This window comes from Streptomyces pratensis (assembly GCF_037137275.1).
Taxonomy (GTDB): Bacteria; Actinomycetota; Actinomycetes; order Streptomycetales; family Streptomycetaceae; genus Streptomyces; species Streptomyces pratensis_B.
In genome coordinates, this window is record NZ_JBBBEN010000075.1 from 12,916 (window position 1) to 125,450 (window position 112,535).

General features: G+C 71.4%; 106 protein-coding genes, 1 tRNA gene, 1 pseudogene and 1 riboswitch (1 of these 109 running past the window's edge). Of the genes and pseudogenes, 48 read left to right on the top strand and 60 right to left on the bottom strand.

The window, feature by feature from the left end; genetic code table 11:
* Positions 1-139: 139 nt before the first annotated feature.
* Positions 140-493, top strand: coding sequence for a PRC-barrel domain-containing protein (locus V9U70_RS08145; RefSeq protein ID WP_336673800.1), 354 nt, complete (start codon positions 140-142; stop codon positions 491-493).
* A gap of 416 nt (positions 494-909) precedes the next feature.
* Here the strand turns inward: V9U70_RS08145 and V9U70_RS08150 are convergent, their stop codons facing one another.
* The gene (locus V9U70_RS08150; RefSeq protein WP_336673801.1) at positions 910-1,146 is read right to left on the bottom strand and encodes a hypothetical protein; all 237 of its coding nucleotides are present in this window, start codon (positions 1,144-1,146) and stop codon (positions 910-912) included.
* Entirely contained in the window at positions 1,143-1,391 is a 249-nt protein-coding gene (locus V9U70_RS08155; protein WP_336673802.1) for a hypothetical protein, read from the bottom strand. The genes V9U70_RS08150 and V9U70_RS08155 overlap by 4 nt, the downstream gene beginning before the upstream one ends.
* 432 nt (positions 1,392-1,823) lie before the next feature.
* Here V9U70_RS08155 and V9U70_RS08160 point away from each other — a divergent pair, with 432 nt between their 5' ends.
* Positions 1,824-2,867, top strand: coding sequence for a LacI family DNA-binding transcriptional regulator (locus V9U70_RS08160; RefSeq protein ID WP_336673803.1), 1,044 nt, complete (start codon positions 1,824-1,826; stop codon positions 2,865-2,867).
* Positions 2,868-3,054: 187 nt separating this feature from the next.
* Here the strand turns inward: V9U70_RS08160 and V9U70_RS08165 are convergent, their stop codons facing one another.
* Positions 3,055-5,859, bottom strand: coding sequence for a glycosyl hydrolase (locus tag V9U70_RS08165; protein ID WP_336673804.1), 2,805 nt, complete (start codon positions 5,857-5,859; stop codon positions 3,055-3,057).
* Positions 5,860-6,081: 222 nt separating this feature from the next.
* Here V9U70_RS08165 and V9U70_RS08170 point away from each other — a divergent pair, with 222 nt between their 5' ends.
* The 8 genes from V9U70_RS08170 to V9U70_RS08205 all read left to right on the top strand — a co-directional run bounded on the left by V9U70_RS08170 (position 6,082) and on the right by V9U70_RS08205 (position 16,024).
* Positions 6,082-7,386 carry an ABC transporter substrate-binding protein gene (locus tag V9U70_RS08170; protein ID WP_336673805.1) on the top strand — a complete coding sequence of 435 codons (1,305 nt, stop codon included), beginning with the start codon at positions 6,082-6,084 and terminating at the stop codon, positions 7,384-7,386.
* A 379-nt stretch (positions 7,387-7,765) separates the two neighbouring features.
* Positions 7,766-8,743: a carbohydrate ABC transporter permease gene (locus V9U70_RS08175; RefSeq protein WP_336673806.1), complete on the top strand. Its 978-nt coding sequence runs from the start codon at positions 7,766-7,768 to the stop codon at positions 8,741-8,743.
* Positions 8,740-9,654 carry a carbohydrate ABC transporter permease gene (locus V9U70_RS08180; protein WP_336673807.1) on the top strand — a complete coding sequence of 305 codons (915 nt, stop codon included), beginning with the start codon at positions 8,740-8,742 and terminating at the stop codon, positions 9,652-9,654. The genes V9U70_RS08175 and V9U70_RS08180 overlap by 4 nt, the downstream gene beginning before the upstream one ends.
* An 82-nt stretch (positions 9,655-9,736) precedes the next feature.
* The gene (locus tag V9U70_RS08185) at positions 9,737-11,176 is read left to right on the top strand and encodes a GH1 family beta-glucosidase (protein WP_336673808.1); all 1,440 of its coding nucleotides are present in this window, start codon (positions 9,737-9,739) and stop codon (positions 11,174-11,176) included.
* Between the two features lie 281 nt (positions 11,177-11,457).
* Positions 11,458-12,921: an ABC transporter permease gene (locus V9U70_RS08190; RefSeq protein WP_336673809.1), complete on the top strand. Its 1,464-nt coding sequence runs from the start codon at positions 11,458-11,460 to the stop codon at positions 12,919-12,921.
* A 34-nt stretch (positions 12,922-12,955) separates the two neighbouring features.
* Positions 12,956-13,621, top strand: a complete 666-nt coding sequence (locus V9U70_RS08195; RefSeq protein WP_336673810.1) for an ABC transporter ATP-binding protein — start codon at positions 12,956-12,958, stop codon at positions 13,619-13,621.
* A gap of 136 nt (positions 13,622-13,757) precedes the next feature.
* On the top strand, positions 13,758-14,495 hold the full coding sequence (locus tag V9U70_RS08200; RefSeq protein WP_336673811.1) for a response regulator transcription factor: 738 nt from the start codon (positions 13,758-13,760) through the stop codon (positions 14,493-14,495).
* A complete protein-coding gene (locus V9U70_RS08205) occupies positions 14,492-16,024 on the top strand; it encodes a sensor histidine kinase (RefSeq protein ID WP_336673812.1) in 1,533 nt (510 codons plus the stop codon). The genes V9U70_RS08200 and V9U70_RS08205 overlap by 4 nt, the downstream gene beginning before the upstream one ends.
* A 44-nt stretch (positions 16,025-16,068) precedes the next feature.
* Here V9U70_RS08205 and V9U70_RS08210 read toward each other — a convergent pair whose 3' ends face one another.
* Positions 16,069-16,338 (bottom strand): hypothetical protein, encoded by a 270-nt coding sequence (locus V9U70_RS08210; RefSeq protein WP_336673813.1) that lies wholly within the window; start codon positions 16,336-16,338, stop codon positions 16,069-16,071.
* Positions 16,339-16,453: 115 nt separating this feature from the next.
* Between V9U70_RS08210 and V9U70_RS08215 the strand changes: the two genes are divergently transcribed.
* Both V9U70_RS08215 and V9U70_RS08220 read left to right on the top strand, forming a co-directional pair.
* Positions 16,454-17,302, top strand: a complete 849-nt coding sequence (locus tag V9U70_RS08215) for a helix-turn-helix domain-containing protein (protein WP_336673814.1) — start codon at positions 16,454-16,456, stop codon at positions 17,300-17,302.
* Positions 17,278-17,475 (top strand): DUF397 domain-containing protein, encoded by a 198-nt coding sequence (locus V9U70_RS08220; RefSeq protein ID WP_336673815.1) that lies wholly within the window; start codon positions 17,278-17,280, stop codon positions 17,473-17,475. The genes V9U70_RS08215 and V9U70_RS08220 overlap by 25 nt, the downstream gene beginning before the upstream one ends.
* Positions 17,476-17,532: 57 nt before the next feature.
* On the opposite strand, the gene V9U70_RS08225 is transcribed toward V9U70_RS08220, so the two are convergent.
* The 8 genes and pseudogenes from V9U70_RS08225 to thrC form a co-directional block, all read right to left on the bottom strand.
* Positions 17,533-18,810: a mannosyltransferase family protein gene (locus tag V9U70_RS08225; RefSeq protein WP_336673816.1), complete on the bottom strand. Its 1,278-nt coding sequence runs from the start codon at positions 18,808-18,810 to the stop codon at positions 17,533-17,535.
* 419 nt (positions 18,811-19,229) lie between these two features.
* The gene (locus tag V9U70_RS08230; RefSeq protein WP_336673817.1) at positions 19,230-19,748 is read right to left on the bottom strand and encodes a hypothetical protein; all 519 of its coding nucleotides are present in this window, start codon (positions 19,746-19,748) and stop codon (positions 19,230-19,232) included.
* On the bottom strand, positions 19,735-20,241 hold the full coding sequence (locus tag V9U70_RS08235) for a SigE family RNA polymerase sigma factor (protein WP_336673818.1): 507 nt from the start codon (positions 20,239-20,241) through the stop codon (positions 19,735-19,737). The genes V9U70_RS08230 and V9U70_RS08235 overlap by 14 nt, the downstream gene beginning before the upstream one ends.
* A gap of 302 nt (positions 20,242-20,543) precedes the next feature.
* Positions 20,544-20,756, bottom strand: a pseudogene (locus tag V9U70_RS08240) (IS5/IS1182 family transposase); the annotation flags it as partial.
* 234 nt (positions 20,757-20,990) lie between these two features.
* Positions 20,991-22,613 (bottom strand): chaperonin GroEL, encoded by a 1,623-nt coding sequence (groL, locus tag V9U70_RS08245; RefSeq protein ID WP_336673819.1) that lies wholly within the window; start codon positions 22,611-22,613, stop codon positions 20,991-20,993.
* A 335-nt stretch (positions 22,614-22,948) separates the two neighbouring features.
* Complete coding sequence (locus V9U70_RS08250) at positions 22,949-23,155, bottom strand: cold-shock protein (protein WP_003967346.1); 207 nt, start codon at positions 23,153-23,155, stop codon at positions 22,949-22,951.
* A 452-nt stretch (positions 23,156-23,607) separates the two neighbouring features.
* Positions 23,608-23,886: a ubiquitin-like small modifier protein 1 gene (locus tag V9U70_RS08255; protein ID WP_336673820.1), complete on the bottom strand. Its 279-nt coding sequence runs from the start codon at positions 23,884-23,886 to the stop codon at positions 23,608-23,610.
* Between the two features lie 32 nt (positions 23,887-23,918).
* Positions 23,919-25,217 carry a threonine synthase gene (gene thrC / locus V9U70_RS08260; RefSeq protein WP_336673821.1) on the bottom strand — a complete coding sequence of 433 codons (1,299 nt, stop codon included), beginning with the start codon at positions 25,215-25,217 and terminating at the stop codon, positions 23,919-23,921.
* Between the two features lie 18 nt (positions 25,218-25,235).
* A riboswitch (SAM riboswitch) is annotated at positions 25,236-25,363 on the bottom strand.
* Positions 25,364-25,515: 152 nt separating this feature from the next.
* On the opposite strand from thrC, the gene V9U70_RS08265 reads away from it, so the two are divergent.
* Together V9U70_RS08265 and V9U70_RS08270 are read left to right on the top strand one after the other, a co-directional pair.
* On the top strand, positions 25,516-26,466 hold the full coding sequence (locus V9U70_RS08265; protein WP_336673955.1) for a glucosyl-3-phosphoglycerate synthase: 951 nt from the start codon (positions 25,516-25,518) through the stop codon (positions 26,464-26,466).
* Between the two features lie 131 nt (positions 26,467-26,597).
* Positions 26,598-27,998 (top strand): alpha,alpha-trehalose-phosphate synthase (UDP-forming), encoded by a 1,401-nt coding sequence (locus V9U70_RS08270; protein WP_336673822.1) that lies wholly within the window; start codon positions 26,598-26,600, stop codon positions 27,996-27,998.
* A 50-nt stretch (positions 27,999-28,048) separates the two neighbouring features.
* Here V9U70_RS08270 and otsB read toward each other — a convergent pair whose 3' ends face one another.
* From otsB to V9U70_RS08285, 3 genes are all read right to left on the bottom strand, one after another.
* Complete coding sequence (otsB, locus tag V9U70_RS08275; protein WP_336673823.1) at positions 28,049-28,900, bottom strand: trehalose-phosphatase; 852 nt, start codon at positions 28,898-28,900, stop codon at positions 28,049-28,051.
* A gap of 44 nt (positions 28,901-28,944) precedes the next feature.
* A complete protein-coding gene (locus V9U70_RS08280; protein WP_336673824.1) occupies positions 28,945-29,268 on the bottom strand; it encodes a DUF3263 domain-containing protein in 324 nt (107 codons plus the stop codon).
* Positions 29,269-29,359: 91 nt separating this feature from the next.
* On the bottom strand, positions 29,360-30,637 hold the full coding sequence (locus V9U70_RS08285; protein ID WP_336673825.1) for an extracellular solute-binding protein: 1,278 nt from the start codon (positions 30,635-30,637) through the stop codon (positions 29,360-29,362).
* Positions 30,638-31,077: 440 nt separating this feature from the next.
* On the opposite strand from V9U70_RS08285, the gene V9U70_RS08290 reads away from it, so the two are divergent.
* The 3 genes from V9U70_RS08290 to V9U70_RS08300 all read left to right on the top strand — a co-directional run bounded on the left by V9U70_RS08290 (position 31,078) and on the right by V9U70_RS08300 (position 34,214).
* Positions 31,078-31,971 carry an ROK family protein gene (locus tag V9U70_RS08290; protein WP_419723954.1) on the top strand — a complete coding sequence of 298 codons (894 nt, stop codon included), beginning with the start codon at positions 31,078-31,080 and terminating at the stop codon, positions 31,969-31,971.
* Positions 31,971-33,128, top strand: coding sequence for an N-acetylglucosamine-6-phosphate deacetylase (nagA, locus tag V9U70_RS08295; protein WP_336673827.1), 1,158 nt, complete (start codon positions 31,971-31,973; stop codon positions 33,126-33,128). Before V9U70_RS08290 ends, nagA begins: the two co-directional genes overlap by 1 nt.
* A gap of 159 nt (positions 33,129-33,287) precedes the next feature.
* The gene (locus V9U70_RS08300; protein WP_336673828.1) at positions 33,288-34,214 is read left to right on the top strand and encodes a 1-phosphofructokinase family hexose kinase; all 927 of its coding nucleotides are present in this window, start codon (positions 33,288-33,290) and stop codon (positions 34,212-34,214) included.
* 47 nt (positions 34,215-34,261) lie between these two features.
* Here the strand turns inward: V9U70_RS08300 and V9U70_RS08305 are convergent, their stop codons facing one another.
* Positions 34,262-35,239: a carbohydrate-binding protein gene (locus V9U70_RS08305; protein WP_336673829.1), complete on the bottom strand. Its 978-nt coding sequence runs from the start codon at positions 35,237-35,239 to the stop codon at positions 34,262-34,264.
* A gap of 143 nt (positions 35,240-35,382) precedes the next feature.
* Positions 35,383-37,038 carry a diguanylate cyclase CdgB gene (gene cdgB, locus V9U70_RS08310; RefSeq protein ID WP_336673830.1) on the bottom strand — a complete coding sequence of 552 codons (1,656 nt, stop codon included), beginning with the start codon at positions 37,036-37,038 and terminating at the stop codon, positions 35,383-35,385.
* A gap of 297 nt (positions 37,039-37,335) precedes the next feature.
* Between cdgB and V9U70_RS08315 the strand changes: the two genes are divergently transcribed.
* Positions 37,336-37,842 (top strand): flavin reductase family protein, encoded by a 507-nt coding sequence (locus V9U70_RS08315; RefSeq protein WP_336673831.1) that lies wholly within the window; start codon positions 37,336-37,338, stop codon positions 37,840-37,842.
* 60 nt (positions 37,843-37,902) lie between these two features.
* Here the strand turns inward: V9U70_RS08315 and arfB are convergent, their stop codons facing one another.
* Positions 37,903-38,337, bottom strand: coding sequence for an alternative ribosome rescue aminoacyl-tRNA hydrolase ArfB (gene arfB, locus V9U70_RS08320; protein WP_030088019.1), 435 nt, complete (start codon positions 38,335-38,337; stop codon positions 37,903-37,905).
* A 201-nt stretch (positions 38,338-38,538) separates the two neighbouring features.
* Between arfB and V9U70_RS08325 the strand changes: the two genes are divergently transcribed.
* Positions 38,539-39,114 (top strand): TerD family protein, encoded by a 576-nt coding sequence (locus V9U70_RS08325; RefSeq protein ID WP_336673832.1) that lies wholly within the window; start codon positions 38,539-38,541, stop codon positions 39,112-39,114.
* A 183-nt stretch (positions 39,115-39,297) separates the two neighbouring features.
* On the opposite strand, the gene V9U70_RS08330 is transcribed toward V9U70_RS08325, so the two are convergent.
* The 3 genes from V9U70_RS08330 to V9U70_RS08340 form a co-directional block, all read right to left on the bottom strand.
* Positions 39,298-40,722, bottom strand: a complete 1,425-nt coding sequence (locus V9U70_RS08330) for a M1 family metallopeptidase (RefSeq protein WP_336673833.1) — start codon at positions 40,720-40,722, stop codon at positions 39,298-39,300.
* 122 nt (positions 40,723-40,844) lie between these two features.
* The gene (locus tag V9U70_RS08335; RefSeq protein ID WP_336673956.1) at positions 40,845-41,981 is read right to left on the bottom strand and encodes a YncE family protein; all 1,137 of its coding nucleotides are present in this window, start codon (positions 41,979-41,981) and stop codon (positions 40,845-40,847) included.
* A 154-nt stretch (positions 41,982-42,135) separates the two neighbouring features.
* Complete coding sequence (locus tag V9U70_RS08340) at positions 42,136-42,690, bottom strand: GlcG/HbpS family heme-binding protein (protein ID WP_336673834.1); 555 nt, start codon at positions 42,688-42,690, stop codon at positions 42,136-42,138.
* A 388-nt stretch (positions 42,691-43,078) separates the two neighbouring features.
* On the opposite strand from V9U70_RS08340, the gene V9U70_RS08345 reads away from it, so the two are divergent.
* The 4 genes from V9U70_RS08345 to V9U70_RS08360 all read left to right on the top strand — a co-directional run bounded on the left by V9U70_RS08345 (position 43,079) and on the right by V9U70_RS08360 (position 47,334).
* Positions 43,079-44,368 carry a sensor histidine kinase gene (locus V9U70_RS08345; protein WP_336673835.1) on the top strand — a complete coding sequence of 430 codons (1,290 nt, stop codon included), beginning with the start codon at positions 43,079-43,081 and terminating at the stop codon, positions 44,366-44,368.
* A complete protein-coding gene (locus tag V9U70_RS08350) occupies positions 44,365-45,000 on the top strand; it encodes a response regulator transcription factor (RefSeq protein WP_336673836.1) in 636 nt (211 codons plus the stop codon). The genes V9U70_RS08345 and V9U70_RS08350 overlap by 4 nt, the downstream gene beginning before the upstream one ends.
* 472 nt (positions 45,001-45,472) lie before the next feature.
* Positions 45,473-46,747 (top strand): hypothetical protein, encoded by a 1,275-nt coding sequence (locus V9U70_RS08355; protein ID WP_336673837.1) that lies wholly within the window; start codon positions 45,473-45,475, stop codon positions 46,745-46,747.
* Positions 46,748-46,836: 89 nt separating this feature from the next.
* Positions 46,837-47,334 carry a hypothetical protein gene (locus V9U70_RS08360; RefSeq protein ID WP_336673838.1) on the top strand — a complete coding sequence of 166 codons (498 nt, stop codon included), beginning with the start codon at positions 46,837-46,839 and terminating at the stop codon, positions 47,332-47,334.
* A gap of 81 nt (positions 47,335-47,415) precedes the next feature.
* On the opposite strand, the gene V9U70_RS08365 is transcribed toward V9U70_RS08360, so the two are convergent.
* Positions 47,416-48,114, bottom strand: a complete 699-nt coding sequence (locus tag V9U70_RS08365) for a pentapeptide repeat-containing protein (RefSeq protein WP_336673839.1) — start codon at positions 48,112-48,114, stop codon at positions 47,416-47,418.
* A 237-nt stretch (positions 48,115-48,351) separates the two neighbouring features.
* Here V9U70_RS08365 and V9U70_RS08370 point away from each other — a divergent pair, with 237 nt between their 5' ends.
* Positions 48,352-49,353, top strand: coding sequence for a zinc-binding dehydrogenase (locus tag V9U70_RS08370; RefSeq protein ID WP_336673840.1), 1,002 nt, complete (start codon positions 48,352-48,354; stop codon positions 49,351-49,353).
* A gap of 108 nt (positions 49,354-49,461) precedes the next feature.
* On the opposite strand, the gene V9U70_RS08375 is transcribed toward V9U70_RS08370, so the two are convergent.
* The gene (locus tag V9U70_RS08375) at positions 49,462-49,908 is read right to left on the bottom strand and encodes a MarR family winged helix-turn-helix transcriptional regulator (RefSeq protein ID WP_336673841.1); all 447 of its coding nucleotides are present in this window, start codon (positions 49,906-49,908) and stop codon (positions 49,462-49,464) included.
* 194 nt (positions 49,909-50,102) lie between these two features.
* Between V9U70_RS08375 and V9U70_RS08380 the strand changes: the two genes are divergently transcribed.
* On the top strand, positions 50,103-51,590 hold the full coding sequence (locus V9U70_RS08380; RefSeq protein ID WP_336673842.1) for an MFS transporter: 1,488 nt from the start codon (positions 50,103-50,105) through the stop codon (positions 51,588-51,590).
* 63 nt (positions 51,591-51,653) lie between these two features.
* Here the strand turns inward: V9U70_RS08380 and V9U70_RS08385 are convergent, their stop codons facing one another.
* Together V9U70_RS08385 and V9U70_RS08390 are read right to left on the bottom strand one after the other, a co-directional pair.
* Positions 51,654-53,357, bottom strand: a complete 1,704-nt coding sequence (locus tag V9U70_RS08385) for an FAD-dependent oxidoreductase (protein WP_336673843.1) — start codon at positions 53,355-53,357, stop codon at positions 51,654-51,656.
* A 9-nt stretch (positions 53,358-53,366) separates the two neighbouring features.
* On the bottom strand, positions 53,367-54,281 hold the full coding sequence (locus tag V9U70_RS08390; protein ID WP_336673844.1) for an AurF N-oxygenase family protein: 915 nt from the start codon (positions 54,279-54,281) through the stop codon (positions 53,367-53,369).
* 338 nt (positions 54,282-54,619) lie between these two features.
* Here V9U70_RS08390 and V9U70_RS08395 point away from each other — a divergent pair, with 338 nt between their 5' ends.
* The gene (locus tag V9U70_RS08395; protein ID WP_336673845.1) at positions 54,620-55,648 is read left to right on the top strand and encodes an Acg family FMN-binding oxidoreductase; all 1,029 of its coding nucleotides are present in this window, start codon (positions 54,620-54,622) and stop codon (positions 55,646-55,648) included.
* Between the two features lie 172 nt (positions 55,649-55,820).
* Here the strand turns inward: V9U70_RS08395 and V9U70_RS08400 are convergent, their stop codons facing one another.
* A complete protein-coding gene (locus tag V9U70_RS08400) occupies positions 55,821-56,921 on the bottom strand; it encodes an endonuclease/exonuclease/phosphatase family protein (RefSeq protein ID WP_336673846.1) in 1,101 nt (366 codons plus the stop codon).
* A gap of 328 nt (positions 56,922-57,249) precedes the next feature.
* Between V9U70_RS08400 and V9U70_RS08405 the strand changes: the two genes are divergently transcribed.
* Positions 57,250-58,191 carry an FAD-dependent oxidoreductase gene (locus tag V9U70_RS08405; RefSeq protein WP_336673847.1) on the top strand — a complete coding sequence of 314 codons (942 nt, stop codon included), beginning with the start codon at positions 57,250-57,252 and terminating at the stop codon, positions 58,189-58,191.
* Between the two features lie 391 nt (positions 58,192-58,582).
* On the opposite strand, the gene V9U70_RS08415 is transcribed toward V9U70_RS08405, so the two are convergent.
* Positions 58,583-59,155: a helix-turn-helix domain-containing protein gene (locus V9U70_RS08415; protein WP_336673848.1), complete on the bottom strand. Its 573-nt coding sequence runs from the start codon at positions 59,153-59,155 to the stop codon at positions 58,583-58,585.
* Between the two features lie 233 nt (positions 59,156-59,388).
* On the opposite strand from V9U70_RS08415, the gene V9U70_RS08420 reads away from it, so the two are divergent.
* On the top strand, positions 59,389-60,186 hold the full coding sequence (locus tag V9U70_RS08420) for an aldolase (protein ID WP_336673849.1): 798 nt from the start codon (positions 59,389-59,391) through the stop codon (positions 60,184-60,186).
* Positions 60,186-61,100 carry a dihydrodipicolinate synthase family protein gene (locus V9U70_RS08425; RefSeq protein ID WP_336673850.1) on the top strand — a complete coding sequence of 305 codons (915 nt, stop codon included), beginning with the start codon at positions 60,186-60,188 and terminating at the stop codon, positions 61,098-61,100. Before V9U70_RS08420 ends, V9U70_RS08425 begins: the two co-directional genes overlap by 1 nt.
* A gap of 297 nt (positions 61,101-61,397) precedes the next feature.
* On the opposite strand, the gene V9U70_RS08430 is transcribed toward V9U70_RS08425, so the two are convergent.
* A tRNA-Thr gene (locus tag V9U70_RS08430) sits at positions 61,398-61,471 on the bottom strand.
* A gap of 177 nt (positions 61,472-61,648) precedes the next feature.
* Between V9U70_RS08430 and V9U70_RS08435 the strand changes: the two genes are divergently transcribed.
* From V9U70_RS08435 to V9U70_RS08445, 3 genes are all read left to right on the top strand, one after another.
* Positions 61,649-62,785 (top strand): ABC transporter ATP-binding protein, encoded by a 1,137-nt coding sequence (locus V9U70_RS08435; protein WP_336673851.1) that lies wholly within the window; start codon positions 61,649-61,651, stop codon positions 62,783-62,785.
* Positions 62,786-63,003: 218 nt separating this feature from the next.
* On the top strand, positions 63,004-63,417 hold the full coding sequence (locus V9U70_RS08440; RefSeq protein WP_336673852.1) for a hypothetical protein: 414 nt from the start codon (positions 63,004-63,006) through the stop codon (positions 63,415-63,417).
* Between the two features lie 284 nt (positions 63,418-63,701).
* Complete coding sequence (locus V9U70_RS08445) at positions 63,702-64,418, top strand: nucleotidyltransferase family protein (protein ID WP_336673853.1); 717 nt, start codon at positions 63,702-63,704, stop codon at positions 64,416-64,418.
* A 149-nt stretch (positions 64,419-64,567) separates the two neighbouring features.
* Here the strand turns inward: V9U70_RS08445 and V9U70_RS08450 are convergent, their stop codons facing one another.
* The 7 genes from V9U70_RS08450 to V9U70_RS08480 form a co-directional block, all read right to left on the bottom strand.
* Positions 64,568-66,199 (bottom strand): DoxX family membrane protein, encoded by a 1,632-nt coding sequence (locus V9U70_RS08450; RefSeq protein WP_336673854.1) that lies wholly within the window; start codon positions 66,197-66,199, stop codon positions 64,568-64,570.
* Positions 66,200-66,501: 302 nt separating this feature from the next.
* Positions 66,502-67,458: a 23S rRNA (guanosine(2251)-2'-O)-methyltransferase RlmB gene (gene rlmB, locus V9U70_RS08455; RefSeq protein WP_336673855.1), complete on the bottom strand. Its 957-nt coding sequence runs from the start codon at positions 67,456-67,458 to the stop codon at positions 66,502-66,504.
* A 110-nt stretch (positions 67,459-67,568) separates the two neighbouring features.
* Positions 67,569-68,969, bottom strand: coding sequence for a cysteine--tRNA ligase (gene cysS, locus V9U70_RS08460; RefSeq protein WP_336673856.1), 1,401 nt, complete (start codon positions 68,967-68,969; stop codon positions 67,569-67,571).
* A gap of 113 nt (positions 68,970-69,082) precedes the next feature.
* Positions 69,083-69,487 carry a PPOX class F420-dependent oxidoreductase gene (locus tag V9U70_RS08465; protein ID WP_336673857.1) on the bottom strand — a complete coding sequence of 135 codons (405 nt, stop codon included), beginning with the start codon at positions 69,485-69,487 and terminating at the stop codon, positions 69,083-69,085.
* 322 nt (positions 69,488-69,809) lie between these two features.
* Positions 69,810-70,322 carry a 2-C-methyl-D-erythritol 2,4-cyclodiphosphate synthase gene (ispF, locus tag V9U70_RS08470; protein ID WP_336673858.1) on the bottom strand — a complete coding sequence of 171 codons (513 nt, stop codon included), beginning with the start codon at positions 70,320-70,322 and terminating at the stop codon, positions 69,810-69,812.
* Positions 70,312-71,079 carry a 2-C-methyl-D-erythritol 4-phosphate cytidylyltransferase gene (gene ispD / locus V9U70_RS08475; RefSeq protein WP_336673859.1) on the bottom strand — a complete coding sequence of 256 codons (768 nt, stop codon included), beginning with the start codon at positions 71,077-71,079 and terminating at the stop codon, positions 70,312-70,314. Before ispD ends, ispF begins: the two co-directional genes overlap by 11 nt.
* Positions 71,080-71,640: 561 nt before the next feature.
* Positions 71,641-72,123: a CarD family transcriptional regulator gene (locus V9U70_RS08480; RefSeq protein WP_003953493.1), complete on the bottom strand. Its 483-nt coding sequence runs from the start codon at positions 72,121-72,123 to the stop codon at positions 71,641-71,643.
* A 909-nt stretch (positions 72,124-73,032) separates the two neighbouring features.
* Here V9U70_RS08480 and V9U70_RS08485 point away from each other — a divergent pair.
* Positions 73,033-73,722, top strand: a complete 690-nt coding sequence (locus V9U70_RS08485) for a DUF461 domain-containing protein (RefSeq protein ID WP_336673860.1) — start codon at positions 73,033-73,035, stop codon at positions 73,720-73,722.
* 239 nt (positions 73,723-73,961) lie between these two features.
* Here V9U70_RS08485 and phoP read toward each other — a convergent pair whose 3' ends face one another.
* Positions 73,962-74,633: a two-component system response regulator PhoP gene (gene phoP, locus V9U70_RS08490; RefSeq protein ID WP_473828692.1), complete on the bottom strand. Its 672-nt coding sequence runs from the start codon at positions 74,631-74,633 to the stop codon at positions 73,962-73,964.
* Between the two features lie 5 nt (positions 74,634-74,638).
* Entirely contained in the window at positions 74,639-75,901 is a 1,263-nt protein-coding gene (gene phoR / locus V9U70_RS08495) for a two-component system sensor histidine kinase PhoR (protein WP_336673862.1), read from the bottom strand.
* Between the two features lie 197 nt (positions 75,902-76,098).
* On the opposite strand from phoR, the gene phoU reads away from it, so the two are divergent.
* Together phoU and V9U70_RS08505 are read left to right on the top strand one after the other, a co-directional pair.
* Positions 76,099-76,776: a phosphate signaling complex protein PhoU gene (gene phoU / locus V9U70_RS08500; RefSeq protein WP_336673863.1), complete on the top strand. Its 678-nt coding sequence runs from the start codon at positions 76,099-76,101 to the stop codon at positions 76,774-76,776.
* Between the two features lie 264 nt (positions 76,777-77,040).
* Positions 77,041-77,190: a hypothetical protein gene (locus V9U70_RS08505; RefSeq protein WP_336673864.1), complete on the top strand. Its 150-nt coding sequence runs from the start codon at positions 77,041-77,043 to the stop codon at positions 77,188-77,190.
* A 154-nt stretch (positions 77,191-77,344) separates the two neighbouring features.
* Here V9U70_RS08505 and V9U70_RS08510 read toward each other — a convergent pair whose 3' ends face one another.
* Positions 77,345-78,679: an MDR family MFS transporter gene (locus tag V9U70_RS08510; protein WP_336673865.1), complete on the bottom strand. Its 1,335-nt coding sequence runs from the start codon at positions 78,677-78,679 to the stop codon at positions 77,345-77,347.
* Between the two features lie 205 nt (positions 78,680-78,884).
* Between V9U70_RS08510 and V9U70_RS08515 the strand changes: the two genes are divergently transcribed.
* Positions 78,885-79,646, top strand: coding sequence for a phosphoglyceromutase (locus V9U70_RS08515; RefSeq protein WP_336673866.1), 762 nt, complete (start codon positions 78,885-78,887; stop codon positions 79,644-79,646).
* 78 nt (positions 79,647-79,724) lie between these two features.
* On the opposite strand, the gene V9U70_RS08520 is transcribed toward V9U70_RS08515, so the two are convergent.
* The 12 genes from V9U70_RS08520 to V9U70_RS08575 all read right to left on the bottom strand — a co-directional run bounded on the left by V9U70_RS08520 (position 79,725) and on the right by V9U70_RS08575 (position 89,698).
* On the bottom strand, positions 79,725-80,963 hold the full coding sequence (locus V9U70_RS08520) for a tyrosine-type recombinase/integrase (protein ID WP_336673867.1): 1,239 nt from the start codon (positions 80,961-80,963) through the stop codon (positions 79,725-79,727).
* 75 nt (positions 80,964-81,038) lie between these two features.
* Positions 81,039-81,284, bottom strand: coding sequence for a helix-turn-helix domain-containing protein (locus V9U70_RS08525; RefSeq protein WP_336673868.1), 246 nt, complete (start codon positions 81,282-81,284; stop codon positions 81,039-81,041).
* 460 nt (positions 81,285-81,744) lie between these two features.
* Positions 81,745-83,217, bottom strand: a complete 1,473-nt coding sequence (locus V9U70_RS08530) for an ATP-binding protein (protein WP_336673869.1) — start codon at positions 83,215-83,217, stop codon at positions 81,745-81,747.
* A gap of 1 nt (position 83,218) precedes the next feature.
* Positions 83,219-84,046: a bifunctional DNA primase/polymerase gene (locus V9U70_RS08535; protein ID WP_336673870.1), complete on the bottom strand. Its 828-nt coding sequence runs from the start codon at positions 84,044-84,046 to the stop codon at positions 83,219-83,221.
* Positions 84,043-84,777 (bottom strand): DNA cytosine methyltransferase, encoded by a 735-nt coding sequence (locus V9U70_RS08540; RefSeq protein WP_336673871.1) that lies wholly within the window; start codon positions 84,775-84,777, stop codon positions 84,043-84,045. The genes V9U70_RS08535 and V9U70_RS08540 overlap by 4 nt, the downstream gene beginning before the upstream one ends.
* Before the next feature lie 94 nt (positions 84,778-84,871).
* Positions 84,872-86,710: an ATP-binding protein gene (locus V9U70_RS08545; RefSeq protein WP_336673872.1), complete on the bottom strand. Its 1,839-nt coding sequence runs from the start codon at positions 86,708-86,710 to the stop codon at positions 84,872-84,874.
* A gap of 311 nt (positions 86,711-87,021) precedes the next feature.
* Positions 87,022-87,477 (bottom strand): hypothetical protein, encoded by a 456-nt coding sequence (locus tag V9U70_RS08550; RefSeq protein ID WP_336673873.1) that lies wholly within the window; start codon positions 87,475-87,477, stop codon positions 87,022-87,024.
* Complete coding sequence (locus V9U70_RS08555) at positions 87,474-87,821, bottom strand: RRQRL motif-containing zinc-binding protein (protein ID WP_336673874.1); 348 nt, start codon at positions 87,819-87,821, stop codon at positions 87,474-87,476. The genes V9U70_RS08550 and V9U70_RS08555 overlap by 4 nt, the downstream gene beginning before the upstream one ends.
* The gene (locus V9U70_RS08560; RefSeq protein ID WP_336673875.1) at positions 87,818-88,819 is read right to left on the bottom strand and encodes a DUF2637 domain-containing protein; all 1,002 of its coding nucleotides are present in this window, start codon (positions 88,817-88,819) and stop codon (positions 87,818-87,820) included. The genes V9U70_RS08555 and V9U70_RS08560 overlap by 4 nt, the downstream gene beginning before the upstream one ends.
* Positions 88,816-89,145, bottom strand: coding sequence for a hypothetical protein (locus V9U70_RS08565; RefSeq protein ID WP_336673876.1), 330 nt, complete (start codon positions 89,143-89,145; stop codon positions 88,816-88,818). Before V9U70_RS08565 ends, V9U70_RS08560 begins: the two co-directional genes overlap by 4 nt.
* Positions 89,142-89,438 carry a DUF6303 family protein gene (locus V9U70_RS08570; RefSeq protein WP_336673877.1) on the bottom strand — a complete coding sequence of 99 codons (297 nt, stop codon included), beginning with the start codon at positions 89,436-89,438 and terminating at the stop codon, positions 89,142-89,144. Before V9U70_RS08570 ends, V9U70_RS08565 begins: the two co-directional genes overlap by 4 nt.
* Positions 89,438-89,698 (bottom strand): DUF6284 family protein, encoded by a 261-nt coding sequence (locus V9U70_RS08575; protein ID WP_336673878.1) that lies wholly within the window; start codon positions 89,696-89,698, stop codon positions 89,438-89,440. Before V9U70_RS08575 ends, V9U70_RS08570 begins: the two co-directional genes overlap by 1 nt.
* 498 nt (positions 89,699-90,196) lie before the next feature.
* On the opposite strand from V9U70_RS08575, the gene V9U70_RS08580 reads away from it, so the two are divergent.
* The 7 genes from V9U70_RS08580 to V9U70_RS08610 all read left to right on the top strand — a co-directional run bounded on the left by V9U70_RS08580 (position 90,197) and on the right by V9U70_RS08610 (position 96,427).
* Positions 90,197-90,949, top strand: coding sequence for a GntR family transcriptional regulator (locus V9U70_RS08580; protein WP_336673879.1), 753 nt, complete (start codon positions 90,197-90,199; stop codon positions 90,947-90,949).
* The gene (locus tag V9U70_RS08585) at positions 90,946-91,473 is read left to right on the top strand and encodes a GNAT family N-acetyltransferase (protein WP_336673880.1); all 528 of its coding nucleotides are present in this window, start codon (positions 90,946-90,948) and stop codon (positions 91,471-91,473) included. The genes V9U70_RS08580 and V9U70_RS08585 overlap by 4 nt, the downstream gene beginning before the upstream one ends.
* Positions 91,466-92,959 carry an AAA family ATPase gene (locus tag V9U70_RS08590; RefSeq protein ID WP_336673881.1) on the top strand — a complete coding sequence of 498 codons (1,494 nt, stop codon included), beginning with the start codon at positions 91,466-91,468 and terminating at the stop codon, positions 92,957-92,959. The genes V9U70_RS08585 and V9U70_RS08590 overlap by 8 nt, the downstream gene beginning before the upstream one ends.
* A 668-nt stretch (positions 92,960-93,627) precedes the next feature.
* On the top strand, positions 93,628-95,313 hold the full coding sequence (locus V9U70_RS08595) for a phosphorothioated DNA-binding restriction endonuclease family protein (RefSeq protein WP_336673882.1): 1,686 nt from the start codon (positions 93,628-93,630) through the stop codon (positions 95,311-95,313).
* A gap of 100 nt (positions 95,314-95,413) precedes the next feature.
* Positions 95,414-95,803, top strand: a complete 390-nt coding sequence (locus tag V9U70_RS08600; RefSeq protein ID WP_336673883.1) for a YunG family protein — start codon at positions 95,414-95,416, stop codon at positions 95,801-95,803.
* 136 nt (positions 95,804-95,939) lie between these two features.
* Positions 95,940-96,188 (top strand): hypothetical protein, encoded by a 249-nt coding sequence (locus tag V9U70_RS08605; protein WP_084748079.1) that lies wholly within the window; start codon positions 95,940-95,942, stop codon positions 96,186-96,188.
* Positions 96,185-96,427 (top strand): hypothetical protein, encoded by a 243-nt coding sequence (locus V9U70_RS08610; RefSeq protein ID WP_336673884.1) that lies wholly within the window; start codon positions 96,185-96,187, stop codon positions 96,425-96,427. Before V9U70_RS08605 ends, V9U70_RS08610 begins: the two co-directional genes overlap by 4 nt.
* Positions 96,428-96,508: 81 nt before the next feature.
* On the opposite strand, the gene V9U70_RS08615 is transcribed toward V9U70_RS08610, so the two are convergent.
* From V9U70_RS08615 to mshA, 3 genes are all read right to left on the bottom strand, one after another.
* Positions 96,509-97,312, bottom strand: a complete 804-nt coding sequence (locus V9U70_RS08615; protein ID WP_336673885.1) for a hypothetical protein — start codon at positions 97,310-97,312, stop codon at positions 96,509-96,511.
* Between the two features lie 342 nt (positions 97,313-97,654).
* Complete coding sequence (locus V9U70_RS08620) at positions 97,655-98,167, bottom strand: type III secretion system chaperone family protein (RefSeq protein WP_336673886.1); 513 nt, start codon at positions 98,165-98,167, stop codon at positions 97,655-97,657.
* 127 nt (positions 98,168-98,294) lie between these two features.
* Positions 98,295-99,647 (bottom strand): D-inositol-3-phosphate glycosyltransferase, encoded by a 1,353-nt coding sequence (mshA, locus tag V9U70_RS08625; RefSeq protein WP_336673887.1) that lies wholly within the window; start codon positions 99,645-99,647, stop codon positions 98,295-98,297.
* A 249-nt stretch (positions 99,648-99,896) separates the two neighbouring features.
* Between mshA and V9U70_RS08630 the strand changes: the two genes are divergently transcribed.
* The 3 genes from V9U70_RS08630 (at position 99,897) to V9U70_RS08640 (ending at position 104,355) form a co-directional block, all read left to right on the top strand.
* Positions 99,897-100,682: a class I SAM-dependent methyltransferase gene (locus V9U70_RS08630; protein WP_336673888.1), complete on the top strand. Its 786-nt coding sequence runs from the start codon at positions 99,897-99,899 to the stop codon at positions 100,680-100,682.
* Between the two features lie 469 nt (positions 100,683-101,151).
* On the top strand, positions 101,152-102,237 hold the full coding sequence (locus V9U70_RS08635; RefSeq protein ID WP_336673889.1) for a C40 family peptidase: 1,086 nt from the start codon (positions 101,152-101,154) through the stop codon (positions 102,235-102,237).
* Positions 102,238-102,834: 597 nt separating this feature from the next.
* Positions 102,835-104,355, top strand: coding sequence for a PP2C family protein-serine/threonine phosphatase (locus tag V9U70_RS08640; protein WP_336673890.1), 1,521 nt, complete (start codon positions 102,835-102,837; stop codon positions 104,353-104,355).
* Here the strand turns inward: V9U70_RS08640 and V9U70_RS08645 are convergent.
* The 6 genes from V9U70_RS08645 to V9U70_RS08670 all read right to left on the bottom strand — a co-directional run bounded on the left by V9U70_RS08645 (position 104,337) and on the right by V9U70_RS08670 (position 108,783).
* On the bottom strand, positions 104,337-104,672 hold the full coding sequence (locus V9U70_RS08645; protein WP_336673891.1) for a DUF2516 family protein: 336 nt from the start codon (positions 104,670-104,672) through the stop codon (positions 104,337-104,339). The two genes, V9U70_RS08640 and V9U70_RS08645, sit on opposite strands and share 19 nt — an antisense overlap.
* Positions 104,673-104,802: 130 nt before the next feature.
* Complete coding sequence (locus V9U70_RS08650) at positions 104,803-105,528, bottom strand: hypothetical protein (protein ID WP_336673892.1); 726 nt, start codon at positions 105,526-105,528, stop codon at positions 104,803-104,805.
* Between the two features lie 34 nt (positions 105,529-105,562).
* A complete protein-coding gene (locus V9U70_RS08655) occupies positions 105,563-106,000 on the bottom strand; it encodes a helix-turn-helix domain-containing protein (RefSeq protein WP_336673893.1) in 438 nt (145 codons plus the stop codon).
* A 120-nt stretch (positions 106,001-106,120) separates the two neighbouring features.
* On the bottom strand, positions 106,121-107,395 hold the full coding sequence (locus V9U70_RS08660) for a TniQ family protein (RefSeq protein ID WP_336673894.1): 1,275 nt from the start codon (positions 107,393-107,395) through the stop codon (positions 106,121-106,123).
* Positions 107,396-107,516: 121 nt separating this feature from the next.
* Positions 107,517-108,397, bottom strand: a protein-coding gene (locus tag V9U70_RS08665; protein ID WP_336673895.1) for an IS5 family transposase whose coding sequence is annotated in 2 segments (ribosomal slippage) — positions 107,517-108,037 and positions 108,037-108,397 — 882 coding nt in all. Because the reading frame shifts where the segments join, the coding sequence is not laid out codon by codon here.
* Between the two features lie 122 nt (positions 108,398-108,519).
* On the bottom strand, positions 108,520-108,783 hold the full coding sequence (locus tag V9U70_RS08670; protein ID WP_336673896.1) for a hypothetical protein: 264 nt from the start codon (positions 108,781-108,783) through the stop codon (positions 108,520-108,522).
* 253 nt (positions 108,784-109,036) lie between these two features.
* Here V9U70_RS08670 and V9U70_RS08675 point away from each other — a divergent pair, with 253 nt between their 5' ends.
* Together V9U70_RS08675 and V9U70_RS08680 are read left to right on the top strand one after the other, a co-directional pair.
* The gene (locus tag V9U70_RS08675; protein WP_336673897.1) at positions 109,037-110,302 is read left to right on the top strand and encodes a DNA sulfur modification protein DndB; all 1,266 of its coding nucleotides are present in this window, start codon (positions 109,037-109,039) and stop codon (positions 110,300-110,302) included.
* A 216-nt stretch (positions 110,303-110,518) separates the two neighbouring features.
* Positions 110,519-112,204, top strand: coding sequence for a coiled-coil domain-containing protein (locus tag V9U70_RS08680; protein WP_336673898.1), 1,686 nt, complete (start codon positions 110,519-110,521; stop codon positions 112,202-112,204).
* Positions 112,205-112,279: 75 nt separating this feature from the next.
* On the opposite strand, the gene V9U70_RS08685 is transcribed toward V9U70_RS08680, so the two are convergent.
* A protein-coding gene (locus V9U70_RS08685) for a hypothetical protein (protein ID WP_336673899.1) crosses the window boundary here: on the bottom strand, positions 112,280-112,535 show its final stretch. It continues 371 nt past the right edge of the window; 256 of the gene's 627 nt are visible here — the last part of the coding sequence; the start codon falls outside the window, past its right edge; the stop codon is at positions 112,280-112,282.

Consider the following 112,535-nt stretch of genomic DNA (forward strand, 5'->3'; position numbering starts at 1 on the left):
CCCCGCCCCCGTTCTCGTTCCGCGGTCCACGCATGGTCCGCCTTTTCCCGGGCAGGCGGAGTCCAGCGGAGAAAGCCGAGAAACCATCGGCGATCCGCCGTACTGACGAGCTGAATTGACCTACGTGAAAGGAGCCATCATGAGCGACTCCCTGTGGGGCTACCAGCCGTCGAGCGGCCATTCCACGGGCGCCGAACTCACCGGATACGCGGTGGAGGCGACCGACGGCAGCATCGGCAAGGTCGACAAGCACTCGGAAGAGGCCGGGTCGGCCCATCTGCTCGTCGACACCGGGCCCTGGATCTTCGGCAAGGAGGTCCTGATCCCGGCGGGCACGGTCACACGTATCGACCACGCGGACGAGAAGGTCTACGTGGACCTGACCAAGGACCAGGTCAAGGACTCCCCCGAGTTCGACCGCCACCGGCACACCGAGGACCCGGCCTACCACCAGGAACTGTCCTCGTACTACATGGCGTTCCGCTTGAGGTGACCCGCGCACCCCCCGGGACAGCGGCGGGCCCGGCCCCGAGGAGGGGTCGGGCCCGCCGCTCACGCGTGCCGACCCGACCTCCGGGCCCCGGACCGGGCAGAGCGCACGGAGCACGTCGGCCGAGGGGGCCGCGTCGGCCGAGGGGCCCGCACGGGCCCGCAGACCGCACGCCCCGTCGGCGGCCCGGCTGCCAGAAACGCGCGGGGGTCGTCGGCGAAGGCGGTGCCGTACCCCGCCGCGCCCCGGTCGGGCCTCCGCGTCGCCGAGGCCCGGCCCCACCACGAAGACGCCCGCCGGACGCCCACCAGGAAGACGCCCCGCCCCGCCTGACGCCCCGCCGCCCGTGCGCGCCCTCGCCCGCACCTCGCCGTCACCGTTCACCCCGGCAGCCTGACGACCGCCGACCGCCCGCCTGGTCACCGCGGCAACTGCCCCTGCCGGTTGATCTCCGTCACCCGGGCCCGCAGCACCACGCCCGGCGGGGCCGGACGCACGTCGTCGGGCGGGCAGTCCCACTCCGGACCGCCTCCCGGCGGCCGCAACCGCGTGACCGGCCCGACCATGCCCACCACCCGGCCGACCCGCCCGTCCCGCCCGTCGACCACGTACGCCCCCGGCCGGGGCGCGTACGGTTCGGGCGCCTCCCCCGTCACGACCGCCCTCCGGAACCGCTCTGCCGCTCCGTCAGCACCTCGCACAGCCGCAGCGCGGTGTCGACGTTGCACCTGCCGAGCTCCACGAGGGGGGACGGTTCGTCAGCGGCGCACGACACGGGGTCGATGCGCAGCGACGGCAACGTCAGCCCGCACCCCGCGAGCCCCTCTCTCAACCGCGCCACCGCGTCCTCCGCCGCCCGCACTCTGTCCGCCGCCGCCCTGCGCCGTTCCGTCGCTTCCATGCCGCACACCTTCCACTGTGAGTAATGGCCATGCATACCCAGCGTGTCCAACGCGCAGCTGGCCTCGAAGAGGCGCACTTCTCATCACCGCACATGGGACACCAGGAGCTGCCGTGTCAGGATCGAAAGAACTCGGTCCTTCTTCGTCACCAAGGGGCAATCCGGGTGCAGAGTTACGCCATCGGGGCAAGGCGGCCGTTCCCTCGCGGGCCGGACCGGCGAGGCCTCCGTCGCGGGCGCACCCCCGACACGGCGGCCCCGTCGCTCCACCTCAAGCGGACCGTCCCCCTCCATTGGGAGCGCTCTCAACCCGCCCCTCGTCCCGGCGTTAGGCTGTAGACGATCCGGCGGCGACACCGGTCCGACACCGCGCTCACGCAGCCGCGCCCCCAGCACCGTGCCGCCGCACCCCGTCGAGGAGGAGCGACCGCCTTGCCCGAGCAGTCCCCCGGGTCCCGGCCCACCCTGGAAGCCGTCGCCGCACGTGCGGGGGTGTCCCGGGCCACCGCCTCACGGGTCGTCAACGGGGGCGACGGAGTCCGCAAGCCGCTGGTGGACAAGGTGCGCGCGGCGGTCGATGAGCTGGGGTACATCCCGAACCACGCGGCACGGACCCTCGTCACCCGGCGGACGGGCGCGGTGGCCGTCGTCATCGCGGAGCCGGAGATCCGGATCTTCTCCGATCCCTTCTTCTCCCAGCAGATCCGGGGCATCAGCAAGGAACTGACCGCCCATGACACCCAGCTCGTCCTGCTGCTGGTGGAGGGGCCGGGGGACTTCGACCGCATCGCGCGGTATCTGTCCGGCGGTCACGTGGACGGGGCGCTGGCGTTCTCGCTGCACACCGACGACGCGTTGCCGGAGATCACCCGGCGGGCCGGCATCCCGGCGGTGTACGGGGGGCGGCCCAGCCCGACCGCCGATCCGGGCGACCAGGCCGTCCCCTTTGTGGACGCGGACAACCGGGGCGGTGCGCGGCTGGCCGTGCGCCTCCTGAAGGACCTCGGCCGGGAGCGGATCGCGCACATCTGCGGCCCGCCCGACCAGACGTCCGCGATGGACCGGCTGGACGGCTACCGGGACGTGCTGCCGGACGCCGACCCGGCGCTCATCGCCGAGGGGGCGTTCACCGTGGAGAGCGGGGCGCGGGCCATGACGGAGCTGCTGGAGCGGCGGCCCGGCCTGGACGCGGTGTTCGCCGCCAACGACCTGATGGCGTCGGGCGCTCTGCGGGTCCTGCGCGAGCGCGGGATCTCCGTGCCGGAGCAGGTCGCGCTGGTCGGGTTCGACGACATGGACCCGGTGGCCAAGGAGACCGATCCGCCGCTGACCACCATCAACCAGGACATCGAGGGGCAGGGCCGGCTGATGGCGCGGCTGCTGCTGGGCGCCCTGGACCGGGGCCGCGCGGGCAGCGGCACGACGCCCGCGTCGGTGATCACCTCGACCACGCTGGTGCGGCGGGCTTCGGCCTGAGGGGCCGGCCCGCAGCGGTGCGGAGGGCCGGCTGCCCCGCGCGGGACCGGCCGCCCAGGAGACCGGGGGCCGTACCCAGCGGTGCGGCGGGCCCCCGCCCGAAAGCCGGAGACCCGCCGCACCTGTTTCTGTTCCTTGCTCACGGGCCCGGGGCCCTACGGGTCACGCGTACCGCGCGCCCGTCCCCCTACACGTAGGGGATCTTCAGGACCGCGGCTTCCGTGCCGGTCTGCACCTGGGAGGCGCCGTTGCCGAGCGCGTTCCAGATCTCCAGGCGGACCGTGCCGCCCCTGAGGTCGCCGAGGCTTCCCGTGGCGCCCCGCACCCCGGCCGCCTGGGTGTACTCCTCCCACCCGTTGACCGGGTCGGTCGCGAAGTAGCGGAAGGTCTCTGTCCGGTCGAACGTGCCGTCGCCGGTCAGGTCGTAGCTGACCCGGACCTGCGGGGCGAGGCCGACCTTCGTGCCCGAGTCCACGCGGAGGCGGAAGGAGGTGGCGGCTCCGGCGGAGAGCTTGCCGTCGACCTTCTTGATCTCGTAGACGGTCGGGCGGTACGGGGTGCCGTCCCGGTTGACGCCGTCGGCCGAGGCCACGGTGTCCGCGCCCGCCGGGCCGGTGGTGGAGGTGGTGAGGGCCCCGCCGGACGTGAGGCGGAACGTGTTGCCGGTGGAGGTCGGCGGCTCGTCCGGGTCCGGGTCGGGGTTCCCGCCGCCGGAGCCCGTGCCGGTGGCCGTCGAACGGGCCGGTACCGACAGGGTCTTGCCGTCGGAGAAGGTCACCGTACGGGCGGTGGACCCGTGGTTGTGGGCGGTGTAGGTGCGGACGCCGTTCTTGGAGAAGACGGCCGAGGTGGGCAGGTCGCCGCTGACGGTCATGTCGGGGGCGCCGAGCGAGTCGAGCGTGGTGATCCAGTGGTAGGTGTGCGCCTTGGACTCACCCTGCTCCGGGGTGTAGTTCCCGTTCGCCGCGTTCCACTTGGCCTTCGCCGCCGCCGGGTCCGCCAGCGCCTCGAACTCCCAGAGCAGGTCGCGCCACTCCTGGGCCGGACCGCCGTTCTCGCGCTCCATCTCGGCGATGTTGCGCTTGATGGCGGCCTTCTCGCGGGCCAGGTGCAGGGAGCCGCCGGTCACCGGGAGGACGTTGATGCCGTGGATCTCCTCCGGGTTGGCGGTCCACCAGGTGGAGTACGCGCCACCGCTGCCCCAGACCATGCCGACCGTGTCGTGGCCGAAGGAGCCGGGGAAGACCTGCTGGTCGGCGTCGAACCAGTACTGGGTGATCGCCTCCGACTCCGTCGTCAGCAGGAAGCTGCCGAGGTCGCGCAGGGCGGTGTCACCGGTGGCCGCGCCCCACAGGATGAGCCCGGCGCTGAGGTTGATGGACTCGGACGAGGACTCCTGGTTGTTGCCCGCCGCGAAGCCCTGGTGGCCGGAGGCCCAGCTGTGGCCCGCGTACACGTCGAAGCCGCGCAGGAAGGGGTAGGCGGAGTCGGTGCGGCTGGGGTTGGCGGCGTCGCGCACCAGGTGCTTGACCATCGAGCCCCAGGCGGAGTCGGCGGCCCAGCCCTGGTCGTACTGGGCGATGATCGCCGCCGCGTAGACGTAGTAGCTGTAGTGGAAGTGGTGGTCGTTCAGCTCGGCGTCGCTGCCGTACGAGGCCGGGTAGCCGGTGAGGGTCTTCCAGTCCCTGTCGTAGCTGAACTCGCTGGCCCCGCCCGCGGTGAACCACTCCTGGAGCCGGCCCTTCATCAGGCCGAGGAGCTTGTCGCGGGTGGCGATCTGGCCGATCTGGTCGGCCATGGGCACCAGTTGGGCGAGCCGGCCGAGCGCCTTGCCGGTCCAGTAGGTGTCGGACGCCCCCGAGAACGGGTCCGAGGCGTTCGCCACCTCGTTGAGGTAGCCGGTCAGCCGGGCCTTGTCGACCCCGCTGGAGGCGGGAAGCGCGGGCACCACGCCGGCGCTCTTCTGGCTGGTGCTGAAGGAGGCGGACTCGCGCACCTTCATCGTGCCGCGCGGCGAGACGTAGGTGTACGGGGTCAGCGGGTCCGTCGTGTGCAGCCACTGGTGGCGGTAGAGGGCCTGGAGCGTGCCGCGCTCGGCGCCCTCCTTGGCCTCCGTGGTCAGACGGTAGGTCGCCTTCACCGTGCCGCCGGTGGACTGCCAGGAGGCCTGGGAGCCGGTGACGAAGCTGAACGCGTACTTCCGGTAGGTCGCGAGCGCGTCCCTGGAGGGCAGGACGGCGAGCGAGAAGTAGTCCTTGGAGCCGAGCCCGGCGGTGATGGCGGAGCCGGAGACGTTCCAGTCGCTGCCGGTCGGGGCGAACAGGGCGTAGTGGTGGCCGGCGACGGTGACGCCGAGGACGTTGCCGTCGTCCGCGAAGACGGTGGGCGCGGAGGCCGTGGTGACGCGGGCGTCGCCGCCGGAGCCCTTGGCGTACACGAAGGGCATGCCGTGGCCGATGGTGGCCCGGAAGGTCCGGGAGCCGTCCGCCCAGTAGGGCGTCACGGTCCAGTCGGACCAGGCGTCGGCCTTGGTGTCCGGGGAGTTCAGCCCGCTGATCCCGACGGTGAGGTCGGCCTTGTGGGCGTACTCGTACTGCCGGCCGTCCCCGACGATCGTGGGTGAGGTCGGATAGCCGACCTCCAGTCCGCCGGACGTGGCCTGGTAGGTGAGCGGGTGCCCGTACATGGGGGTGGAGTACGGGTTGTCGCCGTAGCGCTGGAAGGCCAGGGAGGACCACCAGTCGTTGGTCGGGACCGGCTTGTCCCGCACGGCCGCGGTCACCTTGGGGGTCACGGGCGCGCCGGTGTTCGTGGTCGGGCCCGAGGTGCCCGCGGGGCGGGTGTCGGAGTAACTGCCGGCGCCGGCGGGGATGGTGGCGGCGGCTGCGGGGGAGGCGGCGGGGCCCAGACCCACCGCGGCCACGGCGATGGCCAGGAGAGTCGCCGCTGCGGGTCTGGAGAGGGAGGCTTGCACGGGCAGCACCTCGATCATGGGGGGGGAGGGAGCACTTGAGAGCGCTCTCACGTGTCAAGGAACGTAAAACTCCTGAAACGGGGGTGTCAAGAGAACGCACACGGAAGCCAGTTCGACGGTAGGCCAAGCCGTTATGCGTTCGAGTCTTGACGGAGAAGAGGGCGTGGGGGACGCTCCAGACGCAGGTTTGAGAGCGCTCTCAAGGCGCTCGGTTCATCCCGAAGCCAAGGGAGGCTTCCCATGCCCATCGCCCGAGCCGCCAAGAGAGCCACCGCCCGCCTCGGCGCGGTCGTCCTCGCCGGAGCGCTCCTCGCAGCCTGTGGAGCCGGCGACGCGTCGGACTCCTCCGACAGCGCCGGCGGAGAGGTCACGCTCACCGTCGACCTCTTCGGCTCCTTCGGCTTCGAGGAGGCCGGGCTGTACGAGGAGTACGAGAAGCTGAACCCCGGCGTGACGATCAAGCAGAGCGACACCCAGGACGAGGCGGACTACTGGAAGTCGCTCCAGACCCGGCTCGCGGGCGGCGGCGGGCTCGCGGACGTGCAGGGCGTCGAGGTGGGCCGCATCGCTTCGGTCACCCAGCAGCAGTCGGACAAGTTCCAGGACCTCAAGGAGTTCGGCGCCGACAAGCTGAAGGACGAGTTCGCCGAGGCCAAGTGGTCGGCCGCGACCACGAAGGACGGCCAGATCCTCGGCCTCGGCACGGACGTCGGCCCCGAGGCGATGTGCTACCGCACCGACCTCTTCGAGCAGGCCGGCCTGCCCACGGACCGCGAGGAGCTCGCGAAGGAGTGGGCCACCTGGGACGGCTACCTGGAGCTGGGCAAGCGGTACATGGAGAAGGCCCCCGCCAAGAGCGCCTGGCTGGACAGCATCGGCAGCCTCTACGGGATCATGATCGGGCAGGAGGAGGAGCGGTACTACAACGCCTCCGGCGAGCTGATCTACGAGAAGAACCCGGCCGTCAAGGAGGCCTGGGACACTTCCGTCGAGGCGGCCGAGGCCGGTCTGAGCGCCAAGCTCGACCAGTGGTCCCCGCAGTGGAACCAGGCGTTCGCCGCCGGTTCCTTCGCGACGATCCCCTGCCCGGCCTGGATGCTCGGCTATGTGAAGGGCCAGGCCGGTGACGCCGGCAAGGGCAAGTGGGACATCGCCGAGCTTCCCGGCGGCGCGGGCAACTGGGGCGGCTCGTACCTCTCGATCCCGCGTGCGGCCAAGCACAAGAAGGAGGCGTACGCCCTGATCGAGTGGCTGACCGCCCCGGAGCAGCAGGCGAAGGTCTTCGAGAAGCAGGGCAACTTCCCCTCCTCGACGGGCGCCATCGAGAAGATCGCGGACGCCGAGGACCCGTACTTCTCGAACGCCCCGATCGGCCGGATCTTCGGCGAAGCGGCCAAGGAGTCCCCGGTCCAGGTGCTGGGGGTGCACGACCAGAACGTGATGCAGCAGCTGACGAACGCGCTGAGCGAGGTCGAGCGCAAGGGCAAGTCGTCGGACAAGGCCTGGGAGACGGCGAAGAAGGGCGTGGAGAACGTGATCGGCTGACGCCGCTCACCGCCCTCCTCCCCTCTCCACCACCCTGCCTCACCGGGGGCCGGTCCGTCCGCACACGGCGGTGGACCGGCCCCGCCCCCGTGACCGACGCACCGGAGAACGGCCGGGCGGGAGCGCGCCGGGCGGGAGCACCCCGGGCGCCTCCCGCCCGGGCACCCCCGCCCGAGCACGTTTTCCTTCGGTGCTCTCCCGTCGGTGCTCTCCCGACCGAGCCCCCGCCCTGTGCTCGCCCGTCCCCGCGCACTCGGTCCCGGGCCGCGCGCTGTCCCGGGCGGAGCGCGCGAACCCCGCTGCGGGCCATGCCCCGCGCACTCCGCCTCGGATCTCGCCCCCGTACCCCCGCCCGCCCCCGATCCCGAAGGGCCGCACCGTGTCCCTCACCGCCACCGCGAAGGCCGGGCCCGGCCCGTCCCGAACCGGGCCCGGACCCGACGACGGCCGGGTCGCCGCCCTCCGGCGCACCTGGCGCAAGGCCTCCCCGTACGCCTACATCGCCCCCTTCTTCACCCTGTTCCTGGCCTTCGGGCTCTTCCCGCTCCTCTATACGGCGTTCGTCTCCCTCTACCGGGTCGAACTCCAGACGAGCGGCGAGATGGAGTGGCGGGGCATCGCCAACTACACGGCGCTGTTCACCGACGAGTACTTCTGGCTCTCGCTGCGCAACACGTTCACCATCGGCGTGCTGTCCACCGTGCCGCAGCTCGCGATGGCCCTGGGCCTGGCGCACCTGCTCAACTACAAGCTGCGCGGCCGGACGTTCATCAGGACCGCGATCCTGCTCCCGTACGCCACCTCCGTCGCCGCCGCCACACTGGTCTTCGCGCAGCTCTTCGGCCGTGACTTCGGGCTCATCAACTACGCCCTGGGCCTGGTCGGCATCGACCCGGTGGACTGGCAGACGGGCACGGTCGCCTCGCAGATCGCGGTGTCGAGCATCGTGGTCTGGCGCTGGACCGGGTACAACGCGCTGATCTACCTCGCGGGCATGCAGTCCATCCCGAGCGAGCTGTACGAGGCCGCCGAGATGGACGGGGCCTCCCGCTGGCGCCAGTTCGTCCACGTGACGCTGCCCGGACTGCGTCCCACGATCATCTTCACGGTGATCATCTCGACGATCGGCGCGACCCAGCTCTTCGGTGAGCCGCTGCTCTTCGAGGGATCGATCTCCGGCGGCATCTCGCATCAGTACCAGACCCTCGGCCTGTACATGTACGAGCAGGGCTGGGGCTTCTTCCACCTGGGCCGGGCCGCCGCCATCGCCTGGGTGATGTTCGTCCTGATCGTGGTGCTCGTCGGGGTCAACGCCCTGATCGTGCGCCGCCGCGCACGCAAGGAGGCCGGCCGATGACCGCGCTCGCCGCACCGCCGACCGCACCCGGGACGGGCCGTCCCCCGCAGGGGCCGCCGCCCGAGAAGCGCCGCCGGGGCCGCGGGGCCGGCCGGACCATGCACGGCGGCTGGCTGTCGTATGTGATCCTCGGCTTCGCCCTGCTGATCTCGGCGTTCCCGTTCTACTGGACGATCGTGGCGGCCAGCCGGTCCAACGCCGACCTGGCGAAGGTGCCGCCGAGCCTGCTGCCGGGCCCGAACCTGATCAAGAACTTCGAGGCGGTCCTCGAAGAGGCGGACATCGGCAAGGCTCTGCTGAACTCGCTGATCGTGTCCGGCTCCATCACCGTGGGCACGGTGCTGTGCTGCACCCTGGCCGGGTTCGCCTTCGCCAAGCTGCGGTTCCGGGGCCGGGGGGCGCTGCTGACGCTGACGATCGGGACGATGATGATCCCGCCGCAGCTCGGGGTGATCCCGCTGTTCATGCTGATCGCGGAGCTCCAGTGGGTCAACCAGCTCCAGGCGGTGATCCTGCCGGGCCTGGTCTCGGCGTTCGGCGTCTTCTTCATGCGCCAGTACCTGGTGCAGTCCCTGCCGGACGAGCTGATCGAGGCGGCCCGGGTGGACGGGGCCTCGACCGCCCGGATCTTCTGGTCGATCGTGATCCCGATCGCGCGGCCGGGCATGGCGGTGCTCGGAATGCTGACCTTCATGACGGCGTGGAACGACTTCTTCTGGCCGATCATCGCGCTGTCCTCGCAGGAACCGACCGTGCAGGTCGCGCTGCGGCAGCTCGGCGGCGGCTACGTCAACGACCAGTCGGTGATCATGGCCGGCACGCTGCTCGGCACGCTGCCCGTGCTGGTGGTCTTCGGCCTGCTGGGCCGGCAGATCGTGGGCGGCATCATGCAGGGCGCGGTGAAGGGGTGAGACGCCGACCCCGGCCGCTCGCACCTCCCTCCGCCTCCCCTCTCCTCCCTCCCCCTCCCTCACTTCCTGGAGTGTCAGTCTCATGACCGCTGTCGATACCCCTCCGGCGACCTCCGCGAACCCCACCCCCCGCCCCCGCCCCGAGAGTGCGGCGGGACTCCGCTTCCCCACCGGCTTCCGCTGGGGAACGGCCACCGCCGCCTACCAGATCGAGGGCGGGGCCACGGAGGACGGCCGCACCCCCTCCATCTGGGACACGTTCAGCCGGACGCCCGGGAAGGTGCGCAACGGCGACACCGGCGACATCGCCGCCGACCACCTGCACCGGATGCCGGACGACGTACGGCTGATGAAGGAACTGGGCGTCACCGACTACCGGTTCTCCGTCTCCTGGCCCCGCGTCCAGCCGACCGGCCGCGGCCCGGCCGTGGAACGCGGCCTGGACTTCTACCGCCGCCTGGTGGACGAGCTGCTGGCCGCGGGGATCAGGCCGGTCGCCACGCTCTACCACTGGGACCTGCCGCAGGAGCTGGAGGACGCGGGCGGCTGGCCGGAGCGGGACACCGCGCACCGGTTCGCGGAGTACGCCGGCCTGGTGGCCGGGGCCCTGGGCGACCGGGTGACGACGTGGACGACGCTGAACGAGCCCTGGTGCGCGGCGTTCCTCGGATACGGGAACGGGGTCCACGCCCCCGGCCGGACCAGCGACCTCGCCGCCCTGCGCGCGGCCCACCACCTCAACCTGGCGCACGGCGGGGCGGTCCGTGTCCTGCGCGACCGCCTCCCGGCCGCCGCCGAAGTCTCCCTGACCCTGAACCTCCACGCCCTGCGCCCGCTGACCAACACCCCGCAGGACCGGGACGCGGTGCGCCGGATCGACGCGGTGGCCAACCGGATCTTCCTGGACCCGGTCTTCCACGGCAGGCTCCCGCAGGACCTGGTCGAGGACACGGCGGCGGTCACGGACTGGTCGTTCGTCCAGGACGGCGACCTGGACGTCACGTCGACCCCGATCGACTCGCTCGGCATCAACTACTACTCCCCGAGCGTGGTCTCGGCCGGCGCCTCCGACTCCCCGTCCCCGTGGGCGGGCGCCGAGAACCATGTGGCGTTCACCCCGGCGGCCGGCCCCCGCACCGCGATGGACTGGCCGGTCGACGCGAACGGCCTCTACGACCTCCTCACCCGCCTGCGCGACGAACTCCCCTCCCTGCCCCTGCTGGTGACGGAGAACGGCGCCGCCTACGACGACTACGCCGACCCGGAGGGCCACGTCCACGACCCGGAGCGCGTGGCGTACCTGGACGCGCACCTGACCGCCGTCCACCGGGCGATCGAGGCCGGGGTGGACGTGCGCGGGTACTTCCTGTGGTCGCTGCTGGACAACTTCGAGTGGGCGTACGGCTACAGCAAGCGCTTCGGCATCGTCCACGTCGACTTCGCCACCCAGCGCCGTACGGCGAAGGACAGCGCGCGGTGGTACGCGGAGGTCATCGCGCGGGGCGGGCTGGGACAGGGCTGAGCACCGGCGGCGCTGCTCGCGGCCCCGGGGGAGCCTCCGGGGCCGCGGCCGCGTGCGGCGGTGGGCGGGCGCGGCCGCCGCGAAGCAGAGGGCCGGTATGTCCCTTCCCGCGAAGTAAGCACGGACAGGTACCTGCGCACACGGGGGCCTTCCCTGGTCCGCCCGACGGTCCGAGCGACGTCGTCGGCGGCCGAATGCGGTGTCCCGTCACGGCGAGACTCTCGGTGTTCTCTCACGTAACGCTCACGGTGCTGCCAGGCCGCCCGCCTAGCGTGCGGCGCATGTTCTTCACCTATCTGCGCCGCGAGCTGCGCCGCCGGAGGAAGTCGGCGCTGGTCGTCGCTTCCGGGCTGGCTCTCGGAATCGCTCTTGTCATCGTGGTCAACGCTGTATCGACCGGCATGGGAAAGGCCCAGGAACACGTCCTGGAATCCCTTTACGGACTCGGTACCGACATGACCGTCACCAAGGCGCCAGAGCCACCGTCGGAGGCCGGTGGCGAGCGGCCGCGGTTCCGCTTCGACGCAGGAGACGACGAGGGCGGTGAGCGGCAGAGCAGTGACCGGGTCATGGTGCAGGGCTTGCAGACTCTGGACGCCGCCACGGTCTCGTCCGTGGCGAAGGCGGACGGTGTGGCGGACGCCGTGGGCGGGCTCAGCCTCAATGTGGTGAAGGTCGACGGTGAGTTCAGCCGCGGCCAGTTCCAGCAGCGGCCGGGCGCCGGGCGGGGCGGTGGCTCGGACGGTGAGGTGACGGGCGGCGGCGCCGACTTCTCCATCGACAGCTTCACCGTGTACGGCACCGACGTCGCGCATCCGGGGATGGGCCCGCTGTCCTCGTCGGAGATCACCGACGGACGCGGCTTCGAGACGTCCGAGACGTCGGCGAAGGCGGCCGTGGTCGACAACGCCTACGCCAAGGAGAAGAAGCTCACCACCGGTGACACGGTCACGGTGAGCGACACGGAGTTCGAGATCATCGGCGTGGCCACCGCGACGAGCGGGGAAGCCGCCGCCAACGTCTACCTGCCGCTCGCCCAGGCGCAGACCCTGGCCGACGCCAAGGACAAGATCACCACCGTCTACGTGCAGGCCAACGACACACAGCAGCTCGGTACGGTGGAATCCGCGGTGCTCAAGGCCGTTCCGGACGCCACCGTGACCACCTCCGAGGATCTGGCGGACACCGTCTCCGGGTCCCTGTCCACCGCGTCCGGCCTCGCCGAGACGGTCGGCCGCTGGCTGTCCGTGGTGGTCCTGACCGCGGCGTTCCTGGTAGCCGGCCTGCTCACCTCGTCCGCCGTCGCCCGACGCGTGAGGGAGTTCGGCACCCTCAAAGCACTGGGCTGGCGCTCGCGCCGGGTCACCGGGCAGGTCGTCGGTGAGGCCGTCGTGACGGGCCTGGTCGGTGGTGCCATGGGCATCGGGCTGGGCCTGGCCGGTGCGTGGGCGGTCACCGCCTTCGGGCCCTCGCTCTCCGCGGAGCTGGGCGCTTCCGGCGGCGGGGCGAGCGGCCCCGGCGGTGCCATGGGCGGGCCCGGTGGCGGCATGGGAGGTGGCCGCGGCGGTGCCGCACGCGAAACCGCCGAACGGACGCTGGATGTGGTGCTCACCGCCCCGGTCAGCGTCTCCGTGATCGTCCTGGCCGTCGGCCTCGCCGTCGCGGGCGGCCTCGTCGCCGGAGCCTTCGGAGGATGGCGTGCCTCCCGGCTCCGTCCCGCCGACGCCCTCTCCCGCGTCGCCTGACCCGCCTTCGTCACTCTCCGCAGGAGCAACCACCATGTACGAACTCACCGGCGTCACCCGGCGCTACACCCGCGGCAAGGGCGTCGTCGACGCGCTCGCCGGAGTGGACCTCACCATCACCGCAGGCGACTACCTGGTCATCAAGGGCCCCACCGGCGGCGGCAAGTCGACCCTCCTGCAGATGCTCGGCGGCCTGGACCGGCCGACCTCCGGCAGTGTGCTGCTGGACGGTGTCGACCTGGCGAAGTTGCCCGAGGCCCGTCTGACCCGCCTGCGCAGCGAGAAGATCGGCTTCGTCTTCCAGAGCTTCAACCTCATCCCGACCCTCACCGCCCAGGAGAACGTCGAGACAGCCCTCGTGCCGCTGGGCGTCAAGCCGAAGGAGCGGCGCGAACTGGCCGCAGAGGCCCTCACCTCTGTGGGGCTGGGAGAGCGGCTGGGCCACGTGCCGGGCGAGCTGTCCGGCGGCCAGCAGCAGCGGGTGGCCATCGCCCGGGCCCTGGTCAAGAAGCCGCAGGTGCTGCTCGCGGACGAGCCGACGGGCAACCTCGACGAGTCCACCCGCGACGAGATCATGGACGTCCTGCAGACCCGCTGCAAGGAAGACGGACTCACCTTCATCATGGTCACGCACGACTCCCACCTGGCAAACCACGCCCCCCGAGCCGTAACCCTCCGCAAGGGCAAGCTGGCGGCCTGACACACCCCCGCTATGCCCCCGCACCGGGCCCGGCGCGCCCTTCACGCCGACGGCGCGCAAGGCCCGGTGCGGGATAGCCTCCAAGCGGGCACGGCGAATGCCGGGACCTGGTGAGAGAACGGATCGTAGTGCCGATATGACCGAGCGGACCGAAGGGAAGCGGCAGCACCGGCTTCTCGTCGTCGAGGACGAGCCCAGCATCCGCACCCTGCTCGAATCGACGCTGAGTCTCACCGGCTACCACGTGCGGAGCGCCGCCACGGGAGCCGCCGCGCTGGCCGAGACCGCGCACCTGACGCCCGACCTGATCCTGCTGGACATCATGCTGCCCGACCTCGACGGCTACGAGGTGACCCGCCGCCTGCGCGCGGCCGGCAACCTGGTGCCCGTTCTGCTCCTCACCGCCCGCACCAGCGTGGACGACCGCATCCAGGGGCTGAGCATCGGCGCCGACGACTACGTCACCAAACCTTTCAACATCGAGGAAGTACTGCTGCGCATCCAGGCCATCCTGCGGCGAACCCTGGGTGCGGACGCCCTGCTGCCGGACACCGTCATGCGCTACACCGACCTCGAGCTCGACGAGAGGGCACACGAGGTGCACCGGGCCGGTGAGTACGTACAGCTCTCGCCGACCGAGTTCAAGCTGCTGTCGTATCTCATGGACAACGCCGGCCGGGTCGTGAGCAAGGCCCAGATCCTCGACCATGTGTGGCAGTACGACTTCGCGGGCGACACCCGCGTGGTCGAGACCTACATCAGGTACCTGCGGAAGAAGATTGACCGCTTCGATCCTCCGCTCATCCACACCGTCCGCGGCGTGGGCTACAGCCTGCGGGTACCGCGCACGGGCCACGGGACAGCAGAGCGTTGACCGGCCTCCGCGCCCCCCGCTCGCTGCGCCGGCGTCTCGTCCTCGGAGTCACCGTGCTGGCCACTCTGGCCGTGCTGGCCGCCCAGCTGATCGGCTTCGTCGTCCTGCGGTCCTGGCTCCTCGACGGCGTAGACCAGCGACTCGCCGACTTCCGGCCCATGCCCGCCTCCGCCTTCCTCGACACACGCCGCCCCCACAAGCCGGAACCCGAGGCGCTCCCCTCGGACTTCCGCGTCTACTTCTACGACGCCCGCGGCGACCGCCTGCCCCAGAAACTCGGCTCGGACGACCAGCCCGGCCCCCGGCTCCCCGACAGCATCGACCGCCTCCTGCCCACGGAAGGCCGCCCGACGTCGGTGGCGGCCGCTACAGGAGACGGAAACTGGCGCGTTCTGCGCCGGGACGGACCACGCGACCTGACCGTCGTCATCGCTCTGCCACTCGACACCGTGGACGGAGCCACGTCGAAGATCCTCTGGCTCAACGGCATGCTCCTCATCATCACCGTGGCAGCCCTCTGGGTGCTGGGCCGTGAGGTCGTCCGGCTCAGCCTGCTGCCGCTGACCCGGATGGAGCGCACCGCCGAGGCCATCACCGCCGGCCAGCTCGATCTGCGGCTGCCCGACACCGACGCGCGAACCGAGATCGGGCGGCTCGGCACCGTCCTGAACACCATGCTCGACCGGCTCCAGCAGGCCCTGCAAGAGCGCGAGACGTCGGAGGGGCGGCTGCGCCGGTTCGTCGCCGACGCGGGACACGAGCTGCGCACCCCGCTGACCGCCATCCAGGGATTCGCCCAGCTCGCGCTGCGCTCCGAACGCCGCACCGCGAAGGAGCGGCAGGAAGCCGACCGGCACATCGCCCAGAACGCCGAGCGGATGAGCCTGCTCGTCGACGACCTCCAACTGCTCGCCCGTCTGGACCGGCACCCCGACTACCAGCGGGAACACGTGGACCTGCTGTCCCTGGCGGCAGACGCAGTGAGCTCGGCAGCCCTACAGCGACCGGGCCACCCCGTGAGCCTGGCGCCCCTGCGGGAGCGACCCGCCGACGCCGGGGAAGAAGGGGAAGAGGAAGGGAAAGAGGAACTGGATGTGGTGGAAGTCGTGGGAGATCCCCACCGTCTCCGGCAGATCGTCGAGAACCTGCTGTCGAACGCCCACACCCATACCCCGCCCGGCACCCGCATCCACGTCCGTGTGGGGGCGGGACGAGCCGGCGCCCGTACCGGTGGCGCAGACGCGCCGGGACGCGTCAGCATGGCACCGCCCTTCCCGGCCGGAACCCGGGTCGGAGTCATCGAGGTCGAGGACGACGGCCCGGGACTGACGGCCGCCGACGCGGAGCGCGTGTTCGAGCGGTTCTACCGGGCGGACCCCGCACGCACCCGGGCACGAGGCGGCTCCGGACTGGGCCTGGCCATCGCCACAGCCATCGCCGAAGGCCACGGCGGCCGACTCGAACTCGACCCGGCCCAAGGCCGCGGTGTCACGTTCCGCCTCGTCCTGCCGCTCCCCGCACCGCGCTGAACGCTCTCTCTCGGCAGCCCGGCCGACCGGCGGAAGAGCCCGCGTCAGGTGGCCGGGCGCGTGCACGACCGGGCCACCGGTTCCCGTACGCGGGTGTCGAGGGCGAGGTTCAGTTCGTCCACGAGGTCGATCGCCGCGTCGACTTCCAGGCGGAGGTACGCCGGGCCCTGCACGTGGCCGTTGAAGGTGATCATCAGCGGCAGGTCGAAGCACGTGTCCTGCTTCTGGACATCGATGACCCGCATGACGGGGCGGGCGGGGACGCGCTCGGCCCGCCAGCCGCACGCGCGGTCGTACTCCGGCAGTGCACCCATGGCTCTCACCTTCCGTGAGGACTTCGGTTCCTTCTGTCACGATCATCGGCGTTGCTGGCTACGCTCGTAAGGGGGGCGCTGTAGCCCTGTCCCCACAGGACACAGGGGAGTCGACATGCCCAAACGCACGTCCGATCCGGGCGGGGAGGCCTCCGCCCGCAGGATGCTGCACGAAACGGTGAAGCGGCTGCGGGACCGGTCCGGGATGACGCTGGAGGAGCTGCACGACGCGACGACGTACGACCGGTCCTACCTGCACAAGCTGGAGACCGGGGCACGGCTCGGCTCCCTGGAGGCCCTGGCGGCGCTGGACAAGGTGTACGGCACGGGCGAGCAGCTGCAACAGCTCTGGTCGCTGGCCCGGGACGACGCCTTCGGCAGCCGGTACCAGCGGTTCATGAGGCTGGAGCGGGAAGCGACGGTTCAGTACAAGTACGCGAGCAGCACCATTCCGGGGCTGCTCCAGACCAGGGCGTACGCCACAGAGGTGCTGGAACACGCCCGCCCCCGCGACGCAGCGGAGCTGCAAGAGGACGTCGACGCTCGCATGAGCCGTCAGGCCATCCTGGACGGCGACGACGCTCCGTACTTCCGGGCGCTGCTCGACGAAGCGGTGGTGCGCCGGGCGGCGTCGCAGCCTGCCGTCTGGCTGGAGCAGTTGGAGGCCCTGCTCGAGTGGCAGAAGCGGCCGAACGTGACACTCCAGGTGCTGCCGTTCTCGGCGGGGCTGCACGATCTCATGGGCGGTGCGCTGACGGTCCTGTGGCTGGCCAATGGCAAAGCCGTGGCGTATCTGGAAGGCAGCAAGTCCGGCGAACTGGTCGAGGAAGCAGGGCGTGTTGAGGAGCTGCGCCTGTCCTACGATTTGCTGCGGGACAAGGCGCTCTCTCCGGAGCAGACCACCGAGTTCATCCAGCAGCTGATCAAGGAGATCCGAGCATGCGACCCCGCCGACCCGACCTGACCTCCGCGACCTGGCGGAAATCCTCGTACAGCAACTCAGACGGCGGCGACTGCGTCGAGGTGTCCGACGGCTTTCCGGGTGTCGTACCCGTCCGTGACTCCAAGCGGCCGGACGGCCCGGCCCTCGTCTTCGACGCCACGGCCTGGTCGGCGTTCGTCAGCGACGTTCGCTGAGACCATCCGGCGCCCTCGTGGCCCCCTTGGTACGCGCCGCGTGCCCAAGGGGGCCGCTCACCCCGCCCACCGCCCCGTCAGGAACGTCACCGCCATCATCGTGGCCAGCGGCGCGGCGACGCCGAGGTACGCCGTCCTGACCCACGGGCGGCGCAGGCTCAGCGCGGCCAGGCCGATCCACAGCGGCCACCACAGCAGCGTCGCGCGCGGGATGGACGTGTACCAGTAGGAGGTGCCCAGGGCCCACAGGCTGAGGGCGACGTACACGGCCTCGGGCCAGCGGCGGCGGCGCAGGAGGAGCCCGAGCAGGGCCAGCCCGATCAGCATGGCCGCCAACTCCGCCTGGGACATGAACGCGTACCCGGTGGTCTGCGTCTGGTCGAACGCCGCATGCCAGGTGTTCGCCCACGCCTCCCAGGGGGTGTGGAAGGTGCGGTACCAACCGCGTTCCTGCGCGTGCTTCCACGCCATCCAGTCGCCCGTGTGCGCATGGAGATACCAGCTGTAGGCGGCAGGGGGCAGCGCGGGAAGCACCGTCCAGCCAGCCGACCGCCAGTGGTGCCGGGCCCGGCCGGTCAGGACGAAGAGCAGGGCGATCGCGGCGGCGAGGAACAGCCCGCTGACCCGCACCGTGGTCGCGAGCGCCGTCAACACGGCGGCGAGGGCCCAGCGGTGCCGGAGGGCGGCCAGCCAGGCGGGGAGGGCCAGGGCGAGGAACAGCGCCTCCGTGTAGCCGGCGGCCAGGAACACCGTGCACGGGGAGAGCAGGAAGAACAGGACCGTACGGTGGTCGGCGGCGGTGTCCGGCAGGTGGGCGCGGGCGATGCGGGCGAGCGCCAGCACGGCCACCGCGCCCGCGACGAACGAGATCAGCAGCCCGGCCGCCGTCCAGTCCGGTACCACCGTGTGCACCGCGCGCAGGACGAGCGGGAAGCCCGGGAAGAACGCCTCCCGGTTGTCCCAGCCGCTCAGCCACGGCCCCGCGTCGGCGGGGAAGTAACCGTCGCGCGCTATGCGGAGGTAGTGGTTCGCGTCCCATCTCTGGAAGGGCTCGAGGAGCGGCGCGGCCTCCCGGGCGCCGCTCTTGGCGGGGAACAGCCACCGGACGAAGTGGGCGGTGATCCACAACGAGATGCGGCTGAGCAGGTAGAGCCACAGCACACTGCGATCGGCGGAACCCGGACTCAGCCGGGCCGCCGCCCGGCGGAACCGGCCCCCCGGGCGGGGCGGGCGCGGGTCCTCCGGGGCCCAGGACGGAGACCGGGGCGCTGAGGGCGCGGGCCGGGGCCCGGGTCTCTGTGGGTGAGGCCGCAGCCCGGGGGAGAGCGTGGTCACGCAGGCGCCTTTCGGGCCCGTCGTGGCGGGCCGGATCGCCCGGTGAAGCCACCGGGCCGCGGGAGGGGAGGACACGGGAACGGAAACGGAAGCGGAGGTGAGAACAGAAAGCGGAAAGCGTAGGCAGAGGCGGAACCGGAGGGCCTCCGGCCCCCTGGCTCCAGCCCCATGCCGAGCAACGGCCCCCGAGCCACGAGCCCCCAGTCACGTGCCCGGCCCCCGAACCGCAGCCCGGGCCTGGGCACTGGCCCGCAGGCCAAGCCCCGAGCTCCGACCCGCAGCCCAGGTCCCGGGCTGCGAACCCCGGTCACCACCCCGAGTCGAGCCCCGGCCGCGGGCCCCGGCCGCGGGCCCCGGCCGCGGGCCCCGGCCACGGACCCCGGGCTTCCGGGCTGCGAACCCCAGGGCTCGTGCCCCCGTCAGGGCGTCGATGTCGCCCCGCGCGTCGCCCCTTCCGGCGGGGTCTCCGGCGGCGGCCCCGGCGGTTCCGTGGTGGGCACGCCCTCCACGGTGGCCGTTCCGCTGCCGGGCCCCGTGGGGCCGGGTACCGTGGACGCCGCCTCCGTGGGCCCCGGGCCCGTGGACTCCAGGCCCGTGGGCTCCAGGCCCCCGGGCTCCGGCAGCGTGCGACTGGGCGGGGGCGGCGGCGCGGTCGGCAGGAGGTGGTCGGACGGCGCGGGCGACGGGTGGTTCGACGACGGGATCGAGGCCGGTGCGACCGGCCCCGGCCGCACCGGCCACAGGCCGATCGCGACCGCGCCGCTCCCACCGACGGCCAGGCACGCCCCCACGGCCAGCGCGGCCATCCGGCGTCGCCGCGCCCGCATACCGCGCTCGGTGATGCTCACTGCGGGGCCGCTCTCCGAGCGGTCCCGCCCGAAGGCCCCGGCCTGCTGGAACAGGGACCGCAGCGGGTCCTGCGGTTCAGGTTCGGACATCAGGAGCCTCCTCGATGCGGGGGTGGGGCAGGCGGTGGGCGAGCGCCGCCCGCCCGCGCACCAGATGGGTCTTGATCGTGCTGGTGGACAGCCCCGTCTCACCGGCGATCTGCTCGACCGTGAGGTCGCACAGGTAGTGCAGGGTCAGGGTCCGCCGCTGCTGGGCGGGCAGTTCCCGGAGCGCGTCGACGAGCACCACGTGGTCCGGGCCCGGCGGTTCGACGTGCTCCGGCGCCTCGCTCCCCCGTCGCCAGGCCTCGGCCGAGCGACGCCGGAAACGCCAACGGCTCACCGCCAGACGCCAGGCGACCGTACGAATCCACGCCTCGGGCCGGCCGTCGCGCTCCAGTTGCCCACGTCGGACCCACCCCTTGACGAACGCTTCCTGTACGACGTCCTGCGCCTCCTGGAGGTCCCCGGTCATCACATACAGCTGGCCTGTGAGACGCGCGGCCGCCTGGGCGTAGAACTCCTCGAACTCCTCGACGGTCAACCTCTGCTCCCGGATCTTCGCTTCACCGGGTATACGCCTGCCGCAGTCCGTCCGGTCGACACCGCCCACGAAGAATCAGGAGTGACGGTCGTCACGGACCGTACCGAACAGGCCCCCGCCCCGCCCCACGCTCAAGCCCGAGATCCGGGCGCTCGTACCAGTGACGGGGTGGAAGGGTCAGTTGACCCGCTACGACCGACTCGCCATGCACGGTCGCCAGGCTCCAGCGTGCGGGAGGACAGGAGCACGAGGAGGACCCCTGCCGGTGGTGGCACACCGAACAGCGGTCTGCGCGTCCTGTCCGCGTCCAGATGGACCGTGATGTCGTCGGGCAGCGGCCCGAGGTCGTCCAGCAGGTCCGGCGCCGGCGCGAGAAGCGGTGAGTCGTGACGGTCGCCCCGGCCCGGGACCGGCACAGCGGAGTCCGTGACCACCCGTCATGCCCAAGCGTTCACACCCTGTTCGCCGCGCTCGACCGGTGAGGGCCCGGCGACCTCCCCGCCGCCGGGAGCCCTGGCGAAATGACGCCGACTTGCCGCACAAAGTCGGCTTGATCGTGCGAGCGGAGGGAATGCCCCGTGGACCGATCCGAGAAACCCCCGGAACAGCCCCTGCACCAGGCTGCTCGGCAGGGGAGAGCGACACGGCTCGGGAAACGCCACAGGGGCGGTACCTCCCTGAAGGAGGTACCGCCCCTGTGGGACGTACCGCGGACATCGATCGTCCGGAGGCCGGGGCCCCCGCGGCGATCAGAAGTCCATGTCACCGCCCGGCATGCCGCCCGGAGCGGCCGCGCCGGCCTTCTCGGGCTTGTCGGCGATGACGGCCTCGGTGGTGAGGAAGAGCGCGGCGATGGAGGCGGCGTTCTGCAGAGCGGAGCGCGTGACCTTCGCCGGGTCGATGATGCCCTCGGCGATCATGTCCACGTACTCGCCGGTCGCGGCGTTGAGGCCGTGACCGATCGGCAGGTTGCGGACCTTCTCCACGATGACGCCACCCTCAAGACCACCGTTGACGGCGATCTGCTTGAGCGGGGCCTCCAGCGCGAGCTTCACGGCGTTGGCGCCGGTCGCCTCGTCGCCCGTGAGGTCGAGCTTGTCGAAGACGACCGAGGCCTGGAGCAGAGCCACGCCACCACCGGCGACGATGCCCTCCTCGACGGCGGCCTTGGCGTTGCGCACCGCGTCCTCGATGCGGTGCTTGCGCTCCTTGAGCTCCACCTCGGTGGCGGCGCCGGCCTTGATGACGGCCACGCCGCCGGCCAGCTTCGCCAGACGCTCCTGGAGCTTCTCGCGGTCGTAGTCCGAGTCCGAGTTCTCGATCTCGGCACGGATCTGCTTGACGCGACCCTGCACCTGGTCGCTGTCACCGGCGCCGTCGACGATCGTCGTCTCGTCCTTGGTGATGACGACCTTGCGGGCGCGGCCGAGCAGGTCCAGGCCGGCGTTCTCCAGCTTGAGACCGACCTCCTCGGAGATCACGGTGCCACCGGTGAGGATGGCGATGTCCGCGAGCATGGCCTTGCGGCGGTCGCCGAAGCCCGGAGCCTTGACGGCGACGGACTTGAACGTGCCCTTGATCTTGTTGACGACCAGGGTGGAGAGCGCCTCGCCCTCGACGTCCTCGGCGATGATCAGCAGCGGCTTGCCCGACTGCATGACCTTCTCCAGCAGCGGGATCAGGTCCTTGACGCTGCCGATCTTGGAGTTGACGATCAGGATGTACGGGTCGTCGAGCGACGCCTCCATACGCTCCATGTCGGTGGCGAAGTACGCCGAGATGTAGCCCTTGTCGAAGCGCATGCCCTCGGTGAGCTCAAGCTCCAGACCGAAGGTCTGGGACTCCTCGACGGTGATGACGCCTTCCTTGCCGACCTTGTCCATCGCCTCGGCGATCTTGGCGCCGATCTCGGTGTCGGCGGCGGAGATGGAGGCGGTCGAAGCGATCTGCTCCTTGGTCTCCACGTCCTTGGCCTGCTCCAGCAGGGCGGCGGAGACGGCCTCGACGGCCTTCTCGATGCCCCGCTTGAGCGCCATCGGGTTGGCGCCTGCGGCGACGTTGCGCAGACCCTCGCGGACGAGAGCCTGAGCCAGAACGGTGGCGGTGGTCGTACCGTCGCCGGCGACGTCGTCCGTCTTCTTGGCGACCTCCTTGACCAGCTCCGCACCGATCTTCTCGTACGGGTCCTCGAGCTCGATCTCCTTGGCGATGGAAACACCATCGTTGGTGATCGTGGGCGCGCCCCACTTCTTCTCGAGGACGACGTTACGGCCCTTGGGGCCGAGGGTGACCTTGACGGCGTCGGCGAGCTGGTTCATCCCGCGCTCGAGACCGCGCCGTGCCTCCTCGTCGAACGCGATGATCTTGGCCATGTGAAGTGGTCCTCCCGGACAGGGGTGGATTCTCCGGACCGAGTGGCGCCCGCGACGGACGGCCTGCGTGCGTGGTGGTTCCTTGCCCCACCGCGCCTGCGGGCCTCACCGGCCCGGTCCAAGTTTCTGTCACTCTCACCTGGAGAGTGCTAATGCCAATGATTAGCACTCGACCCCGGAGAGTGCAAGCGCCTTCGGAAGGTTCGGCGGGGCGGCCGGGTGACGGGCGGGCGCGGGAACGAGCACGGCCCCGGCACGCGCGTAGGGCCCGTCTCCCCGAGGAGGGAGCCGGGCCCTACGTGCGTGAGTGGTGTCGTCGGACGGCCGCGCCGGGCTCAGCCGACGGCGAGCTTGACCATGTCGGCCTGGGGCCCCTTCTGGCCCTGCGAGATCTCGAATTCAACTCGCTGACCCTCTTCGAGGGTGCGGTACCCGTCCATCTGGATCGCGCTGTAGTGGACGAAAACATCCGCACCACCGTCGACCGCGATGAAGCCGTACCCCTTCTCCGCGTTGAACCACTTGACGGTGCCCTGAGCCATGCCTAACTCCCCTATTACTGGCCCTTGCACAGGACCGCACTTCGCGGGCCCGGGTCGGAACTCACCCTCCGGCAGGAGAGGTGCGCGGCGCCGCAGCGCGTCGACCGCGGCCGAATGTATCCGCCCAACTGCCCTCTGCAACAGGTCAATCGGACGAGAATTCTGGGCACAGAAGATCACGCGAACCTGCGGGTTTACTGAGATTTGCGGGCAAGTCGGGCCAGGCAAAGGCGACTTATGCCTCAAGCGGTTGACGCACTTTGGCTGCTTCTTGTCGGAGCCGGGCGCATTCTCATAGGCGGGCGGCGCGAGCAGCGGAGGGGGCTTCCCCAATTGTACCGCGCTCAACCATGCAGAATTGCCCCCTCCGCTTCTCGCGCGGAGGGGGCAATCGCCCCCACGTCGGGACGTGGTGACGGACGCGGCGATGACCGCGGTGCGGGGCTGACGGTTCAGCAGCCGCCGGCCACGGCGGGGATGATCGAGACGCCCGCGCCGTCCGGCGTGGCCGTCTCCAGGCCGCTCTCGAAGCGCACGTCGTCGTCGTTGACGTACACGTTCACGAAGCGGCGCAGCTTGCCCTGGTCGTCCAGGACGCGGGCGGCGATGCCGGGGTGGTCCTTCTCCAGGGACTCGATGACCTCGGAGAGCTTCGCCCCCTCGGCGGCGACCTCGGCCTGGCCGCCCGTGTAGGTGCGGAGGATGGTGGGGATACGGACCTTGACGCTCATGGTGGTGTCCTTCTTCCTTCGGTCTCGGGGAGTCAGGCGGAGGCGAGGCCCGCGGCGCGGAAGGCGTCCAGGCTCGGCTTGATGGTCGCCGTCGCCTGCGAGGTCGCGGAGACCGCGTCGAGCGTCTTGAGACCGTCCCCGGTGTTCAGCACGACGGTGGTGAGCGCCGGGTCGATCACCCCGGCCTCGATCAGCTTCTTGGCCACGCCGACGGTCACCCCGCCGGCCGTCTCGCCGAAGATGCCCTCGGTGCGCGCCAGCAGCTTGATCGCGTCGACGACCTGCTCGTCGTTCACGTCCTCCACCGCGCCGCCGGTGCGGCGGGCGATGTCGAGGACGTACGGCCCGTCCGCCGGGTTGCCGATGGCCAGGGACTTGGCGATGGTGTCCGGCTTCTGCGGGCGCACCACGTCGTGACCGGCCTTGAAGGCGGCGGAGACCGGGGAGCAGCCCTCGGCCTGGGCGCCGAAGATCCTGTAGGGCCGGTCCTCGACCAGGCCGAGCTTGATCAGTTCCTGGAAGCCCTTGTCGATCTTCGTCAGCTGGGAGCCGGACGCGATCGGGACGACGATCTGGTCGGGCAGCCTCCAGCCGAGCTGCTCGCAGATCTCGTACGCCAGCGTCTTGGAGCCCTCGCCGTAGTACGGCCGCAGGTTGACGTTGACGAAGCCCCAGCCCTCGCCGAGCGGGTCGCCGATGAGCTCCGAGCAGAAGCGGTTGACGTCGTCGTAATTGCCCTCGATGCCGACCAGCTCACCGCCGTACACCGCGGCCATGACGACCTTGCCCTGCTCCAGGTCGTGCGGGATGAACACGCAGGAGCGCAGTCCGGCGCGGGCGGCGGCGGCGCCGACGGCTCCGGCCAGGTTGCCCGTGGAGGAGCAGGACAGGGTGGTGAAGCCGAAGGCGCGGGCGGCCTCGACGGCGATGGCGACGACGCGGTCCTTGAAGGAGTGCGTCGGATTGCCGGAGTCGTCCTTGACGTACAGGCCGCCGGTGACGCCAAGCTCGCGGGCGAGGTTGTCGGCCTTGACGAGCTTGGTGAATCCGGGGTTGAGGTTGGGCTTCTCCGCGACGTCGGCGGGCACCGGCAGCAGCGGGGCGTAGCGCCAGATGTTGTCCGGACCGGCCTCGATGCGCTTGCGCAGCTCCTCCGGGGAACCGGTGGGCAGGTCGTACGCCACTTCCAGCGGGCCGAAACAGGAGGCGCAGGCGAAGAGGGGGCCGAGCGCGAATCGTTCGCCGCACTCGCGGCAGGAGAGCGCCGCGGCGGGACCGAGATCCGGGGAAGCGGAAGGGGTGGTGGTACCGGCAACTGTCTGAACAGCCATGATGGCGGAGGCCCTTTCTCCTCATCTTCCTCGTGACGCGTTTCGCCACAAGACGGAATTGGCACCTTCCCCACCGTGACCTCGCGGTCGGCAGGAGGGTTGCCGGGACTTCAACGGGCCGTTCCCTCAGTCCCTCTGGATGAGCTCTGTGGCACGGGATCTTCGATCCCGGCGTTTGTGTGCGGGTGGACCCCGGCATGCGGTGGTCGTCCGCGTTGTTCAGACTGTAACCGAAGCACCGGGCCGCTGAGATAGTCGTCCGCACCGCGAGATGGATCACACACAGGGAGTGCCGACCGTGCTCGAAGAGGTGGAACGCTGGCTGACCGGGCGTTCCTGGTCGTCCGCAGACCGCCCGCTGGACCGGCTCGTCGACGCCCGGGACGCCGACCCGCTCCGTACGTCGGTGAGCGTGGTGCTGCCCGCGCTGAACGAGGAGGCCACGGTCGGCGCGATCGTGGCGACGATCCGGCGCGAGCTGATGGGGAAGGTCCGGCTCGTCGACGAGCTGGTGGTGATCGACTCCGGCTCAACGGACGCCACCGCCGCGGTCGCGCGGGCGGCGGGCGCGCGGGTGGTCCACCGGGACGCGATCCTGCCCCGGGTGCCGGCCCTCCCCGGCAAGGGCGAGGTGCTGTGGCGTTCCCTGCTGGTGACCAGCGGCGAGATCGTCTGTTTCGTCGACGCCGATCTGAAGGACTTCTCCGCGGACTTCGTCTCGGGCACGGTGGGCCCGCTGCTCACCGACCCCGCCGTCCAGTTCGTCAAGGCGATGTACGACCGCCCGCTCGGCGACAGCGCAGGTCAGGGCGGCCGGGTCACCGAGCTGGTGGCCCGTCCGCTGCTCAATCTGCACTGGCCGCGGCTGGCCGGCTTCGTCCAGCCGCTGGGCGGCGAGTACGCGGTGCGGCGCTCGCTGCTGGAGCGGCTGCCGTTCCCCGTCGGTTACGGGGTGGAGCTGGGGCTCCTGGTGGACGCGCTGCACACCGTGGGGCTCGACGCCCTGGCCCAGGTCGACGTCGGGGTGCGCCGCCACCGCCACCAGGACGGCCGGGCGCTGGGCCGGATGGCGGCGGCGATCTACCGCACGGCCCAGCTGCGGCTCTCCCGCGGCCATCTGGTGCGGCCGGTGCTGACCCAGTTCGAGCGGGGTGAGGACGGGTTCGTCCCGCGCACCCATGCGGTGGACACCGAGGAGCGGCCGCCGATGAGGGAGATCGCGGAGTACGCGGAGCGCCGCGCCGCGTGAGGCGCGGGACGGGAGACGTCGGGCGCCGGGCGGGGACAGGGCGGGCCTGAAGGCGCTCGATGCCGGCCGCCGCGGCTCACGGCGGCGGACATCGCGTTTGACGGGTTCCCCTACGGGCTAGGTTCCGCTACATGGTCTCCGAGCACGCCGAACCCACTGGTCCCTCCACCGCCCAGGTCCTCGTCGCGTCCAACCGCGGCCCCGTCTCGTACACGCTCGGCGAGGACGGTTCCCTCGACGCCAAGCGCGGCGGCGGCGGACTCGTCTCCGGGCTGAGCGCCGTCGACGACAAACTGTGGGTCTGCGCGGCCCTCGGCGACGGCGACCGCGAGGCGGTGCGGCGCGGAGTGGGCGAGCCGGGCGTGCGGATGCTGGACATCGACGCCGACGTCCACGCCGACGCGTACAACGGCATCGCGAACTCGGTGCTGTGGTTCGTCCACCACCTGCTCTACCAGACCCCCGTCGAGCCGGTCTTCGACACGGAGTTCCGCCGGCAGTGGGCCTCCTACGAGACGTACAACCGGGCCTTCGCCCGGGCCCTCGCGGAGGAGGCGGCCCCCGGGGCGGCGGTCCTGGTGCAGGACTACCACCTGGCCCTGGTCCCCGGGATGCTCCGCGAGCTGCGCCCGGACCTGAGGATCGGCCACTTCTCGCACACCCCGTGGGCGCCGGTGGACTACTTCCGGCTCCTCCCCGACGACATCGGCGAGCAGTTGCTCCGGGGCATCCTCGGAGCCGACCGGGCCGCGTTCCTGACCCGCCGCTGGTCGGACGCGTTCATCGGCTGCTGCACGGAGATCCTGGGCGGCACGGGCCGCACCCGGATCGGCGTGCACGGGCTCGGGGCGGACGCGGACTTCCTGCTGCGCCGCTCCCGTGAGCCGGACGTGGACGAGCGGATGGCCGCGCTGCGGGAGCAGGTGGGCGAGGGGCGGAAGACGATCGTCCGGGTGGACCGGACCGAGCTGTCCAAGAACATCGTGCGCGGCCTGCACGCCTACCGGACGCTCCTGGAGACCCGTCCCGAGTGGCGCGAGCGCGTCGTCCACGTGGCCTTCGCCTACCCCTCCCGGCAGGACCTCTCCGTCTACCGGGACTACACGGCGGCGGTGCAGAGCCTGGCCACCGAGATCAACGGGGCGTACGGCACCGAGAGCTGGACGCCCGTGGTGCTGCACGTGAAGGACGACTTCGCCCGCTCGCTCGCCGCGTACCGGCTGGCGGACGTGGCCCTGGTCAACCCGATCCGCGACGGGATGAACCTGGTCGCCAAGGAGGTCCCCGTCGTCTCGGACGAGGGCTGCGCACTCGTGCTGTCGCGGGAGGCGGGGGCCTGCGAGGAGCTGGGCGAGGACGCGATCGTGGTGAACCCGTACGACGTGACGGGCACGGCCCAGGCCCTGCACGAGGCACTGACGATGAGCGACGACGAGCGGTCCGCACGCACGGCCCGCCTGGCCGAAGCGGCGACCGCGCTGCCCCCGCAGGAGTGGTTCCTGGGCCAGCTGGAGGCGCTGCGGCAGGAGTGAACGCCGCCCCCCCGGGGGGCGGGCCCCGGCCGGGGCTCGCCCCCGCGCGGCTACAACCGCTCGGCCAGAGCCGCCAGGAACGCGACGACGGCGGCCGGGCCGGGGACCGACAGGTCGGCACGGGCCGCCAGATCGGGCACCTCGGTGCTGCCGCTGCAGACCAGGAGGCCCGGGACGCCGTCCGGGCCGCCGTCGCGCAGCTTCTCCACCGCGGCGAACGCCGCGAGGTCCCCGAGGTCGTCGCCCGCGTACACCACGGACTCGGCGTCCAGCTCCCGTACGTACGTGGTCAGCGCGACCCCCTTGTCCATGCCCGGCGGGCGCAGCTCCAGGACCAGGCGACCCGGTTCGACGATCAGCCCGTGCTCTGCGGCCAGCTCGCCCAGGGGCCCGCGCAGCGTCTCGAAAGCCGCCTGCGGGTCCTCGGCGCGCCGGGTGTGGACGGCGACGGCCCGCCCCTTGTCCTCCACCCAGGCGCCGTGCACGGCGCCGAAGGCCCGCAGGAGGCCGGGGAGCCCGGCCCGCGCCGCGGCGACGCCCGGGTGGGGGGCGGGGGCGTGGACGGCGCCGCTCACGGCGTCCCAGCGCTCGGCGCCGTAGTGGCCGAGGACGACGAGGTGCTCCAGCCCCGGGACCCCCGCGAAGCCGCCGAAGCGGACGGCGACGTCTGCGGGCCGCCCGGTGATCACGGCGATGGAGGCCACCTTGGGGGCGAGCGCGGCGAGCGCGCTCACAGCGCCGGGGTGGGCGCGGGCCTGCTCGGGGTCCGGGACGATGTCGGCGAGCGTGCCGTCGAAGTCGAGGGCGATGACCGCGCGGTCGGGCCGGGCGAGGACGGCGTTCAGGCCCTCGCGGCCGGCCGGGGTGGTCGGGGACGGAAGACTTTCCGGGTGACTGCCCATGCGCCGAGCCTATCGGGTGGGGCCCCGTGCCCGGAGCGGTGCGCTCAGCGGCGGCCGCGCTTCGTGTCGCGTACGCGTCGCAGCCGGTTCACCGTGACCGGGTCCTCCCGCAGCGCCCGCTCGTCCTCGATCAGCGCGTTCAGCAGCTGGTAGTAGCGGACCGGCGAGATCCCGAGCTCTTCACGGACCGCCCGCTCCTTCGCGCCCGGCCCCGACCAGGACCGCCGTTCCAGGGCCAGCAGCGCGCGGTCCCGCGCGGACAGCCCGGAGGTGCGGTCCGGGGCGGGGCCGGCGTCGGGGCCGGGCTCGCGGTCGGCGTCGGAGGCGGGGCCGGGGTCGGGGGCTGGCCCGTGGTCGGGGGCGGTCATGTCACCCAAGCTAACGCCCGCCCCCGACACCGCATCCGCAGCCGGACGACCCGCGCACGCCGCCCGCCGTCCGGCAGGCGGCGTGCCGTCGCTACTCGGCGGCCTGCGCCTCCTTCGCCTCTGTGGCGATCTCTCCGAGGACGCTCTCGGGGTTGCTGCCCGGCGCGACGGCCTTGCCGATGTTCTTCTTGATCGAGTCGCTCACCGTGGCCCAGGAGGTCTTGCCGAACGGCGGAAGCGTCGAGTTCGGCAGGGCCGCCAGGAACTTGTGCAGCTTCTTGTGGCTCTTGTCGCCCTCCATCACGGCGGCGGCGCTGCCGGTGACCGGGAGCAGGTCGTACTCGTCGGCGAAGGCGAGCACGTTCTCGTCGGAGTACGCGTAGTCGAGGAACGCGCCGATCTCCTTGCGGTGGCCGTTCTCCTTGAAGCCCATCATCCAGTCGGCGACGCCCATCGACCCCTTCATGGGCCCGTCGACGCCGGGGAGCGGCACCATGCCGACCTTGACGCCCTTGGCCTCCGCCTCGTCCAGCAGGGTGGGGTGGCCGTTGAGCATGCCGACCTCACCGTCGGCGAAGGCCTCGAACGCCTTCTCCCGGTCGAGCTTGCCCGGCTCGACGGGGCCGGTCAGGCCCTTGCCGACCAGGTCCTCCCGCAGCCAGCGGAACGTGGCGATGTTCGCCGCCGAGTCGATGTCGTACGCGCCGACGTCGTCGGTGTAGCCGCCACCGCCGCTGAGCAGCCACATCAGGGTCTCGGCCTGGGCCTCCTCCTGGCCGAGCGGCAGGGCGAAGGGGTAGGTGACGCCCTCGGCCTTGAGCGCGGTGGCGGCGCTCCGGATGTCGTCCCAGGTCTCGGGGGCGTCCAGACCCGACTGGGCGAAGAGCTTCTCGTTGTAGAAGAGCAGCCGGGTGCTGGCGACGAACGGCAGCCCGTACTGGATGCCGTCGATCTTGCCGGCGTCGGAGAGCGACGGCAGGAAGTTCGCCGCGGTGCGGATGGCGAGCGTCTCGTCGGCGGTGTAGAGCTTGCCGTCCGTGGCGTAGTCGGCGTACGCGCCGATCTGGGCGATGTCCGGGGCCCGGCCGGCCTCCACCATCTCGCCGACCTCGCGGTCGACGTCCTTCCAGTGGAGGACGCTGACCTCGACCTTGATGCCGGGGTTCTCCTTCTCGAAGCCCGCCGCGACGCCGCTCCAGTACTTCTCGGAGGTGTTGGCCGGCCCGGTGCCGTAGTCGGCGGCGACCAGCTTCAGGGTCACGTCGCCCGAGCCGGAATCACCGCCGCAGCCCGCCAACGTCGCCGTCATTCCCAGTGCGGCCACTACCGCGGTCAGACCCATCATGCGCCGCTGCACAGCCTCGCCCATCCTCGTCGATCACCTTGCTCCCGGTCGGTGTGCCCGGCGTCGCCCACGGCCGCCTTCCCGGCGGGCCGCCGACGCACCGGCCTGCCTGTCCTGCCACCGTCCGGATGAACTGCGATTTTCCCTCATCGCCGACGGGGCGGTCTACACCACTGGAGTATCGCTTCGGCAACGTATCCGGGCGCAGAGGACCACAACTGGCTTACGCGTACTGGCAGTCCAGCACCACTCGCCGTATCTTGGTCCAGACCTTTGGTCCGGATTCCCGGCGATCCCGCCTTCCTTTTTGCCGCATTACCGCAGAAAACGGCGCACCGGCCCCCGTTCCTCATTTTGTATGTGTGCGCAACAAACCTCGCTAGTGGACTAGACCTTTTAGGGGTCGGCGGGCGAAACTGTCTCCCGTGAGACATGTCATCGCCCTCGATGTGGGCGGCACAGGGATGAAGGCCGCACTGGTCGGGGCCGACGGCGCGCTGCTCCACCAGGCGCGGCGGGCCACGGGCCGCGAGCGCGGCGCCGACGCGGTCGTCGAGACCGTCCTCACGTTCGCGGCGGAGCTGCGCCGCCACGGCGAGGAGCACTTCGGCGAGAGCGCCGTCGCGGCCGGGGTCGCCGTGCCCGGCATCGTCGACGCCGCAAGCGGGTTCGCGGTCTACTCCGCGAACCTGGGCTGGCGCGACGTACCGCTGCGCGCCCTCCTCGGCGAACGCCTCGGCGGCATCCCGGTCGCCCTCGGCCACGACGTCCGCACCGGCGGGCTCGCGGAGGGCCGCATCGGGTCCGGGCAGGGGGCCGACCGCTTCCTGTTCGTCCCGCTGGGCACCGGAATCGCCGGGGCCATCGGGATCGGCGGCGCGATCGAGGCGGGGGCCCACGGCTACGCGGGGGAGATCGGGCACATCGTGGTCCGTCCGGACGGCCCCGACTGCAGCTGCGGTCAGCGCGGCTGCCTGGAGACCCTGGCCTCCGCCTCCGCGGTGACCCGGGCCTGGGCCGCCGCCTGCGGGGACGCCAGGGCGGACGCCGCGGACTGCGCGAAGGCCGTGGAGGCGGGCGATCCGGCCGCGATCCGGGTCTGGCTGGACGCCGTCGACGCGCTCGCCGCCGGGCTCGTCACCGCGCTCACCCTGCTGGACCCCCGCACCCTCATCATCGGTGGCGGTCTCGCCGAGGCCGGGGAAACCTTGTTCACACCACTGCGTGCGGCCGTCGAGGAACGCGTCACGTTCCAGAAGCTGCCCCACATCGTCCCGGCGGCCCTCGGGGACACCGCCGGATGCCTGGGCGCGGGGCTGCTCGCCTGGGATCTACTCTCCACGGAGGTTTCCGCCTGATGGCCGGACACGCAGCAGACAGCACCGTCCTCGCGGGCGGACGGGTGGTGCTCCCCACCGGCACCGTCGAGAACGGCCGGGTGACCGTCGAGGGCTCCCGGATCTCCGGCGCCGCGCCGGAGAACGCCCGGACCCTCGACCTCACCGGCCACTGGGTGGTCCCCGGCTTCGTGGACATGCACAACCACGGCGGCGGCGGGGGCTCCTTCTCCTCCGGCACCGTGGAGGAGGTCCTCACCGGCATCCGTACGCACCGCGAGCACGGCACCACCACCCTGGTCGCCTCCGCGGTCACCGGCGCGATGGACTTCCTGGCCCGGCAGGCGGGCATGCTGTCCGAGCTGGTGGAACAGGGCGACCTGGCCGGCATCCACTTCGAGGGCCCCTTCATCTCGCCCTGCCGCAAGGGCGCCCACAGCGAGGCGCTGCTGCTCGACCCCGACCCGGCCGAGGTCCGCAAGCTGGTGGACGCGGCGCGCGGCGCCGCCCGCATGGTCACCCTCGCCACCGAGCTGCCCGGCGGCATCGACGCGGTCCGGATGCTCGCCGAGCACGGGGTCATCGCCGCGATCGGCCACACGGACGCGACGTACGAGCAGACCGTGCAGGCGATCGACGCGGGCGCGACCGTCGCCACCCACCTGTTCAACGCCATGCCGCCGCTCGCCCACCGCGAGCCCGGCCCGATCGCCGCCCTCCTGGAGGACGACCGGGTCACCGTCGAGCTGATCAACGACGGCACGCACCTGCACCCGGCCGTGCTGGAGCTGGCCTACCGCCACAAGGGCGCGGACCGGGTCGCGCTGATCACCGACGCGATGGACGCGGCCGGCTTCGGCGACGGGGCCTACCAGCTCGGCCCGCTCGCGGTCGAGGTCACCGACGGGGTGGCCCGGCTGGTGGAGGGCGGCTCGATCGCCGGCTCCACGCTCACGCTGGACACGGCCTTCCGGCGGGCCGTGACCATCGACCGCCTCCCCGTGGAGGACGTCGTCCGGTCCATCTCCGCCAACCCCGCCCGGCTGCTCGGGGTGGACGACCGGGTCGGTTCGCTGGAGCCGGGCAAGGACGCCGACCTGGTCGTGCTCGACGAGGACTTCGTCCTCAAGGGCGTCATGCGCCGGGGCGAGTGGATCGTGGAGCCCAAGACCGCGTGAGCCGGCCGGACGCTCACGTCCGGCCGCCCGCGTAACGAAGAGACGGCGGTCGGCCCCCGGGACTGGGCCGGCCGCCCGCTCTTTGAGATGATCACCGGCATCGCGTGCCGCAGGCGGGCGCGACCGCCGGGGGCTACGGATCGAAGGGGGACCGGCGCAGTGATCCTGACCGTCACGCTGAACACGGCGCTCGACGTGACGTACACCGTCGACGCGCTCGTCCCGCACACCAGCCACCGCGTCGGCGACGTGACCGAACGCCCCGGCGGCAAGGGGCTCAACGTCGCCCGGGTCCTCGGCGCGCTGGGCCACGAAAGCGTCGTCACCGGCTTCGCCGGCGGCCACACCGGGGACGTCCTGCGCGGCCTGCTCGCCCCGCTCGCGCCGCGCGACGCCCTGGTGCCCGTCGCCGGGAACACCCGCCGCACCCTGGCGGTCACCGACCGCTCGACCGGCGACACCACCCAGTTCAACGAGCCCGGACCGCAGGTGAGCCCGGACGAGTGGGCCGCCTTCCTGCGCACGTACGAAGAGCTGGTGGACGCGGCCGACGCGGTCGCCCTCTGCGGCAGCCTCCCGCCCGGCATCCACGTCGGGGCCTACGCGGAACTGGTCCGGATCGCCCGCGCCGCCGCCGTGCCCGTGCTGCTGGACACCAGCGGGGAGCCGCTGCGCCGGGGCATCGCCGCCCGCCCCGACCTGGTCAAGCCGAACGCGGAGGAGCTGGCCCGGCTGACCGGGTCCCGCGAACCGTCCCGCGCCGCCGGGGACGCCCGCCGCCGCGGCGCCCACGCCGTGGTCGCGTCCCTGGGCCCGGAAGGCCTGCTCGCCGTCACCCCGCAGGGGCTCTGGCGGGCCGCCCCGCCCGCCGCCGTGCGCGGCAACCCGACCGGTGCGGGCGACTCCGCGGTGGCCGGGCTGCTGTCCGCCCTGGCCGAGGGCCTGGAGTGGCCTGAGAGGCTGGCGCGTGCGGTGGCCCTGTCGACGGCGACCGTGCTGGCCCCCGCGGCCGGCGAGTTCGACGCGGCGGCCTACGCTCAGCTGCTGCCGCGCGTCACGGTGGAGCCGTACACGCCGACGCCCTGACCACCTCGGGGGTGGTCAGGGCGGGGGCGCGGGAGCGAGCCGGCGTGCTACTCGATGTGGCCGGACTTCAGCTCCAGCTGGTCGAGGTTGGCGTCGCACTCGTCGCCCGTCTCGCACGACAGCTTGAGGGTGTTGGTCCCCTTGTCGAGCTGGACGTAGGCGTAGGTGTTCGTCCAGCCCTTCTCCAGGTCGCCCTCCGCGGCCTGGGCGAAGTTCTTCATGTTGATGGAGCGGGGCTCCTGCGCGTTGACCGTCAGGGTCGTCTTCGCGTCCTTGCCGGGCACGCCGTACGTCACGTACAGGGTGTACGCACCGGCCTCGGGGACCTCGACGGTCCAGGTGGCCGACCGGCCGACCTCGTTCAGGTTGATGTAGTTGCCGTTCGCACCCTTGGCGCCCTTGACGGTGTCGTCCAGGGCCGCCGTGCCGCCCAGCGTCAGCGTCGCCGCGTCCTGCTTCGGCAGCTCGACCGGCTCAGGGCTCTCCTCCGGCTCCTTCTCCGACTCCTTCGGCTCTTCCTCGACCTCGTCGGCGGGGCCCTGCGTGGCGGTGGCCTCGTCCTTCCTGTCGTCCTCGCCGCCGTCGCCGGAGAGCAGCGCGGCGCCGATGCCGATGAGGACGACCGCGACCACGGCGACCGCCGCGATCAGGAGCGCCTTGGTGTTCGGGCCGCCGCGGCCCGGACCGCCGCCGTGGCCGCCGCGGCCCGGAGGCTGTGCGGGCGGCGCGCCGCCGGGGTAGGTCTCGGGGGCGGCGTACTGCGGGTGCGGCTGGCCGTACTGCTGCTGGGGCGGGTAGCCGTAACCCTGCTGCGGCGGGATCTGCTGCTGTCCGTACTGGCGCTCGCCGACGGCCCGCACCTGGTTGTACGACGTCCTGGGCACGCCCGGCTGTGCGGCCGGACCCGGGTAGCCGTAACCGCTCTGGCCGGGCGGCTGGGCGCCTGCCGCCTGTCCGTCCGCGTACAGATAGCCGAACGGATCGTCGTCCTCGGGCTTGCTCGCGCCGTTGTTTCCGGCCGTCATCCCTGGGTCACTCCTCACCATGTCGCCAGCCGTCGCCGACCGGCCGAGCCTACCTCGAACGGAGCAGAGCCCGAATTGCGCGCGGCCCGCCGCACCGGCCCGGGGGACGGGCGCGGGAGGTGGGGAGAAACCGGTCGTGAACGTCAGCCGGCCCTGCGGTGAACCTTCGCGCGGGAGCGCTTCTCGACGTACATCCGCTGGTCGGCGGAGCGCAGGACCTCTTCCACGGTCATTCCGCACTCGGCCCAGCCGACGCCGAAGCTGGCTCCGACCCGGACGGCCCGCCCGTCGACCCTTATGGGCGGAATGATGGCATTTCGCAGGCGTACGGCCAGGTCAGCGGCGTCCGCGGCCCCGAGGCCGTCCGCCAGAACGACGAATTCGTCACCCCCGAGCCGCGCGACGGTGTCCCCGTCCCGCACACAGGTGCTCAGCCGCCGGGCGACCTCGATGAGCACGGCGTCACCGGTGTGGTGCCCGAAGCGGTCGTTGATGGACTTGAAGCCGTCGAGGTCGCAGAAGAGGACCGCGAGCCCCTTCGCCCCGTCGTCGCGCTCCGGGTCGGGGGCCGTCGTGTGCACATGGTGGTCGTAGAGTCCGCCGCCGGGTGCCGCCTCCCCCTCGTACCCGTCCGAGCGGTAGCCGTGGGTCAGGGAGGACTCGACGTCCCCGTAGGCCGCGTCCAGCGCCTCGATCGCGGTGGCGGCCGACGCGTGGGGGCGCTCGCAGATCCGGTCGCTGAGCCGCGATCGCAGTTCGGCGCTGTTCGGCAGCCCGGTCAGCGCGTCGTGCGAGGCGCGGTGCGCGAGGTTCAGCTCGTGCCGCTTGCGCTCCTCGATGTCCTCGACGTGGGTGAGCAGGAAACGCGGCCCGTCGGCGGTGTCGGCGACCACCGAGTTGCGCAGCGAGACCCAGAGGTACGTGCTGTCCCGGCGGCTCAGCCGCAGCTCGGCCCGGCCGCCCTCCGCGGACGTCCGCAACAGGGTCCCGATGTCCTCGGGGTGGACCAGGTCGGCGAAGGAGTAGCGGCGCAGCGCGGAGGCGGGGCGGCCGAGCAGCCGGCACAGGGCGTCGTTGGTGCGCAGCAGCCGGCCGTGCTGGTCGCCGCCCATCTCCGCGATGGCCATCCCGCTGGGCGCGTACTCGAAGGCCTGGCGGAAGGACTCCTCGCTGGCCCGCAGCGCCTGCTGCTCCCGCTCCAGGCGGACCAGGGCGCGCTGCATGTTGGCCCGCAGGCGGGCGTTGCTGATGGCGATGGCGGCCTGGGAGGCGTACACCTGGAGCGCTTCGCGCCCCCATGCTCCGGGGCGGCGGCCGTTGCGCGGGCGGTCGACGGATATGACGCCCAGGAGGTCCCGTCCACTGCCGGACGCGTACATCGGGGCGTAGAGCCGGTCCAGCGGATGCCACTCGTCCTCGAAGCGCGGCTCGGGCCCCTCGGTGTGCCACTGGGGCACGTCGTCGTCGAGCAGGACCCAGCCCTCGGTGTGCGGGATGAACCGGAGGTCCTCCCAGGCCTCACCCATGGACAGCCGCCGCTCCCAGGAGGCGCGGGAGCCGACGCGGCCGGTGATGAGGGCCTCTGCGGCGGCGTTGCCCGCGAAGGCGGCGATGACGAGGTCTCCGTCGGGCCGGACGAGGTTGACGCAGCCCAGTTCGTATCCCAGGCCGGTGACGACGCCGTCGGCCACGGTCTGCAGGGTGTCCGCCAGACTCCGCGCCGTGTTGAGATCAGCGACGGCCTGATGCAGCCGCCGCATGGTCGCAAGACGGACGTACGGCTCCGACTCGGCCTCCATTGTTCGCACTCCCCGAGACCTCGACAGCAACTCCAGGTTTCATATCGACATACTTGTTGCAGTGTCACGGCCACTGAATCACAGTGAGCTGCACCCCCGGTACACAGGGTCAGCGGAAAATGGACTCTGTGACTCAAGTCACAAGCGCTAATCGGCCGTGCCTCTGCTCCGGGGGTCCTAGGACCGGCCTGGTCCCCTGGCCCGATGCGATCGCCCGGCTCGCACAGTTAGCGTTTCGGTGTGCTCCAGACGAATCCCCCCACCCCGCGCCCCGTGCCCGTCCCGCATGCTGAGGGAGTGAGCAATGACGCGTTCCGTGCCGCGCTCTCCCGGTTGGCCGCCGGGGTGGTGCTGGTCACCGCCCAGGAGCCGCCCCTCGACGAGAACGGCAGGGGGGAGGACGTCGGCATGACGGCGACCGCCTTCGTGTCGGTGTCCCTGGACCCGCCCCTGGTGATGGTCAGCCTGCGCAACGACTCCCGGATGGACGACCTGCTCGCCGAGCAGCCCCTGTGGGCGGTCTCCGTGCTGGCGGCGAGCCAACGGCACATCGCGGGCCGGTTCGCCATGAAGGGCCGGATCAGCGACCGGCTGCTGTTCGAGGACGTCGCGTACGCACGCGGCGAGGTGACGCACGCCCCGCTGATCGGCGGGGCGCTGGCCACCCTGGAGTGCCGTACGGAGCAACGCGTGGTGGCCGGCGACCACACGCTGGTGATCGGGCGGGTGCTGACGGCGGAACTGCCGAGCCCGGACGGCGACCCGCTGACGTACTTCAAGGGGCGCTACCGCCAGTTGGGCTGACCGCACGCACCGGGGGCCGGCGGCTGCGGGCTGCGGGGCGTTCCACCAGTCGAGGCCCGGCTACCAGTCGCGGCCCGAGCGCCCGCGCTTGGTGTCGCCCCGCTGCTTCTTCTCGCGCAGTCTGCGCTCGTTGATCCCGCGCGGGATCTTGCGCTTGATCCGGGGCTTGGGCGGCGGTGCGGTGGCCTCGGCCAGGAGGGCGGCGAGCCGGACGGCGGCGGTCTCGCGGTTGCGCCACTGGGAGCGGTGCTCAGAGGCGCGTACGGACACCACCCCGCCCACCAGCCGGCCCGCGAGCCGCTCCAGCGCCCGCGCCTTCCACACCTCGGGGAGCGCGTCGGTCGCCGCCAGGTCGAAGCGCAGCTCCACCTGGGAGTCGCTGGTGTTGACGTGCTGTCCCCCGGGCCCGGAGGACCGCGAGAAACGCCACATCAGCTCGGCCTCCGGCAGGGAGACCGAACCGCGGATGACATAGGGCCCGGACATGACACCCATGGTCCCTCCCCGGCACGCCGTTCGTCACCTCTTTATGCCACGGCCGTGCGCGTCCCCGGACGACGGGCCCGGGGAGGCGCGGAAGTCGGGCAAAGAAAGTAAAGGGACCAGGAACCTCGTGGTCCGGTGCCTGCGTTATGACGGGTGACGGTAGCTTCGTGATGGCACGAAGCCCGCACACGACGAGGAAAGGGACTTCCCATGGCAGTAAGCCTGTCCAAGGGCGGCAACGTCTCGCTCACCAAGGAGGCACCGGGCCTTACCGCCGTCACGGTCGGCCTCGGCTGGGACGTCCGCACCACCACCGGCACCGACTTCGACCTCGACGCCTCGGCGATCGCGGTCAACCCGGAGGGGAAGGTCGTCTCCGACGGTCACTTCGTCTTCTTCAACAACAAGTCGACGCCGGACCAGACCATCGTCCACACCGGTGACAACGTCACGGGTGAGGGCGAGGGCGACGACGAGCAGATCAACGTCAACCTGGCGGGGCTGCCGGCCGACGTGGACAAGATCGTCTTCCCGGTCTCCATCTACGACGCCGAGACCCGCAGCCAGAACTTCGGCCAGGTCCGCAACGCGTTCATCCGCATCCTCAACCAGGCCGGCGGCGCCGAGATCGCCCGCTACGACCTGAGCGAGGACGCCGCCACCGAGACCGCGATGGTCTTCGGCGAGCTCTACCGCAACGGTGCGGAGTGGAAGTTCCGCGCGGTCGGCCAGGGGTACGCCTCGGGTCTGCGCGGCATCGCCCAGGACTTCGGCGTCAACCTCTGACCCGGTCCCACCGCCGTTCCACGGGAGCCCCCGGCCGCCTCTGCGGCCGGGGGCTCCCGTGCGTGAGAGGCCGTCAGCCCGCAGACGTCAGCCCACCCCGGCACCCGGCCGCCCGTCCACTCGGGGCCACCGCGTGGCAACCAGCCGACCGGTGAGCCCGACAGCCGGTCAGCCGACAGCCGGTCAATCCGCGGGCGGCCGGCTTGTGCCGTACAGCCAGGCGTCCCACAGCTCCGTCAGGTCCCGGCCCGTCTTCTCCTCCACGTAGGCCGTGAAGTCCCCGGTCGAGGCGTTGCCGTGACGGTGGGCCTTCGTCCACCCTCTGACCAGGGCGAAGAACGCCCTGTCGTCGTCGACGGCGAGCCGCACCCGGTGCACCACCATCGCCCCGCGCCCGTAGACGGGCGGGTCGAAGAGGTCGACGGCGGCGGGCGGACCGGCGGGCGGGAAGGCCCAGTTCCGGTCGTCGGCGTACGCCGCCGCGAAGCTCTCCTCGACCGGTGCTCCCTCGTGGTCGGCGGCCCACAACCACTCCGCGTACGTCGCGAAGCCCTCGTTCAGCCACACGTCCCGCCAGGCGGCCGGGGTGACGGAGTTCCCGAACCACTGGTGGGCCAGCTCGTGCACGAGGAGCCGGATGCCGGGCGGGCCGGGGAAGACGGGCCGGTTCTGGGTCTCCAACGCGTACGAGGAGTCGCCCTTCCGTTCCACGACCGCCCCCGCCGAACGGAAGGGATACGGGCCGAACTTCTTCGCCGACCACGCGAGCACCGCCGGAATCCGGTCGAGCACCTCCTCGCTCGCCACCGCCGACGCGGGGTCGACCGCCGTGAACAGCCGGATGCCGTCCGCCGTCACCGACTGCCTCGTCCGGAAGCGTCCGACGGCCACGGTCGCCAGATGGCTCGCCATCGGCTCGGCGGTCCGCCACCGGTGGACGGCGCGGCCGTCCACCGTACGCCGCGACACCAGCTCGCCGTTGGAGACCGCCGTCAGCCCCTCGGGAACGGTGATCTCGACGTCGTACGCGGCCTTGTCGCTCGGATGGTGGTTTCCGGGGAACCAGGCCATGGAGCCCGTCGGCTCCCCGAGGGCGACCGCGCCGTCCGCCGTCCGCAGCCAGCCCTCCTCCTCGCCCTCCGCGTCGGTGACGGTCCGCGGCGATCCGGCGTAGCGCACCACGGCGGTGAACGTGCGCCCCTCGCGCAGCCGCTCCTCCACCTCGGCCGCCGGGCGCAGGGTCAGCTCCTTGCCCGCCCGGTTCACGGCGGCCGGGCGGCCCTCGACGGTGGCGCGCTCGACGTCGAGCCCGAAGAGGTCGAGGTGGAAGGCGCTCAGGTCCTGGGTGGCGCGGGCGGTGATCCTGGCCGTGCCGCGCAGCCGGTCGGCAGCCGGATCGACGTCGAGCGTCAGGCCGTAGTGCGTGACGTCGTAGCCGCCGTTGCCGAGCCCCGGGAAATACGGGTCGCGCAGCCCGGCGGCCCCCGGGGTCCCGTGGACTCCGCCGGTGCAGCCCGCGCCCAGCAGGGCGAGTGCGAGGGCGGGGGCGAGCAGCGGCCGGGCCCGGGCGGCACGCCGCGCGGGCCGGTCGGGGAGGGGGTGGTCCACGCCGTCGATCCTAGGGGCGGCGGGGAGGGCGAACGGCTCCGGCGGGGGCGGGCGCGGCGGTGGGCCCGGATGACGCGGACGGCTCCGGCGGCCGGGGAGGAGCGTGCGCCGAGGGCGCCGGTTCAGAGGACGGCGATGCCCAGCGGCCGGTGTCCCGCCTTCAGCCAGACGGGGGCCGTGTCACGGTCGTCCAGATCGACGACGGTGATCCCGTTCCCGTACCCCTCGCGGGTGAAGCCGCCGGTGACGTACGCCGTCCGGCCGTCCGTCGAGACCGCCACGTCCTCGTGCGGCCCGTCCAGCGGGACGATCCGCTCCTCACCGTCGGGGGCGCGGACCGTCAGCGAGGGGCCCTCGTCGTCCCCGGCGATGGGGCCGGCGCCCACGACGAGGAGGGTGCCGTCGGGGGCGAGGACCGCGCCGTGCTGGTGGGTGTCGGCGGTCATCCGCTCGATCGCCACCCTGCCGGTGCGCGGGTCCAGGACCGCCAGCCGCTCCCCCTCGAAGGGCAGCAGCAGCTTGCCGTCCGCGGGGCGCACGACGGCGTAGTGCGGCTTCAGCCAGGAGCCGATCCCGCCCTCTGTGCCGTACGGGGCGACCTCCATCCGGCGGGTCCTCAGGGTGACCGCGTCCACCGCCGTCACGTCGAAGGAGTCGTGACCCGTCGCGTAGACCTCACGGCCGTCCGGTGAGACGTCGACGTCGAACGGGCGGCGGCCGACCGGCGCGGCGCCGGTGACCTCGCGGGTCGCGGTGTCGATGACCTCCACCGCCCCGGCGCCGCCGGGCACGTTGACGCCGACGTACACGTGCTCGCCGTCGGGGGCCAGGGCGATGCCCATGCCGCCGCCCCGGTACTCGCCGGTGGAGACCGGGCCGGTCTCCGTCTTGTACGGGACGAGTGCGAGCCGGGCCCGCCGGACCGTGTCGACGACCGCGACGCCCTCGGCCGTGGCGACCCAGGCGCGCCCGTCGTCCCCGACGACGAGGCCGTACGGGGCGGTGCCGACGCGGACCGCGGCGAGGGGCCCGCCGCCCTCGCCCGAACCGTCGCGCCCGGGGTCGACGAAGGTCACGGTGTCGCTCCCGAAGTCGGCGACGAGGAGGGTCCCGTCCGCCGTACGGCCGGTGGGGGCGCGGGACGGGCCGGGGGCCCCTGCGGTGCTCGGCGCGGCGGGCGGCTCCGCGGCCGGCGGCGCGGACTCCGGCGCGCCGGTCCCGCACCCGGCGAGCAGGGCCGCCGCGACGAGGCCCAGCAGCGGTCGGCCGGCGCGGACGCCGCACCGTGCGGCGCCGCCTGTCGCGGGGCGCGCCCCGGAGGGGGGACCGGTGCGCGCGGTGGTGGGCCGGTCGCGGGCGGGGGTGTTCACGGGCCTCTCCCTGGTGGGTCGCGCGGGTGGGGCGGCGGGGCGGTTACCGGCCGAGGGCGGCGACGCCCGCGCGGGCGAACTTCTCGTCGAGGTCGCCGCTGGGCGCGCCGGCCACCCCGATGCCCGCCACCGGAGCGCCCTTGGCCTGCACCGGGGCGCCGCCCCCGAGGAACAGGGTGCCAGGGATGTCCTTCAGGTTCGGGGCCTGCTCCAGCCGCTTGACCAGCTCGGAGGTCGGGGCGTTCCAGGAGACGGCGGTGTACGCCTTCTTCACGGCGGACTCGTAGGACTGCGGGCCCGCGCCGTCGCCGCGCAGCGTCACGATGGTGTTGCCGTTGCGGTCGACCACCGCGACCGTGACGCGCTGCTTCTCCTTGCCCGCGGCGTCCAGCGTCGCCTGCGCCGCCTTGGTGGCGGCGGCCACGGTGAGGTGGGTGGACTGCTGGAGGTTGCGGTGGCCGGTGTCGGCCGTCACGGCAGCGGGGGCGGCGGCCGGGGAGGAGGCGCTCGCGGACATCGCGCCGAACGTCCCGGCCCCGAGGGCGGCGACGGCGACGGCTCCGATGGCGACACGGGTACGCGGCGACGGCTTCTTCATGGTGGCTCCTCAGTGGTCCGGGGCGGCCCGGTGGTCCGGGCCTCTCGCTCTGCCTCCGATCCTCCCGGCGGCCCGGGCCCGTACGGTCGGCGTACCGGCTGGAAGCGGGGCGCGGGACGGCCGACGCACCCGTCAGCCGATCGGTTGATGCGGGCGTGGTCGAACCGGGCCACCATGGAGGGGTCTGCGCAGGTCAACAGCGGTCGGCGGCTGTCGGAGGCGGCGGCGGTCGGCGGAGCCCTCCGCGCCGGGGAGCGAACGTCACCCGGTCGGCGCGAAGCGTCACCGGCCGGCGCGGGCATCGTCGGCCGGCGCGGCATCGTCGGCCGGCGCGGGCATCGTCGGCCGGCGCGAACGGTCACCGGCACGGAACGCGAGGTACGAGAAGGTGCACCACCGAATCGACCCGCCGGGAGACTCCGCCGGTGGCGTGGGCGGCGATCCGGACGCCCGCTGGCTCGCCCTGCTCATGCACGCCGCGTTCTTCCTGCTGCTCAGCGCCTCGCTCACCCGGTTCCTGATGCGGCACCCCGGCGAGGCCCGCACCCCGTGGATCATCGCCCTGTCGGTCACCCTGGCGGTGCTCTACCTCCTCGGCCCGGTCCTCGGGTCCCGCCCCACGCCCCGCCGGCTCGCCTGGCTCGGCATCCTCGTGGCCGTCTGGATGGTGCTGGTCGTCCTCGCGCCGAGCTTCGCGTGGTGCGCGGTGCCCCTCTTCTACACCGGGCTGCGCATCCTGCCGCCACGGGCCGCCCTCGCGCTCGTCGCCCTGCTCACCGCTTTCGTGGTCGCCGCCCAACTGCGCCTGGCCACCGGCTTCGACCCGAATCTGGTGCTCGCCCCGCCCGCGGTGGCCGCCGTGGCCACCGCCGTCTTCGTGCACATGCAGCGCCAGGCGGCGCGGCAGCGGGAGCTGGCCGCCCGCCAGCGGGAACTGATCGACGACCTGCTGCGCACCCGGCGCGAACTGGCCGCGACCGAGCGCCGCGAAGGGACTCTCGCCGAACGCCAGCGGCTCTCCATGGAGATCCACGACACCCTCGCGCAGGGCCTCTCCAGCCAGCAGATGCTGCTCCAGGCCGCCGACCGCACCTGGGAGGCCGACCCGGACGCCGCGCGCCGCCATGTCCGTACGGCCACCGGCATCGCGGAGCGCAACCTCGCAGAGGCCCGCCGCTTCGTCCACGACCTGGCCCCTGCCGACCTCGCGGAGGGCGGCGGCCTGGAAGCGGCGCTGCACGCGCTCGCGGCCCGGGAGAACGCCCAGGGGCAGGGCGCGCCGACCGTCCGCTGCCATGTCGAGGGGACCCGGGCCGCCGTCCTGCCGGACCGGGTGCAGTCCGCCCTGCTGCGCATCGCCCAGGGGGCCCTGGCCAATGTGCGGGAGCACTCCGGGGCCACCGCCGCCGGGCTGACCCTGACCCACCTCGACGACCGGGTGGTCCTGGACGTCGGCGACAACGGCCGCGGGTTCACCGTGGGGCCCGACGGCCCCCGCCCGGCGAACGGCGTCCGCGGCCACGGGCTTCCCGCGATGCGGGCCCGGCTGCGGCAGCTCGGGGGGACCCTGACGATCGAGTCCGCGCCGGGCGAGGGCACGGTGCTCTCGGCCGAGGTCCCCCTCACCACGGGCCCCACCGCCCACGCCGCGCCCACCGCACCGGAGGAACCCGCATGACCCCACAGGCGCCCCGCGTACGCATCCTGCTCTGCGACGACCACGCGGTCGTCCGCGCCGGGCTGCTCGCCCTCCTCGGCAGCGAACCGGACATCGAGGTCGTCGGCGAGGCCGGCAGCGGCGAGGAGGCCGTGGTGCTCGCCGCCCGCCTCACCCCGGACGTCGTCCTCATGGACCTCCAGCTGGGCGAGGGCATCGACGGCGTCGAGGCCACCCGCCGTATCGCGGCCGCCGGCGCGGCCCACGTCCTGGTGCTGACCACGTACGACACCGACGCCGACATCACCCGGGCCATCGAGGCGGGGGCCACCGGCTACCTGCTGAAGGCGGAACGCCCCGAGGAGCTCTTCGCCGCGATCCGGGCCGCCGCCCAGGGCCGCACCACGCTGTCGGCCCCCGTCGCCAGCCGGGTCATGGCCCGCATGCGCAGCCCCCGGCCCACCCTCACCGACCGGGAACGCGACATCCTGGCCCAGCTCTCCCAGGGCCTCGGCAACCGGGACATCGCGCGCGCCCTGTTCATCAGCGAGGCCACGGTCAAGACCCACCTCGGCCGCATCTACGACAAGCTCGGCGTCGACACCCGCTCCGGCGCGGTCTCGGTGGCGAAGGAACAGCGCCTGCTGCCGTGAAGCCTCAGCGCCCGGCGGCGTACGGGACGCGGCGTGCCCCGGCGGCGTACGAGACGCGGCGTGCCCCGGCGGCGGGGGCGAGGGCGAGGCGGGGCCCTGGGCGTTCTCGGCGTCGCGCACACGGCACACCCCGTCCGGGGCCCTCCGCCGGGTCGCGCCCCGCCGCGATCCGGTGGGCCGCGACGTGGCAGGCCGCGACGCGGCGACCCGCGACATCAAAAGCTTTAAAGAACCCGGGAAAGTACCCAACCCAACCCCACCCGACCCCACCCCCACCCCGCCCGGCTCGCGGCCTCATCCGTCAGCCACTGAGGGGCCGTCACCCGCGAGGGTGGTATTCACCAACTGAGCTGGATTTATCACCGGTTGGCAGGCATATGCTCACGCTCACTACATCAGACATGCGTCGGCCCCCGACCGGGAGTGCAATCCCGGTCGAGGGCCTGACCACCGAGGAAGTAGGAGCTTCCCGATGGATACCCAGCAGAATAGTGCGCTTGCGCTCGCCTTGGCGGACGTTCCCGGACCTCTCCCCACGTCCGGCGTGATCCACATCCTGATCCCGCACACCAGCCGCTTCACCGTCGTCGGCAACCACCTCGCCCAGCACACCGGCCTCAGCTCCACGGCCGTGGGCATCGCCGTACGCATCCAGTCGCTGCCCCAGGGGACCGAGGTGGGCGTGAAGGCACTCGCCGCCCGCTTCCCCGAGGGCGAGAGGCTCGTCGCCTCCGCCCTGCGCGAGCTGGAGGCCCACGGCTACCTGCAACGCCTGACGATCCGGCTGCCGAGCGGCCGCATCGTCACCCGCACGGTGTACTGCAACCAGCCCACGGCCCTGCCCGCCGCGACCGCCCCGCCCGCCGCACTTCCCGCGCCCACCCCGCCCTCGGCCGCGCTTCCCGCTCCCCCCGCGCCGGGTGCCGTACCCGTCGTCCCGGGTGCCGCGTCCGCCGCACCGGGTGGCGTAACCGCCGCACCTGTCGCCCGGCCCATGCCGCCTGCCGTCCCCCCGTCCGCCCCGCCCGCCGCAGCGCTGTCGCCGTCGCCGCCCCGGCGGCCGGCCCCCGGCCCCGTAGCCCCCGGCCCCGCAGCGTCCGCGTCCGGAGCGCCCGGGGCCGCGCCGCGCCTCCGCCCCCGCAGGACGCCGCCGCATGCCGCGACGACCGCGCCGAAGCAACCCCCGTACGCCCCGCCGACCGCCGCGACGACCGCCCCAGCCCCCGGCACGGCCACACCGGCCGCCGCGTACCCCACTCCGGCCCCGACACACCGCGCCCCGGCAGGCCCTCCGGTCTCCGTGCCACCGCCCACCGCGCCCAAGCCCCCGCCCCCGCCGCTCCCCCAGCCGCGCGACCTCGCGCCCGAACGACTCCGCGCCGCGACCGCCCTCCTCGCCGACCTGCGCCGCCACGCACCCGCGCTCGTCCTCTCCGAGAACGACATCCACCGCCTCGCCCCCGACGCGGCCGCCTGGCTCGAACGCGACGCCCACCCCGACGCCCTTCGGCACGCCCTGACCGACGACCTTCCCCAGCCGCTGAAACACCCGGCCAAGCTCCTGCGGCACCGCCTCGCCGCCCTCCTGCCTCCGCCCCTCCCCAGCGCCACCGATCTCGCCCCCGTGGCCCGCCGTACCGCCGTCGTCCCCCTCCAGAACTGCGACACCTGCGACCGCGCTTTCCGATCCGCCGCCCCCGGCCACTGCCGCGGCTGCCAGGCCGGGGTCACGCGGGCCGCCGCCTGACGCGTACGCGCGCGCCCGGCTGCGACGGCGCTCAGCACCCCGGCGGCCGTCGGGTCGGGGCCGCCCGCCCGGCATGACACCATCGAGCCGTGCTCGACATCGGCTACTCCCTCTCCCGTCGCTTTCCCGATCCCCCGCAGACCGACTACCGCCGCGCGGACGTCCACGCGCTGCGGCACGATCTGTTCTCCGGCGACGTCTACCTCGCGGACACCGAGGCGGACCGCGAACTGTCCACAGCCTGGGGATGGGTGCCGGTGCTCGACTTCGCGTGGGCCCTGTGCGACATCGTCGAGCAGATCGACCGCGACCCGCGCGGCAACCGCTCGCACCGGCAGCAGTACGCGGAGCTGGACTTCACCGAGTCGTCGGACCGGATGATGTTCGAGCGGCGCTTCGGCTGGGTCGACGTCGAGGCGGACTGGATGCCCGGCGACGAGCCCCCGCTCACCTTCAGCCACTCGCTCCTGCGCCGCGAGGCCCGCGACTTCCTGCACGACCTGATCGCCGACCTGGCCGACATGCACGACGGCCTCGCCGACAACCCCGTGATCTGGGACCTCCAGGCCCGCTTCCCCCGTACATGACCCACCCATGGCGCGCCGGTGGCGCACCCGTGGCCCATCTGCGGAACGCCTCCGAGTGACGCCTCCCGCCCCGCGGCCCCCTCACCCCTCCACGCGCACCCCGATCTGCGCCGCGAACGCCGGCGCCAGCTCCATCAGCTGCGACGGGCTGATCACCGCGCCCGCCAGCCGCTCCACGCCCCGCGCGATGTCCAGCTCGGCCACCGCACGCAGGTCCACCGACTCCATCCGCACCGCGCTGAAGTCCACCCGCTTCAGCACGCACTCCCGGAACTCGACCCGGACCAGGTGTGCGCCGCCGAAGTCCGGCTCGGACAGCACACAGTTCTCGAAGACGACGTCCTGCAACCGGGCGTTGCGCAGATTCAGGTAGTCGATCTTCCCACCCCGCACCACCACCCGCTCCAGCACCGCCCCGTGCAACTGCGTCCCGCCCAGACGCGCGTCCACCACCTCCATGTCCCGCAGCGACGCCTCCGCGAGATCGGTGCCCACACCCCGGACCCCCGTCAGCACCGCGTCGACGAAACGGGCCCGCACCAGCTCCGTACGGTCGAGGCCGCAGCCGTCCAGCGCACAGTCCATGAACCGCGCCCCCGGCCCCGAAGCGTCCGCCAGATCCACCCCGTCGAACCGCAGCCCGTCGTAGTCGCCGTCCGGCTCCAGGCCCTCGCCGTCATACGGAACGAGAGGCGGCAGGCGCACCTGAGGCCGCCTCGCCGCCGTGGTGGCGTCCTTCTTGCTCCCGGTCCTGCCCGCTCTCGCTGCCATGCCCTCCATCGTGACGCACCCCACTGACAGTGCCCCCGTGCCACGAGCCGCGGGCCCCGGACCGCCGCGTCGGCCCCGGAGCGGAGGCCCCCGGCCATGGACCGCGTCCACCTCATCGGCTGCGGCCCCGAAGCCGCCACGCTCGCCGTGCAGGCCGCCCGGCGGCGCCCGGAACGCGGTTGACCTCAAGCGCGCCTGAGGTACGAGGGTGGGGAAGCCCACCCCGCCTGCCCAGGGAGTCCGCCCATGCACGCCGTACGCCTCCATGCCTTCGGCCCCGCCGAGAACCTCGTGTACGAGGAGACCGAAGACCCCGCACCCGGCCCCGGCCAGGTCCTCGTCGCCGTCGAGGCGGCCGGGGTGCATCTGCTGGACACCGCCCTGCGGGAAGGGCAGGCGGGCCCCTACCCGGCCCCCGCCGAGCTGCCCACCATCCCCGGCCGCGAGGTCGCCGGCACCGTCACGGCGCTCGGCGACAGCACCGGGGCCGACTGGCTCGGCAAGCGCGTCGTCGCCCACCTCGGCGCCGCCCCGGGTGGTTACGCCGAACTGGCGGTCAGCGGGTCCGACCGGCTCCACGAGATCCCCGAAGGACTCGACGCCGCCGAGGCCGTCGCCATGATCGGCACCGGCCGCACCGCCCTCGGCATCCTCGGGTTCACCCCGCTGGGGCCCGCGTCCGTGGTCGTCGTCACCGCGGCGGCGGGCGGCATCGGCACGCTCCTCGTCCAGTACGCCAAGAACGCGGGGGCCACCGTGATCGCGCTCGCCGGAGGCCCGGCGAAGGTGGCGCGGGCGGCGGTGAACGGCGCCGACCTCGCCCTCGACTACACCCGACCCGACTGGCCGCGGCACGCCCGCGGACACCTCGCCGCGGCGGGCCTGCGGGCCACCGTCGTCTACGACTCCGTCGGCGGGACCACCGCCCGCGCCGCCGTCGACCTCCTCGGCCCCGGCGGGCAGCACATCGTCTACGGCTGGTCCGGCAGCGGGCTCCACGACGGACAGCCGCTCACCTTCACCCCCCAGGAGCTGGCCGAACGCTCCATCACGTCCTCATCCGTCCTCGGCCCCCGGATGATCGAGAACGGCGGCGGACTGCGCGCCCTGGAGACCCGCGCCCTCGCCGAGGCCGCCGCCGGCCGGCTGCGTCCGGCCGTCCAGCGCCATCCCCTCGCCGAAGCGGCCGCCGCGCACCGCGCGCTGGAGACCCGCGGGACGATGGGCAAGGTGGTCCTGGAGCCCTGAGGGCGGGCCCCGCCTCCGGACAGCGGCTGCCGGAGGCCCCCAGCTCCGCCAGCGCCCCGTCCGTCAGCCGGTACACCGTCCACCCCCCGCCGCCCCCGGCTCCGGCAGTCAGTCGCGGGGCCAGGGCCGGCCGTCGAGGCGCTCGATGGAGAGGTTCAGGCGGCTGAGGGAGGCGGCGAGCTGCTCCGCCTCCTCGGGCGTCCAGTCGGCGAGAACCTTCGCGAGGCCCGCCAGGTTCCTGCCGCGGTCGTTCTCCAGCCGTCGTTCGCCCTCGTCGGTGATGGCGAACTTGCGGGCGATGCCCCCGTCGGGGTCCGGGATGCGCTCGACGACCCCGGCGCGCAGCATCGCGGCGGTCTGCCGGTTGAGGGTCGAGGCGTCCAGGCCGAAGGCCTCGCTGAGCTGGCCGATGGACATCGGGCCCTCCACCTGGATGCGGCTCAGCAGGATGTAGGCGCTGCGGTCCAGCCGCCATTCGACGCGCGGGCTCAACAGGTGCATGTACCGGCCGAGCAACATGGTCTCGCGTTCGATCCGGTCGAGGGGCATGTCCACGCGTCGCTTCCTTCGGCTCCTGCGGCTCCCGGCCCGCGCCTGCGGTGCGCGGGCTGACGGCCACCTCTCTCACGATAGATGTGCGCCATACACAAATTATGCATGATGCACCTTCCATGTATCGTGCACATCTACCGCAGGGCGTCGGCACACGACGTGGAGAACAGGCCCGCAAGGGCGAGAGGGAGCATTCCGTGGACACTTCACCCCCCGCGGCCCGCCCGGGAGGCGTGGTCGGCATCCTGGCCTTCGCCGGGATCGTGGCGGCACTCACCCAGACGCTGGTGGTGCCGCTGATCGCAGAACTGCCGAAGCTGTTCGACACCTCCGCGTCGAACGCCTCCTGGGTGATCACCGCCACCCTCCTGGCCGCCGCGGTCTCCACCCCCGTCGCGGGGCGGCTCGGCGACATGTACGGCAAGCGGCGCATGCTGCTCGTCTCGCTCGCGCCCCTGGTCCTCGGCTCCGCGGTCTGCGCCCTGGCGTCGTCGGTGGGCCCGATGATCGCCGGCCGCGGCCTCCAGGGCCTCGGCATGGGCGTGGTCCCCCTCGGCATCAGCCTGCTGCGCGACGTCGTCCCGGCCGAGCGGCTCGGCCCGTCCATCGCGGTCATGAGCGCGTCGATGGGCGTGGGCGGCGCGCTGGGCCTGCCGGTCGCCGCCGCCATCGCGGAGAACACGAGCTGGCGGGTGCTGTTCTGGGTGGTCGCGGCCCTGGCCCTCGCGGTCGGCGCGCTGATCCTCGCCCTGGTCCCGGGGGACCGCCCGGCGACCGTCTCCGGCGGCTTCGACCTGCCCGGGGCCATCGGCCTGGGCAGCGCCCTGGTCTGCCTGCTCCTCGCGGTCTCCAAGGGCGCCGACTGGGGCTGGGGCAGCGCCACCACGCTCTCCCTGTTCGCCGCCGTGCTCGTCCTGCTGCCCGCCTGGGCCCGGTGGGAGCTGCGCCTGAGTCACCCGCTGGTCGACCTGCGGGTGGCGGCCCGGCCCCAGGTGCTGATGACGAACGCGGCGTCGGTCCTGGTCGGCTTCGCGATGTACGCCCAGTCCCTCGTCGTCCCCCAGCTGCTCCAGCTGCCGGAGGCCACCGGGTACGGTCTGGGCCGGTCGATGCTGGCCATGGGCCTGTGGATGGCCCCGGCGGGCCTGATGATGATGGCGATGTCCCCGGTCGGCGCGAAGCTGTCCGCCGCCAAGGGCCCCAAGGTCACGCTCGCCGTCGGCAGCCTGCTCGTCGCCGCCGGCTACGGCCTCTCCGTCCCGTTGATCGGCTCGGGCTCCCCGTGGAGCCTGCTGCTGGTCACGCTCGTCTGCAACGCCGGCGTCGGCTTCGCGTACGGAGCGATGCCCGCGCTCATCATGAGCGCGGTGCCTCCGTCGGAGACCGCCTCGGCGAACAGCTTCAACGCCCTGATGCGCTCGATCGGCACTTCCTTCGCGGCAGCGGTGATCGGAGTGGTGCTGGCCAGGATGACCACGGACTTCGGCGGCTTCCCGCTGGCCTCCGAGAGCGGCTTCCGCGCCGCGATGCTGATCGGCTGCGCCGTGGGCCTCGCCGCCGCCGTCGTCGCCGCGCTCATCCCCGTACGCGGGACGCCGGCGGCGGCGCGGGGCGCGGACACGTCCGGCCCCGCCGCGACCGGCCCGTCCGCCGAAGAGCCGGAGGCCTCCGGGGCGAGGGCCTGACCCCGGAGGCCTCCCGGGCATGGGCCTGACGGCGGGCCGGCGCCGCGCGGCCCGCCCCGCCCCTCAGCGCGTCAGCCGCAGCCGTCCGGCCCTGGCCGTCGCCACCAGCTCCTCGACGGTGGCGAGCTTCACCCGGGGCCGCCCGTCGCGCCGCCCCTGCTCCCGTTCGGCGCGGTCGATCGCGGCCAGACCGCGGGCGTCCACGACGCGGCGGTTGCGCCGGCGGGCGAGCCGGCGGAACGCCTTGGCGTCGCCCGTCGGCGCGGGCAGGGCCCCGGCGACCGCGTCGGCCAGGAGCGTGCCGACCGTCTCGGCCGCGCAGGTGCGGTTGGCGCCGATCCCCCCGGACGGCCCCCGCTTGATCCAGCCCACCACGTAGGCGCCGGGCAGCCCCGCCACCCGGCCGCCCTCGTGCGGGACCGTGCCCGTGGCCTCGTCGAACGGCAGCCCGGGGACCGGCAGCCCCCGGTAGCCGATGGCTCGCAGCAGCAGCCCGGACCGCAGGTCGACCGCGCCTCCGCCGCCTCCCGCCCCGCCATCCGTGACGCGCACGGCCCGCACAGGCCCGTCGCCGGCCGTGCCGTCGCCGGGGCCGCCGCCGAGGATCTCGACCGGCTCCGAGTGGAAGCGCAGGACGATGCGCCGGGGCGACCCCTCGTCGGCCGGCGGGGACGCGGGGTCCGTCCGCGTCCGGGCGAGCCCCCGGAGCACCCCGGCCCGGTCTCCCGCGCCGGCCCCGTCGATCGCGGCGGCCGTCCGTGGATCGTGGTCGTCCACGAGCAGCTCCACACCCGGCAGGTGCTTCAGAGCGAGCAGTTCGGACCGGGTGTACGCGGCGTCCTTTGGACCACGTCTCCCCAGCACCACCACCTCGCGGACCCGGCTCGCCCGCAGGGCGGCCAGCGCGTGGGCGGCGATGTCGGTGCCGGCCAGCACCTCGGGGTCGGAGACCAGGATGCGGGCGACGTCGAGCGCCACATTGCCGTTGCCCACCACCACGACCCGCTCGGCGGACAGGTCGACGCCCTGCGCGACGGCCTCCGGATGCGCGTTGTACCAGGAGACGAACGCCGTCGCCGACAGGCAGCCGGGCCGCTCCTCCCCGGGGATGCCGAGCCGGCGGTCGGTGGACGCGCCCACCGCGTAGACGACCGCGTCGTGGTGGGCGGCCAGTTCGCCGGCGGTGACGTCCCGGCCCACCTCGATGCCCAGGTGCAGCCGGACCCGGGGGTGGGAGTGGAAGCGGGAGAAGGTGTCGCCGACCTTCTTGGTCGCGGGGTGGTCCGGCGCGACGCCGTACCGGACCAGACCGCCGGCCACCGGCAGCCGGTCGATCAGGGTCACCTCCGCGCTGGTGTGCAGCAGCAGGTCCTGGGCGGCGTACATCCCCGCCGGACCGGTGCCGACGACGGCCACCCGCAGCCGCGCGAAGTCCGCGGGGAGGCTGCGCTCGAAGACCGGCTCGCCCCAGGCGTGGAAGTTGGGCCCGGTGGGCTCCGGTCGCTGCGGCTCTTCGCCCTCGTAGTAGGCGGCGTTGATGGCTGCGTACTCCCGCTGGCCGGCGGACAGGGCGTCCGCCGGGAAGATCGCGTCCACCGGGCAGGCGTCCGCGCAGGCGCCGCAGTCGATGCACGCCCGGGGGTCGATGTGGAGCATCTCCGTGCTGCCGAAGGCGCGTTCCTCCGGCGTCGGGTGGATGCAGTTGACCGGGCACACGGCCACGCAGGTGGCGTCGCTGCAACAGGTCTGGGTGATGGCGTAGGTCATGGCCTCTGCTCAGATCAGGTTGGCGCGCTTGTAGAAGGCGAGGGCGGGCCGGGTGAGCAGCCGGGCGGAGGCCAGGAAGTCCATCAACCCCGAACAGCTGGACCGCATCATCGACTTGTGGTGCTCGTTGCTCCTGGCGGCGGCCAGCGCGCGCCGCTTGTCGAGACCGGCGTTCCGGTAGACCTCGGGGTTCACCATGCTGGTGACGATGAAGTAGGAGGCGACGGCGACGACGAACGCGTTGATCTGCCGCCGCGCCCAGCCCGCGCCCTCCAGCCGCTTGAGCGTCTCGTCCCGGGCGAACTTCATGTGCCGGGACTCCTCCACCACGTGGATGTTGTTGATGGTCCGCACGAACGGAACGACCCTCTCGTCCCGCATCCAGTCGCGCTGCATCACGTCGAGGACCTCTTCCGCGACGAGGATCGCCGCGTACGCCGCCTCACCGAACGCCAGGGTCTTGAAGGCGCGGCCCAGCTCCATCACCGCGCGGCGGGGCCGGTAGTGCGGGGCGCCGAGCTTCTGGGCGCCGCGCGCGAACATGATCGAGTGCCGGCACTCCTCTGCCACTTCGGTGAGCGCCCACTGGAACTCCGCGCCCGCCGGGTTCTTCATGTATATGTCACGCAGAACCATCTGCTGGAGGATCATCTCGAACCATATCCCCGTGCTGGCGACCGAAGCCGCCTCCTGCCGGGTGAGCTCCTTGCGCTGCGCGTCGGTCAACTCCGCCCAGTAGGAGGTGCCGTAGAGCGAGCTCCACTCCGGGCTCGCACCGTGGAACTCCTTGTCCAGCGGGGTCTCCCAGTCCACCTCCGCGGCCGGGTCGTACGCCAGCTGCGCGGCCGAGCCGAGCAGCCGCCGCGCGACGTCGTCGCCCTCGGGACGGTTCTGGACCTTCGACGGAACGGTGCTGCCGGCCATGCTGCGGCTCCTTGGGTCGAGTGCGGTGATCCTTGATCGCGGTGACGTGTGCGCACGACAGCCGTGCTGTACGGGCCGGGAGCCGGCGCCGAGGGCCGGCCCGGAACCGAGGGCCCGGGGGGCGGCCCCGCCGAGCACCTCTCCCGCTTGTTAGACGCAAGGTATAACAAGGAGCCTCGGCAGGCCTACCCCTCGGTAGGAATCGGTACGGACTCTCACACCGTCTCCCCGTCAGGGACGCCGCGCACCCTCCGCGCCCGGAGCGCACGTCAGCTGTCGGGAGCGGCCGCGCGGGTGGATGCTGGAAGGGTGCGCACCGCTCTGCGAGGAGGACGCTCATGTCGCACCGGACAGTCGACGACACGGCGGTCGACAGCATGGCGGCCGACGCGACCGCGGCGCCGTCGATGCACAACGCGCAGCCCTGGCGCCTCACGTACAGCCGCGGTGCGGGCATGTTCACGCTGCGGGCGGACCACGACCGGACGATGCCGGCGGCCGACCCCACCACCCGCGCCCTGCACATCGGGTGCGGCGCCGCCCTCTTCAACCTGCGGGTGTCAGCCGCCCACCTGGGCCTCTCCCCCTCCACCGCACTGCTGCCGGTCCCCTCCGACCCCGCGCTCCTGGCCCACGTACACCTGCACGGCACGACCGGGGGCGGTCCCGGGGGCGCCCCCGGCCCGCCCCGCACCGCGGCCGACACGGGCCTGCGGGAGCTGCACGGGGCCATCCGGGAGCGGCACACCAGCCGGTACCCGTTCGACGACGACCTGCCCGTGCCCCCGGAGGTCCGCGGCCTCCTCGGTGAGGCCGCGCGGCTGGAGGGGGCGCACTTCTCGTTCCTCTCCGCCACCCACCTGGAGACGGTGCGCGACCTCGTCCGGGACGCCGAGGGCTACGACCGCGGCGACCCCGCACGCGAGGGCGAACAGCGCCACTGGACGCGGAACACCCACCACGAGGCCCCCGTCGACGGCGTACCCGACTACGCCTTCGGGCCCGCCGACGCCTCGGGCCGGGCCGTCAACCGCGACTTCGCCGGAACCACCCCCGTACCGGGCCGCGCGCGGGTCCTGTTCGAGGACCGCCCCCAGCTGGCCGTACTCAGCACGACGGCCGACCGCCCCGCCGCCTGGCTCCGGGCGGGCCAGGCCCTGGAACGGGTCCTGCTCACCGCCACACTGCACGGGGTCGCCAGTTCCTTCCTGACCCAGCCCCTCGAATGGGACGACCTCCGCTGGCTCCTGCGCGAACCGGTCCTCGGCAAGGGCCACGCCCAGATGGTCCTCCGCCTCGGCTACGGCCCTGCCGGCCCCCGCACCCCCCGCCGCCCGGTGCGGGACATCCTGACGATCACCCCGTGAGGGCGCACGACGACGGGCCTCCGGCACGTGTCAGAGGCCCGCCGTCGTGTACCGGGCGGCGGGACCCCGTACGGGAGGCGACCGCCGCGGGGGGTGGCCGTCGCGGGAGGCGGTCGCCGAAGAAGGCTGACCGGTTCGGCATGTGAACGCCCGGAAGGGGCCGCGCAGCCGTTCAGCGCGTGGACAGCCGGAAGGTACTGAGCACGGCCTTGTGGTCGGTCGGCCAGGTCCAGGTGGGCTCCCAGAACTCGTCACGGCCCGACTCCCGCACCCGCTCGCTGCGCACGATGGTGCTGGACGGGCCGACGATCACGCTGTCGAGCAGGCGGATGCGCCGGTCCGGGTGGTAGAAGACGAAGTCGATGCGGTCCCGCTCGTCGGCCTTGGGCGCCCAGGTGAGCTGCCCGACATCGGCGCCCGGGTTGTCACTCGGCCAGGTGAAGCCCGGCGTCCGGACGGGGTCGGGGTGGACCGCACGGTAGCTGTCGCGGAAACCGGCGTCCTCGACGGCCTTGGTCGTCGACCACGCGACGACGGCGCCGTGGTGGTCGAAGAGGTTCCGCGTGCGGTGGCCCCAGTCCCGGTGCGAGGGTTCGTTGAAGTCGCCGGCCAGCAGCGTGATCCGTCCCTTGGCGCGCTCCTCCTCCGCGTCCGCGAGCACCGTCCGCGTCACTCGCGTACGTCCCGAGGCCTCGTTGAGACGCATGATCAGGCCGACGTCGGTGATCGGACCGGTCGGGATCTCGCCCCAGCCGTACTCGGAGGTCTCCAGGGGCGCCGGCGTGCCGCCGCCGTAGGCGCGCGGGAGGTAGTTGACGTAGTAGCGGTACTCCAGGTGCCCGGAGTAGGCCGCCACCTCGGTGCCGTCGACCGAGACGACCGCCTTCGACCAGGACGGGAAGGACGCGCGCTCGATGACCGGGTAGCGCGAGATCACTCCCGGATCGGTCGGGTTCTCGTTGTCGAAGTAGGTCAGCCCGCGCTCGGCGAGATCGGCCAGGAGGGCGGCCACCCTGGCGGGGTTCGACTCGCTGAGCATCACCACGTCCGGCTCGACCGCGGCGACGGTGTCGGCTATCCCCGCGCGGCCCCCCGGCACCTGGTTGCCGCCGTGCCAGATGTTGAACTGCATGACCTTGAGCGTCCGCTTCGAGGGCCGGCGCCCCCTCCCCGCCCCCTCGCCCCGCGGCGCGGCCTGGGCCGCACCCGCCCCCAGCACGCCCGCTCCCACGGTCGCACCGACCATCCCGAGCAGCTCGCGACGCTTGACCATCCATGACCTCCGGTTGCCGCCCCCGACCACGGCCCGGGAACGATTCAGCACGGGCCGGGACAAAGTGTCGAGGCGTCCGGTGTATGACGCATGAACCCGGCCGCAACGTCGGGTGATGCGACGATCAACACCACCCCGCCGCCCGGGTGTCCCGCCCGCCACTCCCCCGCCACTCCACGGCGGGACCGGTTCGCCGCCGAGGCACAGGGCGCGCCGCCGGGCCCACCGGCCCACGGCGTCCGATCGGAACCGGTCAACTCCTCACCGCGGCGCGGACCAGGGGGAAGGCCGGCTGCCCAACCGGGGCCTCCGGTGCTGGAATGGCCCCATGGCCGACACACCACCCCGCACCGGTACGCCCGCCCCGCACCACGACACCGACCTGATCGTCATCGGCGGCGGGCCGGCCGGCTGCGCCGCCGCCCGCACGGCCGCAGGCGTCGGCATGCGCTCGATCCTGGTCGAACCGGACGCGCTGTGCCGAAGCCTCCACCGCATTCCGGCCCTGAACAACGTCCTCGGCGGCCACACCGCCGGCCCGGCCCTCGCCGAGGCCATCACCACGGAGCTGGAGAGCACGCGGCTGTGCCGCCTGGAGCTGGGACGCCACGTCGTCGCACTCCGCTCCGCCGAGGACCGCGTGACCGCCACCCTGGACACCGGCGCCTCCCTCACCGCCCCGTACGCGGTCGTCGCCACCGGCGTCGCCCCCCTCCGCCTCCGCGACGCCCCGTGGATCACCGCCCCCAGCGGCCTCGACCTCCCCCCGCTCTGGCAGGCGGACGCGGGCGGCACCGCGGGGCGCACCCTCCTCGTCCTGGGCGGCGACCGCCCGGTCGGCACCTTCCTCCGTGCCCACCCGGACACCGGCGTCCGCCTGCTCGTGGCCTATCCGGAGGCCGACGCGTACAAGGTCGAGGAGATCCGGGACGACCCCCGCGTCACGCTTCTGCCCGTCGAGCACGTGACCCTGCGCGCCCGGGGAGGGGGCGCTCCGGCAGCGGACACGGTGAACCGGGACGGCACACGCCACACGATCACCGCGGACGCCTGCCACCTCAGCATCGGCAACGCACCCACCGCCCCGCCCGGCGACCTGGTCCGGGGCCCCGACGGCTACTGCCCGCCGACCGACCAGCACCCCCGCGTCCTGGTGGCCGGCGACCTGCGCTCCGCCCGCTTCCAGCGGATCATGGCGGCCATGGGCTCCGGCAGCGAGGCCGCTCTGCACGCCTACTACACGGCACGGGGGCTGCACGTCCGGGCCTGACGGGCGCGGAGTCGCACCCCGGGGCGCTCCGCCGGCCACGGAACGGGGACGACGACAAGAGGCGCCACACGGTTGCAGGCGTCCACAGCGCCTCCTGCGGCCGGTCCCGCTCCTCGCGGGAGCACTTCCAGGAGCGCTTCGACCGTATCCAGGACGAACCGCCATGCCGGGAGGCAGGCGGCAGTCGAGACACCGAAGCCGGCTGCCAGGGCGGGCAGCGTCTCGTTCCCGCGCGGCTGCACCAGCGCGAGCAGGGCCTGCTGGAAGCGCCCCGGTTGCCGCCACCGCGAACGGCGTCACGTCTTCGCGTGCAGACGAGTCAGGAAACGTGCGCGACCAGCCCATACGGGACATCGAACATGGCACGATACGGGACCGAGCGAGGCTCCCTTCAGGGCAGATGGGGGTGAGGGGTCTCCTGTTCGGTCCGGTAGTCGCAGACCATGAGGAGGACTGCCGCCCGCCGGCCACCCAGTGAACGGACCTTGTGGGGCGTCGTGGCCTTGAAGTAGACGGAGTCGCCGGAGCCGAGCTCGATGGAGCGGGAGGGGAAGAGCAGGTCGACTCCCCCCTGGTGAACGAAGAGGAATTCCTCCCCCGGGTGGTCCCGGAACGGCACCTCGTCGGCGTCATGGGGTGGATACAGCATGAACGGTGTCATCTGCTTGCTGCCCGCCTGGAGCGCGATGCCTTCGTAGCGGGAGCCCGACTCCGCGCCGGGCGTGAGGGGCGTGCGCTCGCCGGCTCGGGTCACGGTGACGTCGGTGAGCTGTTCGGAGTCGACGAAGAGCCGGTCGAGGTGGACGTCCAGTGCCCGTGCGAGCGCGGTGGCGACGGCGATCGAAGGCATGCTCTGACCACGTTCGACCTTGGACAGGTAACTCTTCGTCACACCGGCGCGGGTCGCCAGCGCTTCGAGGGTCATCAGTCTTTCCTTACGCAACTGTCGTACGCGATTGATCACCGCACTGTCCTTTCGCGCCGCCCCGCCGGCCGGTGAGCCGGCAGTGATCCTAATGCTTTCCGCACGGCCGCCTCCTGGGCCCAGGCAGCCGCCTCGGGCACCTGCCGACCGGTAGGGCACTTCCTTCATGACACCTTGTGTCATATAGTGGTCGCAGTTTCCTGGCGGTGGCTCTCCGATGACCGCCGGCTACTGGCGTGCTGGGCATACCGGCGTGCGGAAATGGAGCAGAGATGGCAACGACACTGCACGACGACAAGGACGTGCTCGTCGGTCGCGCGGAGCGGCAGATGGGTGAGCACTTCGGTGACTCGGGTCTGACCATTCGTCAGAAGTTGGCCCTGACGTGCCGCATCCTGTTCGACGGCGGCCACGATTCCGGCCTCGCCGGGCAGATCACAGCCCGTGGCGAGGAGGCGGGCACGTACTACACGCAGCGGCTCGGTCTCGGCTTCGACGAGATTACGGAGCAGAACTTGCTCTTGGTGGACGAGGACCTGAACGTCCTGGAGGGGGAGGGCATGCCCAACCCCGCGAACCGTTTCCACTCCTGGATCTACCGGGCGCGTGAGGACGTCACCTGCATCGTCCACACGCACTCCTTGCACACGGCGGCACTGGCCATGCTGGAGGTGCCGCTGGTGGTCTCCCAGATGGACACCACGCCCCTGTACGACGACTGCGCCTTTCTCAAGGACTGGCCCGGCGTGCCGGTGGGCAACGAGGAGGGCGAGATCATCTCCGCCGCGCTCGGTGACAAGCGGGCCATCCTCCTGGCCCACCACGGGCAGCTGGTGACGGGCGGCACGGTGGAGGAAGCGTGCAACCTGGCGATCCTCATCGAGCGCGCCGCCCGGCTGCAACTGCTGGCCATGGCCGCCGGAACGATCCAGCCGCTGGAGCCCGCTCTCGCGCGCGAGGCGCACGACTGGACTTCCTCGGACCGGCGGGACAAGGCGAACTTCGCTTACTACGGCCGCCGGGCCCTGCGTCACCACCCCGACTGCGTGACCGAGGGGACGGCCCTGTGATGTCAGACCCCACACTGGCCGGAATCGTCGCCTACCCCATCACTCCGTTCTCCCCCCACACCGGCGAGCTGGACCTGCCGGCCCTGCGCCGGCTGGTCAAGGACCTGGTGGACTCCGGCAGCCACGCCGTTGCCCCGCTGGGCAGCACCGGTGAGAGCGCGTACCTCCGCGAACGCGAATGGGACGCGGTCTGTGAGACCACTCTGCAGACCGTGGCCCGCCGTGTGCCGACCCTGGTCGGCGTCTCGCACTGGAGTACGGAGACCACCGTACGGCGCGCCCGGGTGGCTGCCCGGAACGGAGCCACCGCCATCATGGTGCTGGCCCAGACGTACTGGAAGCTGACCGGGGACGAACTCGAGCGGCACTTCGCCACCGTCGCCGCGGCGACCGACCTGCCCGTGATGCTCTACAACAACCCCGGCACCAGCGGCATCGACCTGCTGCCGCAAACCGTCGTGGCCCTCGCCAAGAAGATCCCCAACCTCACGATGGTCAAGGAGAGTACCGGCGACGTCGCGCGGTTCGCCGCCATCAGGGAGTTGTCCGATGGCACGCTGTCGGTCTACAACGGCAACAACCCGGTCGCGCTCGATGCGTTCCGCTCCGGAGCTGCGGGCTGGTGCACCGCGGCGCCCTGCCTGCTGCCCGCCCGGTGCCTCGACCTCTACACGGCTGTACAGCAGGGTGACCAGGAGCGAGCGGATGCCTTGCTGGAGGCGCAGCTGCCGTTCCTGAAGTTCATCGTGGACCACGGGCTGCCCCGGGCCATCAAGGCCGGCCTGGCGCTCCAGGGCCGCCCGGCCGGGCCGCCTCGGCCGCCGCTGCTGCCGCTGACGGACGGGGAGACCGACGTCCTCGGCAAGCTGCTGACACACCTCGGTTCACACCCGCTACGGACCGACGCGGCCTGAGAGCCGCTGCCCACACGAGCGGCGGGGGCGGCCGGCACCGTCCGGCGCCCCCGTTCCCGCACCGAGCACGACCTCGCCGCCCCGACGCCTTCCACTGGCTTCGGAGCCGACACGGTGGCCCCGGCCCTGAGGCCCTGGGCCGCCTGACAGGCAAGGTCGTCGGCGACCTCGGTGCCGGAGCTGCGAGGCAAGCCGCCCGCCTCACTGTCCAGGGCGCCCCCGCACGCGCCGATGCCCCACTCGCGCAGACAGAAAGAAACCCCGGGTCACGAGCTGTGTGACCCGGGGTTTCCCCAGAGCCCCCTGTCGGATTCGAACCGACGACCTACGCATTACAAGTGCGTTGCTCTGGCCAGCTGAGCTAAGGAGGCGTGCCGGAGCAGTCTAACCAACCCCGCGCCCCGATCGTCCGCGATTTCGGTGTGCTCCGGACTACTGACAGATCGGGAAACGACAGGTAGCGTCACGGCAGGTTCACTCCAGTGGACCAGACCACTCCCTACTCGGATCGTCCGGCACGTTCCTGCCGGTGGAGGAGAAGAATCAGCATGGCCAGTGTCACGTTCGACAAGGCGTCCCGCGTCTACCCCGGCTCCACGAAGCCGGCTGTGGACCAGCTGGAGATCGACATCGCGGACGGCGAGTTCCTCGTCCTCGTCGGTCCTTCCGGTTGCGGCAAGTCGACCTCCCTGCGCATGCTCGCGGGTCTCGAGGACGTCAACGGCGGCGCGATCCGCATCGGTGACCGCGACGTCACCCACCTGCCGCCCAAGGACCGGGACATCGCCATGGTGTTCCAGAACTACGCGCTCTACCCGCACATGTCCGTCGCGGACAACATGGGCTTCGCGCTCAAGATCGCCGGTGTGAACAAGACCGAGATCCGGGCGAAGGTCGAAGAGGCCGCCAAGATGCTGGACCTCACCGACTACCTGGACCGCAAGCCGAAGGCGCTCTCCGGTGGTCAGCGCCAGCGTGTGGCGATGGGCCGGGCCATCGTGCGGGAGCCGCAGGTCTTCCTCATGGACGAGCCGCTGTCGAACCTCGACGCCAAGCTCCGTGTCTCCACCCGTACGCAGATCGCCTCGCTCCAGCGCCGCCTCGGCATCACGACCGTCTACGTCACCCACGACCAGGTCGAGGCCCTCACCATGGGCGACCGGGTCGCGGTGCTGAAGGACGGACTGCTCCAGCAGGTCGACTCGCCGCGCACCATGTACGACCGCCCGGCGAACCTCTTCGTCGCCGGCTTCATCGGCTCGCCCGCGATGAACCTCATCGAGGTCCCCATCACCGACGGCGGAGTGGAGTTCGGCAACAGCGTCGTCCCCGTCTCCCGCGAGGCGCTCACCGCCGCCGCGGACCGCGGTGACTCGACCGTCACGGTCGGCATCCGTCCCGAGCACTTCGACATCGTCGAGCTCGGCAGCGCCGCCGCGGCGTCCCTGGCCAAGGAGTCCTCGCAGGAGCCGGCCGGTCTCGCTGTCTCGGCCAACGTGATCGAGGAGCTCGGCGCCGACGGGTTCGTCTACGGCTCCACCACCGTCGGCGGCGAGCACAAGGAGCTGGTCGTCCGCGTCGGCGGCCGTTCCGTCCCGGAGAAGGGCGCCGAGCTGCACGTCGTCCCGCGCCCGGACGAGCTCCACGTCTTCTCGACCTCGACCGGCGAGCGCCTCACCCGCTGACCCGCTTCCCGCCGTACGCGCGGCCCCGCGCNTGGGCGCGGGGCCGTCTGCGTGGTCCTGGCGGGTTCGGGTTTCGGAGCCGGGCGTCGGCAAATACCCCGGCACACGGGTCATTTCGCCTCGGTTCGTCAACCCCGCATTCGAAAGGGCGCATCGAACCATCCCCCACAAGAGTGACGAAATGCCATCGAGTCATCACGGAACGCTACGCTCGCTGCGTGACCCACACCGCGCGCCGCATCGGCCGATCCCTCGCTCTCGTCCTGCCCGTCGTCATGGTTCTGTCCGGGACCCTCGCGGTCACCAGCGTTCCGTGGGCGGCGACGGACAATGATTCCCAGCTGCTGGCCGCCTCTTCGGAGACCGTGTCCAAGCCCGCGAAGCCCAGCGCCCCGCAGGACGTCCTGCGGCAGAAGCTGCTCGTGGAACTCCAGGAGAAGGACCCGGGCGTCGCGCTGACGAGCCTTCAGCGCGCCGTCGAGCAGCGTCCCTCGCTCGCCCGCCACTGCATGTCGATCGCCAGGGCCCTCGGCAAGGCCGCCGTCGAGCAGTACGGCCCGTCCCGTGCCCACCGCTTCTCCCGCCCCGTCTGCGACACGTCCTTCGCTTCCGGAGTCGCTCAGTTCAGCTGAGGCCCCCAGCCGGCCACAGCCGACCTCGTGCCCCGAACCGACCACGGCTGACCTCGTAGCCCCAGGTCGGTCACGGCTGACCGCCCAAGCCCGGGCCGGCCCCCTCGTAGCCCCGGACGGCCCCTGGCGGCCCCTGGGAGCCCCGACCGGCTCCGTGGCCCAGCTCAGGCCGCCGACCGCCTCAGGCCTCGGCGGGCGGCCCCGTCTGTCCGGCCGGAGTGGAACACCGCCCCTCCCCGGGGAGCACCGTCCTCCCCGGGCGGGCACCGCATATCGTGCCCCCCATGCACACGTATCCGACGCAGGCCGTGATCCTCGCCGGTGGCCAGGGGTCGCGGCTGCGGCCGTACACCGACGACCGCCCCAAGCCGATGGTCGAGATCCCCGGGACCGGGACTCCGATCATCGGCCATCAGCTGTCCTGGCTCGCCGCCGAAGGCGTCACCGACGCCGTGGTGTCGTGCGGGCACCTCGCCGAGGTCCTCCAGGAGTGGCTGAAGTCCGCCGTCCTGCCGCTCCGGGTCACCACCGTGGTGGAGACCGAGCCGCTGGGACGCGGCGGCGGGCTGAAGTACGCGGCCGGGCGGCTGCCCGATCCGGAGCAGCCCTGGTATGCCACCAACGGCGACATCTGGACGCGCTTCTCCCTGCGCGAGATGGCCGCCTTCCACGCCGAACGCGACGCCACGGCCACCCTGGCCCTGGCCCGGCCCCGGATTCCGTGGGGCGCGGTGGAGACGGACGCGTTCGGCCACATCACGGACTTCATCGAGTCGCCGCCCTCCCCGTATCTGATCAACGCCGGCGTGTACGTGTTCTCGCCCGCGTTCACGCGGCTGCTCCCGGACCGGGGCGACCATGAGCGGACGACGTTCCCTCGGTTGGCCCGCGAGCGCAGCCTGGCCGGTTACCCGCTGCCGCACGGGGCCTACTGGCGGGCCATCGACACCGCGAAGGACCTGACCGAGGCGGCACGCGAACTCGGCTCCCACCGGGGCTGACAGAGCCGCCCGGACCGAACAGGGCCTTCCCGCACCACGACGAGGGGCGGCCCCCGCCCTCATCGGGTGGGGACCGCCCCTCGTGGCCGTGCGTCGTGCGTCGTACGCGGTGCCTCGTACGCGGCGGGTGCCTCGCGGGCCCTGCCGGGTCAGCCGAGGAGGCCGCCGATCGGGTTGCGGCCGCCGCCGGAGGTGGACCCCTCGCCGCCGGAGGAGGTGGAGCCGCCGGTGGGCTCCGGTTCGCCGCCTCCGGAGGAGCCGTCGCCGCCGGTGGAGCCCGAGGAGGTGGGTCCGGCGGTGGTGGTGGCCGGGGGCTCCTGCGGGGTGGTCTGCTGCGGGGGCTCCTGGCCGGTGCCCTGGGTCTCGCTGGGCGCGCTGCCTGCCCCGGCGTCCCGGCTGCCGGAGTCGCGCGTCGCGCCCGGCGCGACCTCGCCCGTGGCGGGCGCCGTGGCGGCGTCGGTGGCCGTGGGCTCGGGGCGTCGCCGCTGTTCCGGCGTCCGGGAGGCCTGGCGCTCGCCGGTGGACTCCTGGGGCAGCGGCATCCCGGGGAGGCGGTTGGTGGGGTTGTCGTCGCGGCCGGGGACGGTGACGACCTCGGTGGAGCGGACCGCCCCGCCGAGGACGGACCCGATGAGCAGGGTGAGACCGACGACGACCGTCGCCACGACGGTGCCGCGGCGCAGCACCCGGCGGCGCAGGTCCCAGATCGCCGAGCGCGGGCCGAGCTTGCGCCAGGCCTCCCCGGCGAGGCGGCCGTCCACGGAGAAGACGGGGGCGCCCGCGATGATCAGGGGGCTCCAGGCGGCCAGGAAGATGATGTCGGGCGCGTCGTACACCGCGACCGTGCGCCAGCTCACCGTCACCAGCAGTGCGGCGGAGAGCAGCGCGCCGACCGAGGCGGCGACACGCTGCCAGAGGCCCAGGACGGTGAGAACGCCGACGACGACCTGGAGGAAGGCGACGGACAGTCCGGCGCCCACCGGGTGCGAGAGGGCGAAGTCACGCAGCGGCTCGGCCACCGCCCAGGGGTGCAGCGAGGTCAGCCACTTCACCATCGAGCCGCGCTCGCCGCCGTCGAAGTAGACGGGGTCGCACAGCTTGCCCATGCCGGCGTAGATGGAGATGAAGCCGAGGAAGACCCGCATCGGGAGCAGGACGACGCCCAGGTTCATCCGGTGGCCCGGGTAATAGGCGTGCCGGACGGAGTCGTTGCCCTGCCGCCGGCCGCGGGGCTCCGCCGCGTCGTCGTAGTCGTCGTCCCCGTCGAAGCCGTCGAGCGACTCGGGGCCGCCGGTCGGGCCGGGCCCGTCGAGGGAGTCGTACGCGCCGACGGCCTGCCGCATGGGCGGCAGGAGCGGCCCGGTGCGCGCCGGACGCTCCCGGGTCAGCACGGGGTTGGGCTGTGTCTCCTCCAGGAGCGGGATGACCTGCGTCGCGCCCGTCGCGTGGCCGTCCGCCGTCGTCCCGCCGAGCTCGGCGTCGAGGTGTCCGGCGGTGGAGTTGCGGACGGCCTGGAGAAGGCCCGTCGCGCCGGGGTCTCCGGGAGCGGACTTCCCGCTCCAGACGACCGGTGCCCGCCTGCGGCTCCCTGCGGCGCCGCTCAGGACGGGGATGCGGGCCGTGTCCGCGGGGGCGCCGCGCAGCCGGGTGCGCTGGCCCGGGGCGAGCCGCACCCGGAAGCTGGCGTGGTTGACGATGACCTGCGCGGGGTCGCTGTCCACCTTGGTCATGCTCAGGGCGGGTTGCTCGTCGAACCGAGGCGTTCTGGTGTCCACACTCATCTAACCGAGTGATGGGTGCTTAGGACACTGCCTTGACCACCCGGATGTGTCCGAGAACCGTCAAGATCGGCCCAAACTCGGGCATCCTGGAACTGTGTTCGGTGCTCACGCGTCAACGCGCGGGCAACGGCACCCGTCGGCCCGCACCGACGCCCCACCCGTACGACGGGCGGCCCTGCTCTTACGCGGGCTGCCCTGCCCGCCTCCGGGGCGCCCCACGGTCTGCCGCGCTCCGGTCAGGCAGCCCGCCCCCGCCACCCGCACGCAGGCGGGACGGCGGGGGCGGGACGACGGGGGCGGGGTCATCCGCGGCGGCGCGCCACCTCGTACAGCACGATGCCCGCCGCGACGCCGGCGTTGAGCGACTCCGCGCCGCCCGGCATCGAGATCCGGACCCGGTAGTCGCAGGTCTCGCCGACCAGGCGGCCCAGGCCCTTGCCCTCGCTGCCGATGACGATGACGACGGGGCCGTCCAGCGCCTCCAGGTCCTCCACCGTGTGCTCACCGTCGGCGGCCAGGCCGACGACGGTGAGGCCCGCCTTCTGGTATCCCTCCAGCGCGCGGGTCAGGTTGGTGACCCGGGAGACCGGGGTGCGGGCCGCCGTACCGGCCGAGGACTTCCACGCTCCGGCGGTCATGCCGGCCGCACGGCGCTCGGGCACGACCACGCCGTGGCCGCCGAACGCGGAGACCGAGCGGACGATCGCCCCGAGGTTGCGCGGGTCGGTCACCCCGTCGAGGGCCACGATCAGCGGGTCCTCGTTGTTGTCGTACGCCGCGGCGGTGAGGTCCTCCGGGTGCGCGTACTCGTAGGGCGGGACCTGGAGGACGAGGCCCTGGTGGTTCAGGCCGTTCGTCATCCGGTCCAGCTCGGGGCGCGGAGCCTCCATCAGGTTGATGTTGCCGCGGTCGCCCGCGAGCTTGAGGACGTCGCGGACGCGCTCGTCGTTGTCGATGTACTGCTGGACGTACAGCGTGACGGCGGGCACGCCGTCCCGCAGCGCCTCGAAGACCGGGTTGCGGCCGACGACCATCTCCGACGTGCCCTTGGCGCCGCCGCGCCGGGGGGCCGGGCGGCGGGCGGCCGCCTGCTTGGCCTGCGCGTTGGCCACACGGTTCTTCTTGTGTCCCTTGCGGGCGGAGGCGGGCGGCGTCGGTCCCTTGCCTTCGAGACCACGGCGTCGCTGGCCACCGCTGCCGACCTGCATGCCCTTCTTGTTGGACGTGCGGCGGTTCCTGCGTTGGCTGTTCCCGGCCATGATCTACCTGTTTCGTTGCTTTCAGACGTACGTATGTATAAGGGAAGTGTGCCGCCCGGTCCCCCGGGCAGCACGTCCGCACCGGGCGTGCCGGTGCCACGCGGGGGTGCTCAGCGCGCTCCGAGCGTCCACCGGGGGCCGGCGGGGCTGTCCTCGATGACGAGGCCCGACCGGGTGAGCTGGTCGCGGATGGCGTCGGCGGCGGCCCAGTCCTTGCGGGCGCGGGCCCCCTGCCGCTGGTCGAGGACGAGGCGGACGAGGGTGTCCACGACGCCGTGCAGGTCCTCGCCCCGGCTGTCCTCGCCCGCCCAGTGCGCGTCGAGCGGGTCGAGGCCCAGGACGCCGAGCATGGCCCGGACCTCGGCGAGGCGGGCGACGGCGGCGTCCTTGTCGTCGGCGGCCAGCGCGCTGTTGCCCTGGCGGACGGTGGTGTGGACGATCGCGAGGGCCTGCGGCACGCCCAGGTCCTCGTCCATGGCCTCGGCGAAGGCGGCCGGCACCTCGGCGGCCGGAGGGACCGTGTCCCCGGCCTGCTCGGTGACGCGCTGCACGAAGCCCTCGATCCGCGCGAACGCGGACTCGGCCTCGCGCAGGGCCTCCTCGCTGTACTCGATCATGGACCGGTAGTGCGGGGTGCCCAGGTAGTAGCGCAGGACGATCGGGCGCCAGTGCTTGACCATCTCGCTGACGAGGACGGAGTTGCCGAGCGACTTCGACATCTTCTCGCCGGACATGGTGACCCAGCCGTTGTGCACCCAGTAGTTCGCGAACGTGTCGCCGTACGCCTCCGCCTGGGCGATCTCGTTCTCGTGGTGCGGGAAGACCAGGTCGATGCCGCCGCCGTGGATGTCGAAGGCGCTGCCCAGATACTTGTGCGCCATCGCGGAGCACTCCAGGTGCCAGCCGGGACGGCCGCGGCCCCACGGGGTCTCCCAGCTCGGCTCGCCGGGCTTGGCCGCCTTCCACATGGCGAAGTCACGCTGGTCGCGCTTGCCGGTCTCGCCCTCGCCGGAGGGCTGGCGCAGATCGTCCAGCTCCTGGTTGGACAGCTTGAGATAGCCCGGCAGGGACCGCACGTCGAAGTAGACGTTGCCGTCGGACTCGTAGGCGTGGCCGCGCTCGATCAGACCGCGCATCATCTCGATCATCTCGGGGACGTGGCCGGTGGCACGGGGCTCGTAGGTGGGGGGCAGGCAGCCGAGCACGTCGTAACCCTCGTTGAACGCGCGCTCGTTCTCGTAGCCGATCGACCACCAGGGCCGGCCCTGCTCCGCGGCCTTCGCGATGATCTTGTCGTCGATGTCGGTGACGTTCCGGATGAACGTGACGTCGTAGCCGCGGTACGTGAACCAGCGGCGCATGATGTCGAAGTTCAGCCCCGAACGGATGTGGCCGATGTGCGGTGCCGCCTGGACGGTGGCGCCGCAGAGGTAGATCGAGACACAGCCCGCTGTGAGCGGGACGAAGTCACGAATCTGCCGGGCGCTGGTGTCGTGCAGGCGAAGAGTCACGCCTCAAGGGTAGTAGGCCGACACCAGTGCCCCGCGACCCCGGGGGATCACGGGGCACAACTTTCTGATACCGGGAGGCCCAGAACAGCCGTCACGGGCCGGCCGGGGACCCTCTAGAGGCTGCCGACGACCTTGCGCGGGGAGATCCGGACCACCACGCGCGGGGCGTCCTCGGCGGAGGCCGGGTTGAACTCGGCGTACGGCTTGCCGGAGTACTTCACGGACAGCTCGTCGATCAGCTCCTGCCCGCCCTCCGTCGTCAGCGTCGCCTCGCCCCGGATCTCCGCGTAGGTGTACGGGTTGTCGAAGGGCTGGACGACGACCGTGACCCGGGGGTCGCGCCGGAGGTTCCGCTCCTTGCGGCGACCGATGGTGGTGGAGATCAGGACGTCGTCACCGTCGCGCTTCACCCAGACCGGGGAGACCTGGGGGCTGCCGTCGGGCTGGATGGTGGCGATGTGGACGAAGACAGGGGTGTCGAGCAGGTTCTTGAGGTCGGTGGAGAGTGCGGCGGTCATGCGGACGTCCTCCTGGGGCTGCGTGCCGGGCCTGTCGTGGCGGCGGTCTGGGTGCTGCGGGTCAGCACTGTAGTGGCGGGGCGGGGCCGGTGATCGTCTCCGTGGCCGGTTCTGTGCTGTCTTCGGGCGCGAGGCGGGGGCCTTGCACCAGCGTCTCTGTGCGCGCTCTCCCCCGCCACTCTCACCTCCCCCGCCCGCCCCGGTCCATCTCCTTGCGCACCGTGGGGGCCGGTGCTCCCGTCGTGCCATGGCGAGTGCGGGCAGCACGAGCTGGTCGGGCCCGCCCCGGCAGCCCGGCAGGCGTCAGCAGGCCCGGCAGGCGTCAGCGGGCCCGGTAGACCAGGGCCGTCGCGATGCCCGCGATGCCCTCGCCACGCCCGGTGAACCCGAGCCCGTCCGACGTGGCGGCGGAGAGGGAGACCGGCGCGCCCACGGCGGCGGACAGCACCTTCTGCGCCTCTTCGCGCCGCTTGCCGATCTTCGGGCGGAGGCCGACGACCTGGACGGCGACGTTTCCGATCTCGAAGCCCTCCGCGCGGACGATCCGGGCGGCCTCCGTGAGCAGGGTGACCCCCGCGGCCCCCGACCACTTCGGGCGTCCGGTGCCGAAGTGCTGCCCCAGGTCGCCGAGGCCGGCCGCGGAGAAGAGCGCGTTGCAGGCGGCGTGCGCGACGACGTCAGCGTCGGAGTGACCGGCCAGACCGGGACCCTCGCCCTCCCACTTCAGCCCCCCGCACCACAGCTCACGGCCCTCCTCGAAGGCATGGATGTCGGTGCCGATGCCGACGAGGGGGATGACGGGGGCGGCCCCCGCCCCGGAGTTCTCAGAAACCATCGTTGGCCCTCCTGCGGGCGAGCACCGCTTCGGCCAGCACGAGATCGAGCGGCCGGGTCACCTTGAACGCCTCCTCGTGCCCGGGAACGACGACGACCGGCGCCCCGAGCCGCTCCACCATGCCCGCGTCGTCCGTGGCGCCCTCGCCGTCGACCGCGACCTCGGCGTGGGCCCGCACCAGCGTGGCCCGGTCGAAGCCCTGCGGCGTCTGGACCGCCCGCAGCCTGGCCCGTACGGGGGTGGCCAGCACCGGCTCGGGGTCCCCCGGAGCACCGGCGGGCTCGACCTCCTTCACGGTGTCGGCGAGGGGCAGCGCGGGGACGACGGCGGGCGCCCCGTTCCGTACGGCCTCGACCACCGCGTCGACCGTGTCGACCGGCACCAGGGGGCGAGCCGCGTCGTGGACCAGGACGACGGAGACGTCGTCGGGCAGCGCGTCGAGCCCCCGGCTCACGGACTCCTGACGGGTGTCACCGCCCGGCACCACCAGGTAGTCGGTGCGCTCGGGCAGCGCGTGCTCGTCGAGGAGGTGCTTCACCTCGGTGGCGCCGTCCGGGGGGGCGACGACCACGACGAGGGAGACCGTGCGGGCGGCGGCCATGGCACGGACCGCGTGGATCAGCATGGGGGTGCCGCCCAGGGCGCGAAGGGCCTTGGGCGCGCCCGGACCGAGCCGTACGCCCCGCCCGGCCGCGGGGATCACCGCGGCGGTACGGGGAGGGCGGGGCTGTTCGGACAGCGGTGACGACGATGACATCGGTTGCACTCCGAAGGTTCGCAGGTTCGAAGGTGAAGGTCCGAAGGTTCGGCAGGTTTGTTTCCACGCCCGGCGTGGGTAGGGGCCCATTCGAGCCGGGCGTGACGCCTTGACTTGAACCGGGCCCCTTCCGTGACACCCGGTCGAGCAAGTCGCGACGGCGGCTTGGAGACGTTTCGGACGAACGCTTCGGAGGAAGCGGTTCGAGCGAAGCGGCTGTACATGACGCGGCGCGCCACACGACGCGGCAGAGCAGAAGTCGTGAGGCGGTCGTGCCCACCGCCCGCGACGGCCTCCGCCGGCAGGGGCGCGTGCCGCGGTTTTCGGGCATTGAGCCAAAGTCCCCGTGCCTCGAAAGGCCACGAAGCCGTCCGCGCGACGGCCGTTCGCCGCCCGGCCGGTTCTCCGCGGCCCGTCCTCGCCGCGAGGGAGTGCACCGCGCTACAGGCTCGCAGTACCTGAGGGCCTGGGGCCGGACATGCCGCAGCGCCCGACGACGCAGCGTGAGAGCAGCTGGTCAGCGGGCACTGCGGCATGTTCATACGGCCGGTGCGATCGGCTTCAGGACGCGAGGACCTCGTCGAGCAGAGCCTCGGCCTTGTCCTCGTTCGTGTTCTCCGCGAGGGCGAGCTCGCTCACCAGGATCTGGCGCGCCTTGGCGAGCATGCGCTTCTCTCCGGCGGAGAGACCCCGCTCACGCTCACGACGCCACAGGTCACGCACCACTTCGGCGACCTTGATGACATCGCCGGAGGCGAGCTTTTCGAGATTTGCCTTGTAACGCCGGGACCAGTTCGTCGGCTCTTCGGCATACGGCGCGCGCAGCACCTCGAAGACCCGGTCCAGCCCGTCCTGCCCGACCACGTCGCGCACGCCTACGAACTCCGCATTGTCCGCCGGCACACGAACCGTCAAGTCGCCCTGGGCGACCTTGAGCACCAAGTAGGTCTTGTCCACGCCTTTGATCTGGCGAGTTTCGATAGCCTCGATCAGCGCGGCCCCGTGATGGGGATAGACCACGGTGTCGCCAACCTTGAACGTCATGTGACAGGTACCCCTTCCGTGGCTATCCAGAGTAACACGAGAACTGCATCTCCTGAATGGCGTTTTCGCAGGTCAGGGCATATCTCGGGGCTTGACAACAGCGACACGTACGTGCTGCGGGAGGCTTCCGGAAGGCGGTATTCGCAGGTGGGAGCCACTGTGCGCCCGACCTCAAACGCCTCCGTCACACGGCCCGGAAGTCTCACAGAAGAGGCCGAAAGTCCCGTTTTGTCGGCTTCTTGACGGCGCGTTTTCCCCACTCCGTTCGGTGATCGCTCACCCGTACGAGCGTAACTGTCGGACCGCAATGAAATTGATCAAGCCATGTGCGCCGCGGCGTCTTTCCGCCAGGAACGCGGAAGAGGCAAGAACACGGGAAGCGGCGAAGCAGGGAAGCGGGGGAATGCGCCACGTCCGCAGGGCACGCCCGGAAGAGGCCCGGAACGCGCGCGGAAGGCAGGGCGTGAAGACACGGCCGGAAGGCACGACAGGAAGAATTGATCACGCGGATTATGTGAACGGCACATGGCATACCGACGCGCCGCATCCCTGACCGGCCACCCGCCCCTGCCGCAAGCCCCGGCCGCACGCTTCTCCGGCGGACTCCGGGCTGCGGCGGCCTTCGCGGCCCCGGGCGGGCCGAGGCGCTCCGAGGCCGCCCCCCGCCCTTCCGTGCGCTCCTCGGGGAAGTGACGGAGCGCATAGGGGCGGGTCGGGTGCAGGGCGGGAGCGGCGGCTCGGTAGCCTAAAGCCGCTGACACGCCCTGAGAGCGGCTTCACGTCACTCCTTCCGCCGCCGCTCCCGGGAGAGTCGGCACGACGTGGAGCCGGAGCACCACCAGCAGCACCACCGCTCAACGCACGACGTCCGAAGCCCGCAGTCCGATCGTTCAAGGAGTTGCCGCCGCCGTGAGCCGCAGCCTTCGACACGGCGCTCTCGCCGCCACTGCCCTCGCATTCTCGATCGTCTCGCTGTCCGCCTGCGGTGCGGGCAACGACGCGCAGACGCTGAAGGTCAGGCCGGACAACGCGGCCACCTCAGTGGGCACCATCAAGGTCCAGAACGCGAACGTCATCACGCAGTCCGAGGACGACGCGAAGGGCCCCGCCGTCGTCACCGCGACCCTGTTCAACGACGGCACGCAGGAAGAGGTCCTGGAGGCCGTCACGCTGCCCGGCAGCGACGCCCAGGTGAAGCTCCAGGCCGCCGATGGCAAGGGCCCCATCGAGATCCCGCCCGGCGGCCAGGTCATCATCGGCGGCGAGGGCAACGCGGCCGCCGTGATCGAGGACGGCCACGAGGCCGTGAACACCGGCGGCGTGCAGCAGGTCGTCTTCAAGCTGAGCCGGACCGGCGACGTCGGCCTCGGGGCCGGCGTCTTCCCGGCGAAGGGCCCCTTCGAGGACTTCGGTCCCAGCCCGCAGGCCGAGGCCCCCGCCCAGGAGCCGAGCGGGGACGCGGAGTCCTCCGCCACGCCCGAGGGCGAGACGCCCGGCGCGGCGGCGGACCCGGCGGCCGGCTCGGGTGTCGAGGGCGGCGAGGGCGACACGGCCACGCAGGGCGCAGGCGACTCCGCGTCGCAGCCGGCGGCCCACTGACCGGACCGGAGCGCGTCGATCGCCGTACGGGCGAAGCGCACGCGCACACCGCACGCCGAAGGGCGCCTCCCGGCCGGGAGGCGCCCTTCGTGTCGTACGGACCCGGCGCGGTGGCCCTGCGGCGGACCGGTGGGGCCGCCGTACGGGCTCGCACGAACCGTCGCGTCCCGGCGAGGCCGGTGCGCGGGTCGTACGGCGGCCCCGTGCGACCCGTCGCCACGGCAGCGGGCAGATGCGGCCTACGGCTCGAACTTGTATCCGAGGCCCCGCACCGTGACGAGGTAACGCGGTGCGCCGGGGTCGGGCTCGATCTTGGCGCGCAGGCGCTTCACGTGGACGTCGAGGGTCTTGGTGTCGCCGACGTAATCGGCTCCCCAGACCCGGTCGATGAGCTGCATCCGGGTCAGCACGCGGCCCGCGTTGCGCAGGAGCATCTCCAGCAGGTCGAACTCCTTGAGCGGCAGGTCGACCTTGCCGCCGGAGACGGTGACGACGTGCCGGTCCACGTCCATCCGGACCGGCCCCGCCTCCAGGGCCGCCGGCGTGACCTCCTCCGGCTCGCCGCGGCGGCGCAGGACCGCGCGGATGCGGGCGACGAGCTCCCGGGAGGAGAAGGGCTTGGTGACGTAGTCGTCGGCTCCTATCTCCAGCCCGACCACCTTGTCGATCTCGCTGTCCTTCGCGGTGACCATGATCACGGGAACGTTGGAGCGGCTGCGGAGCTGGCGGCACACCTCGGTGCCGGGCAGACCGGGCAGCATCAGGTCGAGCAGGACCAGGTCCGCGCCGTTGCGCTCGAACTCGTCCAGGCCGTCGGGGCCGGTCGCCGCGATGGCGACCTCGAAGCCTTCCTTGCGCAGCATGTAGGACAGGACGTCGCTGAAGGATTCCTCATCCTCGACGACAAGCACTCGGGTCACGGAAGAGCCTCCGGGGCAGGGAAGGGATCAAAGGTGTCGGTCTCGTACGGCCCCTCGTCGTCGCCGTTGACGATAAGCGGTCCGCCGGTGGTGCGCTCCCTCACGACGCCCGATTCGGGCAGCCGGAGAGTGAAGGTGGAGCCCTGGCCCTCGGAGCTCCAGACGGTGACCTCCCCGCCGTGCGAGGCGGCCACGTGTTTGACGATGGCGAGGCCGAGACCGGTGCCACCGGTGGCGCGCGAGCGGGCCGGATCGACGCGGTAGAACCGCTCGAAGACCCGTTCGCGGTCTTTCTCGGAGATGCCGATCCCCTGGTCGGTGACGGCTATCTCGATGAGGTCCCCGCCCGGGGCGGTCATACGGCGTGCGGCGATGCCGACGCGGGTACGGGCGGGGCTGTAGTTGACGGCGTTCTCGACGAGGTTGCCGAGGGCCGCGGCGAGCTGACTCCGGTTGCCCCAGACCGTGAGGTCCTCGGCGCCGCCGGAGGCGATGGTGATCTGTTTCGAACCGGCCTGCTGGCGGCAGCGGTCGACGGCCTCGGCGACCAGCGTCTCCACCTTGACCGGCTCGGCGTCCTCCAGCGGGTCGTCGTTCTGCACCCGGGACAGGTCGATGAGCTCCTGGACGAGGTTGGTCAGCCGGGTCGCCTCGATCTGCATCCGCCCGGCGAACCGCTCCACCGCCTCCGGGTCGTCGGAGGCGTCCATGACCGCCTCCGAGAGCAGGGAGAGCGCTCCCGTCGGAGTCTTGAGCTCATGGCTGACGTTGGCGACGAAGTCGCGCCGGACCGCTTCGATCCGGCGGGCCTCCGTGAGGTCCTCGACCAGCAGCAGCACCAGCCGCGAGCCCAGCGGGGCGACCCGCGCTGATACGGCCAGCGCCTCGCCCCGGCCGGTCCCGCGCCGCGGCAGGTCCAGCTCACCCTGTCGTATCTCGCCGTCCCGCCGGGTGTCCCGGGCCATGGTGAGCATCGGTTCGACGGCCAGCCGGCCGCCTCTGACCAGTCCCAGTGCATACGCCGCCGAGCTGGCCTTCACCACGCTGTCGCTCTCGTCGAGCACGACGGCCGAGGAGCTGAGCACGGAGAGGACGGTGTCCACTCCGGGGGGAAGAGCCGCGTTGCCGTCCGGCCGCAGCGAGGTGCGCGTGGGCCGTTTCAGGTCGCGCTCGCTCCAGCGGAACGCCAGCATGGCGATCACACCGGTGCACAGCCCGGCGATCGCTGCAGCTGCGGCGACCGCCGCGTTCACGTCCATGCTTCAAGGTTATGCGGGTGCGACGACACCCTCCCAGCCATCCGAGTGCCATCTCGAACACTCGTCGCCCAGAGTTCACCGCAGGGATGGGGCCGGTTCATTTATGGGGTTGGATACGGACGCGTTCCGGCCGCACCGTGGGACCGTGGGGGTCGGTCCGAGACCCCGGCCTCAGTTGGAACTGGAGAGGGACACCCATGCGCGACGCTTACCACGAGGAACTCGATTCGATCGGAGAGAGCCTGGTCGAGATGGCCCGGCTGGTCGGCTCGGCGATCGGCCGGGCGACCACGTCCATGCTCGACGCCGACCTGACACTGGCGGAGAACGTGATCGCCGGCGACCAGAAGGTCGACGACCTCCAGCACGACCTGGAGGCCCGCGCCATCGCGCTCCTCGCCCGCCAGCAGCCGGTCGCGACCGACCTGCGCATCGTGGTGACCTCGCTGCGGATGAGCGCCGACCTGGAGCGCTCCGGCGACCTCGCCCAGCACGTCGCGAAGCTGGCCAGGCTGCGCTTCCCGCAGTCGGCGGTCCCGCGCGACCTGCACGCGACCATCCTGGAGATGGGCCAGCTCGCGCAGCGCCTGATGGCCAAGGCGGCCGAGGTCATCATCACCAAGGACGTCGATCTGGCCCTCCAGCTGGAGCAGGACGACGACGAGATGGACCTGCTGCACCGCACGCTCTTCCAGCACCTGATGGACGACCGCTGGAAGCACGGGATCGAGACGGCCGTCGACGTGACGCTGCTGGGCCGCTACTACGAGCGCTTCGCCGACCACGCGGTCTCGGTCGCCAAGCGCGTGGTCTACCTGGTGACGGGTGAGCACGCCGACGAGATCCAGGCGGCGGCCCCGGTCGAGGGAGCGTAACGGGCGGCCGCCGGGCACGGGTCCGTACGCCCCAGCGCATCGACGGCGCACGCGGGTAGCACATACGTTCCTGCGCGCGTGCGCCGTTGATGCGCCCACCGGGATGGGCATGCAATGGGGCGGGGGCGGGCCGCCGACACCGTACGTCCGTCCCCGGCGTGCGGCCGTGGGCCGTGCGTCACCGGCGTACGAGCACTCCTCGTGCGTCACCGGCGGCGGACACCTCGCGTCCGCCGCCCAGCCGTACGCCCCTGAGGAGGGACCATGGCCGATTCCCCCATGACCGAACCCCAGCAGGAGACCCCGACCGAGGTGGTGCGCCTGACCGTGCTCGGCGCCTGCGGCTGCGGCTCGGGCTGCGGGTGCGGCTGCCAGTCCGGTGCGCCGTGCCAGTGCGGCGGCTGCTCCGGCTGACCGCCCGGCACAGCGCGGACGGCGCCGGCCCGGACCACCCCCCGGGCAGACGCCGTCCGCCGCCGTACCGCCGCGCCCCGGCCATCGACCGCGCCGCCTTCCTCGGCGCCGCGCCGCATCCCCGGCGCCCCGCCGCCCCACCGCCGGGGAGGAGTCAGACGGCCCGCTCCACCGCAGGGGGCGTCCTTGGCGCCGGCTCCGCCAGGTCCACACCTGCCTCGACCGGCGCCGGGGCGGGCTCGGGCGCCGCCGCGGCCTCCGCTCCGAAGACCTCCTCGCGGGGCAGGTTGCGCATCAGCAGCCAGTAGCCCAGGCCCGCGACCGTGCCGATCACCGCGCAGGCGCCCCAGAGCCAGGCAGCGCCGTAGTGGTCGATCACGAAGCCGGACATGAGCGGCGCGACAAGCGCGGCGACCGCCCAGGACATCGTGTAGACACCCTGGTAGCGGCCGCGGCCCTGAGCGGGCGACAGCTGCACGACCAGTCCCGTCTGGGTCGGCGCGTTCACGATCTCGGCCAGGGTCCAGACGCACACCGTCAGGGCGTACACGGCGACCGACCCGGCGAACGCGGTCAGCCCGAACCCGTACCCGGCGAGCAGCGACGAGATGATCAGCAGCCGGCGCGGGTCGCGGTGCTGGATGAACCGGGTGACCGGGATCTGGAGCGCCACGATCAGCACTCCGTTGACCGCGATGGCCGTACCGAAGTCGGAACTGGACAGCCCGTCCGCGCCCATCGCCACCGGCAGTCCCACATACCCCTGCTGGAAGATCAACGCCACCAGGAACGACAGCCCGACGACCCCCATGAAGCGCCCGTCGCGCAGCACCGTGCCGAGCCGCACTTCGTCCTTGGGCCGCTTTCCGCCGAGGGACTTCACGGGCGCCTGCTCGGGCCGCGACTCCGGCACCTTCACGAAGACGAGGACCGCGCAGACGAGGGTCATCAGGGCCTCGACAAGGAAGCCGGCGCGATAGCTGTACTCGGCGATGAACCCGGCCCCGGCGGAGGAGATCGCGAAGCCCAGGTTGACGGCCCAGTAGTTCAAGGAGAAGGCCCTGACCCGGTCCTTCGGGGGCACGATGTCCGCCATCATCGCCTGGACGGCGGGGCGCGAGGCGTTGCTCGCCATGCCGACGAGGAAGGCCACGGCCGCGATGGCGAACGGGTGCTCCATGAAACCGAGCACCGCCACGGACACCGCGGTGGAGACCTGCGCGATCAGCATGGTGGGACGCCGCCCGATCCGGTCGGTCATCACCCCCGCGCCGAGCGAGGAGACGACCCCGCCGAGCCCGTGGAGCGCGGCGACGAGCCCGGCGTACGAGGCCGAGTAGCCCCGGTCCAGGGTCAGGTAGAGCGCCATGAACGTCGCGACGAACCCGCCGAGGCGGTTGACCAGCGTGCTGGTCCACAGCCACCAGAACTCACGGGGCAGCCCGGAGACGGTCTCCCGGACGGCTGTTCGCAGACCGGCGACAGACATAGAGATCCCCCCACGGGACGTACGGAACGAGCGCCGCGGGTAAGACTCCCTACGACCTGACGAACATTACGAAGCCCGGAGCCCCGCCCGCCACCGGATTGACGCCCACCGTCAATCGTCCCGCCGCCGGGCCTGCGGGGCGTGCGCGTGTCCGCGTTGCGGGCGGTCGCGCGGAGGCCGCACGGGTTCGATTACGCTCGGACTCATGGCCGACGCACCGTACAAGCTGATCCTCCTCCGCCACGGCGAGAGCGAGTGGAACGCGAAGAACCTGTTCACCGGTTGGGTGGACGTCAACCTCACCGAGAAGGGCGAGAAGGAAGCAGTCCGCGGCGGTGAGCTGCTCAAGGACGCCGGTCTGCTTCCCGACGTCCTGCACACCTCCCTCCAGCGCCGCGCGATCCGCACCGCCCAGCTGGCCCTGGAGTCCGCGGACCGCCTCTGGGTCCCCGTCCGCCGCTCCTGGCGTCTGAACGAGCGCCACTACGGGGCGCTCCAGGGCAAGGACAAGGCCCAGACGCTCGCCGAGTTCGGCGAGGAGCAGTTCATGCTGTGGCGCCGCTCCTACGACACCCCGCCGCCGCCGCTGGCCCGTGACGCGGAGTACTCCCAGTTCGAGGACCCGCGCTACGCGACCCTCCCCCCGGAGCTGCGCCCGGACACGGAGTGCCTGAAGGACGTCGTCGTCCGCATGCTCCCGTACTGGTTCGACAGCATCGTCCCGGACCTCCTCACCGGCCGCACGGTCCTGGTCGCCGCCCACGGCAACAGCCTCCGCGCCCTGGTGAAGCACCTGGACGGCATCTCGGACGAGGACATCGCGGGCCTCAACATCCCGACCGGCATCCCGCTCTCCTACGAGCTCGACGCCGACTTCAAGCCGCTGAACCCGGGCGGCACGTATCTCGACCCGGATGCGGCGAAGGCGGCCATCGAGGCCGTGAAGAACCAGGGCAAGAAGAAGTAGGTTTCCTGATCATGCCCCCGACCTGCGCATACGGCGCGGGGCGGGGGCATTTTCACGACCTGGGCCCACTGTGGGACCTCAACGCGGCGAATCCTGCGGCGGCCGGAGTGCCTGCCCGAGTGCCTTCCGGGCCCGGTCCCGGCTGCTCGGCATGAGGTGCGCGTACACCTTCAGCGTCAGGCCGGGGTCGGAGTGCCCGAGGTACTCACTGACGGCCTTGATGCTCTCCCCCGCGTCCAGCAGAACGGACGCGTAGAAGTGCCTCAGCGCGTGCATGCCGTGCTCCCGGGCAGCCGTGTGCTCCCGACTCTTGGCCTTCGGGATGACACCGACGGCGGCCAGGGCAGGCTTCCAGTGGTCCTCATTGAGTGAGGTGCGCCAGACGTGCCCGCCGTTGGGCCCGGTGAAGATCAGACGCTTGGTCACCCGCCGGCCGTTCGCGCGCATCCACGGCAGCGTGATCTCAACGGGCGGGAAGCGCTTGATGTGCTCCTTGAGGGCTTCGGCTACGGGCTCGGGAAGCGGGACATCGCGGAGCTTGCCGCCCTTCGGCGGTGCGAACACGGGCTTGCTCAGACTGAGTTTGAGCTGCTGCACCACGTGCAGGATGCCGCTGTCGAGGTCCAGCTCGTCCACGGACAGTCCGAGGATCTCGCCCTGCCGGAGGCCGCACCCGGCACCCATGTCGACCATGGGTCGGAAGCGCTCGGCCAGGGCACCTCGCATGGCGAAAACGCGGTCCGGCTGCCACGGGACAACTCGGCGGGTCCCCATTTCCGGGAGTGTCACCGTTCGCGAGTGGCAGGGGTTCCGGCGAAGGTAGCCGTCTTCGACAGCGGCGGAGAGGATGGCGCGGACGTTGGAGAAGATCACACGCGCGTAAGCGCCGGACATGCCGGACTCTTCGAGCTGCGTCACGAACTCCCGCATGTGGCTGGGCTGGAAGGAACCCAAGGGTCGGGTCCCAATGCGCGGGAAGGCGTGCAACTTGAGCTGAGACTGCATCGATGCCCGGGTGTTCGGGTCCCCGCTCTGGCTCGCAAGCCAGCCTTCAGCAAACTCCTGGAACGACTTCCGGGACGCGTTCGGGTCGATGTAGTCGCCGCGGACCACGTCCGCCGTGACCTTGCTCAGCCACTGCTCGGCGAGCCGCTTCTGTCCGTCGGGGAAGGACTTTCCCTTGCGCTTTCCGTCGGGCGCAAAGTAGCGGGCCCGGTAGCGCAGGCCGGACCCGTAGCGCTCGGTCTTAACGCGGACGGTCTTGCCGTCGGCGTTGGTCTCGGTCTTGAACCAGCGGTCTTGGATGCTGCCTGCCATCGGAGGCGAGTCCCTTCTCGACATGGATCAGGGGTGGCCGGTGACCGGCCACCCCTGGCGGTGCGTATGGCTGCGTCAGGCCGCGACGCGGCCGATGTTCTTGAGCTGAATGACGTAGGCCTGCACTTCGGCAGGGTCGTAGCGCACGTGCTTGCCGATGCGGAAGCCGGGAGGCCCGGTGCGCTTCCTGCGCCACTGGTAGACGGTTTCGAGGGGCACACCGAAGATCTCGGCGATGTCGCCCGGGGTGAGGTAGCGGTCGGGGAGGCCGCCCCGGAGGGTGGCTCGGGGGTCGGTCTCGGGGGTGCGCTTGGGTGCCACGGGGACTCCTCGGGGCAGCGGTGTTGGCGAATGTGTCCGAGGCTGTGATTTCTGCGTCACCACGTCATCCGCGTCACTCTTGGCCGTTGACCTGCGGTGACGTGGTGACGCAGCCAGTTGGAGGTGCGTCACCGGTGACGCAGACGTGCGTCATAGCGCGGTGCGGGGTGACGCAGATGACGCGGGGTGACGCAGCCGAAGCCGTCCTGCGTCACCTCGATAACCGCAGCTCAGGGGCAGTTTCGGGCTCCATGGTGACGCGGGTGACGCAGCCTTCCCTTTCTTAAGAAAAAAGAGAGGGGGTGTCTCTTGTGGTGTGGTGCTGCTTCGGGAGTGAAGTGGGGAGCCGCTTCGCGGCGCGACCCTTGGGCGGCGTTCCGCCGAACAGCAAGAGGAGCACGCCCCCCGTTTGGGCGCTGGTGCTCCTCTTGCTTGTCCGTACCCCGGTCTCCGGTGAGGGTCAGAACGACTGCTGCTCGTGGGGCGGCAGGGCCGGACGTCGGGTCATTTCGACGTACCGGCCTTCCTTGGTGCGGCCCCAATCGACGAGGACGCCCCGGGCGGCGAGGGTGGGCTGAAGGCGCTTGAGACGGTCGGAGAGGACTTTCCCGGTGGTGGGCCACCCTTTGGGCAGGGGGCGGAAGTCGTCGCCGCTGTAGAGGCCGCTGAGGAGGTGCAGCCACTCCGAGGACGTCATCCGCGCCTCGGTCCCGGGGTCGAGGCCGGCGGCGTGCTTGAGGACGGTCTGCGCGAGCAGGTCGCCCTCGATGACGTCGTCGTTAAGCTCATCCAGGCTGCTCCGGTACGCGGGGAGCGTGCCGAACCCGGTTGCGGCGTCGATCTGCGCGCACAGGTGCGCGAAGTCCGCCATCCGCAGATCACTCGGGATGTCCGTCTCGGTCGCCCTCACCTTGACCGTGAGGTCGAGGAGGGAGCCGAGGATGACGGGCAGGGCCGCTTCGAACTCCCGCCAGAGTTCCGCTTCGGTCCGCCGCACGCTCGGGCGTTCCAGCCGCAGCGGCAGAAGACGTTCGGCGAGGTCGGGGCGGATGACGCCGACGTCGATTCCGGTCAGCAGGAGCGGGCGGCGGTAGCGGGAGCGGACCACGTCGCCATCGCTGAACAAGGCGCGCTTGATGCTTTCGGCTCCGGTGACGATGCAGCACATCAGGTCGGACAGGTCCGGGGCCAGGTGGGAGAGGTTGTCGAGGGCGGTGACCCATCCGGCGGCGACGGCCGTGATCAGGTTCTCCTCATCCTTCGGGGCCCGGCGGAGGTCTCCGGTCATGCCCTCGATGATCCGCACCAGCATCCGGCCGGCCGTCGACTTCCCCGCGCCCTGCGGTCCGGTGAGGAAGGGGGCCGGGACGGGGACGGAGGGGCCGAGGCAGCCGACGAGCCAGGCCAGGGCCAGGCTCTCCGTCTCGGCGGTGGCGAAGTTCGTCAGCCGCAACAGGCTGTCGATGCCCTTGCCCTCGGTGTCCCGGGCGGGCATCGGGAGTTCGCCGGTGAGCTGGGTACGCCGCCAGCACACCTCACGCGGGTCCGGCACGAGGACGTCCCACCCATTGGGGTGGATGCGGACGGACTGCCCGTCGTCGCGGCCCAGGTCCAGCCACGTCGCCCCGTCGAACCCGGGCGCGACACGGATGTGGGTGGGCTGCACGTCCTGACTCAGTGCGAGTGCTTCGATCAAGTCCAACGCCTCCTTGAGCGACGTCCCGTTGAAGACGCCGACCCCGTCGTTGAAAAGGTCGACCATGAGTTCCTGCCGGTGGCTGCCCGTGGTGCCCTGGGAGCGGATGGGGCGGGCCACGGGGTGGCCGATGCGCTGGGCGTAGACGGTTCCCTCGGTCGTGCGGAAGTACCGGAAGTGCGACTGCGCGTACTCGGTGATGACCTCACGCGCCGGAGTCTTCTCGTCCTCGGACATGTCACATCCCCAAAGCAGTACGGGCGTTGGACCACGCATCCGTGCAGTGCCGGGCGCTCTCGCCCTTCGTCTGGGCGGCGGCGAACAGCCGTGCGGCGTGGGCGTCGGTGAGGCAGCCGCACCGGCCGTGGGCGGACAGCACCGCGAGGAACGTGCGGTAGACCGTTGCGTGCACGGCGCTGCTCGCCTCGGTGATCCGCTGCTCAGCCATCGCGATGCCGCGCTCCAAGTAGGCGGGCGTGCGGTGACGGCATTCCCCGCCCCCGGCCGGTACAGGCGCGGTGACGGGCCGGACCGGCGACGGCTTATCGACGATCAGTGCCCGCACAGCGTCGGGCAGGACCGTCATGGAGCCGGTGCCAGGTCCGAGCCACCGGGCGTAGACCATGGTCGACTTGATGTCGACGCCGTTGCGCACCGCGTTCGCGGAGGGCATCGCGCCCCGGTAGATCCAGTGCTCACCGCGCGTCGTCGGCACGGTCCGCGTGGTGGGGAGCGTCCGGTGGGCCCACGCGACCGCGTCGGCGTGGTCCAGGTCGACGACGGTCAGCCCGATACCGCCGGGGTGGTAGGCCACAGCCGCCGCGTGCTTCCACACCGGCGCCCATGCGGGCCCGGTGAGGGTGTCGGGGTCGGTGGTGGCGGCGGCCCAGGCGTGACAGGGGCGCGGGCAGTCGCACGGTCCGGGGGTCTTCATGTTCGGCCGGCCGCCGCAGGCGTTGTCACGGCAGGCCCGGCAGTTCCCGAACGGGACCTTCCCGGCCCGCAGCGGCAGCGCGGGGACGCCCCGACCGGCAAGGTCGACGGCGTTGCGAAGGTGGGCGTTCACGCGGCCACCCCCACCGGGCGGACAGCGGCGAGCAGGGCGCGGCCGATGTGCTCGGAGAACGCCGGCGGGATCGCCTCGGTCAGCTCCTCGCGCACCTCGGTCCACGTGATGCCCATAGCGGTCTGCATCTCGGGAACGGTGGCCTTGCCGCCCCCGGCCCCGTAGGCGGCGACATAGGGGCCGTCGCGGTAGACGCCGTGCCGGTGACCGCGCACGTACCCCCTGTGCTTCGGGTGCGCCGGCTGCGGCATCGTCCAGCCGCCCAGCTCGAAGTTGCGGTGCCGCAGGACACCGAGCCCGAACATCTCCCCGCACAGCCACACGTCCCGCCGGACGGGGGCTTTCCCGTTGGGCTGCTCGATGACGTAGGGCAGGCCGGTGGCGTCCAGCAGGGTACGCAGTTCGGGGATGAGCTGGACGTGTTCGCGTCCCCAGCCGCGCGCCTTGTTGGTGCCGATGGTCAGCGCGCATCCGGCCTGGCAGGGCGGGGAGGTGTGCACGGCGGCGAACCGGCCGATCCCCCCGGACGCGATCAGGGCGGCGAGGTATTCAAGCGCTTCGGCCCGGACGAACGTGAAGGGGTAGTTCGGGCGGTCGACGATGTCGACGCCGATGACGTCGAACCCGGCGCGGTGGTAGCCGGTGGCCGCGCCACCGGCGCAGCAGAAAAGGTCGAGGAGTAACGGACGAGCCGGGGCATGGTCTCGCCGGATGGGGGTGGGTTGGGTCATGCTGGAGTCCTCCAGTTCGTTGTGCTGGATCACGAGGGCGGCCCCGGTCTTTGGCGAGAGGGGGGCCGCCCTTGGCGTTGCGTGGAGTGGGTGCTCAGGCGGCTTGCTGGCCGGGCAGGATGCGCCCGTCAGCGGTGCGCTGAAGGGCCCCCGACGCGGTGAGTGCTTTGATCTCGCGGGAGACGGTGCCCTTGTTCAGGCCCGTCGCGTCGGCCACTTCCTTGGCCGTTCGGGAGCCCGCCTGTACCGCGCCCAGCACCTTGTCCCGGTTGGACGCGATCCCGGACGGGGCGGTGTTCTTGACCAGCCGCAACGGTGCCGGGGCCGCCTGACCGGTGGGGTTGCCGGGGGCCCAGATGGATTTGGGCAGGGCGCGGACGCCGGTGTCGTCCAGGGTCCAGGTGCGCAGCATGCGCGGCCCGTAGCCCTTGAGGTAGCCGTGCCCCCGGTACTCACGCCCGTCGGGGATCTGATGGGGTGCGTAGTGGGCGCAGTCGTCCAGGGCGACCTGCGCCTGTGTCGTGCCGGCCACCCGCAGAGAGAAGCGGGTGAGCAGGTTCGGGGCGATCAGCTTGTGCACGCCCGGGGCGGCCCCGTCGGTCAGCGGGTACTGCGTGGCCCACCACAGAACCACCCCGCGCGAACGGCCCAGCGAGGACAGTTCGATGAGCCGCTGAAGCCGGTCCTTGTCCCGCTGGATCAGGGCGAGGATGACCTGTCCTTCGTCGATGACGACGGTGAGCTGTCGGCCGTCCCAGACGCTGATGCCGCGCTTCTTCATGTCGTGCTTGCGGCGGGTCATCTCCGCATGCCCGTCGTCCACGGTGGCGGTGATCTCGTCGGCCTCCACGGCGACGCGGCAGACGCTCTCCCAGATGTTGGCCTCTTCGCCCTTCCCATCGATCAGGACCACATCACCGCGCAGGTGGGCGGTCGCGATCAGCGGGCGGAACGACCATGACTTGCCCGTTCCGGACGCACCGGAGACCAACAGCCGCTCATCGAACGGAACCAGCGCCTCGTCCCCGGTCTCGGTGTCCAGGCCCAGACTCATCATCAGCGGGTCCGTGGGGATGCGGTCGGGGGTCCACAGCGAGGAGACGCCCGCGGCTGCCGACCGCGTCGCCAACGACACCACCGCCCACCCACCACGCGAAGCCGACGTGATCCGGACCCGCAGTGCGGTGCGGGCCCCGAGCAGCGCCCGGACCGAGTCGGCCTTGTCGGACAGTGTCTTGACGGTCCAGGTGCCGTCGAGTCGGATCTCGCAGCGGATACCGCCCGGCTCCATCGTGGGCGGGGTGGTGACGGTGCCGGACAGGCCACGGTCCGGGGCGTGCTCCACCCAGTAGGCAGGGTCGAGGCGCTCCATGAGCTGGCGCTCCTCCAGGGACAGCGACTCATCCACCACCACCCGCGCCCGACGACGGCCGAGCCCGAGAGCGGCGGCGTTCGCCCCGATCAGCAGCGCGGACGTGGTGGCCGGCCAGAGCGTGAGGTGCTGGGCGGACATGAGCGCGGTCGCGATGGCACTGGGCACGGCGTGGACGGAATGCGCCTGGATCGCGCGGGCCTTGAGCGTGGTCGGGTAGTTCACCCGCGCCTCCTTGAGCTTGGCCCGGGTGTCCCGCTCATGCGACGACGCCGCCTTCGTCGCGACGCGTGCGGCGCGGCGGGACGCGGCGAACGGGTTGCTCGACCCGGCGCGTGCGGTGGTCTTCTGCGCCCTGGCCGTGGAGAGGGTGGAGCGGGCGGCGTTGTGCTCCTTCTGCGCGGCCATGAGCGCCTTCAGGTGCTCGGGGGTGCGGAGCTTGGTGCGGCGATCGGCCTCCAGGTCCCAGCGCACCGCGAACGGCACGAACACCGGGGAGAGCGAATCGAGTGCCGTGGTGGTGGTGTTGGTGGTGGTCGTCCATGCTTGCTTCCAGTCCACGAGAGTCCTCCAAGACCGTGGATAAGGGCCGGTGCGCCGTTGCGTGGCGACACCGGCCCGCCCTAGTTGCACGGGTGGCCACTGCTGGTTGCGTCAACAGCGGCGGTTGAACCCCCGCAACCGGCCCTGACCTGCAAAGTTGCAGAGTTGAGCCGATGGCGGGGTGGGGGCCCTACGCGCCCGCGCGCGTAGGGCGGTCGAAAATGGGGCCGTGCAACCCCCTGGCAGGCCCCTGGGTGGCCGTCCAGGGGGCCGGGGGTCAAACCCCATCTGTGAGGGGGTGCGGCCCGCTGGTGGGGCGCTGGGCGGTTTCAGTGGGTGGAGCGGCCGAACCACCGGTTGTGGACCGTGGTGTGATGCACCGTCGCGGGTCGCCCGCCACCGAGAACGGTGGGGGCGATGCGGGAGGCGACGACGGCGATGGCGGCCCACATCACGAGCGACCCGAGACCGGCGGCGGCGCTCACGAGCTGACCGGCACCGAGGAGAAGCTGACCGGCCCCCCACCCGGCACCACCGGCGAGCAGTCCGCCGGCGGCGATGCGCTGGGCGCGCGGGTCGAACAACGGCTGCGGAGTCAGGTCACGCGGCTGGTAGACGCCGGGGGCGGTGGGCAGGTGCTCGCGGAGCACGGCCACCATGACCCCCTCCGGGCCCGGGACGTAAACGACCGTCCCCGTCTCCTCGGCGTGGAGCTGCACCGTGCCGGTGGTGGGGGTGGCCGGTGCGGTGGGCCAGCCCGGCAGGACGTGTTCGGTGGGCGTCATGGGGGCGTGTCCTTCCTGTTCGGCGGGGTGTCGTGGCAGGTGACGCACATGCCGAGCGAGCGCGGGATGCAGTACCCGGCATCGGCCCGGCAGGTGGGGCAGGTGCGACGGGCGAGCATCGCCGCAGCGAGCGCGGCGGCGCGGGCCGGGGTCATGGGGCGTACGGGCTTGGCCCGGTCGACCCGGTAGAGGTAGGCGACCAGCGGCCCACGGCGACGCCGGGGCCGGTGGACTTCCGCGACGACGTCCTGACCACCCGGCCGCAGCCCCAGCGCGCGGAGCTGACGGCGGGTGGCCAACCCGTCCGGGGCGAGACGCCACCGGTAGCAAGGCAGCGCGGTCACGACGACGCGCCCTCAAGGACGAGGCCGGTGCCGTCGCGGTGTTCCTGGTAGCGGGCGGAGACCCACCCGGTCGACCAGCCGCACAGTTCCGCAGCCGCCCGGACGGGCAGCCCTTCGCCGAAGGAGGCGTGGACGACGAGCCGGGCCTTGTCCTCGGGCAGCTTCTCGTTCACCGGACCAGCGGCCAGGAGCGCCGCGCGTTCACGGGCCTCACGCTCAGCCCGCTCCTGCTGCTGCCGGCGGGCCTCCTGCTCGCGCTCCAACCGGTCCCGCTCACGACGCTGTGCAGCCTCGCGTTCAAGGCGTTCACGCTCGGCCTGCTGCTGTTCACGCATCTGCTCACGGTGTTCACGGGCCTCACGCTCGGCCCGCTCACGCGCCTCCGCCCGCTCGCGCTCCTCACGCCGCGCCGCGTCCTCGCGGGCGGTCTGTTCACGGGCGATCAGCGCTTCATGCTCACGCTGTTCACGCGCCAACTGGGCTGCGTGCTCCCGCTCCTCACGCTGCCGCCGCTCCTGCGCCTCACGCCGCTCAGCAGCGGCCCGCTCACGCTCGGCGCGCTCGGCCTTGAGCTGGGTTTCACGGGCGCTCTGGGCGGCGGTGATGGCCCGCCGGTAGGCGAGGCCGGTCTCTGCGGTGACGATCAGAAGGAGCGGTGCGACCGCGTGGACAGCGGCCCCGACCAGGTCCTTCTTCAACGCGGAGTCGGCCACGTTCAGGGCCAGGGTCATGGCTCCGGTCATCCACCGCAGGGCGATGGGCCACCGGCCACCGTGCCCGCCCAGAGTGGCCAGGACCGAGTCCAGGCGGACCACGATGACGACCGCCGCGTCCACGACGAGAGGGAGGATCGGGGCCGTCCACTCCCACCCCTTGGGGCTGTGGCGCTCCATCAGCGGGGTGACCGTGAGGATGGAGAACAGCATCGCCCCGCCCACGATCAGCCACGTGCCGACCGACAGGGCGCGTTCCGCTGAACGGATCTGAACAGCGTTCACGACGCCACCCCCACACCTGCAACGGGCGCCGGGATCGCGGCGTAGCCGACCAGGCGCAGCCGGATTCCCGTGAACACGGCGTGAGCGTCCAGGACGCGGGTGGTGCCTCGGCTCTGAACGCCGTGAACAACGGCCCAGGGGTCGATGCCCAGGGCCTCACGCCACGCCTCGAACACGGCCAGGTCGTTGTGCGCCGACAGCTCCACCTGATCCGGGAAGATGGTGGAGACGTGGACGTCGACGGCCGGCAGATCCGGGAACCGAGCCATCAGCGACGCCAGGACGGTGACCGCAGCGGACAGCCCGCTCATCGTCGGCGCGCTCATACCGCACCGCCCGACGACGTCACCGCGGAACGGTCGGCCACCAGGCGGACGGGGATCTTGGCGAACATCCGCCGCCGGGGTGCGGGGGTGGCGTCCCACTTCCACTCGGCACCGTCCCGGGCCGCGTAGCCGAGAGCGGCCAGGACGGCCGCCCGCTCGGGGACGGTCGGGACGGGCTCGGCGCGGTTGAAGCCGTGGACCGGCCACTCTCGCGGCTCGTAGCCGGTCAGGACGAACAGCTTCCAGGTCCCGGACGCGTCCAGGACCATGCGGGCCTCGGGAAGCAGGGACATCACGCCACCTCCCCAGCGGTGGCGGTGTTCGCCAGGGCCCGGCGGGCGGCCAGCACCCGCCGGCGGGCCCTGCGGATACGCCGCTCGTCCAGCTCGGTCGGGGTGCGGTCGATGGTCATGATCTGCGCGTCCAGCAGGTCGACGTCCGCCAGGATCAGCGGCATCTCCCGGTCGATCGCGTCCAGCTCCGCGTCCGACGGCTCACCCTCGAACGGGGCGGCGGCCGTAACGGCCGCCTGAAGTGCTGCGATGCTCCTCATGGGTCTGTTCCTCTCAGGAAGGAACGGCTCAACACGAACCCCCGGAGTTGCTGCTCCGGGGGTTCTCGCCGTTGGAACCAGGAACCGGCTCCCCTCAGCCCCGCCCGTACGACCCCAGAGGGGCGGACGGGCGGGGGAGGCAACCGGCCGCAGCGGTCATGGGCACTGCGGATGGTCTTGACGTGCAGATGTCTCCTTCGGGAACACGAGCTCCCGTGTAGGCGTATGGAGACGCGACCTTTCGGTCTAAGCCCTCCGGTTGACCAGGGATCCGGGACCCTCGGCCCGATCTGTCCCGGGCCCCTTCACTCCAGGCAGCCCTGAACAAGCACAGGAATGCCCGACGCGCTGTAGCCATTGTCCGTACAATGGCTACAGACAGGATGTTGGCAGAGCGGCCTGCGCATCGCAAGGGCATTGGCCACATTGACTAGACAATGGAGCCAACAAGCGGCTTCCATGGGAGGCATGACAGTGACTCGTCTCGGGCGGAACCCGATGTATCAGCAGATCGCGGACGCGCTGCGGGAGCAGATCACGTCCGGGAAGCTCGAACCAGACGCGAAGCTCCCGACTGAAGCAGAGCTGCGCGATCAGTACGGCGTGTCACGGGAGACTGTGCGCAAGTCGCTCGCTCAGCTCGTGAACGAGGGGCTCGTTGTCTCGGCGCGTCCGCAGGGCCACTTCGTCCGCCGCCGTCGGCCAATGGTGTTCCGCCCCCAAGCGGAGTTCCGGAAGCGACCGTACTCGCCGGAGATGGACGCTTTCACGACCGAGTACGCGGCTGAGGGACGCGAGCCACGGCAGGAGATTGAGGTGGCCATCGTGGAGCCACCGGAGGAAGTAGCCAAGAGGCTCCGGCTGGAACCGGGCGAGCTGGTCGCGGTGCGGAAACGAGTGCGATACCTCGACGGGGAGCCGTTCAACATCAACGACAGCTACTTCCCGCTCGCCCTCGTACGGGACTCGGAGATCATGCGCCCGGAGGACATCGCTCGTGGCGCCAACCAGGTTCTCGCCGAACTCGGGTACCGGCAGGAGCGAGCCCTAGATGAGTTGTACGTCCGTATGCCCACCCCTGAGCAGGTGCATCGACTCGACCTGGGCCCCGGGACGCCGGTCGGGATTCATGTTGTCACCGGCCACACAGCCGAGGGGAAACCTGTGAGAGTCGCAGTGACTGTGCTCCCGGGCGACAGGCACGTGATCTCGTACGAACGACAGCGCGAAGAGCCGAACGAGGGCGCATGAAGAATCTACTCATCCGCGCCGGCCGTCCTGATGAATTGGACGTGGTGGAAGCGTTGCTGCGCGAGGCCTCAACCTGGCTTGCCTCGCGCGGCATCGACCAGTGGCAGTACCCGCCCCACCGTGACCGCATTTTGGAAGCCCTTGAACGAGGGGTGTGCTTCCTCGCGTTCGAGGAGGGGGAGCCGGTCGCAACCATCCAAGTGGATGACTTCGCAGACCCTGAGTTCTGGACCCCGGAAGACCGGCCAGATGCAGCCCTCTACGTTCATCGCATGGCCGTAACGCGCACGGCTTCCGGCGCGGGCATCGGCGGCCTCCTGCTCGACTGGGCGTCGGAACGTGCCTCAGCCCAAGGCAAGCGATGGTTGCGGCTGGACGCATGGAAGGACAACGAAGGGTTGCACAGGTTCTACGAGGGCGCGGGCTTCGCGCTCCTCCGCATCGTGAATCTTTCACACCGCAGATCGGGTGCCCTGTTCCAACGGTCGACGTCACCAAACACTAGGAGGGCATTCCATGCCTGAGGTGCCGCAAGCCTCGGCGAGGCTCTGGAAGTCTATGGAGCACTTTCAGCCCGAAGTCTATGTGAAACACGTAGACTTCAAAGAGGGCTCGCCTTACGAAGGACAGAGTGTGACTCTTGCTCCTGTCACACTAGTGGCCGGAGCTCACGGCTCAGGAAAGACCACCTTTCTATCACTGATCGCGGAATGCTTGCGGGCTGGAGCCCGACACTATGAAGTACCACCAATCATCCGACCCCAAGGCCACGGGGAGCCATTCCTGGGAGGCCAATGCCTCCTTAAGGTGCAGCACCATAGTGACGAACTAGAAATCCACGCAGATTTGGATGTCAGCAGCCGGGTCTCGCGAAAAGGCGACGCCATAGAGGTCGGATTCGACCCAATCCTCCGAGGCTCCTATGACGTCTCGTCCGATATTCAGATATTTTTTCAGGATGTTCGCCAGGAATTTCTCAAGAATAGCCTGGCCGGAGAGCCGTGGGAGCAGAAGAAGAAGGATTTGGATGCCCTTCGCGAGATTCTGGGTTTCCCTTACGATGAGGCGACCTATTATCCGCTTGACGTAGACAACTCCGGGGTCGTGTTCCCGTACGTCAAAGGAAGGCGAGGGGATGAATGGGTCGACTCGTTCCAGATGAGCTACGGGGAGCTCACCGTACATAAACTCCGGTGGGAAGTTGCCAATGCCCCCACGCATTCCGTACTACTCCTGGATGAGCCCGAAGCTAACATTGCCCCGAGAGGACGAGCAGCACTCGTCGACGAGATTGCGCGGCTAGCTCGCGGATCAAACCGTCAAATTGTGATCGCCACACACTCAGCCGAATTCCTTGGCCGTGTTCCGCTATCAGCAATTCGCATGTGCGTTCGAGTTGGCATCTCTAGGGCGATCCTCACCCCCTCTCGCCCCTCAGACCTCCGCGATTCCATCGGAGTAGATCACCCACTTCGTTTCTTCTTGGTGGTCGAGGATGAGACGGCCGAAGCAGCCTTGGCGCTACTTCTCACGGCGAGTCAATTTCCACTCCTCAGCGAAACTGAAGTAATCAAGGCGGGCTCGTGGACCGATGCAATCGTTACTCACGCCTCGATTTCGTCATCCAGCCGTGTGCGATCAGTCGCTGTGATTGATGGCGACCAGAGAACCAAGGTGCCGCTTTCTAAGCAGTCAAATAGCGTACTTTTCCTTCCTGGCAGCGAGCCACCCGAGAAGGTATTCGTTCAACATGCAGCGCGCCATCCAGAACAACTGGCACGTAGGCTCAATTGCTCGATTCAATCCATCAGCGTGTACATTGCCGAAATGCTAGGAACCGATCACCATAGGTGGCTGACACTTCTGGCTAAACGCACCGGGCATGATTGGCGTCATTGCTTGCGAGCAGCTTTCGAGATCTGGTACTCGAATACTGATAACGAGTCGGAGGCTAGTGCACTCGTCGAACAGATCATGGAAGCACTACAGCAGGGGCTCAAAGGAGGGTGAAGCGCCTCTATGAGCGCACACAGCAGGTAGAGGGGGTTGCCGGGCGGCGACTGCTCCTCTTCGCGGCTCAGCACCTGAGGTAACACCACCGGGCCCTCTGTGGGCCCTCCAAGAGCGACGGGCAACGCCCAACAACGACCAACGACGACAGCCCAACCGCAGGTCAGATAGGGCGAACACCCTGCTGACCAGGGCCGGAAAACGGGCCCGCCAGACCCAGGGCAAGAAGAAGTAGCGAAAGCGCTCGAGCCCCCCGTCTGCGCTTCTCACGCAGGTTGGGGGGCGTCGTGTTTCTCGGGTCGTCATCCAGTCGCCAGTACAGCAGCGGGCTCGCGCCCTCCTGGGGGGCTCCGGCGGGCCGACGGATGGTCTGCAGACGACCGTGGAAGCCCTGAGTCGGTCACGGCTCGGGGAGAAGCGCTTTCGGTAGGTGGTCACCGAAGAAGCAGCCCTGTCCGGCCCCACTTTTCCGGACCCGACAGCTCGTCGCTCCTCGCTGCCCACCTACCGAGAATCTGCAGATCGATATACCTCTCCACGTCCCTCAAGAGATGTGGCAACATCAGCGGATCGAGTCGGCTACATACGGGGGATGACCAGTGGGGACTCAGCTGTGCGTAGGTCAGGTGCTGCGCTCTGCACAGAACAGGGACCCTTCCGTAGCCGTCATGAACGGCTACTCGAACATCCATCACGTCACCGCTTCTCAGATTCTGGCTCAAGTCCAACTGAGCAAGGGAATCAATCCGATCGCCAAGGTCAAAGCATCGGGCGTGCCCCGAAGGCCAGCAGTCCTGATCCGCTCGAGCCCATGGAAAGCCGGGACGCCCGAGACTCCATGGCATGACGTGTTCGACCTGGACAACGGTCACGTGCGCTACTTCGGCGATCACCGCGTCGACCACGCCGTCCCGGTGGGGGCTACCCAGGGCAATTCCGTGCTGCTGGCGACTCTGGCTGAACACCACGCGTCGACTGCGGAGGAAAGAGCCCTGGCAACCCCCCTGCTCGTCTTCGCCGCTGTGCCACGCAACAACTCCGCCAAGGGATACGTTCAGTTCTGCGGAGTGGCGGTCATAGAACGCGCGGAACAGATTGAGCAGGAGGCCGGCGGCCTGTCCTACCCCAACTACCAGTATGACCTGGCAGTTCTGGACCTGAGTGCCGAGGGTGACAACGTCGACTGGGCATGGATCGAGGCTCGCGGGGACCACCGCCTCTCCGCTGCCGAAGCGCTGGCGTACGCACCCCGCTCCTGGCGCCAGTGGGTGCAACACGGGCAAGCCGCACTGCCCACCGTACGCCGTCAGTCGGCCCGCCCCGCTGCCGACAGGGGACAGCGTGCGCGGCTGACTCGTGGGGAGAAGGCAGCCCAGCAGCTCTTCCCCTCGCCTCGCCCAGCACCGCATTCCACAGGCTCGCCCGAAAACGGAGCGGCGTCAGGAGAGCTCACTGCACGCACGCTGATGGAGAGACTCAGGAAGCTCAAGACTCATCAACACTATGGGCCCCGAAGTCGACACGCACCATTGGGTCTTCTGTGGAGTATTTCCAGGATCGCCTCAGGTGGGCCCCGGCTGGCTCCTTGGAGGGTCTTCCGCGACGAGGTGGGCGAGTTGATGACGGAGTTCGATCCTCCCCACTCGCCCCCCGAGTATCCCTTCTGGCACCTCAGGGCTAGTCACTTGTGGGATGTCCAGGGCATTTCTCGCGAAGAAGGCACGCCTCGTGGCGCAACCCTCGACCGCGCCAACCCTGAAGGAGGAATGACCGAAGAAGCTGCTCGCCTGTTGAAAGACCCCTTCATTCGCTCACAGGCCATCGCTGTGATCCGGAGGACCTACTTCACGGACGTCGACCAGCCCGCGTTGATGACACGACTGGGGTTGGGCGGTTATGAGACAGCGAGCGGCGTAGTTGAGGGGCAGCAGCCGGGGTTCGGCCCCGCAGCGCGACGCGACGTCAACGCCTCCCGCATTGTCCGTAACGTGGCAGTGGCGAACGAAGTGAAGAGGATGCATACCGATCACTGCCAGGTCTGCGGTCAGCAGTTGCCGACTTTGTTCGGCACGTATAGCGAGGCAGCCCACATCCGTGGTCTCGGCCACCCCCACCACGGCCCCGATGAACTGTCCAACCTGCTCGTCCTGTGCCCGAACCATCACGTACAGTTCGACAAGCTCGCCATATATGTCGACCCTCAGGACACTGTTCGCTTCACCGTGAACAACGAACCCACGGGCATGCTTCGCCGACTTGCAGAGCATCCGATCGACCAAGAGCATCTGCGCTACCAGCGCGCTCTGTGCGGCAGGGATCGCGACGCAGAGGACCAGAGCACGGAACGTTCGTAGCTGAGCCTGCACGCGGCGGCTGGGGCAGGCCGTAATGGACTGCGTCAGGTCGCGCTGCGGTGGGGCGGCGCTGTCAGTGGCTCCTGCCACGATGGCTGCCATGGCGACCTACCTGCTCACCGACATCGAGCGAGCCCTCCGGAGCAGTTGGAGCGCCGAGACCTGCACGCCGGAGTACCGGGCGCGTTGGAGTCCGGACAATCCGGCGCGGGACCAGTGCGGGGTGACCGCCATGGTGCTCAACGACCTGCTGGGCGGGGAGTTGATACGGGGTGAGGTCCACGTCGGCGGGGTGCGCACCGACTACCACTGGTGGAACCGGCTGGGGGCGGGTGTGGAGATCGACCTCACGCGGGAGCAGTTCGGGCCGGAGGAGGTCGTGACCGGGGGCGTCGTCATAGCCCGGCCGCCCGTGGCCGAGTGGCGGCGGCTTCGGGAGGAGTACGCGTTGCTCCGTGCACGGGTGGCCGAGCGGCTCGGGCGGGGCTGAGCCGTCGGCGCGACGCACTACGGTGGTCCCGTGCCGCCCGGGCGGCCGGGCGACAAGGGCCGCTGGGCTGCCGGGCTGTTGGGCGGTCGGGCCGGAGCACGGTGCCTCCGGGGCAGGGAGATCGGGGAGAGCGATCATGGGCGAGTCTCTGAAGACCTTCGTCGGCGGCACCGAGGTCGAGGTGCCCAACAGCATCCCGGACATCCGGGCCGCGCTGCCCGAGGAGAGACGTGAGGAGTTCGACCTCGCGATCAACGAGGCCGGGGTGCACGAGATCCAGGCCGTCATGCGGCACTGGATGCTGGAGGCCGTCCCCGACCCCGAGGCAGAACAGATCCTGGACAGGCTGGCGCAGGACGAGGCCGAGAGGCGGAGCGTCGCTTGAGCTTCCGCATCTCCTACGCGCCTCCCGCCGACGACACCCTCGCCAAGATGCGGGACAACGAGTCCTTCCGGGACGAGATGTCCCGCACCCTGGGCCAGGAGCCCTACGGGCACGCGTCCTCCGCCGTCAAGAGTGAGCAGGACCGACGCGAGGCGACCGTCTCCGGGGCCATCGTCCTCTACTACGTCTCCCGGTCCGTCCTGACCCTCACCGTCGTCCGACTCGTCCCCCTGCCCTGAGCGCCGGGGGAGGGCGCCTGCCCCTTCCGCGTCAACGGAGGTGACGAGGACGGGGCAGGCGAGGTACGAGCCGTCGGCCCGTCAGGCGAGCTTCCCGTCCTGCGCCGCCACGACCTCGGTCGGCACCGCGAACTTCGCGCCACCGCCCGCCGCCGCCAGGTTGAAGGCGAAGAACGTCGCCACGGTGCCTTCCTTGCGCAGCGCCACCAGCTTGAACGGGGCGGAGTCCCCGCCGTCCTCCGAGACGACCGTCCAGGCGGCGGACTCGTCGCCGCCGGTGACCTTCTCCTCTGCGAGCGAGACGACCTTCGTCGGCGCACCGGCGACCGTGGCCGTGAATCCGCCGGCACAGTCCGCCGCGGCCTTCTTCAGGGCGGCGAACGCGTCCGGGCCCGCCGTCTTGTCGTACGAGGTGAGGGCGACGAACGTGGACGTGAGGTCGAAGGCGGACTTCAGGGCGTCCTCCGCCTCGCCGTCCGTCAGGTCCTCCAGGGCCTTCTTGCCGTCGGTCTTCGGCTCGCTGACCACCTTCCGCTTGGTGGTGGCCACCGAGCCCTCCTGCGCGATGCCGTACATGGCGTGGGCGACCGGCAGGCACTCCTTCTTGTCGACCGTGACGCCCTCCGCCGGAACCTCGTCGTCCGGGCCCGCCTTGGTGACCTTGTGGCCCTTCACGTCGCCCTCGGTGAGGGATGCCTTCTCCAGGTCGGCGGCGCTCAGCGCCTTGGCCGGCGCCTTCGGGGCCGAGCTTCCGGCGGTCGCCGTGCCGTCCTTGCCGTCCTTGCCGTCGGCGTCGGACGACCCACCGCCACAGGCGGTGGCCAGCAGGGCGAGGGAGGCCGCGCAGGCGGCGAGGGCGGTACGGCGTACGGCAGTGGCGCGCATGGTTCATCTCTCCGTTCGAGGAGCAACGGCCCCGCTCAAACCGTCACTTCGACGTCGTCTGGGACGGGCCGTCGCAGTGATCCACACTTTACGATCGAACCTCTGAGCGAAGATCAGTTCGGCCGTGCCCCACACGGGATCGTGATTCTGCTGTGACCACCCTGTGAACACCCGGCGCGCCGCCCCCATACGGCTGGCGCCCGGAGGCCCGTCCCCAGGCCGCTGAAGCGCCCGCCCGCTGGTGCCCGCCCGCCCGGCGGCCCCGCCTCGCGGGCACGGCCCGTCAGCGCGGGCACGGTCCGTCAGCCGGTGCCGGCGTCAGGTGTGGGCCGGGCACCGGCGTCAGGTGTCGGCCGGGCGCTGGATCAGGTGGCTGAACGCGTCCAGGTTCCGGGTCGACTCGCCGCGCGACACACGCCACGCGTGCTCCTTGCGGATCGAGCTCGCGAAGCCCAGCTCCAGGAGGGTGTTGAACGACCCGTCGGCCGCTTCGAGCACCGTGCCGAGCAGCCGGTCCAGCTCCTCTGCCGTGACCACCGAGAGCGGCAGCTTGCCGACCAGGTAGATGTCGCCGAGCCGATCGATCGCGTAACTAACGCCGAACAGGCGGAGGTTGCGTTCCAGCAGCCAGCGGTGCACCTCGGCGTCGTTCTCGTCGGGGTGCCGGACGACGAACGCGTTGATGGAGAGGGAGTGCCTGCCGACGATGAGCGAACAGGTCGTCGACAGCTTGCGGGTGCCGGGCAGCGTCACGACGTAGCTGCCGGGTTCGGGGCTCTCCCAGGCGAGTTCGGCGTCGTTGAGCGTCGCCTCGATGACCTGGGCCGCTGCTGTTTCGTCGGGTACGTCAGCCATGCAGCGAGCGTACGACAGTGACGCGCACGGCACGCACCGCACGGCACGCACCGCACCGCACGCACCGCCCCGCCCGGCACCCGGCCTCACACCCCGCGCCACCGGGCCTCCCGCTCCCGGGCGCCCGTCAGCCGCAGTGCGTACGGGCCCGGCGGCGGCGGTCGCAGAGAGCGGCCGTGTACACGTCGGCGGTGGCCGAGGCGGCCGTGTCCCAGCCGAAGGACTGGGCGTGCGCGGCGGCCGCTTCCCCCATCCGCTCGACCAGCTCCGGCGCGTCGGCGAACCGTTCCAGCGCGTGGGCGTACGCCTCCGGGGCGTGCCCCGGTATCAGGAAGCCGCTGACCTCGTCGCGCACCGCCACGGGCAGTCCGCCCACGGCCGCCGCGACGACCGGGGTGCCCGCCGCCTGGGCCTCGATGGCGACCAGGCCGAAGGACTCGCTGTGCGACGGCATGACCAGCACGGAGGCGGCCCGGAACCAGTCGGCGAGCCGGTCCTGGCCGACCGGCGGATGGAACCGTACGACGTCGGCGATGCCCAGGCGCGCGGCGAGCTTCTGGAGGCCCTCAGGCTTGGCGAGCCCGCTGCCGCTGGGGCCGCCGACGACCGGCACGACCATCCGGGACCGCAGGGACGGGTCCCGCTCCAGGAGCACCGCCACCGCGCGCAGCAACACGTCAGGGGCCTTCAGTGGCTGGATACGGCCGGCGAAGAGCGGGATCAGCGCGTCCTGCGGCAGCCCCAGGCGGGCCCGCGCCGCGGCGCGTCCGTCGGCGGGGCGGAAGCGTTCCAGGTTGACGCCGGGGTGCACGACGGCGACCGAGGCAGGGTCGGCGTCGTAGAAACGGACGAGGTCGTCGGCCTCCTCCGCGGTGTTGGCGATCAGGCGGTCGGAGGCGTGGACGATCTGGGTCTCGCCGATGACGCGGGCGGGCGGCTCGGGCGTGTCGCCGGCGGCGAGCGCGGCGTTCTTGACCTTGGCCATGGTGTGCATCGCGTGGACCAGGGGGACGCCCCAGCGCTGGGCGGCGAGCCATCCGACCTGGCCGGAGAGCCAGTAGTGGGAGTGCACGAGGTCGTAGTAGCCGGGGCGCTGGCCGGCCCAGGCCTGCATCACGCCGTGGGTGAAGGCGCAGAGCTGGGCGGGCAGGTCCTCCTTGGCGAGCCCCTCGTAGGGCCCCGCGTCGACGTGCCGTACGAGGACGCCCGGGGCCAGCTCCACCGCGGGGGGCAGGGAGCCGGTGGTCGCCCGGGTGAAGACCTCGACCTCGATGTCGATGGCGGCGAGGCGCTTGGCCAGCTCGACGATGTAGACGTTCATCCCGCCCGCGTCGCCCGTGCCGGGCTGGTGGAGCGGGGACGTGTGCACGGAGAGCATCGCGATGCGGCGCGGCTTGCGGGGCGACCCGGGGAAGCCGCCGGGGAACCTGATACGCGGGGCCGATCGGGTGGAGCCGAGCCGGGAGACGTACTGGCTCACGTCGTCGGTTCTCCTCACTCGGGGCATGCCGGGACGAGGGTTCGGGGCCCTCCGAAGGGCGAGAACAGGGGAGCCCCGGCATTCATTTCCGCTTTGCCAAATCATTACGTTTCCGGCCGCGCGCCAGAGGAGCGGCGCAGGCCCGGAGATCCGGAGCCCAGGAGCGCGGCGAGGGCCGGACGCGCGGCCGGGAGGCGCCCGACCGGGCCGGCTCCGGGTCCGCCCCGCCCCGTCGCTTAGGCTCGCCGCATGCGTCAGCGCCCCATCGGCACCGCCACCCGCGGGACCACCAACCCCAACCGGCTCCGCCGCATGGACCGCTGGATCGCCGCCGCGCACGGCCCCTCCCTGCGCCGCGCCGCCTCCCCCCTGGCCGTGGACCTCGGATACGGGGCCGCCCCCTGGACCGCCGTCGAGCTGCTGGCCCGCCTGCGGACGGTCGAGCCGCGCACCGCGGTGGCGGGCGTCGAGATCGACCCGGAGCGGGTCGCCGCCGCGCAGCCGTACGCACGGCAGGGCCTCACCTTCGTGCACGGCGGCTTCGAGATCCCCCTGGACGTGCGGCCCACTCTCATCCGCGCGGCGAACGTCCTGCGCCAGTACGACGAGGACCAGGTCGCCGAGGTCTGGGCGCGGCTGTGCGCCCGCCTCGCACCCGGCGGCCTGCTGGTGGAGGGCACCTGCGACGAGATCGGGCGGCGGCACGTCTGGGTGGCCCTGGGGCCGGAGGGGCCGCAATCGGTCACCTTCGCCACCCGGCTCGGCTCCCTGGAGCGCCCCTCCGACCTGGCGGAACGCCTGCCGAAGGCGCTGATCCACCGCAACGTCCCGGGCGAGCCCGTCCACGCGTTCCTGCGGGACTTCGACCGGGCCTGGGCGACGGCCTCCCCGTACGCGGCGCTCGGCGCCCGGCAGCGCTGGATCGCGGCGGTACGGGCCCTGTCGGGGAGCTGGCCGCTTGCGGACGGGGAGCGCCGGTGGCGGCAGGGCGAGGTCACGGTGGAGTGGGACGCCCTGCGGCCCACCGGCCGCTGAACAGGGCCGGCGGGCCGGGGTAGGGCCGCCCCAAGTGCTGAGCCGGCCTGTTTTCGGGAACGCCTCGGGGGCACCGTTCGTCCCAGAAGGTGGAGACAGTCGTACGAGGCCGTGGCGGGGGCCCTGGGGGCGCACGACGGTATGACGGGCCGGCACCGCGGAACGGAACCGCGAGGGTGAACCACGGGGGTATCGGGAGGAATCACCCCGGGCAGGGCGGCAGGTGACGCGTCGGGCACCGTCGCCCTCTGTTGCTTTACGGGGCGACATGGCACGATCTCGACGTTGCCGACTAAGTTACTGACGGTAAGTCAGCTTCACGAGGTCCGGCTTCTCTTGTTTTCTTTCCCGCATGCGTCGCACGTCGCGCATGCGCCGCTCGAACCGCTCGCGCTGTCCGTGTCGCGTGCGTTGTACGCGTCGCCTCCGCCCGGGGGCGGGCCGGAGGATCGACCCGGAGGGGGAGTTCGTGAACCGACGCCACTGTGCCACTGCCGCGATCACGCTGGTCTGCGCCCTGACCCTGCTGACAGCTCCGGTCCAGGCCATGGCGGCCCCCGTTCCGGACCCCGCGCCCTCCGCCTCGTCCTCTGCCCCCTCCTCTCCTCCGCGGTACTCCAACGCGGATCTGGAGAAGGTCCGCGAGCAGATCGAGACGCTCTACCGGAAGGCCGGCGCGGCGACGGACGCGTACAACCTCGCCGAGGAGCAGACGAAGAAGCAGTCCGGCGAGATAGTGAAACTGGCCAAGGCGATCGTCGACGGCCAGACGCGCATCGCGGCGCTGAAGGACCGGGCCGGCTCCCAGGCCCGCGAGCAGTACCGCAACGGCGGGCTGCCCCCCGGTGCCCAGCTGGTCCTCAGCGACGACCCGCAGCTCTTCCTCGACGGAGTCCACCAGGTCCGTCAGAGCCAGCAGGCCTCGACGTCGCTCCTCTCCGAACTGCAGCGCACGCAGGAGGACCTGGAGAGGTACACCCAGGACGCGAGCACCAACTGGGACAAGCTCGAGACGAACCGGCTCAAGCAGGCCAAGGCCAAGAAGAAGATCAACGCCCAGATCGCGGCGGCCGAGAAGCTCGAAGCACAGCTGGAGGAGACGGAACGCGAGCGGCTGCGCACGCTGGAGCGGGACGCCGCGAACAGGGCGCAGACCGCCTGGCTCTCCTCCGGCGCGGTCCAGGACGTCAGCGGCGAGGCGAGCGAGGCCGGCGCGGCGGCGGTGGCCTTCGCGACCGCGCAGATCGGCAAGCCGTACGTATGGGGAGCCGAGGGCCCCGGTTCGTACGACTGCTCGGGGCTGACCTCGCAGGCCTGGCTGGCGGCGAAGCAGCCGATCCCGCGCACCTCGCAGGAGCAGTGGCGACTGCTGCCCCGCATCGACGTCAAGGACATGCGCCCCGGCGACCTGATCATCTATCACGCCGACGCAAGCCATGTCGGCATGTACGTCGGGGGCGGCTCGATCGTGCATGCCCCGCGCCCCGGCCGCGACGTCACGCTGGCGGGCGCGGGCTCGATGAAGATCCTCGGCGTGGTCCGCCCCGACATGTAGCCGCCGCGGGAGACGGCCCTCGCCTGCGAGGAGGCGGCACCCCAGGCTCCGGGGCCCCAGGGCACACCGTGCGAAAGAGGCGCCCGCGGCCCGCTCGCCCGGCCGCAGGCCACCGCCCGCCGCGCCCACGCTCCGTGCGCGCCTGCCGCGCCACCACGCCGGGGGGGCGTGCGGCCGGACACGGTCAGGCGACGGGGAGGGGCCCCAGGCTCCAGGCAGGCGCACGCGGGCGTCTCGGGCAGCGGGGCTCAGGCGGGCACGCACACGGCCCGCCCGGGCGGACACGGGCGGACGCGGCCGACCCTCCACGCCCGGCGACTCCCCCGCAGCCCGCGGCGCCCTCGGCGACGGGCCATGTGAGCGGGCCCACGCCTCCGTTCGCGCGTGCGTGATGTTTGTCATGACCCGCCTCCCGCCCGCACGGCGGCCCACCCTGCCGGGTGCGTGCCGGGAAGCGGCTTATGACGGCGCGTGGGGCAGCGGCCGGTCTCCGCACGCCATTCCGTTCCCCCGCCGCATACCGCTATCGTCCCCGACTGGCAGAACGTCGATCGGCGTTCCGCCGCACCCTCGGGGGAGGGAAGGAAACCCGAACCGATGCCCGTATCCGTGCCGCAGCCAGGCTCCGTCGCCCCTGCGGAGCCTCCCGCCGCGGGGCCTCCCGTCACAGGGACTCCCCACGGCGCCGGCCTCACCCTGCTGGTGATCGAGGACGACCCGGCAGGCACCATCACCGCCCCCGAGCTCTCGGCGGCGGCCGGCACCCGGGTCCGCGTCCGTACCGCCCGCAACCTCACCGAGGCCGAACGGCTGCTCACCGACGACGTCGACTGCATCCTGCTGGACCTGTCGCTGCCGGTCGCGGGCGCCTCCTGCGGTGCGGGCGCCGGCCCCGCCGCCGGCTCCAAGGGGGGCCCGTCCGCCACGGGCGCCGGCACCGGAACCAGCGCTTCGGCGGACGCCTCAGAGAACGCCTCCGCGGCCGAGACCGGGGCCCCCGGCGCCGCGGCCGGACCGGAGGCCGTCTCCGGGCGGGCCGACGAGCTGACCGCCCTCACCCACGTCCTGCGGCTCGCCCCCCTGCACGCGGTCCTCGCGCTGACCGCGGAGGACGACACGGAGCTGGCGGCCGAGGCGGTACGCGTGGGGGCACAGGACTACCTCTTCCGGGGCGAGCTGGACGCGCGCGTCCTGAGCCGGGCCATCCGGTACGCCGTGGAGCGCAAACGCGCCGACATCGCCCAGCACCAGCTGACCGAGTCCCGTCTGCGCGCCCAGGAGAACGCCCGCCTGGAACGCGGCCTCCTGCCCACCCCGCTGCTGGACGGCTCCGACCTGAGCTTCGCCGCCCGCTACCGTCCCGGCCGCAGCCGCGCCCTCCTCGGCGGCGACTTCTACGACACCGTGCGCACCCCGGACGGCACGGTGCACGCCATGATCGGCGACGTCTGCGGGCACGGCCCGGACGAGGCGGCGCTCGGCGTCGAGCTGCGGATCGCCTGGCGCGCGCTGACCCTGGCCGGACTGTGCGGGGACGAGCTGCTCTCCACCCTCCAGCAGGTACTGGAGCACGAACGGCAGAGCGAGGAGATCTTCGCGACGCTCTGCACCGTGGACATCGCCCCCGACGGCCGACGGGCCGGCCTCTGCCTGGCCGGCCACCCCGCGCCGCTGCTCACCCGCCGCGGCCAGCCGGCCCGGCTGCTCCCGTACGAGGACGGCGGCCCGGCGCTGGGGCTGCTGCCCCGGGCCAGATGGCCGCGCCGGCAGGTGGAGCTGGGCGGCGCGTGGAGCCTGATGATGTACACGGACGGGCTGATCGAGGGGCGCGCGGGGACGGGCGGCAGCCAGCGGCTCGGGCAGGACGGCATGGTCGCCATGGTCAACGAGCAGCTGGGGCGCGGCCTCGCGGACGAGGAGCTGCTGGAGGCCGCGGTCACGGAGGTCCGGGAGCGACACGGCGGTGAGCTGACGGACGACGTGGCGGTCCTGCTGCTGGGCCGCGACCCGGAGCGGACACGGCGGCGGGGCGAAAGCGCACCGCGCCTCCGCCCCGCGCCCGTCGCTCAGCGGTCCCCGGCGGCCCGGACCGCGAGGACTCAGCGCCCGCCGTTGTAGGGGCCGTACGGGCCGTCGCTGCTGGAGCCGCCCTTGCGGCCGCTGCTACCTCCCGACACGGCCTTGAGAGCAGGCCGTACGTCGACCATGAACACGATCGACGCGACCACGCCCGCCAGCTGGAGGAAGAGCAGGGGCACGAAGAGGTTCACGGCCACCGCGACGCCGAGAATGATCATCCAGAAGGGCTTGGTCTTCTTGTCCGCCGCGCGGTAAGCGTCCTCCCGGGCGATCGCCGCGAAGACGAAGGCGACCACGGCCAGCACCAGCATGGCCATATAGAGCAGCCCGATGAGTGTGCCGAACCCTGAGATCATGGTGTGAACCGCCTAGTGAGTGGATGAACGCCCTCCGGCCAAGGTACCGGGACAACGGGTCGGCCACCGGTAAAGGTGCCCGCCCCACGCCCCGTCCACGCGTGTCGCACCCCGGGAGAACTCCTCAGGGTCACGCGTCGGCGGGCGGCGGGGTCTTCTTGGCCGCGGGCTTGCGCGGGGCGGGCGCCTTCTTGGCGGGCGCGGCCTTGGCATCTGCGGACGCGGCCTTCGCCTCTGCGGGCTTGGCCTTCGCCTCTGCGGGCTTGGGCGCGGTGGCGGGCTTCACCGGGGCGCCGGCCGCGGGAGAGCTCTTCGCCTCGGCCTTCGCGTCGCTCGCGCCCTTCGGCTCGTCCTTCGGCCCGCTCTGCGTCGCGGGGGCGCTCCTGGGCGCGGTCCGGGGCTCGCCCTCGACGACGGTGGCGATCTCGACGATCTCCTCCGCCGTCTCGCCGCGCCAGGTGCGTACGGTCTGCTCGCCGTGCTCGGCGACCTTCTCGTACGTCTCCCGGGCCCTGATCGCGTACTCGGCGGCCACGCCCACGCTGCGGAGCGCCAGGTTCTGGGCGGTCTCGCTCAGCTTCTTGACGTCGGCGGCGTCGAACGATCCGATCACCTCGGTGACCTTGGCCTGCACGGTGGCCTGGGCCTCCTTGGCCTGCGTGGTCACCTTCTCCCGCACGGCCTTGGGGTCGGTGCTGCGGACGGCGTCGATCCGCTCGGGCGCCTCGGCCCGCAGCTGCTCGATCAGCGCCGGGACCTTGAGCGCCTGCTGCATCGCCAGGTCGGCCGTGCCCGCGGCGAAGTAGAGGGGGGTGGGGTCGGTGAGGGTCTTGCGCAGGTCATCGGTGATGGCCATGACTGTGGTCCTCCCGGATCATCAGAACCAGCTGCTAGCTGTGAGGGTCGTGGGTGTCCTTGGCATCCGCTCCGGTGCTGTCCCCGGCACCGGCTCCGGCATCGCTCTCCGCGTCCGGCTCGGGGGCGGACCCGTTCTCGCGGCGGAAGGAGTCGTAGATCTGCAACAGGACGCTCTTCTGCCGCTCGCTGATCGACGGGTCGGCCAGGATGACCGCCCGCGTCTCCAGCTCCTCCCGCTCCCGCTCGTCCAGGATTCCCGCACGCACGTAGAGGGTCTCGGCCGAGATGCGCAGCGCCTTCGCGACCTGCTGGAGCACGTCCGCGCTGGGCTTGCGCAGGCCGCGCTCGATCTGGCTGAGATACGGGTTCGACACCCCGGTGGCCTCGGCGAGCTGCCGCAGCGAGAGCTGCGCCCCACGACGTTGTTCCCGCAGGTACTCACCGAGATTGCCGACGTTGAGTGATGCCATGGCTCGATACTGCAACACCGACGCTAACTTTTGCAAGCAGACTGCTTGCAAAAGTGTCACGCGCCACGCACGGAGGGGGTGTGCCTGAGCACGCTGGTTGTCACTTGGGCAAGGCAACTGTCACCAAGGCTCGCGCCGGCGATACCCCTCCGAGCGCGCCCCACTGCCACCGCCCTTGGGGATCGGTCCGCGGGCGATGATGTCGCCCATCGCCATGATGCTCTTGGGGCGATTCATGCTGACGATCCGCAGCGGGAACGAGACCCACGCCGCGCGCCGGAGGTAAATCGACAGGGCCTGATCAACGCGGCTGGCCTGGTGGATGAGCGGCAACACGAGCTCCCGCGCCTGCTCCTCGTCCGGGGCATCAAGCAGCCGCTCGGCGATTCCGAGCACTGCGCCCATGAGAAGCGGGTCCAGCGGCAGGTCGGTGAAGGGGCGCGAGCTGTGCTTCTTCCCAGGCTTGTCGCGAAGGGCCGCTGCTCGGGCAAGGCGCTCCTCAGCTTCCCGGTCAAGGACCTCCGCGAGCGCTGAGGTCGCGGCGAAGGAGCGGGCCGCAGGCCAAGAGAGGCACACGAGGCCGAGCAAGGCTCTCAGGTCGGCGAAGTACTCAGCGGCGGGGATCAGCCAGCCGACGCTCGGGGTCACGGCCGGGCCGACAGGGTCGAGGAGCTTCAAAAGCCGTCGCTGAAGGCCGAGGAGATGCTCCAGCGTCTGCGGGGTACGAGTGACCTCGGGACCAGCCTCGGCTGGCTCCGCGAGCTGTGCGCCACAGGCTGGCTGGAGGCGGCCAACGGTACGAGGAACTGTGGTTGTCCGGCATTGGGTGGGGTGCAGGTCCTCGTCCCAGGGGCGGGCGATGATGCTGTTCATCTCGACCGTGTGGACCGGTTGGTGCCAGGCGGGGCAGTGGGTCCGCAGCAGGCGGCGGTGCCGAGGACAGGCGAAGACTGGAGGAAGGCACCAGGAACGTCGCCAAGCCCCGCCGTGGAGCTGCTGGATCTCGCCTCCATCCCCGGTGAGGCATTGGGGGCAGTAACGAGGCGTGCGGGTCAGCAGCCACGCGTTGTCGTTGACCATCCTCGCCACACTCTTGCGCGGAGTGAACTTCTCGTTCAGCGGCCCGTATCGCTCGCCGAGCGAGGAGGTCAGCAAACGGCTGACCTCCTCTGGAGCGAGTCGGGTGGTCCGGGCGAAGGCTTGGATCTGCTCGGATTCCAGGTCGTGTAGCAACCTCATGGGGACCCCAAGCGCGTTCCCCTTGCGATGACCAGTCAGGCCAGTGCGGATGGCGACTGCCCCGGGGGACGTCCCGAGGCGGTGCGCGAGGCGGAGGATGTAGCCGATCAGCGTCTCGTCGAGCAGTGGGTCGAGGCTGTGGGGCAGCGGGCGCATCGCCTCATGATGTCCCACCGGCGAACCGAGCCGCGGCAGATCGAACGGCCGCTCGCTTCAAGGACATTGCCGACGCGGCGGCCGTGATACGCCGCAGCACGGCTAGGCCCTGTCCGGCGGATCATGGGCGGAGCCATAAGCGGACTGCCGCTGCGGTGACCGTGCCGTGGAAGACGTAGGCCCTCTTGTCGTAACGGGTGGCGACCGCGCGGGAGTTCTTGAGTCGGTTGATGGTCCGCTCGACCTCGTTGCGCCGCCGGTAGCGCTCGCGGTCGAAGCCGGCAGGTCTGCCGCCCGCGCTGCCTCTGCGCCGGCGGTCGGCCCGCTGGTCCTTCGGCTCGGGGATCGTGTGCTTGATGCGCCGTCTTCGCAGGTAGCGGCGATTTCGGAGGGAGCTGTAAGCCTTGTCGCCGCTGACGTGATCGGGCCTTGTCCGGGGCCGCCCGGCCAGTGGGCGGGGAACCCTGACCTGGTCCAGGACCTCGATCATCTGCGGGGCGTCACCCCACTGACCTGGAGTGATCAGTAGAGCCATGGGACGGCAGCCGCCTTCACCGGCGAGGTGGATCTTGAAGGTCAGACCGCCCCGGGACCGTCCGAGCCCCTCATCGGGGCGGTGGTGCCGGGGCGTCGTCCTTTTTTCGGGACCCGCGGCCTGGCCTTGCGGGCGCCGGCCGCGTGCTGGTGGGCCCGGCAGGACGTCGAGTCGACGCCGACCATGCCCCAGTCAATCCGGCCGACGAGGTCGGCGTCGGCCTGGACCGCCTGCAGGAGCCTGTCCCAGGTGCCGTCCGCCGACCAGCGGCGATGCCGTTCATAGACGGTCTTCCACGAGCCGTAGCGTTCCGGCAGGTCACGCCACGGAACACCGGTCCGGACCCGGAACAGAATCCCGTTGAGCACGGTCCGGTGATCGTTCCACCTGCCGCCCCGGCCACCCGGCGAAGGCAGATGCGGCTCCAGCAGCGACCACTCGCGATTCGTCAGATCCCCCCGACCCATGACCCATGACCCAACCAACGAGCAACCAGTCAGAAAGTCACATGATCCACCGGACAGGCCCTAGCGGCGGGCACGGCGGAAGCAGGCGGCGACCAGTTCGGCCCCCGAGTGCACGGCGATCATCACCCCGCCGCGACTGTGGCCGGACCTTCCGGTACGTAGCCGCACACAGTGGCGGCAAGAGTGAGCCCCGCGATGCAGCGGGACACCTCCAGGGTGGAGGGCCAGCGCCACGCGTACCCAGGTCGCTTCCAGGGGTCCGGTCCAGCCTTGTCAGCTGCCCCCGCCGGGGGAGCCGGGGGCTCGGCGGGCGCCTGCGCGGGAACCATCGTGGAGTTCTCGGCGGCCGGGGCATCGCTGACCGCCGCGAGCGCCTGGTTCGTCATGAAGATGTTCACTTTCGTCGAGGTCTGCCTGATCGGTGAGGGGAACCGCCGCCGTGCCAAGGCGCCTGCGCGCGGTGGACGCATCCCGCCGGAGCGGAGGGAGCACCCGCGAAGGGAGGCTAGACCTTACAGGGGCACATTTTCAACTTAAGAAGAGAATTAAGAATTTATTCTTCGCCGCAGCGCGCTGTGCGCTAGTCTCTAGAAGCTGAAGCGCGATCCAAAATGGTGGACGACTCGATAGGGGCTTGTAGTGAGCATCAACGTTGACCCGCTGCGCCTGTCCAAGCCGCAGGACTCCAGCACGTATCTGGCGATCAAAACGCCCCAGGGAGGCCGCGACGTGTACAGCACGCGCGTTCCCCTCCTCGATCTCCCCACCATCCTCCCCGTCCCCGACCCGAACAACGTCGACAAGGACAACCGCAAGGTCGACCGCCTCCACGCCAAGCACTTCGGCGAGTACCTGGACACCAAGAAGGACTGGGTCGCCCCCGCCCTCTTGGCCCGCGACGGCGGAGGCTGCACCTTCGAGAAGGTGGACGAGCACGGCACCGTCGGCTACCTCACGGTCCCGTGGGCAATCGGCGGTATCTCCTCTCTGCGCACCATCGACGGCCAGCACCGCGTACTCGGTGTCTCCATCGAGAAGCAGCGGATCACCGACGCCATCTCCGGCATCGACCGTGAAATGGCGCGCAAGGTCAGCCCGGAGAAGTCCGCCAAGCTTCAGGCCGAACGCGAGAGGCTCATCGGCCAGATGAACCGGCTGAAGGCCGAGTACGTCGGCCTGGACATCTACGTGGAGCCGGACCCGATCAAGGCCCAGCAGATGTTCGTAGACGTCGCCGACAACGCCAAGGGCATCAGCAGCGCCGTCCGCGCCCGCTTCGACAGCTACAAGGTCGCCAACCGCACGCTGTCCGACGTCATCGACCACCCGCTGCTCAAGGGGCGGGTCGACGCCGAGCAGGACCGCATGACCCTGAAGAACCCCAACCTGATGGGCGCCAAGCACGTTGCCGACATCACCCGCGCCGTCATCGCCGGCGCTGGCGGCCGGATCAGCAAGAAGGCCGAGCAGACCCTGACCGACGGCGAGGTCATCGAGCAGGTCAAAGACTTCCTCGACGTCATCTCCAACGCCTTCACCGACCTCGCCGCCATCACCGAGGACGACCCTGAGGCGGATCGCCAGGCTGACGAGCTGACCATGTCGCAGAAGCTCCGCCGGAACTCGCTGCTCGGCTCGGTCGGCATGCTGCGCGTCCTGGGTGGGGTGTTCCGCGAGCTGCGCGCGGGCGACAACCCGGTGGAGCTCGACGACATCACCGAGTTCTTCAGGTGCCTCGACCCGCACATGGCCGCGCCGGTCGCCGAGAGCAGCATCTGGCGCACCACCGAGGCGAATGCGGACTTCGAACCGAACGCCGCCGCGCCCATCATGCGGACCCAGAACATCGTCCACCTGGTGGGCGTCATCACCAGCTGGTACAAGAAGGCTCCTGCCGCTCTGTAGCCGATAGCACGACCACGAGCGGCGCCTTCCTGCCCTGGGAACGGTGCCGCTCGTGGTAGGCGGTCGCCGCCCGGTTCGGCAATGACGTCTTGGATCGTCAGGGCGCTGCCGTACATAGGGGTCCCGTTTCTCGCCGGACTACCGAACGAGAAGACCGCCGCCCCACACGTAGACCATCGCAGCGCCCCTTGCCGAGCACTCACGTGAAGAGCCGTCATGGACCTGAACAGCAATCCGCTCGCGCACCGAACGATCCTCACCGTTCCGAGCGCGGAGAACTCCTTCCAAGTAGTTCGCCGCATCAGTGCGCAGTGGCTTACTGGAAAGTTCGGCAGCGCCCCGCTCACCTCCGGGCATCACCACCTCGATGAGGGCTCGGTGTTGACCAACCACGCGGCCTACCTGCCCGACGGCGCCGAACACGCGATACGCCTCCAGTTGCGCGAGGACAGGACCGAGGCCACGTGGCGGACGACCATCATGGCTGTCGCATTCGAGGACCGTTCCGCATTGCTCACGGTCGGCCTGGAAGTGTTCCCCAACGGGGATACGCCACTGGCTCCCGCCAGACCGCGGCTCGTTCGCGATCTCGTCCAGGAACTGGAGCCCACGGATGGACCGGCGAGGTTGACACTAGAGTCCCAGGGCGTGGATGCGGAGGGCATCGACGCCTTGATCGACGTGCTCTGTGACCCGACACGACGCATGCCGGTAATCGTGGCGGCCCAGCCTCTCCGTCCCAATACGCTGTGGTCGAAGCGACTGGGACAAGCGATGCGGCAATGCGCCGGTGCGGCCTCGCTGTATGTACTTACGGACGCCGAAGCCGTCGATGGGTTCCGCGCGGCGATCGGCGAGTACCACCGCGTCGCCCCCGGAGCCGTACGCACATTTCTGACCGAGGTGGATCCGGCGTGGTCGAAGGATGCCTCGCGTCACCGGTTCCTGACCGTGGCTCGGATGAGTGATCCCCAGGATAGGGCGTGGTTCGGTCTCGCACGTACTGTCCAGCGGCTTTCTACCGAGGCCCCATTGCCCGAGGCTCTGCGCACACTCTCGTTCCCGGATGACGCGGGCCGGCGTCACCGCGCGGAGCGGCAGGCAGCTCTGACATCCGTACGACCCTCCGAAGAGCTGACGGGGATGCGCAAGGACGTCGAGGATCTCAAGGCGCTACTGGCCCAGGCTGACGAGGAGCTGAGGGAGGCAGCACTCACTGCCGATCTGTCAGCCCGGACCGCAACCTCCCTGGAGGAGCAGTTGCACGCGGCTGTGCAACGGGCGGACGAGGATATGGAGGAGGCCCTGCGAGCGCTCGACGACGTCGAGCGGGCGCGGGCGGAGGCAGACATCCTGCGACGTCGGCTTCGCGAGGAAGGCCGTTACGACGACACCGTCGTCGTGGAGCAGCCGCCTGGCGTTCCGGACTCATTCGAGGAGCTGTGGGAGCGGCTGGACACCTTCGAAGGCATTCAGGTCACGGCTGATAAGGGCAGAGCCCTGGAACTGGATGACGCGGAGCGAGCCCGTGTGTGGGCGGCGAAAGCATGGAACGCCCTGAGGGCGCTGGACTCCTACGCGCATGCAGCCAAGGAGGGGTTCAACGGCGGCTTCTACCAGCACTGCACATCGGACCGTCCAGGGGCGGTGAACTGGCCGCTCAAGCAGCTGGCCACCGTCGAGTCCGACACGACGATGAACAGGTGGGGCGCGGAGAGGATCTTCGCCGTCCCCTTGGAGGTGGACTCCTCCGGACGCACGGAAATGCAGGCCCACCTGAAACTCGACTCCAAGGGAAGCACCTCACCGAGGATCTACTTCCTGGACGACACGAAGGGTGTCACCAGACGGGTGATCGTTGGTTATGTCGGCCCCCATCTGACCAATACGAAGACCAACTGACACGAGGCATAGGCTCTGGCCGATCGGTGACCGGGTGCCGGTCACCGGCAGAAGCCATGACAACCCCGTGTACGGCTACAGAGCGAAGGCTAGCGTCTCCGCCCGCACCGCGAAGATCGCCTCCCGGACCTCCTCACTAATGCTCGGATGCCCGCCGCTCTCCCGCAGCCATCGGTCGTCCGCGCAGCCGATCAGCCCGAAGCGGCTGCGGTTCTTCTCCCAGCGGATCAGCGTGCAGTAGCCCACCTCCGCGAGGCCAAGCAGCTTCGCTTCCTCACGGTTCAGGGCTTTGAGTTCGGCGACCTTCGCCAAGCGCCGTTCGGTCAGCGTG

Coding starts and splice junctions, on each gene's coding strand:
- V9U70_RS08505 (WP_336673864.1), top strand. CDS start 77,041: ATGGCCGATTCCCCCATGACCGAACCCCAGCAGGAGACCCCGACCGAG.
- V9U70_RS08605 (WP_084748079.1), top strand. CDS start 95,940: ATGGGCGAGTCTCTGAAGACCTTCGTCGGCGGCACCGAGGTCGAGGTG.
- V9U70_RS08575 (WP_336673878.1), bottom strand. CDS start 89,698: ATGAGGAGCATCGCAGCACTTCAGGCGGCCGTTACGGCCGCCGCCCCG.
- V9U70_RS08290 (WP_419723954.1), top strand. CDS start 31,078: ATGAAGGCCGCACTGGTCGGGGCCGACGGCGCGCTGCTCCACCAGGCG.
- V9U70_RS08420 (WP_336673849.1), top strand. CDS start 59,389: ATGGCAACGACACTGCACGACGACAAGGACGTGCTCGTCGGTCGCGCG.
- V9U70_RS08565 (WP_336673876.1), bottom strand. CDS start 89,145: ATGAGCGCGCCGACGATGAGCGGGCTGTCCGCTGCGGTCACCGTCCTG.
- V9U70_RS08510 (WP_336673865.1), bottom strand. CDS start 78,679: ATGTCTGTCGCCGGTCTGCGAACAGCCGTCCGGGAGACCGTCTCCGGG.
- V9U70_RS08515 (WP_336673866.1), top strand. CDS start 78,885: ATGGCCGACGCACCGTACAAGCTGATCCTCCTCCGCCACGGCGAGAGC.
- ispD (WP_336673859.1), bottom strand. CDS start 71,079: ATGTCATCGTCGTCACCGCTGTCCGAACAGCCCCGCCCTCCCCGTACC.
- V9U70_RS08550 (WP_336673873.1), bottom strand. CDS start 87,477: ATGACGCCCACCGAACACGTCCTGCCGGGCTGGCCCACCGCACCGGCC.
- V9U70_RS08590 (WP_336673881.1), top strand. CDS start 91,466: ATGCCTGAGGTGCCGCAAGCCTCGGCGAGGCTCTGGAAGTCTATGGAG.
- ispF (WP_336673858.1), bottom strand. CDS start 70,322: ATGGTTTCTGAGAACTCCGGGGCGGGGGCCGCCCCCGTCATCCCCCTC.
- V9U70_RS08285 (WP_336673825.1), bottom strand. CDS start 30,637: ATGGGCGAGGCTGTGCAGCGGCGCATGATGGGTCTGACCGCGGTAGTG.
- V9U70_RS08585 (WP_336673880.1), top strand. CDS start 90,946: ATGAAGAATCTACTCATCCGCGCCGGCCGTCCTGATGAATTGGACGTG.
- V9U70_RS08520 (WP_336673867.1), bottom strand. CDS start 80,963: ATGGCAGGCAGCATCCAAGACCGCTGGTTCAAGACCGAGACCAACGCC.
- V9U70_RS08640 (WP_336673890.1), top strand. CDS start 102,835: ATGCCCGTATCCGTGCCGCAGCCAGGCTCCGTCGCCCCTGCGGAGCCT.
- V9U70_RS08615 (WP_336673885.1), bottom strand. CDS start 97,312: ATGCGCGCCACTGCCGTACGCCGTACCGCCCTCGCCGCCTGCGCGGCC.
- V9U70_RS08255 (WP_336673820.1), bottom strand. CDS start 23,886: ATGAGCGTCAAGGTCCGTATCCCCACCATCCTCCGCACCTACACGGGC.
- V9U70_RS08660 (WP_336673894.1), bottom strand. CDS start 107,395: ATGCGCCCGCTGCCCCACAGCCTCGACCCACTGCTCGACGAGACGCTG.
- V9U70_RS08530 (WP_336673869.1), bottom strand. CDS start 83,217: ATGTCCGAGGACGAGAAGACTCCGGCGCGTGAGGTCATCACCGAGTAC.
- V9U70_RS08595 (WP_336673882.1), top strand. CDS start 93,628: ATGAACGGCTACTCGAACATCCATCACGTCACCGCTTCTCAGATTCTG.
- V9U70_RS08365 (WP_336673839.1), bottom strand. CDS start 48,114: ATGGAGGGCATGGCAGCGAGAGCGGGCAGGACCGGGAGCAAGAAGGAC.
- V9U70_RS08680 (WP_336673898.1), top strand. CDS start 110,519: ATGGACCTGAACAGCAATCCGCTCGCGCACCGAACGATCCTCACCGTT.
- V9U70_RS08280 (WP_336673824.1), bottom strand. CDS start 29,268: ATGACCGCCCCCGACCACGGGCCAGCCCCCGACCCCGGCCCCGCCTCC.
- groL (WP_336673819.1), bottom strand. CDS start 22,613: ATGGCCAAGATCATCGCGTTCGACGAGGAGGCACGGCGCGGTCTCGAG.
- V9U70_RS08390 (WP_336673844.1), bottom strand. CDS start 54,281: ATGGCCGGCAGCACCGTTCCGTCGAAGGTCCAGAACCGTCCCGAGGGC.
- V9U70_RS08165 (WP_336673804.1), bottom strand. CDS start 5,859: ATGATCGAGGTGCTGCCCGTGCAAGCCTCCCTCTCCAGACCCGCAGCG.
- V9U70_RS08450 (WP_336673854.1), bottom strand. CDS start 66,199: ATGAGTGTGGACACCAGAACGCCTCGGTTCGACGAGCAACCCGCCCTG.
- V9U70_RS08425 (WP_336673850.1), top strand. CDS start 60,186: ATGTCAGACCCCACACTGGCCGGAATCGTCGCCTACCCCATCACTCCG.
- V9U70_RS08630 (WP_336673888.1), top strand. CDS start 99,897: ATGCGTCAGCGCCCCATCGGCACCGCCACCCGCGGGACCACCAACCCC.
- V9U70_RS08155 (WP_336673802.1), bottom strand. CDS start 1,391: ATGGAAGCGACGGAACGGCGCAGGGCGGCGGCGGACAGAGTGCGGGCG.
- V9U70_RS08540 (WP_336673871.1), bottom strand. CDS start 84,777: ATGACCCAACCCACCCCCATCCGGCGAGACCATGCCCCGGCTCGTCCG.
- phoR (WP_336673862.1), bottom strand. CDS start 75,901: ATGGACGTGAACGCGGCGGTCGCCGCAGCTGCAGCGATCGCCGGGCTG.
- V9U70_RS08220 (WP_336673815.1), top strand. CDS start 17,278: ATGCGACCCCGCCGACCCGACCTGACCTCCGCGACCTGGCGGAAATCC.
- V9U70_RS08180 (WP_336673807.1), top strand. CDS start 8,740: ATGACCGCGCTCGCCGCACCGCCGACCGCACCCGGGACGGGCCGTCCC.
- V9U70_RS08670 (WP_336673896.1), bottom strand. CDS start 108,783: ATGACGAACCAGGCGCTCGCGGCGGTCAGCGATGCCCCGGCCGCCGAG.
- V9U70_RS08190 (WP_336673809.1), top strand. CDS start 11,458: ATGTTCTTCACCTATCTGCGCCGCGAGCTGCGCCGCCGGAGGAAGTCG.
- V9U70_RS08325 (WP_336673832.1), top strand. CDS start 38,539: ATGGCAGTAAGCCTGTCCAAGGGCGGCAACGTCTCGCTCACCAAGGAG.
- V9U70_RS08340 (WP_336673834.1), bottom strand. CDS start 42,690: ATGAAGAAGCCGTCGCCGCGTACCCGTGTCGCCATCGGAGCCGTCGCC.
- V9U70_RS08400 (WP_336673846.1), bottom strand. CDS start 56,921: ATGGTCAAGCGTCGCGAGCTGCTCGGGATGGTCGGTGCGACCGTGGGA.
- V9U70_RS08435 (WP_336673851.1), top strand. CDS start 61,649: ATGGCCAGTGTCACGTTCGACAAGGCGTCCCGCGTCTACCCCGGCTCC.
- V9U70_RS08620 (WP_336673886.1), bottom strand. CDS start 98,167: ATGGCTGACGTACCCGACGAAACAGCAGCGGCCCAGGTCATCGAGGCG.
- V9U70_RS08210 (WP_336673813.1), bottom strand. CDS start 16,338: ATGGGTGCACTGCCGGAGTACGACCGCGCGTGCGGCTGGCGGGCCGAG.
- V9U70_RS08185 (WP_336673808.1), top strand. CDS start 9,737: ATGACCGCTGTCGATACCCCTCCGGCGACCTCCGCGAACCCCACCCCC.
- phoU (WP_336673863.1), top strand. CDS start 76,099: ATGCGCGACGCTTACCACGAGGAACTCGATTCGATCGGAGAGAGCCTG.
- V9U70_RS08215 (WP_336673814.1), top strand. CDS start 16,454: ATGCCCAAACGCACGTCCGATCCGGGCGGGGAGGCCTCCGCCCGCAGG.
- V9U70_RS08230 (WP_336673817.1), bottom strand. CDS start 19,748: ATGTCCGAACCTGAACCGCAGGACCCGCTGCGGTCCCTGTTCCAGCAG.
- V9U70_RS08405 (WP_336673847.1), top strand. CDS start 57,250: ATGGCCGACACACCACCCCGCACCGGTACGCCCGCCCCGCACCACGAC.
- thrC (WP_336673821.1), bottom strand. CDS start 25,217: ATGGCTGTTCAGACAGTTGCCGGTACCACCACCCCTTCCGCTTCCCCG.
- cdgB (WP_336673830.1), bottom strand. CDS start 37,038: ATGGAGGCCGAGTCGGAGCCGTACGTCCGTCTTGCGACCATGCGGCGG.
- V9U70_RS08480 (WP_003953493.1), bottom strand. CDS start 72,123: ATGACGTTCAAGGTTGGCGACACCGTGGTCTATCCCCATCACGGGGCC.
- V9U70_RS08650 (WP_336673892.1), bottom strand. CDS start 105,528: ATGGCCATCACCGATGACCTGCGCAAGACCCTCACCGACCCCACCCCC.
- V9U70_RS08305 (WP_336673829.1), bottom strand. CDS start 35,239: ATGACGGCCGGAAACAACGGCGCGAGCAAGCCCGAGGACGACGATCCG.
- arfB (WP_030088019.1), bottom strand. CDS start 38,337: ATGGGTGTCATGTCCGGGCCCTATGTCATCCGCGGTTCGGTCTCCCTG.
- V9U70_RS08385 (WP_336673843.1), bottom strand. CDS start 53,357: ATGACCTACGCCATCACCCAGACCTGTTGCAGCGACGCCACCTGCGTG.
- nagA (WP_336673827.1), top strand. CDS start 31,971: ATGGCCGGACACGCAGCAGACAGCACCGTCCTCGCGGGCGGACGGGTG.
- V9U70_RS08355 (WP_336673837.1), top strand. CDS start 45,473: ATGGATACCCAGCAGAATAGTGCGCTTGCGCTCGCCTTGGCGGACGTT.
- V9U70_RS08580 (WP_336673879.1), top strand. CDS start 90,197: ATGTATCAGCAGATCGCGGACGCGCTGCGGGAGCAGATCACGTCCGGG.
- V9U70_RS08445 (WP_336673853.1), top strand. CDS start 63,702: ATGCACACGTATCCGACGCAGGCCGTGATCCTCGCCGGTGGCCAGGGG.
- V9U70_RS08270 (WP_336673822.1), top strand. CDS start 26,598: ATGGTCTCCGAGCACGCCGAACCCACTGGTCCCTCCACCGCCCAGGTC.
- otsB (WP_336673823.1), bottom strand. CDS start 28,900: ATGGGCAGTCACCCGGAAAGTCTTCCGTCCCCGACCACCCCGGCCGGC.
- V9U70_RS08200 (WP_336673811.1), top strand. CDS start 13,758: ATGACCGAGCGGACCGAAGGGAAGCGGCAGCACCGGCTTCTCGTCGTC.
- V9U70_RS08465 (WP_336673857.1), bottom strand. CDS start 69,487: ATGACCGCCGCACTCTCCACCGACCTCAAGAACCTGCTCGACACCCCT.
- V9U70_RS08370 (WP_336673840.1), top strand. CDS start 48,352: ATGCACGCCGTACGCCTCCATGCCTTCGGCCCCGCCGAGAACCTCGTG.
- V9U70_RS08195 (WP_336673810.1), top strand. CDS start 12,956: ATGTACGAACTCACCGGCGTCACCCGGCGCTACACCCGCGGCAAGGGC.
- V9U70_RS08645 (WP_336673891.1), bottom strand. CDS start 104,672: ATGATCTCAGGGTTCGGCACACTCATCGGGCTGCTCTATATGGCCATG.
- V9U70_RS08655 (WP_336673893.1), bottom strand. CDS start 106,000: ATGGCATCACTCAACGTCGGCAATCTCGGTGAGTACCTGCGGGAACAA.
- V9U70_RS08600 (WP_336673883.1), top strand. CDS start 95,414: ATGGCGACCTACCTGCTCACCGACATCGAGCGAGCCCTCCGGAGCAGT.
- V9U70_RS08395 (WP_336673845.1), top strand. CDS start 54,620: ATGTCGCACCGGACAGTCGACGACACGGCGGTCGACAGCATGGCGGCC.
- rlmB (WP_336673855.1), bottom strand. CDS start 67,458: ATGGCCGGGAACAGCCAACGCAGGAACCGCCGCACGTCCAACAAGAAG.
- V9U70_RS08350 (WP_336673836.1), top strand. CDS start 44,365: ATGACCCCACAGGCGCCCCGCGTACGCATCCTGCTCTGCGACGACCAC.
- V9U70_RS08570 (WP_336673877.1), bottom strand. CDS start 89,438: ATGTCCCTGCTTCCCGAGGCCCGCATGGTCCTGGACGCGTCCGGGACC.
- V9U70_RS08250 (WP_003967346.1), bottom strand. CDS start 23,155: ATGGCTCAGGGCACCGTCAAGTGGTTCAACGCGGAGAAGGGGTACGGC.
- V9U70_RS08145 (WP_336673800.1), top strand. CDS start 140: ATGAGCGACTCCCTGTGGGGCTACCAGCCGTCGAGCGGCCATTCCACG.
- V9U70_RS08170 (WP_336673805.1), top strand. CDS start 6,082: ATGCCCATCGCCCGAGCCGCCAAGAGAGCCACCGCCCGCCTCGGCGCG.